Origin of the sequence: Kocuria sp. LUK, assembly GCF_021012935.1 — a bacterium.
Taxonomy (GTDB): Bacteria; Actinomycetota; Actinomycetes; order Actinomycetales; family Micrococcaceae; genus Kocuria; species Kocuria flava.
Window position 1 is genome coordinate 1 of record NZ_JAJMZI010000007.1, and the last position, 112,836, is coordinate 112,836.

Here is a 112,836-nt window from a genome sequence, read left to right on the forward strand (position 1 = left end):
CGCCGCGGCCGGCGCCGGTCCCGTCGGCGCCGCAGCCGTCGCCACGGCCGGGCCCGCGCGTCCTCTCGCCCGGCCCGGCCGCCCGTCCCCGCCCGCCGGCAGGGGACCGGGACCCGCTCCCGTGCCCGCCCGCACGTCCCGCACCCGCTTCCGGCGCGGCCCCGTCCGCGCCCGTCCCCGAAGGACCACCACCATGCGCACCACCGTGCACCCCACCCCGATCCGCACCGCCGCCGGCTCCCCGTCCGCACCGCGGCGTCCCGCCGGGAGGTCCGTGCCGCGCCTGCTGCGCGGCACGGCCGTGCTCGCGCTCGGCGCCCTGGCCCTCACCGGCTGCGGGACCCCAGCCGCCGGGCCGGAGGCCACCGCCGCCGCGAGCGCCGCCGCCGCGGACGGCACCGCCGCGGACGGCACCGCGTCCGGGCCGCTGACCGTCGAGCGGCCCTGGGCCAAGGCCCGCACGACCGGCGGCATGACGGGCGTGTTCGGCACGCTCGTCAACGACGGCGACAGCCCGGTCGTGCTGACCGGCGCCAGCGCCGAGGGCGTCGCCGGCGCCGTCGAGCTGCACGAGACCGTCCTGGACCCGGAGACCGGGGCCACCGTGATGCGGCGGCTCCAGGAGCCCGTGACGATCGCGCCGGGGGACTCCTACGCGCTCGAGCCCGGGGCGGACCACATCATGCTCCTGGACCTGCGGTGCGGGCTCCACGCCGGGGACGAGCTCGCGCTGCGCCTGCAGTTCGAGGACGGCACCGAGCAGGTGCTCACGGCGGCGATCCGCGACTACGCCGGGGCCCGGGAGGAGTACCGCCCCGGCGAGGGCCCCGAGCAGGGCGCCCCGGCCTCCCACGGGACCACCTCGCCCGCCGCGTCGTCGCCCGGGGACACCGCGGACGGGACCTCCGGGCACGGCGGCTCCGGGGAGGCCGGCACGATGCACGGCGGCTCCGCGGAGGGGACCCCCGCTGCGGGGGCTTCCGCGGCCCACGACGGCACGACGGCGGCCGCCGAGCTGCCCGCCTGCGATGCGTGAGCCCGGCCCCCGTCGGGGCGGGCTGAGCCGCCGCGGGCTGCTCGTGGCCGGCGGCGTCGCCTCCGCCGGCGCGGCCACGGCGCTCGGGGCCGAGTCCCTGCGCCGCGGCACCGCCGCGGCCCCGGTGGAGCAGCCCGTGCCTGCGGCCCACGGCGGGCGGACCGAGCCCTTCCACGGGGCCCGGCAGGCCGGGGTGGGCACCGTGCCGCAGGCGTTCGCGTCCTTCGTGGCCCTGGACCTGCGCCCGGGCGCGGGTCCGGAGGCCGTGCGGCGCCTGCTGCGGGTGCTCTCCGCCGACGCGGCCGACCTCGCCCGCGGCACGGCCCCGGTCGGGGACCAGGAGCCGTGGCTGGCCGCGCACCCGGCCCGGCTCACGGTGACCTTCGGCTTCGGCCCGCGGCTGCTGGGCCTGCTCGCCCCCGGCCGGGTGCCGCCGTGGCTGCGGCCCCTGCCGGCGTTCTCGATCGACCGCCTCGAGGAGCGCTGGAGCGGCGGGGACCTGCTGCTGCAGCTGTGCGCGGACGACCGGCTCGCGCTCTCCCACGCGCAGCGGGTGCTCCGCAAGGGCGCCCGCTCCACCGCGACCGTGCGGTGGGTGCAGGACGGGTTCCGGCACACGGTCGGGGCCGTCCCGGAGGGCACCACGATGCGCAACCTCTTCGGCCAGGTCGACGGCACCGCCGATGCCCGCCCCGGGTCCGAGGAGTTCGAGCGCGTGGTCTACGGCAGGGCGGACCCGGCCCCGTGGATCGAGGACGGCACCGCCCTGGTGGTCCGCCGGATCCGGATGGACCTCGACGCCTGGGACGAGGTCGACACCCCCGCCCGCGAGGACGCGGTGGGCCGCCGCCTGGCCGACGGCGCACCCCTGACGGGCACCGCCGAGCACGACGAGCCGGACCTGGCGGCGACGGGCCCCCTCGGCTTCCCGGTCGTCGCGCCCTACGCGCACGTGCGCCGCGCGCGCCCGGCGGACCCGGTGGAGCGGATCCACCGGCGGGTCTACAACTACGACCTGCCCGGGGCGGGCGGGGCCGGCGACGCGGGGATGATCTTCGCGTCCTACCAGGCCGACCCCGACCGGCAGTTCGTGCCGATCCAGCGCCGTCTCGACGAGCTGGACATGCTCAACGCGTGGACGACGCCCGTCGGCTCGGCCGTGTTCGCGGTGCCGCCGGGCTGCGCCGAGGACGGGTTCGTGGGCGACGCCCTGCTGCGGGCCTGAGCGCCACGGCACCGCACGGGGCCCGGCCCACCGCGGCCGGGCCCCGTGAGCCCCGCCACCCCCGGCCCCACCGGCTTGCGCGGCGGGGGACAATGGGGAGCGGACCGCCCCGTCGTCGAGGGGCGGGTGAAGGAGACGCACGCATGACTTCCAGGACGGTGCAGCGCACCGACCGCGGCACGGGGCCGCAGGAGACGGGGACCCGGGGGACCGGCGGCCGCCGGCCGGAGCCGTGGACGCTCGCGGCCGTGCCCGTCGTCGCCCTCACGGCGCTCGTGCTGGCGATGCTGTGGAGCGGCTCCGGCGCCCCGCGCCTGGCCGCGGACCCCGGCGCCCTGGTGCGCTGGGGCCTGCCCGTGGCGGAGGTCGTCCACGACGGCGCCCTCGTCGTGGTGCTCGGCTCCCTGCTGTTCGCCCTCGGGATCGTGCCGAAGCACCGGGGGACCGGCCGCCGCCGCGGCACCGGGCAGGACCCCGCGCCGGAGCACCCGCTGTTCACGCAGACGCTGCGCCTCGGCGGGGCGGCCGCGGTCGTGTGGACCGTGGCCGCCGTCGCGGTGCTCGTGCTCTCCTACTCGGACGTGGCCGGCGTGCCCGTGGGCGGGGACGAGACCTACACCGGGCAGCTGGTGCACTACGCCACCGAGATCCCCACGGGACAGGCCCAGTCCGTGATCGTCGTGGTCGCCGCCGTGGTCACGACCCTGCTCTTCGGGGTGCGCGCCCTCCTCGGGCTGCTGCTGACCGCCGGCCTCGCGTGCACCGCCCTCGTGGCCATGGCCCTCAACGGCCACTCCGCCGGGGGCAACGACCACATGGGCGCGGTCAACTCCCTCGGCCTGCACCTGCTCGGGGTGTGCCTGTGGACCGGCGGGCTCGTGGTCCTCGCCTGGCTCGCGCCGTGGCTCGACGCCCCGGAGGCCGGCACCGCGGCCCTGCCCGCCGGGTCCGCCCGCGGCCGCACCGGCGGGGCCGTGCGGCGGGTGCCGCTGGCCGCCGTCGTGCTGCGCCGCTTCTCCGCGGTCGCGCTCGCCGCGTTCCTGCTCGTCGCCGCCTCCGGGGTGGTCAACTCCGCGGTGCGCATCGGCTCCTGGGAGCAGCTGTTCAGCCCCTACGGGGAGATCGCCCTGACCAAGGCCGTGCTGACCCTGCTGCTCGGGGCGGCCGGCCTCGTCCACCGCCGCCGGCTGATCCCCGGGCTCGAGGCCGGGCGGATCGGGCCCCGCCGCGCGGTGTGGCAGCTGGTCCTGGGCGAGCTGCTCGTCATGGGCGCCGTCATGGGCCTGGCCGTGGCGCTCTCGCGCACCGCCCCGCCGGTGCCCGAGACGATCGCCCCGGACGCCTCCCCGGCCCTGATCCTCACCTGGTACGAGCTGCCGCCCGAGCCCACCGCGGCGTCGTGGTTCACCACCTGGCGCGTGGACTGGCTGTGGCTGACGGTGTGCCTGGTCCTGCTCGTGGTCTACCTGCGCGCGATGGTGCGGGTGCGCCGGCGCGGGGACGCGTGGTCCGTGCTGCGCGCCCTGTCCTGGGTCACCGGGCTGGGCGTGCTGTTCTGGATCACCTCGGGCGGGCCGGCCGTCTACGGCCGGGTGCTGTTCTCCGCCCACATGGTCGAGCACATGATGCTGACCATGGTCGTGCCGATCTTCCTCGTGCTGGGCGCCCCGGTGACCCTGCTGCTGAAGGCCCTCGAGCCCCGGCAGGACGGCTCCCGCGGGCCCCGCGAGTGGATCCTGCGCCTGGTGCACTCGACCTGGAGCCGGGTCGTCACCCACCCCGTGTTCGCCGCGGTGAACTTCGCCGCCTCGATCGTGGTCTTCTACTTCACCCCGCTGTTCGGCCTCACCCTCCGCTACCACGTGGGCCACGTGTTCATGGTCACCCACTTCCTGATCACCGGGTACCTGTTCATGCTCGTGCTCATCGGCACCGACCCCATCCCGCGCCGGCCCGGGCACATGATGCGGCTCGTGCTGCTGCTGGCCACGATGGTCTACCACGCCTTCGTGGGCGTCGCCCTCATGGGCTCGGACACCCTGCTGCAGGCCTCCTGGTTCGGCAACACGGGCCGCGACTGGGGCCGGACGGCGATCGAGGACCAGCAGTTCGGCGGGGCCCTGATGTGGGGCATCGGGGAGTTCCCCACGGTCGTGGTGGCCGTCGTCGTCGCCGTGCTGTGGGCGATCGAGGGCACGAAGGAGAACCGCCGCGCCGACCGGAAGGCCGACCGCACCGACGACGCCGAGCTGAAGGCCTACAACGAGATGATGGCCGGGCTCGCCGAGCACGACGACCGCGCCGCCCGGCGCTGACCCGCCCGGCCCGCGCTCCCGAGGGCGCGCGGGCCCGCGCGGGGGCGGGACCGGACCACCGGCCGCGCCCCCGCGTCGACCACCTGACAAGCACCCCACCACGCCGTCGAAAGGACCTGACACCGTGCGCCTCACCTCCCGCGTCCGCGCCTCCGAGCTGGAGGGCCGGGCCTGGCTCAACACCGGCGACAAGCCGCTGGACCTCGCCGCGCTGCGCGGCAAGGTCGTGATCCTGGACTTCTGGTCCTTCTGCTGCATCAACTGCCTGCACGTGCTCGACGAGCTGCGCCCCCTCGAGGAGCGCTTCGCCGACGTGCTCGTGACCGTCGGGGTGCACTCCCCGAAGTTCGAGCACGAGGCCGACCCGGAGGCCCTGGCCGCGGCCGTGGACCGGTACGAGATCCACCACCCGGTCCTCGACGACCCCGAGCTGACCACGTGGCAGGCCTACACGGCCCGCGCGTGGCCCACGCTCGTCGTCGTCGACCCCGAGGGCTACATCGTGGCCCACCTCTCCGGGGAGGGCCACGTGCAGGGCCTCGTCCCCCTCGTCGAGGAGCTCGTGGCCGAGCACGAGGCCAAGGGCACCCTGCACCGCGGCGACGGCCCCTACGTCCCCCGCCCCGCGCCCGAGGGCGACCTGCGCTTCCCCGGGAAGGTCCTGCCCCTGCCGGACGGCTCGTTCCTCGTCTCCGACACCGGCCACCACCGGCTGGTCCAGCTCGGCAACGACCTCGAGACCGTCCAGCGCGTCATCGGCGCCGGCAAGGGCCACCAGGACGGGGACGCGGACACCGCCCGCTTCACCGAGCCGCAGGGCCTGACCCTGCTGCCGGAGCAGGTGCGGGCGGCGGTCGGCTACGACGTCGTCGTCGCCGACTCGGTCAACCACCGCCTGCGCGGGGTCGAGCTCGCCACGGGCCGGGTCCGCACGGTCGCCGGCAACGGCGTGCAGCGCCTGCTCGACGAGGAGCGGGCCCGCGGCGCGGAGCCCAACCACATCGACCCCGACGCCGACCCGCTGGACGTGGCGCTGTCCTCGCCGTGGGACGTCGTGTGGTCCACGGCCGCCGACCGGCTCGTCGTCGCGATGGCCGGCACCCACCAGCTGTTCTCCTTCGACCCGCGCACCGGCCGCCTGGCCGTGCTCGCGGGCACCGGCGACGAGGGCCTCAAGGACGGCGCGGCCGGCGAGGCGTGGTTCGCGCAGTCCTCCGGGCTGGCCGAGGACCACCACGGCAACGTGTGGGTCGCCGACTCCGAGACCTCCGCCCTGCGCGTGGTCCGGTTCGACGACGACGGCGCCGCGGCCGTCGAGACCGCCGTGGGCGAGGGACTGTTCGACTTCGGCTTCCGCGACGGCGACGCCGCGCAGGCCCGGATGCAGCACTGCCTCGGCGTGGCCCAGCTGCCCGACGGCTCCGTGGCCGTGGCCGACACCTACAACGGCGCCGTGCGCCACTACGACCCGCGCACCGGCCAGGTCGCGACCCTGGCCCGCGGCCTGGCCGAGCCCTCCGACGTCCTGCTCGACGTCTCGGGGGAGCAGCCGCTGCTCGTGGTCGTGGAGGCCAACGCCCACCGCCTCGTGCGGGTCCCGGTCCCGGCGGCCGCCCAGCGGGTCGACGAGGGCGCCGCACGGACGCAGCGGCCCCGCACGAGGCTGGCCCCCGGCGCGCTGACGGTCGACGTGCGCTTCAGCGCCCCCACGGGCCAGAAGCTCGACGACCGGTGGGGCGACCCGACGCAGCTGAGGATCTCCGCCTCCCCGGAGGAGGCGCTGGGCGAGGGCGCGGGCACGGCCCAGGGGCTGCGCCGGGAGCTCGTGCTCGTCGAGGGGGTGCGCGAGGGGGTCCTGCACATCACCGCGCGCGCCGCGGCCTGCGACGGCGAGCCGGGCGGGGAGATCCCCGACCACGCCGCCTGCCACCTCTACCAGCAGGACTGGGGCATCCCCTACGTGCTGGACCCCGAGGGGGACGACGAGCTCGTCCTGGACCTGCGCGGGGTCAACTGAGGTCCTCTCCCGGGCCGCCGGACGGCGGCCCGGGAGCTGCGCCTGCGGCTCGTGCGGCCCGGTGTGCTCCGGGGGCTCAGCCGCGCGGGGTGACCGTCACGGTCGAGCGGTCGACCGCGAGGTCGGCCGAGACCTCGAAGGGCACCTCGCGCTCGACCCGCTCGACCTCCCCCGTGAACAGGTCCAGGGAGTCGAAGGCGATGCGCGCCGTGCCCCGCGCCGGCTCCAGGCCCCAGCCGCCCCCGCCGCGGGTGCCCACGACGATCTCCGGCTCGGGGTGCTCGACGATGCTCCACTCGACCTCGCCGGCGACCCGGCCGTCGAACTCGTAGGAGAAGGGACAGCCGGCGGGGTAGAGCGTGTCCTGCTCCGCGCAGCCCTCGAGGTGCTCGCGCAGCTGCCGGTCGACCTCCTCGCGCAGCCGGTCGGTCGGCTCCGCCTCGAGCTCGATCCGCGCCCGCTGGCCCGGCCCGGTCACGACCGCGGTCCGCGGCTCGGCGCGCACCAGCTCGGAGTCGTAGGAGGCGGTGTAGACCCCCGGGTAGAACACCGCGAACTCGCCCGAGGACCCGGGCAGGGCCACCGCCGTGCCGTTGAGGTCGACGGAGGAGGCACCGGGCAGGCTCACCTCGACGACGGGCAGGCGCGACCCGTCGAAGGCCCACACCGTGAAGAAGCCCCACTGGGTGTCCACCGGGTGCAGGTCGAACTGCGAGCTGTGCCGCTGCCCGTCGAGGACGTACTCGGCGCGCACCGCGGCGCCGCCGTCCCCGGTGTCCTCGACGGTGCTCACCTCGACGTCCTCGAGGGAGCCGGCGGCGGCCTCGAGCGGGGCGCCGTCGAGCATCGCGGCGTCGGCCTCCGGGACCTCGGCGTTGAGCAGCCCCAGCGCCTCCCCGCCCTCGCCGTCGCGCAGGTCCTCGACGTAGGCGCGCACGTCCGTGGTGGGGCCGTAGAGGTACTTGTTGACCAGGGCGATCGTGACGGCGGCGGCGGCCACCGCGAGCACGAGCAGGAACAGCCAGGCCCCGACGGCCTTGAGCACGCGGGTGTTCGAGTCCATCCGCTTACGCTAACCGATCCCGGCCCGTCCACCCCGCGTCCACCCGCGGCGGGTACGCTTCCCCTGCCGCCGCCCGGGCCGGGCCGGCGCCGCTGCGCTCCGGCCCGCCGCGCCCCGCACCGTCCCCGAACCCCCGTCAGGAGCTCCCCGTGGCCGACGCCCTCCGGCAGGTCCCCGCCCAGTACGGTCCCGCGCGCCGGGCCTTCCGCCCGCGGCTGGGCGCCTACGGCCGGAGGGTGCTCGCGTGCCTGCCGGCCCTCGCGGTCGCCGTCGCCGGGGTGCTGCTGCTGTTCTGGCGGCGGCCCCCGGGCGGGACCGGTCTCACGGTGCTCGTCCTCGTCGTGCTCGCGGCCGCCGCGTGCTGGAGCCGGCTGCGCCCCGCCCTGGCCGTGCGCACCGACACCCACGTGCTGCGCTCGCGCACCGTGGGCTTCGCCGCCGCGCCCCTGGACGGGATCGAGCACGTGGTGCTCGTCGAGGCCCTGCGCCGCGCGCCCGACGCCCCGCGCGGGGGCGCCACCGCGCACCTGTGGGCCGCCGGGCGCGGAGGGCGCCGCGTGCTCGCCCTCGACGGGCCGGTGTGGGACGCCCGGACCCTCGGGGAGCTCGCGGAGTCGCTGGGGCGGCCCTGCACCCGGGTGCCGTCCGCGACCGCGCCCGAGCTCGCCGCCCGGTGGCCCCGGCTCGTGCCCTGGCGGCTGCGCCACCCGCGGGTGCGCTCCGCGGCGACCGCCGCCGCGCTGCTGGCCGTCGTCGGCCTCGTCCTGTGGCTGCCCTGGGCCCAGCAGGCCGGCGCCTGAGCCTCCCGGGGAGCGGAGGTTCCGCCGGCCGGCCCGGCCGCCGCGGCGGCGGATCCCCGGGCCGGGGCCCCGCCCGGGGCGCCGCCGCGGGCGGGCCCGGGAACGGGGGAGGAGCCCGCCCCCGGGACGGGGACGGGCTCCTCGGACCTGCCTGCCGCGCGCCGGGCCGACCGGCGCGGGGCTCACCCGGCCGCGGCCAGCTCCTGGCGGGCCCGCTCGATCTCGGCCGTGCGCTCCTCGGCGGCCTCGCGGGTCAGCTCGGCCCCGGCCTCGGCGTCGCGGGTGAGGTTCTCCCCGGTCTCCGGGTCGAAGACGTGCATCCGGCGGGTGTCCAGCCAGATCCGGCCCTCCGTGCCGCCGCGGATGCGCGAGGACGCGTCGAGGGAGACCACCAGCTGCGGGGTCATCTCGTCGGCGTCCAGGTCGCGGGCGAGCTCGTTGAGCTTCGACTGCACGGCCTCGTCGGGCTGGTAGCGGATGTAGCCGTACTGCTGGTTGCCCAGCCACTCGGTGTGGGTGAAGCGGGCGTCGAAGGTCGTCCCGCGCGCGGCGACCGCCTCGTCCACGAACTTCGCGTCCTCGAAGTGCTCCGGGCGCACGCCCAGCAGCACGATCGAGTCGTCGCCGGGCAGCCGGCCGGCGGCCTGCTCCGGGACGGCGATCTCGCCCAGGGGGGTCACGAACACCCCGTCGCGCACGTGCGCCGGGATGAAGTTCATCGACGGCGAGCCGATGAACCCGGCCACGAACAGGTTGACGGGCTGCTCGTAGAGCTCCCGCGGGGACGCGATCTGCTGCAGCACGCCCTTCTTCAGCACGGCCACCCGGTCGCCGAGGGTCATCGCCTCGGTCTGGTCGTGGGTGACGTAGACCGAGGTGATGCCCATCCGCCGCTGCAGCTGGGCGATCTCGGTGCGCATCTGGCCGCGCAGCTTCGCGTCCAGGTTGGACAGGGGCTCGTCGAAGAGGAACGCGTCGGCGTCCCGCACGATCGCCCGGCCCATCGCCACGCGCTGGCGCTGGCCGCCGGAGAGGTTCGCCGGCTTGCGCTCGAGGTGCTCGTCGAGGTCGAGGGTCGAGGCGGCGTGGCGGACCTTCCGGTCGATCTCCTCCTCGGAGAACTTCCCCTTGGACAGCCGCAGCGGGAACGCGATGTTCTCGTAGACCGTCAGGTGCGGGTAGAGCGCGTAGTTCTGGAAGACCATCGAGAGGTTGCGCTCGCGGGGCTCCTTCTCGTTGACCCGCTGGCCGTCGATGAGCAGGTCCCCGGAGGTGATGTCCTCGAGGCCCACGATCATGCGCAGCAGGGTCGACTTGCCGCAGCCGGAGGGGCCCACCAGGATGAGGAACTCCCCGTCGGCGATGTCGATCGAGACGTCGTTGACGGCGGGGAACCCGTCGCCGTACTTCTTGACGAGGTTCTTGAGGGTGATGGATGCCATCTGGGACTCAGTCCTTCGTGTCGGATCGGGAGGGGCGTGGGCGGCCGGGCTCAGCCCTTGACCGCGCCCTGGGTCAGGCCGGAGACGATCTGGCGCTGGAAGAGCAGCACCAGCAGCACCACCGGGATGGTCACGATGATCGCGGCCGCGGAGATCGCCCCCGCCGGGTCCTCGAACTGCGAGGCGCCGGTGAAGAACGCGAGCGCGGCCGGCACGGGACGGGCGGCCTCCGTGGAGGTCAGGCCGATGCCGTAGACGAAGTCGTTCCACGCGATGAAGAACGCGATGATCGCGGTGGTGAACACCCCGGGGGTGGCCAGCGGGACGATGACCTTGCGGAAGGCCTGCCACGTGGTGGCCCCGTCCACCTGCGCCGCCCGCTCGAGGTCCCACGGGATCTGCTGGAAGAACGCCGTGAGCGTCCAGATGGAGATCGGCAGGGTCAGCGAGAGGTACGGGATGATCAGGCCGGGCCAGGTGTCGTAGAGCCCGATCTGGCGCCACAGGTTGAACAGCGGGGTCACCACGGAGATCACCGGGAACACCGAGACGGCCAGCGCCACGGTGAGGATCAGCTTCTTGCCCGGGAAGTCGAGGCGGGCGATCGCGTAGGCGCAGAACGTCGCCAGCACCACGGCGATGAACGTGGCGATGAGGGAGATGCCGATCGAGTTGATCAGCGCCGGGACGAACAGGTCGCGGGCCGAGCCGACGAAGATCATCTCGTAGTTCTCCCCGACCCACCGGGTGGGCAGGAACTTCCCCGAGGTGAGGTCCGAGGGGGACTTGAACGACGTCATGAGGATCGAGGCCACGGGGAACAGGGCGTAGACCAGCACGAGGACCGAGACCACGGCCCAGCCGAGCTTCTGCTTGGTGGACATGGGGGACTACCTTCCCTTCCCGGAGCCGGCGAGGTCGACCTTGAACACCTTGATGGCGATGAAGGCGATCAGCAGCACGCACACGAACAGGATCACGGACACCGCCGAGCCGAGCCCGATCTCCAGGCGCCCGATCGAGGTGCGGTAGGCCAGCAGCGACAGCGTCTCGGTGCCGTACTGGCCCTGGGTCATGATGAAGATGTTGTCGAAGATGCGGAAGGCGTCCAGCGCGCGGAACACCACCGCGACCATGATCGCGGCCTTCATGTTCGGCAGGATCACCTTCGACATCCGCTGCCACCACGTGGCGCCGTCGACCTTGGCCGCCTCCGTGTACTCGCTCGGGACCTGGGCCAGGCCCGAGAGCAGCAGCAGGGAGATGAACGGGGTGGTCTTCCAGATCTCCGAGGCCATGATCACGAACAGGGCCGGCCACTGGGAGGAGAACCAGTTGAAGTCCGGCCCGATGCCCGGCACCCAGGAGAACCAGTTGTTGACGTAGCCGGTGGTGATGTCGAACGCGTAGAACCAGGCGAAGGCCGAGACCACGGTGATGATGCCGTAGGGCACGAGGATCGCGGTGCGCAGCAGGCCCCGGGTGTTGCGGATGGCGTTGTTCATCACGAGCGCGAGGGCGAAGCCCAGCACGAGCTCCACGAGCACGGTGATGATGGTGATCAGCACGGTCACCCACAGGTCCCGCAGGAACACCGGGTCGCTGAGGACCGTGGCGTAGTTGCCGAGGAAGACGAAGGACTTCTCGTCCGGGGCCGTGAGGCGGAACGAGAACATCGAGTCGTAGAGCGCCTGCAGGATCGGGTACATCGTGACCAGGAGCATGATCACGAACGCCGGCCCGGCGAGCATCCACCCGAGCTTGCGCTCGGAGCGGGCGCGGTCCGAGAGCACGGGCCCTGCGCTGCGCCGGCCCGAGGGCGGGCGCTGCCCGGCCGTCGTCTCGGTGCCCGGGGCGTTGGGGTTGGCGACGGTGCTCATAGCAGACGGTCTCCTCTCAGGACGGCCTCGATGAACTCGGCGGTGTTCCGGGGCGTGCTCTCGGTGACGGAGGCCGGCGGGGTCCACTCCTGCTGGATCGCCGTCGAGACCTCGTTGTAGAACGGGGTCTGGGGCCGCGGGGCGGCCTGGTCGAGGGACTCCCGGATCGTCGCGTACATCGGGTACGCCTCGCGCACCTCCGGGTCCTCGTAGGCGGCCTCGGACGCCGCCGGGTTGCCGTTGGTGACGAAGTAGTACGCCTGGTTCTCCGGCTGGACGATGCACTCCACCGCCTCCCACGCGAGGTCCTGGTGCTCGGAGGTCGCCCCCACGCCGAGGTTGATCCCGCCCAGGGGCGGGGCCGAGGGGGTGTCCGCGTCCACGCGCGGCCACAGGGCCCAGCCGATGTCCTCGTAGACGGAGGCCTCGACCGTGCCGTCCTCCACGGCCGCGGCGGTCGCGGCGTAGATGAACGGCCAGTTGACCATGAACGAGCCCTGCTCGGACTGGAACTGGATCATCGAGGCGTTCTCGTCGCTGGTGGGCAGGCCCGGCCCGCCGAGGCCGTCGCGCCCGATCGTGCCCACGATCTCGGCGGCCTGGCGCCCGGCCTCGGAGTCGAGGCCCACGGAGATCTCGTCCGCGGGCGCCTCGGGGTTCTCGATGATCTCCCCGCCGGCGGACTTCACGAGCCCGTTGACCCACACCGTCATCGACTCGCCCTGCGTGCCCTGCACGCCCAGGTACTTGTCCTGCTGGCGGGCGGCGTCCATGATCTGCCGCCACGTCACCGGCTGGTCCATGTCCAGCCCGGCGGCCTCGGCCACGGACTCGCGGTACCACAGCAGCTGGGTGTTGGCCCAGAAGGGGATGGTCACCAGCTCGTCGTTCCACCGGGCGCCCTCGAGGGGCCCGTCCAGCACGTCCTGGGTGGTCGCGTCCACGACCTCCTGCGGGGGCGTCGCCAGGAAGCCGGGCTCCGCGAGCTCGGGGATGAACGGCGGGTCCAGGCTCATGATGTCCATGGAGCTGTCCCCGGCGGCCAGGCGGCGGGCCAGCTGCTCCCGCTGCGAGGCCGCGTCGCGCGGCAGCAGCGAGGTCTCGATGCGGTAGCGCCCGCCCGACTGCTCCGTGCACTGCCGGGCCAGCTCGGCCTGCCCGCCGGCGTCGGGGTTGATGTACCAGGTCAGGGTCGGGGTGCCACCGGCGTCGGCGCCGCCGCACCCGGTGAGGACCAGAGCGCCCACGGCGCCGAGGGCCGCGGCCGTGCCGCGCCGCCCTCGCCCGCGGGCCTGCTGGGCGTGTGAGGTGGTGGTCAACGGTCTGTTCCTCCCCTTCGACGGTGCGACGCTCCGGGGAGGGGAGGGCCGGGCCTGTGCGGCCGGTGCCGTCCTCCCGCGGAGCTTTCAGTCTATGGGTGGCATACCTCACAGACCAGTAACCTGACCATTCGCAGTCGTGTCACATCGGGGGACGGGCGCTCAGGCCAGCAGCAGGGCCACGGCGGCCATGGTGAGCATGGCCAGCACGGTGGTCAGCAGCACGGTGTCGCGGCACAGCAGCTCGGAGCGCCCGTAGCGGACGGCGGCGACGTAGATGTTCTGCGCCGTGGGCAGGGCGGCCATGACGACGACGGCGTAGAGCAGGTGCCCGTCCAGGCCCAGCACGAACCGGGCCAGCAGGAAGGCCAGCACCGGGTGCAGCAGCAGCTTGCAGGCCGAGGCCAGCAGCACGTCCCGCCGCGGGCTCTCGCCGCGGCGCAGGGGCGTGGCCCCGACCAGGGAGATCCCGAAGGCCAGCAGCATCGCCGGGATGGAGGCGCCCGCGATCAGCTCCACCGGCTGCTGCAGGACCTCGGGCAGCTGCCAGCCGGTCACCCCGAAGAGGATCCCCAGGCCGGAGCCCACGATCATCGGGTTGGTCACCACGTTGCCCAGGACCGTGACGGGGCTGGGGCGGCGCCCGTCCGTGAGGGTGTCCATCACGGTGAGGTAGACCGGGGTGTTGAGGGCCAGCTGGAAGAGGATCACCGGCACCACCTGGGTGGCGTCGCCGAGCACGAACGCGGCGATCGGGATGCCGAGGTTCGCGGAGTTGACCTGGGAGGCCGCCTGGGCGCCCATCACGGTCGCGGCGAGGTCGCGGCGCAGCACCCACCGGGACAGCCCGGCGTAGACGAGGGTGGTCGTCCACGCCGAGACGGCGGCGACCAGCAGGGGGGCGGAGAGCATCCGGGCGACGTCCGCCTCCGCGATGGTGACGAACAGCAGCGGGGGGCTGGCGACGTAGAAGGCGAACTTGCTGAGCACCAGCTGCCCCTGCGGGCCGAGGATCCCGCGCCGGCCCACGAACCAGCCGGTGAGGATGATCGCCCAGACGATGAAGAACCCCGAGAACACACCGGCCACGGAGCCCTCCTCGCACTGCGGGGCCCGCGGGTCCGGGCCCCTACCGTTCTACCCCATCGGGGGCGGGGTCCTCGGCCGCGGCGGGAGGGGGCGGGCGGCCGGGGCGGGAGGGGGCTCCGCCTCAGCCGGTGGGCAGCTCGGCCCGGGCGGCGGCGAGGTCGCGGGCGTGCGGGGGTCGGGCCACGCCGTCGAGCAGCGCCTCCGCGGGATCGGAGCCGAGCTCGACGATCCGGTTGCGCCCGTCGACGTGCACCACGGAGGGCACGTGGGCGCGGGCCTCGGCGTCGTCCATCTGCGCGTAGCTGATGAGGATGACGACGTCACCGGGGTGGACGAGGTGGGCGGCGGCGCCGTTGATGCCGATCACGCCCGAGCCGCGCTCGCCGGCGATCGTGTAGGTCTCCAGCCGCGCGCCGTTGGTGACGTCGACGATCGCCACCAGCTCGCCCGGGAGGATGTCGGCGGCGTCGAGCAGGTCCTGGTCGACGGTGACGGAGCCGACGTAGTGCAGGTCGGCCTGGGTCACGGTCGCACGGTGGATCTTGGCCTTGAACATGGTGCGCAGCATGACGTGAGCGGAGCTCCTGGGAGGCGGCGGGGACGGTCGCCCGAGCGGGCGCCGGGTGCGATTCTACCGGAGGCGGCGGCCGCGGGGCAGGGGCGGGGACGAGGAACGCCCTGTGCCGTGCGGCACAGGGCGTTCGTCGTTCGTGGAGCGGCCGACGGGAATCGAACCCGCGTATCAGGCTTGGGAAGCGTGCGCTCTACCATTGAGCTACGGCCGCGCGTCCTCGTTCCGCTCGACGGGTGCGCCGGGCGGGACATCGAACACTGTACACGACCGTGCGGGGCCCGCCACCCGGGACCTGCGCGGTGCGCTACCTTGGGGTCCGTGCTGATCTCTGACCGCGACATCCGCCGGGAGCTCGACGCGGGACGGGTCGTCCTCGAGCCGTACGACCCCGCCATGGTCCAGCCCGCCAGCGTCGACGTGCGCCTGGACCGCTGGTTCCGCCTGTTCGACAACCACAAGTACGCGCACATCGACCCCTCGGTCGAGCAGCCGGACCTCACCCGGCTGGTCGAGGTCGACCCCGACGAGCCGTTCGTGCTCCACCCGGGAGAGTTCGTCCTGGGCTCGACCTGGGAGAGGGTGACCCTGCCCGAGGACGTCGCGGCCCGGCTCGAGGGCAAGTCCTCGCTGGGCCGGCTCGGGCTGCTGACCCACTCGACGGCGGGGTTCATCGACCCCGGGTTCTCCGGCCACGTCACCCTCGAGCTGTCGAACATGGCCACCCTGCCGATCAAGCTGTGGCCCGGCTCGAAGGTCGGCCAGCTGTGCTTCTTCCGGCTCAGCTCCCCGGCCGAGCACCCCTACGGGGACGCCGCCTACGCGAGCCGCTACCAGGGCCAGCGCGGCCCCACCGCCTCGCGCAGCCACCTGAACTTCTCGCGCACCCGCATCTGAGCCCCGGCCGGTCCCTCCGTGCGGGCCCGCCCGGGCCGGGTCAGCGGTCCCGGGCCGCCGGCGGGCGCACGCCCAGCAGCAGGACGGTGCCGGCGAGGACCACGAGCAGGATCCCCAGGATCCCCCAGCGCTGGGCCCCGAGCGCCGAGACGAACACCGCGAAGAGGGTCGGGGCCAGGAAGCTCACGGCCCGGCCCGTGGTCGCGTAGAGGCCGTAGAGGGCGCCCTCGCCGCCGGGCCGGGTGAGCCGGCCCAGGAACGTGCGGGAGGCCGACTGCGCCGGGCCCACGAACAGGCACAGCGCGAGCCCGCAGACCCAGAACGCGGCCGTGCTCTCCAGGAACAGCAGGGGGGTCCCCGCGGCGAGCACCCCGAGCAGCGCACCGAGGATCACCCGCTTCGGGCCGAGCCGGTCGTCGAGGCGCCCGCCCACGAGCGCGCCGAGGCCCGCGGCGACGTTGCCGACGATCGCGAAGACGATCACGTCGGTGAGGCCGAAGCCGAACGTGCCGGCGGCGATCACCCCGCCGAAGGTGAAGACCGCGTTGAGCCCGTCCCGGAACACGGCGGAGGCCAGCAGGAAGCGCAGGGTGTCGGGGGCGTCGCGCCACAGTTCCCGCAGGGTCCGCCCCAGCTGCCGGTAGGAGCGCAGCACGGAGAACCGGGGGCCGCGGTGGGCCGGTGGCGCGTCGGGCACCGCGAGCAGCACCGGGACGGAGAACGCCGCGATCCACAGCCCCGAGAACAGGGCCACGGCCCGGACGTTGAGGGCGTCCTCCTCGGGCAGCCCCAGCAGCCCGGGGCTGACGAAGCCGAACAGGACGATCGCCAGGGCGAGGATCCCGCCGAAGTAGCCCATCGCCCAGCCCTGTCCGCTGACCCGGCCGATGTGCTCCCGGCCGGCGAGGCCCGGCAGCATCGCGTTGTAGTTGACCACCGCGAACTCGTCGAAGACGTTGGCCAGCGCCAGCAGCCCCACGCCGAGCCACAGGTAGGACGGGTCGGGCAGCACGAAGAAGCACAGGCCCGTGAGCAGCGCCGTGAGCATCGTGTTCGTGCCCAGCCAGAACCGGCGCCGCCCGGTGCCGTCGCTGCGCTGGCCCACCACCGGGGCCAGCAGGGCCACGACGACGCCGGCGGCGCCCATGCCCCAGCCCAGCGCGGCGGAGGCCCGGTCCTCCCCGCCGAAGGCCTCGCCGGTGAGGTAGACCGTGAACACGAACGTGGTCATCACCGCGTTGAACGCCGCCGACCCCACGTCCCACAGGCTCCAGGCCCACACCCGGCGGCGGTCGGGGGCGGTGTCCGTGCGGGCCGGTGCGGGGGCGGGGGGAGGGGCGTCCATGCCGTCATGCTAGGCGGCGCGCCGGGCCGGACCGGGGCGCGCTGCGCGCAACGGCGCGGCGAGCGCGCAACAGGGCGGGAATTCCGTTTTGATAGGGTGGTCTCTCCGCGGGGGAGCACCCCGCCCCACGACCCTCTGGAGGCGCCCCATGACCGTCGTGCTCCTGCTCCACGCAGTGGCGGCGACGGTTGCGCCCCTCCTGTTCCCGCGCATGGGCCGCAGCGCCTTCTACGTCCTGGCCGCCGTGCCGCTGGCCGGGCTGGTCTGGCTGCTGGCCGCCGCCCCCCGCGTCTACGGCCCCGGGGGCGGCTGGACCGAGTCCTGGACCTGGATCCCGTCCCTCGACCTCGGGATCGCCTTCCGCATGGACGCCCTCGCGTGGGTGATGTCCCTGCTCGTGCTCGGCGTCGGCTCGCTCGTGCTCTTCTACTGCGCCCGGTACTTCAAGTCCGGCGCCGAGGGCGTCGGCGGCTTCGGCGCCCAGTTGCTGGCCTTCGCCGGGGCCATGTTCGGGCTGGTGACGGCCGACGACCTGCTGCTGCTGTTCGTCTTCTGGGAGATCACCACCGTCCTGTCCTTCCTGCTCATCAGCTACAGCCGCACCCGCCTCTCGGCCCGCCGGGCCGCCCTGCAGGCGCTCGTGGTCACCACCGCCGGCGGGCTCGCGATGCTGGTCGGGATGATCATGCTGGGCGAGACCGCCGGCACCTACCGGATCTCCGCGCTGCTCGAGCGGGCCCCCGAGCTCGCGCAGGCCGGCACCGTGGTGGACGTCGCGGTGCTGCTGCTGCTCGTGGGCGCGGCGACCAAGTCCGCGCTGATCCCGCTGCACTTCTGGCTGCCGGCCGCGATGGCCGCCCCCACCCCCGTCTCGGCGTACCTGCACGCCGCGGCGATGGTCAAGGCCGGGGTCTACCTCGTGGCCCGCTTCGCCCCCGGCTACGCCGAGACCGCCCTGTGGCAGCCCGTCGTCGTCGTCCTGGGCCTGGCCACGATGCTCTTCGGCGGGTGGGTCGCGCTCAAGCAGTACGACCTCAAGCTGATCCTCGCCTACGGGACCGTCAGCCAGCTCGGCTTCCTCGTGGTGGTCGTGGGCTGGGGCTCGGCGGACACCGCCCAGGCCGGGATGGCCATGCTGCTCTCCCACGGGCTGTTCAAGGCCACGCTCTTCCTCGTGGTCGGCATCATCGACCACCGGGCCGGGACCCGCGACATCCGCCGCCTGTCGGGGCTGTTCCGCAGGGTGCCCGTGCTCTTCGGCGTCGCGCTCGTGGCCGCCGCCTCGATGGCCGGGGTCCCGCCGCTGGCCGGGTTCGTGACCAAGGAGGCCGTGCTCACGGCCTTCGTGCACGCCACCGGCGAGCCGTGGGGCACGCTCGTGCTCGCGGGCCTGGTGGTCGGCTCGGTGCTGACCTTCGCCTACAGCGCCCGCTTCGTGTGGGGCGGCTTCGCGCACAAGTCCGCGCACTTCTCCGAGCTCGACGAGGGCGTCGGCGGCCGGTCGGTGATCAGCGACGTCGACCGCATCGAGCCGTCCTTCCTCGCCGCCCCCGCGCTGCTGACGGTCCTCACCGTGGTCTACGGGCTGTGGCCCGCGCCGGTGGACGCGATGCTGCAGCCGTACGTCGACCAGTTCCCGGTCGTGGCCGGCCACGAGTTCTACCTCGCCCTGTGGCACGGGCTCACCCCCGCGCTCGGGCTCTCGGCGCTCGTGCTCGCCGCGGGCACCGCGCTGTACCTGGCCAAGCGACCGGTCAGCGACCTGCAGCGGGCCCTGCCCGCGCTGCCGCCCGGAGAGCTGCTGTACCGGCGCACCATCAACGTCCTGGACCTGCTCGCCGTGTGGATCACCGGCCGCACCCAGCGCGGGTCGCTGTCGTTCTACCTCTCCGTGATCCTGCTGACCGCCATCGTGGTCCCGGCGATCGTGCTCTTCGCGGCCGAGACCCCGCCGCTGGCGGCGGTCCACTGGGCGGACGGCCCGGGTCAGCTCGTGGCCGGCGTCGTGATGGTCGTGGCGGCGCTGCTCGTGCCGCTGGCGCGCAAGCGGTTCCTGGCCGTGCTGCTCGTGTCGGTCACCGGCTACGGGCTGGCGCTGATCTTCGCGCTCCAGGGCGCCCCGGACCTCGCGCTGACCCAGACCCTCGTGGAGACCGTCTCCCTGATCGCCTTCGTGCTCGCGCTGCGCTCCCTGCCCGCCCCGCTGTGGCACCGCAACCCCACCGGTCACCGGGCATTGCGCGCCGGCATCGCCGTGGCCTTCGGGGTCTTCATGACCGCGCTCGCGGCCTTCAGCATCTCCTCCCGCTCGGCGGACCCGATCTCCCTCGAGCTGCCGCGGATGGCCTACGAGCTCGGCGACGGGCAGAACGTGGTCAACGTGATCCTCGTGGACATCCGCGCCTGGGACACCTTCGGGGAGATCAGCGTGCTCGTGCTCGCCGCGACCGGCGTGGCCTCCCTGATCTTCGTCACCGGCCGCGGGGACCGGATCGTGCGCTCCGGCCCGGACACCGGGCAGATGCGCGTGCTGCGCACCCGCAATGCCGAGGCCCTCGACGACACGGGCCGGGAGGCGGAGCTGACGCTCGCGCGCCGCTTCGCCCGCTCCGGCGCGGCCGAGGAGGACCCCTTCCTGCTGGCCGGGCACACCCTGGCCCCCGAGCGGCGCTCGATCGTCTTCGAGGTGGTCACGCGCCTGCTCTTCCACACCTTCATGATGGTCTCGCTCTACCTGCTCGTGGCCGGGCACAACGACCCCGGCGGCGGGTTCGCCGGCGGCCTGCTCGCCGGGCTCGCCCTCGCCGTGCGCTACCTCGCCGGCGGGCGCTACGAGCTCGAGCAGGCCACGCCCATCAACGCCGGCACCATGCTCGGTGCCGGACTCGCGATCACCGCGCTGTACGCGATCACCCCCGTCTTCCTCGGCGGGTCCGTCATGCAGAGCTACACCTGGGAGGTCGACCTGCTCCTGTTCGGGCCGCAGAAGTTCGTCAGCGCCATCGTCTTCGACATCGGCGTCTACCTGATCGTCGTGGGGCTGATCCTCGACATCCTCCGCTCCCTGGGCGGGCGGATCGACGAGCGCGTCGAGGAAGATGCGGTGCGCCGGCGCCGCCGCACCGGCGGCACGCGCATCCGGCTCTCCGGGCGCCGGGCCACCCCCGTGCCGCGCGCCGGGTCGCGCCCGGCCACGGCGGGAGCGCCCGCCGGCGAGGACGGGGGGCGGTCCCGGTGAGCGTGAACCTGACCCTGCTGCTCGTGATGGGCGTGCTCTACACCGTGGGCGTGTACCTGCTGCTCGAGCGCTCCCTGACCCGCGTGCTGCTCGGGATCGTGCTGCTGACCAACGGCACGAACCTGCTGATCCTGCACACCGGCGGGCGCCCCGGCGCGGCACCCCTCTACGACTCCGCCCTGGCGGGGGAGGACTACAGCGACCCGCTGCCCCAGGCGCTGATCCTCACCTCGATCGTGATCTCCCTGGCCGTGACCGCGTTCCTGCTCGGCATGATCTACCGCTCGTGGGTGCTCGGGCGCCGCGACGAGATCCAGGACGACGTCGAGGACCGCCGCGTCGCGCGCCAGTCCTCCTACGACGTGGAGGACGACGCCGAGATCCCCGCCGACACCACGGAGTTCGACACCTCGCCCGGCGACGAGGCGGCCGGGCGCGACCCCGACGAGGACGTCGAGGCCCCGGGCGCGCCGACGGCCGGACGGGAGGGGACCCGATGACCCTCAACCCCGCGCAGCTGGCCCCGCTGGCCGTGATCATCCCGTTCCTCGGCGCCGCCCTGAACCTGCTGCTGCTGCGGCGCAACCGGCTGCAGCGGACCGTGGCGATCGGTGCGCTCGTGCTCAGCCTCGTCGTCGAGACGGTCGTGCTCGTCGGCACCTGGGACCTCGGCCCCCAGGCCGTGCACCTGGGCGGCTGGGAGGCCCCGTGGGGCATCGTCATGGTCGTCGACCAGCTCTCCTCCCTGCTGCTGGTCGTCTCCACGGTCGTCTCGCTGTCCGTGCTCGTCTACGCGACCGGCCAGGGCGTGGCCGACGGCGACGACGAGGGGCCGATCTCGATCTTCCACCCCTCCTTCCTCATCCTCGTGGCGGGGGTCTCCAACGCCTTCCTGGCCGGGGACCTGTTCAACCTCTACGTCGGCTTCGAGATCCTGCTCGTGGCCTCCTACGTGCTGATGACGATGGGCGGGACCGTCCAGCGCATCCGCACCGGCGTCACCTACGTGGTCGTCTCGGTGATCTCCTCGGTGCTGTTCCTCATCACCATCGCGATGATCTACGGGGCCACCGGCACCATCACCATGGCGGACCTGTCGGTGAAGCTCGCCGAGCTGCCCGTGGGCACGCAGCTGCAGCTGCACCTGATGCTCGTGATCGCCTTCGGGATCAAGGCCGCCGTCTTCCCCCTGTCCTTCTGGCTGCCCGACTCCTACCCCACGGCCTCCGCACCCGTCACCGCCGTGTTCGCGGGCCTGCTGACGAAGGTCGGCGTGTACGCGATCATCCGCACCGAGACCCTGCTGTTCCCGGCCGAGCGCATCGACGGGCTGCTGATGACGGTCGCACTGCTGACGATGGTCGTGGGCATCCTCGGCGCCCTCGCCCAGATCGACATCAAGCGCATGCTCTCGTTCACGCTGATCAGCCACATCGGCTACATGATCTTCGGGGTGGCCGTCGGCACCGCCGAGGCGCTCGCGGCCACCGTGTACTACGTGGCCCACCACATCGTGATCCAGACCAGCCTGTTCCTCGTGGCGGGGCTGATCGAGCGCCGCGGCGGGTCCACGAACGTGGACCGCCTCGCGGGCCTGGCCCGCATCTCCCCGCTGCTGGGCCTGCTCTACCTCGTGCCCGCGCTCAACCTCGGCGGGATCCCGCCGTTCTCCGGGTTCCTCGGCAAGGCGGGCCTGCTCCAGGCGGGCGTGGCCCGCGGGGACTGGCTCTCCTACGTCCTCGTGGCCGGTGCCGTGCTCGTGTCCCTGCTGACGCTGATGGCGCTGATCCGGGTGTGGAACCGCGCCTTCCTGCGCGCCCCGGAGGACGCCGAGTACCCCGACCCGATCCTGATGGCCCCCGTGCCGGCCGGCTCCCGCTTCCTGCTGACCTCCGGCGGGGTCGACGACCAGGCGGGCCGCTTCGGCGGCAAGGGCGACGTCCGGCTGATGTCGCCGTCGATGCTCGGGGCGACCTCCGCGCTCGTGGCCGTCGGGGTGGCCCTGACCGTCTTCGCCGGACCGCTGTTCCAGCTCGCGGACAACGCCGCGGAGAACCTCGTGCGCCCCGAGCGCTACGTCGGCGCGGTCCTGGACCTGTCCACGGGCCCCCAGCCCGTCGTGGAGGAGGCCCCGTGACCCGGCCCCGGAACCCGCTGCTCGTCGAGCTGCCCCTGCTGGTGTGGCTCGTGCTCGTCTGGGGCGCCCTGTGGGGCGACTTCCGGGCCGGCAACCTGGTCTTCGGGGCGCTGCTGGCCCTGCTCGTCACCTGGGTGCTCTACCTGCCGCCGGTCCAGCTCTCCGGGCGCTTCAACCCGGTGCACTTCGCGCTGTTCACGGCCACCTTCGTGTGGCAGGTCGCGAAGGCCAGCTTCGAGGTGCTGCTCGTGGCGCTGCTCGTGGGACCGCGCACGCGCAACGCCGTGGTCGGCGTGCAGCTGCGCACGCGCTCCGACCTGCTGCTCACCGCGACCGGGCACACCATGACGCTGATCCCCGGATCCCTCGTGATCGAGGTCGACCGGGCCGGCGCCACCCTGTACTTCCACGCCCTCAACGTCCGCACCCCGGAGCAGGCCGAGGACTTCCGCCGCGCCGTGCTGCGCATCGAGGCGGCCTGGATCCGGATCATGGGCACCCGCGAGGAGCTCGCGGCCCTGCGCGCCGAGCGCCGCCCCGGGACGGGCGCGGACCCGGACAGCGCCGCGATCCGCGCCCCCATCACCTCGCAGCAGCAGATCGTGCGGGGCCGGGGCGACGACGGAGCCGCGGCGGGGTCCACGGAGCCGGACGGGCCGGGCGCGGGTCGGGCCGGCCCGGACCACCGCGCCCAGGACGATCCGGCCCACGACGGCCCGGGCACCCCGGTGCAGGCCGGCCCGCCCGGGCCCGGACGGGGCCCCGCCGGTCACACCGCCGCCCGGACCGACGAGGGGCCCCGGCCCGAGGACGACCGCGCGGGACACGCCGGACCCCCGACCGACCCACCCGCCGGGCAGACCCGGCCCGCGACCGAGGAGGACCGCCCGTGATGGAGATCGCCGTGGGCATCGCCGCCGTGCTGCTGAGCCTGGGCGCGGCCGGCACCCTCTACCGCCTGGCCAAGGGCCCGTCCCTGCTCGACCGGGTCGTGGCCACCGACGTGCTGCTCGCGATCGTCGCGGCCGCCCTCGCGGTGGACATGGCCTACCACGGGCACCTGGACAACCTGGTGCTCATGGTCATCGTCTCGCTCGTGGGCTTCATCGGCTCCGTGACGGTCGCGCGCTTCGCGACCCAGACCGCCGAGCACGGGCGGTGAGCCCCGTGACCGAGACCGTCCTGGACGCGGCGACGGCCGTGTGCCTCGTGGTCGGCGCCCTGATGTCGCTGGCCGCGGCCGTGGGCCTCGTCCGCTTCCCCGACCTGCTGACCCGCATGCACGCCGGCACCAAGCCCCAGGTCTTCGGGCTGCTGCTGATGCTCACCGCGGTCGCCCTGGGCAGCCGCAACGCGTGGATGATCCCGCTGATCGTGCTCGGGTGGGTGTTCCAGCTGCTCACGGTGCCCGTCTCGGCGCACATGGTGGGGCGCTCGACCTACCGCACCAAGCACCTCAACCGCGACACCCTCACCCAGGACGACCTGCAGGAGGTGCTCAACCGCGTCGGCCCCGACGGACAGCACACTGACGGCCCCGGGCGGACGCGCTAGGCTGGGACGGATCCCAGGGGCCCCCGCCCCGGCCCGCGACCCAGAAGGAGCACCCGCCCATGAACACCCAGATCCTGCACCTGCTCGGCACCGGCGCCTCCCTCGGCGGCGTAGCCCTGACGAACAAGGTCCTGGCCGCCGGCTGGAAGAAGGTCACGGGCCAGGAGCCCCCGGCCAAGAACCCGGACCCGGAGGAGGCCTGGACGGGCATCATCATCTGGGCGCTGATGACCGGTCTCGTCGGCACGGTCATCAAGGTCGCCATCAGCCGCAAGGTCCACGAGCTGGAGAACCGGCCGAAGGCCACCAGCGGCTCCGAGGTCTGAGCCCGCGGCAGCGGTGCGCGAGGGCGGGGCTCCGCCCCGGGGAACCGGGGGCGGAGCCCCGCCCTCGCGCACGTCCGGGCGCGGACCCGCCCCGCGCATCCCGTCCGGAGCACCCCCGTCCCGGTCGCGACCGGCCCGGGTACCGGCCGCGGCTCCGGCGCAGTAGACTGGGTGGCACTTGAACGACAGGGGAGCGCACCCCGCCGGCGACGGCGGCACAGCGCTGAGAGTGCGGATCACCGCAGACCCTCGAACCTGCTCCGGTTAGCACCGGCGAAGGGAGTCGAGCACCTCGGGACGGTCGTGCGCGCCACGGCGCGCCGTGCCGTCCTCCCCTCCTGGCACCGATCGGCTCGCTGAGCCCAGGAGGCAACCGCCGTGAACACCACCGTCCACCGTCCCACGGACCGCACCCGCCCCGCGCGCCGGCTCTCGTGGCGGGTCGTCGACATCGTCGTCGCCGCCGTCCTCGCCGCCGTGTGCGCGGTCGTGTTCTGGGCCTGGTCCAACCTGCTCTACCCTTCCGTGGCCGCCGCCGCCACGGCCTACCCGCCCGCGACCGGGCTGATCACCGGCGGGTGGCTCGTGGCCGGCGTGCTCGGCGGGCTCGTGATCCGCAAGCCGGGCGCGGCGCTGTTCGTGGAGCTGCTCGCGGCCGTGCTGCAGGGCCTGCTCGGCACCCACTTCGGCTGGACCGTGATCCTCTCCGGCCTGATCCAGGGCCTGGGCGCGGAGCTCGTCCTCGCCGCGTGGCGCTACCGCCGCTTCGACGTGCTGGTGGCCGTCCTGGCCGGGGCCGTCAGCGGGCTGTTCCTGGGCGTGAGCGAGAACCTGATCTACAACTACGAGTGGGCCCTCTCCCACCAGGTCGTCTACGCCGTCCTCGCCGTGGTGTCCGGGGCCGTGCTCGCGGGGGCGCTGATGTGGGCCGCGGTCCGGGCGCTGGCGCGCACCGGCGTGCTCGACGGCCTCGCCTCCGGCCGGGCCGCGCGCCGGTGACGGCCACCGCGGCCGCGTCCGCCCGCGCCCGGCCCGCCGCCGGCGGCGCCCGGGTCGAGGCCCGGGACTTCGGCTGGCACCACCCCGGGCGGGAGGAGCCCTCCCTGCACGGGATCGACCTCGTCCTCGACCCGGGGGAGCGGGTCCTGCTCCTCGGTCCCTCGGGCGCGGGCAAGTCCACCCTCCTGCACGCCCTCGCGGGCGTGCTCCACGACGACGACGGGCAGGCCCGCCTCGGCGAGCTGCTCGTGGACGGCACGGACCCCGAGCGCGCACGGGGCCGGGCCGGGCTCGTGCAGCAGGACCCCGAGTCCGGGGTCGTGCTCCCGCGCGTGGGCGACGACACCGCGTTCGGCCTCGAGAACCTCGCCGTGCCCCGGGAGCAGATCTGGCCCCGGGTGCGGGAGGCCCTCGACCGGGTGGGGCTGGACCTGCCCCTGGAGCACCCCACCGCGGCCCTGTCCGGCGGGCAGAAGCAGCGGCTCGCGCTCGCCGGCGCCGTCGCCACGGACCCGGGCCTGCTGCTGCTCGACGAGCCGACCGCCAACCTCGACCCCGACGGCGTGCGGCAGGTCCGCGAGGCCGTCCTGGCGTGCCTCGAGCGCAGCGGCGCGACCCTCGTGGTCGTCGAGCACCGCACCGCCGTGTGGGCCGACGCCGTGGACCGCGTCGTCGTCCTGGGCCGCGACGGCGGGATCAGCCACGACGGCCCGCCCGCGGAGGTCTTCGGCGCCGCCGGCGACGAACTGCGCGCGGCCGGCGTGTGGGTGCCCGGCTGGGTGCCGCCCGCCCGCCCGGCCCCGCGGCCGGTGCCCGGGGCGCCGGAGCCCGAGCCGCTGCTCACGGGGGAGGACCTGGCCGTCTCCCGCACCCGCCCGACCCGGCGGCAGCTGCGGGCCCGCCGCCGGGCCGCGCGCACCGGCCGCCCGGTGGACGACGCGGCCGCCGGGCGGGACCTGCCCACGGCCGTCGCCGGGGTGGACGCCGTGCTCCGCCGGGGGCGGGTGCTCGCGCTGACCGGCCCCAACGGCGCGGGCAAGTCCACGACCGCCCTGACCCTCGCGGGACTGCTGCCCCCGGTCCGGGGGCGCGTCGAGGCCGCCCCCGCCCTGGCCCGCGGCGCCGGGCCGGACCCGTTCGCGTGGCCCGGGCGCGAGCTCGTGGCCCGGATCGGGACGGTCTTCCAGGAGCCCGAGCACCAGTTCCTGCGCCCCACCGTGCGCGAGGAGCTCGAGCACGGGCCCCGCCTCGCCGGCGCGGACCCGCAGGAGCGCCGCCGCCTGGCCGACGGGCTGCTGGCGCGGCTGCGGCTAGCCCACGTGGCGGAGGCGAACCCGTTCACCCTCTCCGGCGGGGAGCAGCGCCGGCTGTCGGTGGCCACCGTGCTGGCCACCGCCCCCGACGTGCTCGTGCTCGACGAGCCCACCTTCGGCCAGGACGCCATGACCTGGGCCGAGCTCGTGGAGCTGCTCCTCGAGCTGGTCGAGGCGGGCACGTCCGTGCTCGCGGTGACCCACGACGCCGAATTCGTGCGCGCGATCGGCGCCGAGGTCCTGGACCTGGCCCGCCCGGCGGCAGGAGCACGGCGATGAGCGCCCTCGCCCTCGCCCCGGCGGCCCGGCGCTCCCTGCTGGGCCGCACGGACGCGCTCGTGAAGCTGGGCGGGGCCCTGCTGCTGACGGCGGTGCTCGTGGTCAGCGCCGACCCCGTGACCTCCGGCGTCGTCCTGGCGGGGGAGCTCGTGCTCCTGGGACTGGCGGGCCAGCGGCCGCTGGCCCTGCTGGTGCGCGCCTGGCCCCTGGTGCTCGCCGCGCTGGTCAGCGGCTGGGGGACCGTGCTGCTCGCGGAGGACTCCGGGCCGGTGCTGCTGGACCTCGGCCTCACGCAGCTGTCCGCCGGGGCCGTGGCCGCCGGCGCCGCGATCGCCCTGCGCGGGCTGGCGCTGGCCCTGCCGGGGCTGCTGGTGCTGCTCACCACGGACCCCGCGGACCTCGCCGACGGCCTCGCCCAGACCCTGCGCCTGCCGGCCCGCTTCGTGCTCGCCTCGCTCGCGGCGCTGCGGCTCGTGGGCGTGCTGGCCGCCGAGTGGGACACGCTCGCGATGGCCCGGCGGGCCCGCGGCGCCGGCGGCGGCCGCGGCCCGCTCGCGGCGCTGCGCGAGTTCGGCGGGCAGGTCTTCACGCTGCTCGTGCAGTCGCTGCGCCGGGCCACCCGGCTGGCCGTGACCATGGAGGCCCGCGGCTTCGGGGCCGGACCGCGCACGTGGGCCCGGGTGCCCCGGCGGTCTTGGCGGGACGCGGCCGTGCTCGCGGCGTGCGCCGCGCTCGCGGCGGCCGGGCCGGCCGTGGCGGTGCTGGCGGGCCAGCACCGGTTCATCTGGTCCTGACCGGCGGCCCCGCTCGCCTCCGGACGGGCCGGTCCGGGGCGGCTGCGCGCCTGCGGCGCCCGGGGCCGGACCGTCCGGCCCCGGCGCCGTCGGGTGCCGCCCGGACGGGCCTCCTCCTGCCGGCCGGAGCGCCTCCCGGTCGCCGGGCCGCGGCTCAGGCGCCGGCGACCCAGCCGGTGACGAGGCGCGTGAGCTGCGGGTCGACCGGCAGCGGCTGGGCGTCGAGCCGCCGCACCGGGACGGCCAGCCGCACGCTGGAGACCAGCCACACGCCGTCGGCGGCGAGCAGGTCGGCCGGGTAGAGGGGGCCGTAGCCCAGCTCCCAGCCGTCCGCGCGGGCGGCGGTGAAGATCGCCGCCTGGGTGGTGCCCGGCAGGACCCCGCGCGAGGGCTCGGGGGTCACCAGCTCGCGCCGGTTCCCGCGGACCCGGGCGCAGACCACGGAGGAGGTCGCGCCCTCGAGCACGCGGCGGTCCTCGGCGGTGAAGACGGCGTCGTCGGCGCCGAGGGTCCGGGCGTGGCGCTGGGCGGCCATGTTCACGGCGTAGGACAGCGTCTTGGCCCCGGGCAGCAGCCACGGGTAGCCCGCGTCCAGGGCGGGGTCGTGCCCGCGCGGCAGGAGCACGGCGTCGACGCCCTCGCGGCGCTGGCGGAACGTGGACTCCGGGACGGGGTTCACGGTGACCCACGACCAGGGCCCGCCCTCGGGGGTGCCGCGGCTGATCGTGATCCGCACGCTGTGCTCGGTCCCCAGCTCCCCCCGACCGCCCGGTCCGGCGTGGGCGAGGGCGAGCTCGACGGCGCGCAGGCACCGCTCCGCGTCCGGGGCGGGCAGCTGGGCCAGGCGGGCGGAGGAGGTGAGCCGGCGGTGGTGGGCGGGGAACTTCCGCACCCGCCCGTCGACGGCGCGCAGGGTCTCGAACACCCCGTCGCCGCGGGTCAGGCCCTGGTCGTCGATGTGCACGAGCGGGACGGCGGGGTCGACGAGCGCGCCCTCGGGACGCTCGGCGTCGAGGACGACGACGGTGCTGGTCACGGGGTCCTCCTGGCGGCGCGGGTCAGCAGACGGGACCGGGGTGCAGGATGTCGACCCGGTCCCAGACGGGGTCGGCCTCCAGGTACGCGTCCTCCTGGGCGGCCCACCGGTCCCAGTGGCGGGCGTAGGCCTCGCCGTCGCGGGCGATCGCGCGGTCGAGGCGGAGGGCGGTGGGCAGCTCGACCCACACGGAGACGTCGAGCAGCTCGCGCGCGGCGGAGCTGCAGGCTCCGACGCCCTCGAGCACCACGACCTCGGCGACGCGGGTCAGCCGCGGGGTGCCGGGGGCCCCGGTGACCCAGTCCCAGGCGGTCCAGTGGGCGTCCCGGCCCTCGCGCAGCGGCACGAGCACGTCCGCCACGTACTCCTCGATCCCCGCCGCGAGGCCGTCCCAGCCCGGGTAGAGGTCCTCGAGGTGGAACACGGTCACGTCCCGCACGGGGCGCAGCACGGTGCGCAGCTGCTCGGCGAGGGTGGTCTTGCCGGCGCCCGAACGGCCGTCGATGCCCACCAGGAAGGGGCGGCGGACGGGCAGGGGGAGCAGCCGGGCGAGGCTCGTGCCGGAGGGGTTGGCCGCCGCGGTCGCGGGGTCCAGGTGGAGGTCGACGTCGATCACCCGAGGACGCGCCTCCGGGACCGGGGGGCGGAACGGTGGGGGGCGACCGGCGGGCGCGCCGCACGACGGCCCGCACCCGCGGTTGCGATCGGATACATGAGGGGCATTCTATGCGGGCCCGTGCGCCGCCGGGAAGTGCGGGTGCGACCCCGTCCGTGGGGTCGGCGGGGTGCGGCGGGTCCGCGGGGCCGCCCGGCGGAGGAGGGGGGAACTCCCCGTCCCGGGGGATGCGCGAGGGCCCGGCGGGAACCGTCCGGGTTCCTGCCGGGCCCTCGGGCCGGCGCGGGCCGCGGTCGCGGCGGGGACTCCGTCCCGGCCGCGACGGCGGATCAGCCGCGGGGAGCGCCGCCGCCCGGCCGCTGCCGGCCCTCGGCGTCGCCGGAGCCGGGACCGGTACCGGCACCGGCTCCGGAGGCGTCGTCGTCGGCGGGGTGGACGGACCCGGCGCCGTCGCGGCGGTGGGTGCCGTCCGGGCGCTGGCCGCCGAGGGACTCGATCCCCTCGGTGCCGCGGTACCACTCGGTGATGGCCGGGGCGTGGGAGTCGAACTCGTCGCCGGCGGCGCGGTTGCCGGGGGCGTGCTCGACGCGCAGGGCGAAGTCGTCGCCGTGCTGGTGGATGCCGTGGATGACGGCCTTGCGCACGGCCGAGCGGGCGAACCGGTCGCGGATCAGGGCCGGGTCGTTGAGCAGGTCGCGGTAGAACGCGACCATGAGGAAGGACACCACGATCGCGAAGGGCAGGGCCGAGACGGTCACGAGGTTCTGCATGCCGGCCAGGGCGTCGTCCCCGCCCGCGAGCATCATGACCACGGCGATCGCGCCCAGGCACAGGCCCCAGAAGGTGACGACGCCGCGGTGCGGCTCCGGGTCACCGCGCTGGGAGAGGGTGCCCATGACGATCGAGGCGGAGTCGGCGCTGGTGACGAAGAAGATGCCGATGATCACCATGGCCAGCACGGAGGTGAGGGCCCCCCAGGGGAGGGCGTCGAGCATGCCGAACAGGGCCGCCTCCTGCCCGCCCGCGCCGAGGAGGTCGGTGCCGGTGCGCTGGACGTGCAGGGCGGTGCCGCCCATGACCACGAACCACAGCACGCACATCGAGGAGGGGACCACGAGCACGACGGTCACGAACTGGCGCAGGGTGCGCCCGCGGGAGATCTTCGCGATGAACATGCCCACGAACGGCGACCAGGACAGCCACCAGGCCCAGTAGAAGACCGTCCACGCGCCGGTGAAGTCGGCGGTCGCCGCGCCCCAGGCGCCGGTGTGCCCGGTCATCCGCAGGTAGTCCTGCAGGTAGGTGCCGAAGACGGCGGGGACGAGGTCGAGGATCAGCACGGTCGGGCCGGCCACGAAGACGAACAGCGCCAGCACGAGGGCGAGCACGAGGTTGGTGTTGGACAGGTAGCGGATGCCTCGGGCCACGCCGGAGACCGCCGAGACCACGAAGGCGGCGGTGAGGACGGCGATGATGCCCACGAGCGCGGCGTTGCCGGTCGCGCTCCACCCGGTGACGATCTCGAGGCCGCGGGAGATCTGCAGCGCCCCGATGCCGAGCGAGGCGGCGGTGCCGAAGAGGGTCGCGAAGATCGCGAAGACGTCGATGAGCCGGCCGAGCCCGCCCTCGGCGCGCTTGCGGCCGAGCAGGGGGACGAAGATGCGGCTGATCAGCGGGGCGCGGCCGCGCCGGAAGGTGCCGTAGGCGATGGCGGCGCCCACCACGGCGTACATGGCCCAGGGGTTCAGGCCCCAGTGGAAGGCCGTCTGCACGAGGGCGCGCACGGTCATCTCCTCGGTGCCGGCCTCGGCGGCGAAGCCGGGGACGCCGGCACCGAAGTGGCTCAGCGGCTCGGAGGCACCGTAGAACATCAGGCCGATGCCCATGCCCGCGGCGAAGAGCATCGCCAGCCAGGAGAAGAAGGCGAACTCGGGCTGCTCGTCGTCGAGCCCGAGCGGGATCCGGCCGGTGCGGCCGAAGCCGACGACCAGCATGAAGATCACGGCGGCGGTCGACAGGAGCGTGAAGAACCAGCCGGTGTTGGTCGTGACCCAGGTCAGGGCGGTGGAGGAGACCGCGGTGAGGGACTCGGTGGAGAGCAGGCCCCACGCCACGAAGCCGGCGATCAGGGCGCCGGTGACGACCAGCACGACGCGGTCGGTGCCGTAGCGCAGGTTGCGGTCCTCGACGGCGACCCCGGGCACCAGTGCCGGGTGGACACCGCCCGGGTAGCCGGAGCGGCGGCGGTGCTGGCGCTGTGCGGTCGCGCCGCGCTCGCCCTGGCCGGGCGGACTGGAGGGGGTGGGGGTCGTGCTCACGGGGGCTCCTCGGATCGGGGGTGTGCGGTGCTGGTTCGGCATTCCTGCGGGTCGGGCCGGGCGACGGGGCCCCGGCGTGCGGACACGGTGCTCCACCTTACCGAGGGGTCGGCCGGCCGTCAGGCCCGTGGGGGCGATCTCACAGGGGAGGACGCTACGGTGCCCCACAGTTGAGCGGATGCGACTCAACTTCACTTGACACCCACGGCTCATGTGGCAGACTTGAGCCAGGACAACTCAAGACCAGAGACCTCCGGCGGGATCCCCGCGGTCCGCCGGTCCCGCTCGACACGAAGGAGAACACGCGCATGTCCCGTGCAGTAGGAATCGACCTCGGCACCACCAACTCCTGCGTGGCGGTGCTCGAGGGCGGCGAGCCCACCGTCATCGCCAACGCCGAGGGCAACCGGACCACCCCGTCCGTCGTCGCCTTCTCCAAGGACGGCGAGACCCTGGTGGGCGACATCGCCAAGCGCCAGGCCGTGACCAACGTGGAGCGCACGATCGCCTCGGTCAAGCGCCACATGGGCACCGGCTGGACCAAGGAGATCGACGAGAAGAAGTACACCCCGCAGGAGATCTCCGCCCGCATCCTCATGAAGCTCAAGACGGACGCCGAGTCCTACCTGGGCGACAAGGTCACCGACGCCGTGATCACGGTCCCGGCGTACTTCAACGACGCCGAGCGCCAGGCCACCAAGGAGGCCGGCGAGATCGCGGGCATGAACGTGCTGCGCATCGTCAACGAGCCCACCGCCGCGGCGCTGGCCTACGGCCTGGAGAAGGGCAAGGAGGACGAGCTCATCCTGGTCTTCGACCTCGGTGGCGGCACCTTCGACGTCTCCCTGCTCGAGGTCGGCAAGGACGAGGACGACTTCTCCACCATCCAGGTCCGCGCGACCGCCGGCGACAACCGCCTCGGCGGCGACGACTGGGACCAGCGGATCGTCGACTGGCTGCTGCAGCAGGTGAAGTCCAAGACCGGCGCGGACCTGTCCAAGGACAAGATCGCCCTGCAGCGCCTGAAGGAGACCGCCGAGCAGGCCAAGAAGGAGCTGTCCTCCGCGACCAGCACCAACATCTCCCTGCAGTACCTCTCCGTCACCGCCGAGGGCCCCGTGCACCTGGACGAGCGCCTCACCCGCGCGAAGTTCGAGGAGCTCACCCGCGACCTGCTCGAGCGCACCGAGAAGCCGTTCAAGGACGTCATCGCCGAGGCCGGGATCTCCGTGTCCGACATCGACCACGTGGTCCTCGTCGGCGGCTCGACCCGCATGCCCGCCGTCGCCGAGACCGTCCAGCGCCTGGCCGGCAAGGAGCCGAACAAGGGCGTGAACCCGGACGAGGTCGTGGCCGTGGGCGCCGCGATCCAGGCCGGCGTGCTCAAGGGCGACCGCAAGGACGTGCTACTGATCGACGTGACCCCGCTGTCGCTGGGCATCGAGACCAAGGGCGGGGTGATGACCAAGCTCATCGAGCGCAACACGGCCATCCCGACCAAGCGGTCCGAGACCTTCACCACGGCGGAGGACAACCAGCCGTCCGTGTCCATCCAGGTCTTCCAGGGCGAGCGCCAGTTCACCCGGGACAACAAGAACCTGGGCACCTTCGAGCTGACCGGCATCGCCCCCGCCCCGCGCGGGATGCCGCAGATCGAGGTGACCTTCGACATCGACGCCAACGGCATCGTGCACGTCTCCGCCAAGGACAAGGGCACCGGCAAGGAGCAGTCGATGACCATCACCGGCGGCACGTCGCTGTCGAAGGAGGACATCGACCGCATGGTCAAGGACGCCGAGGCCAACGCCGAGGCGGACCGGGTGCGCCGCGAGGCCGCCGACCTGCGCAACAACGCCGAGCAGAGCGCCTACTCCATCGAGAAGCTGCTCAAGGACAACGACGACAAGCTGCCCGAGGACGTCAAGTCCGAGGTGCAGGGCGACGTCGACGCCCTGAAGCAGGCGCTCGAGGGCCAGGACGACGACGCCGTCAAGAGCGCCTACGAGAAGCTCCAGCAGTCCCAGACGAAGCTGGGCGAGGCGCTCTACGCCCAGGCCGGTGCCGAGGGCGCCGAGGGCGCCCCGGGTGCCGCCGGTGAGTCCGGCGCGGCCACCGGCGACGAGGACATCGTCGACGCCGAGGTCGTCGACGACGAGAACGAGAAGAAGTGAGCATGGCCGACCCCACCCCTGATCCCGACCGGAACCCGGCGGAGCAGCCCGGCGACGCGGGCGTCCCCGAGCAGGAGGCGGCCCGCCCGGCCGCCGGCGGGACCGAGCCCGGCACGGCGCAGGAGCCCGGCGCCGGCACCGACCCGCAGGGCGGTGCCGGCCCGGAGGGCCTGACCGTCGACGACATCCTGGGCACCCCCCAGTCCACCGACGCAGGTTCGGCGGACACCGGGGAGCCCGGGGCCGGGCAGGGCCCGTCCGAGGCGGAGGCGCTGGCCGCGGAGCGGCTCGAGGAGCTGCGCCGGCTGCAGGCCGAGTTCGTGAACTTCAAGCACCGCACGGCGCGGGAGAAGGAGCAGCTGCGCACCTACGTGACCGGCGACCTGCTCCAGGCGCTGCTGCCGGTGTTCGACGACATCGACGCGGCCCGCGGGGCCGGGGACCTCACCGAGGGCCCGTTCGCGTCCATCGCGAACAAGCTCGAGGAGATCCTGGTGCGCCAGGGCCTGTCCCGCATCGGCGCGGTCGGGGAGACGTTCGACCCCGCCGTCCACGAGGCCGTGCTGCAGCAGCCCACGAGCGAGGTCGAGCCCGACCGGATCTCGATGGTGCTGCGCTCCGGCTTCCGCATCGGTGAGCGCGTCGTGCGGCCCGCCCAGGTCGCCGTCGCGGTCGCCGAGTGAGGCCGCCCGCGGCCTGACACGGGGGACGGCGAGGGGAGGTCCGTCCGACGGGCCTCCCCTCGCCGTCCCCGCGCACCCCGTCCCCGGGGCGCACCCCGTTTGCCCGCACGGGCCGCCCCGGACCCCGACCGGCCCCGCAGAGAGGAGGCGTCATGGCCAGCCAGGACTGGATCGACAAGGACTTCTACAGCATTCTCGGCGTCTCCAAGGACGCGTCCGAGGCCGACGTCAAGAAGGCCTACCGCAAGCTCGCCCGCCAGTACCACCCGGACCAGAACCCGGGGGACGCGGCCGCCGAGCAGCGGTTCAAGGACATCACCGAGGCCCACTCCGTGCTCTCGGACCCGGAGGAGCGCAAGCAGTACGACGCCATCCGCGCGATGGGCTCCGGTGCCCGCTTCACGGCGGGCGGGCCCGGCGGCGCGGGCGGATCGGCGAACTTCGAGGACATCTTCGGCGACATCTTCGGCGGTGGCGGCGGTCGCCGGCGCACGACGTTCACCACGGGCGGGTCCGGCGGCGGCTTCGGCGGCGGGGGCGGGTTCGAGGACCTGTTCACGCAGTTCGGCGGCGCAGGCGGCTACGGCGGCCACCAGGCCCCGCCGGCGCGCGGCGAGGACATCCGCACGGAGACCACCATCCCGTTCCGCTCGGCCGTGCAGGGCACGACCGTGCGGCTGCGCCGCGGCAACGGCCAGGAGACCACGGTGCGCGTGCCCAAGGGGGTGCGGGACGGGCAGAAGCTCAAGCTCGCCGGCAAGGGCCACTCGGGTCCCGGGGGGGCGGGGGACCTGTACGTGACCGTGCACGTGCGCCCGCACCCGTTCTTCACCCGGGTGGAGGGCACGGACGACGTCGAGGTCACGGTGCCGATCACGTTCCCCGAGGCCGCCCTGGGTGCCACGGTCGAGGTGCCGACCCTCGACGGGGCCACGGTGCGGCTGAAGGTCCCGGCGGGCACGTCCTCGGGGCGGCGCTTCCGCGTGAAGGGCCGCGGGATCGAGACCGCCCGCGGGACCGGCAACCTCATCGTGACCGTGGAGGTGCACGTCCCGGCCGACCTGGACGAGCCGGCGCAGGCGGCCGTGCGCGCCTACGCCGAGGCCACCGCCGGCCAGGACCCGCGCGCCGCCCTGATGGAGAAGGCGAGGCTCTGACGATGGCCCTCGACGCCGACCAGCCCCTGTTCGTGATCTCCGTGGCGGCGGAGATCGCCGAGATGCACCCGCAGACGCTGCGCCAGTACGACCGGCTCGGCCTGGTGAAGCCCTCACGGGCCCCGGGCCGGGCCCGGCGCTACTCGCAGCGGGACATCGAGAAGCTCCAGCAGATCCAGGTGCTCTCCCAGCAGGGCGTCTCCCTCGAGGGCATCCGCCGGATCCTCCAGCTCGAGAACCAGGTCGCGGCGCTGCAGGCGCGGATCGCGGAGCTCAGCGGCGAGCTGGAGGAGGCCCGCGAGCGCGCCGAGGAGTCCTCCCGCATCTTCGCGGCGGGAGCCGGCGGCGACGTCGTGCGGATGGCCCGCGGCTCCCGTCCCCGGCGGCGGCAGGTCTCCCAGGCCGTGGTGCTCTACCGGCCCCCGTTCCGCCAGGAGGGCTGAACGGGCCCGGGCCGGCGGGGACGCTCCATGGTCCCGCCGGCGCTCAGCCCAGGTGCTTCTCGAAGGCCACGTCGTGGACGCCGCCGGGGTAGGCCTTCGCCACGCCGGGCAGGCGCTCGTAGCCGGCGGCGAGGTACAGGGCCTCCGCCTCCGGCTGGCGGTTGCCGGTGGTCAGGCGGATCCGCCGGTACCCCGCGGCGGCGGCGCGCTGCTCCAGCTCGGCGAGCACCCGCCGGGACAGGCCCCGGCGGCGGTGCGAGGGGGCCGTCCACACGCGCTTGAGCTCGGCGGTGGCGTCGTCGTGGCGCCGGAACGCGCCGCCCGCCACCGTGCACCCCTCCGCCACGAGCAGCACGATCCCGCCGGAGGGTGCCGTGAAGTCCGCGACCGGGTGCTCCGCCATCTCGTCCGCGCCGATCGCCGGTCCGTAGCGCTCGGCGTACTCGCGGTGCAGGCCCTCCAACAGCGGTGCGAGCAGCGGGTCCCCGGGGGACACCGCGACGAAGCCGTACCGGCCGGCGCGGTCGTCGCCCGCACCGGGCGTGCCCGGGGTCGTGCTCACGGCAGCCGGCGGTAGGTGAGGTCGCGCGGGGTGCGGCCGGCCTCCTGCGCCTTGCGCTCGAAGCTCGTCAGGACGCGCCCCTCCCAGCGCGGGGCCCAGCCCGTGCCGGGGTGCTCGTCGTCGGCGAGGGGGCCGGGGTGGACGTTCTCGAACCCGGGGGCGGCGTCCAGCACCTCGCGCATCGCGAGGGCGTACTCCTGCCAGTCGGTGGCCAGGCGCCACAGCCCGCCCGGACGCAGGACGCGGGCGGCGAGCCCGGCGAACCCGGGGGAGACCAGCCGGCGCTTGTGGTGGCGCTTCTTGTGCCAGGGGTCCGGGAAGAACACCCACAGCTCGTCCACCGAGGCGGGGGCGAGCATGTGCTCGAGCACCTCCGGGGCGTTGGCCTGGACCACGCGGACGTTGTCGACGCCGGCCTGGCCCGCCTTCAGCAGCAGGTCGGCGATGCCGGGCTTGTACACCTCGACCGCCAGGTAGTCCTGCTCCGGGTGCGCGGCGGCCGCCGCGACGACGGCCTCCCCGAGCCCGGAGCCGATCTCCACGACCAGCGGGGCCTCGCGGCCGAAGGCGGCCACGGCGTCGAAGTCGTGGTCGGGGTGCACGGAGGTGTCGGCGTGGGTGCGCGGGACCTCGAGGACGCGGGTGGGCGCCCACTCGTCCCACGCCTTCTGCCGGCGGGCGGTCAGGCGGTCGCCGCGCCGCACGAACGAGTACGGGCGCCGGTGGAACGCCTCGGGCGCGCCGGGGTCCTGCGGGGGCTCTGCGGGGGAGGTCTGCTCGCTCATCGCCACCATCCTAGGCGGCCCGCCGTCGGCTCCCCGACCGGGCCGGGAGCGGCAGCGCCCGCGGGACCGAGGGGCGGGCGGTGGCGGCGGGGCCCGTGCGGGCGGATCGGGCGAGCGGTGCCGTCGGCGGGCCCGCACCGGGAGCGGCAGCGCCACCAGTGCCGTGTGCGGGGTCGTGGCGGCGGGGCCCGTGCGGGCGGACCGGCGCGAGCGGTGCCGTCGGCGGGCCCGCCGTCGTGCCCGGTGCGGCCCGGGGCGCGGGGCCCCTCAGCCGCGCCCGCGGGTGCTCAGGTCCGCTGCCCGGCGGGATCCCAGCGGCGCCGCGGCGGCTGCCACGCGGCGAAGCGGGCGAGCAGCTCCCCGGCGTCCTCGGCGACGACGGCGGCGTCGCGGTACTGCGGGCGCACCAGACCGGCCGCCGACATCGAGGCGACGGCGTCCAGCAGCGGCCGCCAGTAGCCGGCGACGTCGAGGAAGCCGACCGGTTTCGCGTGCACGCCCACCTGGATCCAGGTCCACGCCTCGAAGATCTCCTCGAGCGTGCCCAGCCCGCCCGGCAGGGCGACGAAGCCGTCGGCGAGCTCGGCCATCTGCGCCTTGCGCTGGTGCATGCTGCCCACCACCCGCAGCTCGGTCAGGCCGGTGTGGGCGGTCTCGTCGTCGACCAGGGAGCGGGGCATCACCCCGATCACCTCCCCGCCGGCCGCGAGCGCGGCGTCGGCGACGACGCCCATCAGGCCCACGTGCCCGCCGCCGTAGACGATCCCGACGCCCTGCCGGGCCAGTTCGCCGGCGAAGTCGTGGGCGGCCCGGGCGAAGCGGGGATCGGCGCCGAGGGAGGCCCCGGTGTACACGGCAAGTCTCATGCCGTCATTGTGCGCCACCGGCGACGACGGCGTGCCCGTCGCGCTCGTCCCCGGGGAGGCGTGGGCCCGCGCGGATGCACGCCCGGGACGGCAACCTGTGATTCAATGCCTCCGGCCGAGACGGCGGTCACACCCGCCGGCCCGTGTCCGCTTCCTCATCGGCCCGACATCCCCGGGAGACCACATGCTCCAGTCCATCGAATCCGCCCTCGGCACGCTGGGCGGCATCATCTGGGGGCCCTACGTCCTCATCCCCCTGCTGCTGCTGACCGGCCTGTACCTGACCGTCCGGCTCGGCGGGCTGCAGTTCCGCAAGCTCGGCTCCGCCCTGCGCCTGGCCCTGTTCGAGCGCAAGGACGCCGAGGCCTCCGGCGGTGACGTCTCGCAGTTCCAGGCCCTCACGACGGCGCTCGCGGCCACCGTGGGCACCGGCAACATCGTGGGCGTGGCCACCGCCATCTCGATCGGCGGCCCCGGCGCGCTGTTCTGGATGTGGGTGACCGGCCTGCTCGGCATGGCCTCCAAGTACGCCGAGGCGTTCCTGGCCGTGCGCTACCGCACCACCGACGCCAAGGGCGAGATCTCGGGCGGCCCGCAGTACTACCTCGAGCGCGGCATCCGCAGCGGCTTCGGGAAGTTCCTGGCGCTCTTCTTCGCCGTCGCGGCGGCCCTGGCCGCCTTCGGCATCGGCAACATGACCCAGGGCAACTCCATCGCCTCCAACGTGGAGAGCTCCTTCGGCCTGCCCACCTGGATCACCGGCATCGTCCTGACGGCGTTCACCTTCGCCGTGCTCGTGGGCGGCATCAAGTCCATCGGCCGGGTGACGGCGGCGTTCGTGCCGATCATGATCATCTTCTACGTGCTCGGCGCGCTGTTCATCCTCGTGGTCAACGTGGCGGAGCTGCCGGCCGCGATCGCCCTCATCTTCACCGACGCCTTCACCGGCACGGCCGCCGTCGGCGGCTTCGCCGGGTCGGCGATCATGCTGGCCGTGCAGATGGGCGTGGCCCGCGGTCTGTTCTCCAACGAGTCGGGCATGGGCTCGGCTGCCATCGCGGCCGCCGCCGCCCAGACCACCCACCCCGTCCGCCAGGGCCTGGTCTCCATGACGCAGACCTTCATCGACACCCTCGTCGTGGTCAGCTTCACGGGACTGGTGCTCATCACCACCGGCGTCTGGGAGAAGGGCGCCGACTTCGCCGCCACGATGACCGGCGACGCCTTCAGCTCCGGGCTGCCCGGGCAGTGGGGGCACTACGTCGTGACCATCGGCCTCGTGATGTTCGCCTACTCGACCATCCTCGGGTGGGCCTACTACGGCGAGCGCTGCATGGAGCGCCTGTTCGGGCGCCCGGCCGTGATGCCCTACCGGGTCGTGTTCTCCCTCGTGGTGTTCGTGGGCTGCACCGTCCCGCTGGCCGTGGTGTGGAACTTCGCCGACGTGATGAACGGTCTCATGGCGATCCCGAACCTCATCGGGCTGCTCCTCCTGTCCGGGCTGATCGCCCGCGAGACCAAGCACTACCTCGACAACGACCCGAAGCTGCACGCCGACCGCAAACAGGTCGAGGCGTTCATGGAGGGCCACCCCGGGGCGATCGACTCCTACGAGCGCACCGGCCGCTGACCCCGTTGCCCTCCGGCCCCGTGCCGGACCGAGGGCCCGGTTCCCCGCGGGGACCGGGCCCTCGGTCTAGCCTGGGGCCATGAGCGAACTTCCCGCACCCCGCCGCTTCTCCTGCAGGCACGCGACCGGCCTGGTCCACGACCAGGGGGCGCAGGTCGTCGACTGGATCCCCACAGGGCACGCGCCGGTGCTGTGGCTCTCGCCCAGCACGGCGCTCGAACGCGGGCGGGCGGTGCGCGGGGGCGTGCCGATCTGCTTCCCGTGGTTCGCCGAGGGCCCCTCCGGCGACCTCGAGCCCAAGCACGGCTTCGTGCGCACGCTCCCGTGGGAGATGCAGAGCTTCGAGTCCTCCGACCACGAGGCCGTGGCAGTGTACCGCTTCACCGAGGAGGACGTGCCCGACCCCGCCCTGCGCGCGCTCTTCCCGCACCGGTTCGAGGCGGAGTACGTGGTGCGCTTCGGCCCGGAGCTGGAGCTGGAGCTGAGCGTGACCAACACCGACGAGCACGGGTTCGACTTCGAGGAGGCGCTGCACGCGTACCTCGTCGTCGGCGACGTGCGGAGGATCCGGATCGAGGGCCTCGACGGCGCACGCTACCGGGACAAGGTCACGGACCGGGACGGCTGCCTGCAGGAGGGGCCGCTCGAGCCGGCGGCGGAGACCGACCGCGTGTACGAGTCCTCGGCCGAGGTCAGGGTCGTGGACCCGGTGCTGGGGCGGGCGCTGCGCATCCGCAAGCGCGGCTCGGCGACGACGGTCGTGTGGAACCCCTGGGCCGAGAAGGCCGCCGGCCTGCCCGACGTCGGTGCGGACGGGTGGAGCGGCTTCGTGTGCGTCGAGGGCGCCAACGTCCAGGGGAACGCGGTGCACCTCGAGCCGGAGGAGACCCACACGATGGGCTACCGTGTGGCCGTCGAGACGCTCCCCGGGGATCCGGGCGCGTCCCCGGCCTGAGGCCCGGACGAGGTCGGGAGGTCGGGCGGACGCCGAACGACCCGGCCGAGAGCGGGCGGGCTCGAGCTCGAACGGGGACGTCCGGACCCGGACGTGCCCGGCCGAGAAGGTGGGACCCCGGACGGGACGGAGAATCCCGGCCAAGGGAGCGATGCCGCGGACGAGGACGAGGGCCCGGACGAGGACGAGGACCCGGGCTCAGAACGGTGGCGGGTCCTCCGCCGCACTGGCCGCAGGTGCCCAACCCACCGCACCCGCCGCAGGGGTCGGATGGGTCGGTGAACGGTCCCGCCCGCCGGTGGCCCGGCCGCGCGAACCGGGCCGTGCCACGGTGCCCGGGGCACACGTGACGGCGGAGTACATCCCCTCGGGCGCCGGAGGCGGGACGGACGAAAGGGCACAGGGGTCCCCGGCCTCCACCGGTGACCCGGTTCCCTCGGGGACCGTGCGGTGGATCCGGCCGGCAGGCGAGGTCCACTCCAGCACGCCGCCGCCGGGAGAGGGGCCGAGCTGCCGCACGGTCCAGCGGCCCAGCGGACCGTCCCGGTGCTTGACGAGGTGGTGGTGCCGGCACAGGTGCGCGAGGTTGCCGGCGGCGGTGGGCCCGCCGTCCTGCCACGCCACCGTGTGGTCCAGGTCGCAGCGCTCGGCCCGGCGCCGGCAGCCGGGGAAGCGGCAGGTCACGTCGCGATGGACCAGCCTGCGGCGCAGGTCCGCCGGGACCGCGTAGGTCGTGCGGTCGTGGTCCAGGACCACTCCGGTGACCGGGTGCACCAGGATCCGGTGCCAGGACGGGGCGCCGGCCGCGAGCCGGGCGGCGACGTCGGCGTCGATCGGGCCGTGGCCCGCGAGGACGGCAGCAACCGGTCCCCGCAGGACTGCCGGCAGGTCGCCGGGTCCTCCGGCCGCCGGCGGACTGCCGGGAGCGCGGGCAGGCGGGATCCTGCCCGACGTCCCGACGCCCGGACGACCGCCGGGAGCGTGGGCGGTCGGGGAGCCACCGGGTCCCCGGGCGGCCTCCAGCAGGGTCAGCACCGGGACCGTCACCGTCACCTGTCCTCGCACGTCCCGCGGGAACGAGGGGTCGTCCGGCACCTCGCCGGCCAGCAGGAGGTCGGCGAGGACGTCGGCCCGCAGCTGCGCCGGGGTGCGCGCCGGCAACTCGGTGTCCTCCTGGGTGGGACGGCCGCCCGTCCCGTCCGCCCGCCCGCGGCCCGGTCCGCAGGGCCCCGTCACGACGGCCCGGGATCCGGGCACGGTGCGGCTCCCCGGACGCCCGGGGACGGTGGCGCGGCGCCCGACGGCGGGATCCGGCGGGCCGGCCGGGACCACGGCCCGGGGCACGCCGGCACGTCCTGACGGACCCGGCGGGGAGAGCCGCTCCACGAGCGCGTCGAGCCGGTCCGCGGCCGCGAGAGCGGTCGGAGCGTCCAGCAGCGCGTGCAGCCACGCCATGCCGTCCTCGTCCGGTTCGACCCACACGCGCCGCTGCTCCCGCGCCCTGCGGTGGCGCACGGCCACGGTCTCCGCCAGCAGTGCGGCCCGGCGCCGGCGCGCGCACGCCCGCAGCTGCGCCGGCGTGCTGTCCGGGGCGCGCTCCGCGAGCTCCGCCACGAGCCGGCGGACGATCTCGGCGGGCGCCCGTTCCGCCTCCGGGGCGTCCTCGACGAGCTCGCGCCACTGCTCCGCCAGCACCGCGGCGTGCCGGGGGCCGAAACGGCCCGCCTCGAGCCCGTCGAGCACCTCCGGCAGGTGCCCGCCGAGCACCACGGCCTCGCGCACCCGCGCCACGGCCGCGCCGGCCGAGAGGCGCAGGGCCGGGCCGATCTCGTCGGCGACGTCGAGCACGGCCTCGCGCTCGGCCGCGCGCGTGCCGGCGGCACCGCGGGCTCGCTGCTCCGTCCGCGCCAGCACCCAGAGACGGTGCAGCACGCGCAGCTGGTGCCCGGCCTCCCGCGCCTCACGGGCCGCGGAGTCGACGAGGTCCTGCACCAGGTCGGCCGCCCGGGCGGCGGGACCGTGCTCCGGCGCCCTTCCCCCGGCGGGGGAGGGGACGTCAGGACCCGGAGCGGGACGGGAGCGGCGGTGCGCCGTCGTCGTCATGGGCACATTCTCCCGGCCGCCGCGGACACCGTAAGCGGGCCGGCGCAGGGGTGAGCGGGCCGCGGCACGACCGGTGCCGTCCCGCCCCCGGCGGCCGCCGAAGCCGAGGCGCGGTCCCGGAGCCGCGCGGGCCGGGCACGGGGTGCCGGGCCCGCTGCAGCACTCGGGATGGGCAGCGGAATCCCGGCCGTGTGCGGCACCCGCGGGACCGGAGCACCGCACGCACGCGCGTCCCGGAACGCGAGGTGCCGCCCCTCCCGGAGGAGGGGCGGCACCCGGCGGCGGAGCGCAGGCAGGACCTAGCGGGAGGTCACCAGGGCGCCGGCGATCGCGGCGAGGAAGAGGTCCTTGGACAGGCCGGTGCCGGCCTCGGACGGGCGGACGCCGTCCTCCTGGGTCATCTCCGGGTTGCGGAAGTACATCGCCAGCAGACCGGCGGAGAAGGCGCCCAGCGCCAGCCCGGCCACGCGCTTGTTGACGAACGGGGTGAGCAGGGCCGCGCCGATGCCCATCTCCGACCAGGCCACGAACTTGCCGAAGGTCGCGGAGTCCCACTCCTGGAACTGCGGCACGCCGGTGGCGGCGAACTGCTTCAGGCCCTCGGCGGCCTCGACGGGCAGGTCCTTCTTGCCGTAGCCGGACTGGAGCAGGTAGGCGCCGGAGACGCCGCGGAGGATCGCGTTGGAGAGGCTCATGGTCGGTCCTTTCGGGGAGGAGGGGATGGTTGAGTCGTCAATCACCCTATCAGCGGGCCGGGTGCCGGGCCCGGTCGCGAGCGGCACCCCGGCCCACCGCCGACCGGGCGTCCGGCCGACCCGCCCCGGCGGCGCGTGCTCTCCCCAACGCGGCCGCGGCGGGCCAGACTGGGGGCAGCGGACCGTCCGCGGATCACCGCCGGGGACCTGCGGGACCCCGGGGAAGGAGCACACGATGACCGATCTCACCGGTAAGGTCGCCCTCGTCACCGGCGCCGCCTCCGGCATCGGCGAGGCCTGCGCCAAGGACCTCGCGGCCCGGGGCGCCAAGGTCGTGGTCACCGACATCGACACGAACAGGATCGACGACGTCGTCCAGGCGATCATGGCCGCCGGCGGGGACGCCGCCGGGTTCCGCCTCGACGTCGCGAACGCCGAGGAGAACCGGGCGGCCGTCGAGTTCGCCCAGCAGACCTACGGCGGCCTCCACCTGGCGGTCAACAACGCCGGGATCGGCGGGCAGACCGACGCGGTCGGGGAGACGGACCTCGACGCCTGGCGGCGCACCGTGGAGATCGACCTGCACTCGGTGATGTACGGCATGCGCCACCAGCTCCCGGCGATCGAGCAGGCCGGCGGCGGGGCCGTCGTCAACATGGCCTCCATCCACGGCACCGTGGCCACCGCGCTGGGCAACAGTGCCTACACCGCGGCCAAGCACGGGGTCGTCGGGCTGACGAAGCAGGCGGCCGTGGACTACGGCCAGCGCGGGGTCCGGATCAACTCCGTGGGTCCCGCCTACATCGACACCCCGCTGCTGAGCAGCATCGAGCCCGCCGTGCGCGAGGCCCTGGTCGCACGGCACCCGATGGGCCGTCTCGGCCGGTCCGAGGAGGTTGCCGCGCTCGTGACCTTCCTGCTCTCCGACGAGGCGTCCTTCCTCACCGGCGGCTACTACCTCGTCGACGGCGGGTACACCGCGCTGTAGCCTGATGGCCCCGGAGTCCAGGAGGATCCCATGGTGAGGTTCGGCATCCGCAGGCCCCGCCCGCTGAGCTCGCTGCGGGCCCGCACGACCGGGCGGGTCAAGCGCAGCATCAAGCGGGCGGTCGTCCCCGGCTACGGCCGCCCCGGCACCGGCCGGGTGCGCGACCCGCGGCGGGCCGCCCGCAGCACGGTCCACCGGCGGACGACGATCGGGGTGGGGGACCTGCTCCGCCGGCTGCTCAAGTAGCCCGGGCCCGCGCCGCCCCGTCTCCGGGGCGGCGCGGGCCCGTGCGGCTCGGGAGCGCGCTGACCGCCCCGCTGCGGTGTGCTCCGCCACACCACGGCCGTCCTGCGCACCCCGTGCTGTAGGGTGGGGTCATTGCACATGGCACTGCTCCCCGACGACGGGGACGCAGGCAGGCGTCGAGCACCCCCCGTTTCTTTGTCCAGCGCGGCACCGTCCCAGACGGTCTCAGCCCGCTCGCAGGGGCTCCAGGAGTTCTTCGGCGCACCCGGCGTCGACACACTTCCCGCCGGGACGACGATCGAAAGACGTATCCCCCGTTTTGACTACCTTCATCGACCTCGGCGTGCCCGAGGCCCTCTCCGCCGTCCTCGCCCAGCAGGGCATCGACCAGGCGTTCCCCATCCAGGAGAAGACCCTCCCCGACTCGCTGGCCGGCCGCGACGTGCTCGGCCGCGGCAGGACGGGCTCGGGCAAGACCGTGGCGTTCGCGCTGCCGCTGGTCTCCCGGCTCGCCGGGATGACCGGCAACGGCGCCCGCGCCGCCCGCCGGGCCAGCCGGCCCACCGGCCTGGTGCTCGCACCGACCCGTGAGCTCGCGACCCAGATCGACCGCACCGTGGCCCCCATCGCCGAGGCCGCCGGGCTGAGCACGACCGTGATCTTCGGCGGCGTGTCGCAGAAGAACCAGGAGAAGGCCCTGGCCCGCGGCGCGGACATCGTCATCGCCTGCCCCGGCCGGCTCGAGGACCTGCTCAAGCAGGGCGTCCTCACCCTCGACGACGTCCGCGTGACCGTCATCGACGAGGCCGACCACATGGCCGACATGGGCTTCCTGCCCGTGGTCACCCGCATCCTCAAGCGCACCCCGCAGGGCGGTCAGCGGCTGCTGTTCTCCGCGACCCTCGACGGCGGCGTGGACAAGCTGGTCAAGCAGTTCCTGTCCAACCCGGTCAAGCACTCCGTCGACGCCCCGCAGGCGGCCGTGTCCACCATGGAGCACCACGTGCTCGTCGTGGACGCGGACGAGAAGCAGGATCTCGTCGAGGCCCTGGCCTCCGGCACGGGCCGCCGCGTGATGTTCACGCGCACCAAGCACCGCGCCAAGAAGATGGCCCGCAAGCTCACGCAGTCGGGGATCCCCGCGGTGGACCTGCACGGGAACCTCTCGCAGAACGCCCGCGACCGCAACCTCGCCCAGTTCTCCTCCGGGGACGTGCGGGTGCTCGTGGCCACCGACGTCGCCGCCCGCGGCGTGCACGTCGACGAGGTGGAGCTGGTCGTCCACGTCGACCCGCCCACCGAGCACAAGTCCTACCTGCACCGCTCCGGGCGCACCGCCCGCGCCGGCGCCTCCGGCTCCGTGGTCACGGTGGCCACCCGCGAGGAGCGCCGCGAGGTCACCCAGCTCATGAAGGCGGCGGGCGTGACGGCCGAGTTCGAGACCGTGACCGTCACCTCCCCGGCCGTGGCCGAGCTGGTGGGCGAGCGCGCCGAGAAGGTCGCCTGGACGGCCCCGCCGGTCCAGCAGCAGGGCGGCGGCACCGGCGGCCGCGGCGGCCGCGGCGGTCAGGGCCGTGCCGGCCGGTCCGGCCCCGGCCGCACCCGTGACGGCCAGGGCCGCGGCGGGCCGTCCCGCGACGGCCAGGGCCGCTCCGGGCAGTCCGGTCCGGGCCGCTCCCGCGAGGACCAGCCCCGCGGCGGGCGCGAGCAGCGTCCCGCGGCCTCGGGCCGCGGCGGCGCCCGCGCCGGCTCCGCGCCCCGGGCCACGGCCCGCCCCACGGCCTCCGCGCCGGCCTACACGACGCAGTCCGCCCCGGACCGCGCCACCCAGGCCGCCGCCGCGCGCCGCCGCAGCCGCGGCCCGCGCCGGGCCACGGCCCCCCAGGGCGCGGCCACCCGCTGACCCGCGTCCCGCTCCGGGACCCACGAGGGCGCGGCCCGTCCGTTCCTGCCTCCGGGCAGCACGGACGGGCCGCGCCCTCGTCGCGTCGACGGGAGGGATCCGGAAGGGCCGGTGTCAGACGGGCGGCAGCAGCGAGCGCAGCAGGTCGAGGGTGACGTCCGTGTGCGCGTCCACCAGGTGCAGGCCGGGCGCGGGGGCCACGGGCACGTCGCCGGGGACCACGACCACGGGCATGCCCGCGGCGGCCGCGCTGGCGGCGCCGGTCGGGGAGTCCTCGACGGCCACGCACCGGGCCGGGTCCACGCCCAGCCGGCGGGCGGCCAGCAGGTAGGGCTCGGGGTGCGGTTTCGGGTGCTCGACGTCCTCCTGCGAGACCACCTCGCGCAGCACCTCGGGCGCCCCCGCGGCGGTGCCCCGGGCGACGACGGTGAGCGCGTTCGTCACGACCGCCCCCGGGACGCCCGCGGCGGCCAGCTCGTCGAGCAGCGCCCGCACGCCCGGGAGGAACGGCACCTCCCCGGTCAGCGCGGCGGCGACCTCGCGGCCCAGCTCGGCCGTGAGGCCCTCGACGGTCCCGTCGGCGCCGCGCTCGAGCATCAGCCGGGCCGACTCGGGCACGGTGCGGCCGAGGGTGGCGAGGTCGTCGGCCTCGTGCCACGTGGTGCCGTGGCGGGCGGCCACGGCCCGCTTGGCCACGGCCCACAGGGGCTCGGTGTCCACGAGCGTGCCGTCGTGGTCGAACAGGACGGCGGCCGGCAGGGCGCGGTCCCCGGGGTGCCCGGCCACGGCTCAGGCCTCCCGCGCCGGGACGCACACCGCGGCCGGCGCCCCGGCCGGTTCCGGGGACGACGACGGCTGCCGCGCCGCGAGCGAGCGCAGCAGCTCGAGGGTCAGGTCCCGGTGGCGGGCCACGTGGGTGATGCCCGGGCCCGGGGCCACGCGCTGCGCGCCGGGGACCACGACCACGGGGATGCCCGCGGCCACCCCGGCCGCGGCGCCGGCGGGGGAGTCCTCCACCACGACGCACCGGGCCGGGTCCACGCCCAGGCGCCGGGCCGCGGTGAGGTAGGCGTCGGGGTCGGGCTTCGGGCGGACCCCCTCGGCGTACTCGTCGGTGCCGACGACCACCCGGAAGAGGTCCTCGGGGGCGGCGGAGGCGGTGTGCCGGGCCATCGCCGAGCTCGCGTTCGTGACGATCGCCGCGGGGATCCCGGCGGCGGCCAGCTCGTCGAGCAGCGCGCCGATCCCGTCGATGAACTCCAGCCGCTCGCCCCCGAGGACCCGGACGCTGTGCTCGAAGACCGCGGCGAACAGCTCGTCCTCGCCCAGCCGCACCCCGATCCGCCGCAGCCGCTCCAGCGTCGCGGCGACGGGCCGGCCCAGGGTCGCGTCCGTGTCCTCGGCCGTCCACACGGCGCCGTGCTCGGCGGCCAGGTTCTGCTTGGCCCGCTCCCACAGGGGCTCGGTGTCGACGAGGGTCCCGTCGTGGTCGAACAGGACGGCGCTGGGGAATCCGGGGGACGACATGGGCACCAGCCTATCGGCCGGGGCCCCGCGGCCCCGGCCGCTGCGGGCCGCCGTAGACTGGCGGCCGTGCCCGACGCCCTCGCTCCCGTCCCGGGCCGCAGCACCCCCGTGCAGCGGCTCGTGCCCGCCCTCGCCCCGCTCGCCGCCGTGCTGCTCGCCCTGTGGGTCGCCGCCGGCCGCGGCCTCGCCGGTGCCGCCGGGGAGCTCGTGCCCGTGCACGCCACGGCCCTGGCCCTGCCGCTGGGGGGTCTGCTCGGCGCCGGAGCCGTGGTGCTGCGCCGCGACGCGCGCGCCCACGTGCCCGCCGGCGCGTCCCTGCGGGCGTGCCTGACGACCGCCGGGGCGTGGGCGGTGGTGCTGGCATTCGGGGCGGTGCTGCCCGACCGGGTCGACGGCCGCGGGGCCTCCCTGCTGACCGAGCTCGCCGGACCCGGGCTGCTGGGGCTCTCGGCGGGCTTCGCCAACACCCTCGGGATCCTCTCGGTCGTCACCGCCACCGCAGCGCTGGTCCTGGCCGCCGCCGACCTGCGGCGCACCCGGCGGATCCAGCGGGGGGAGCCGCTGAGCGAGGACGAGATCCTCGACCGGCAGGGCCTGTGACCACGCCCGGGCCGGGAGCCCGCCGGGTCGCACCGGGGCCGGAGCGGTAGCATCGGCGGCATGAGCGACGCCACCCCGGACATCTCGCCCGTGCCGCCCGAGACCAAGGACTGGACGGCCGTCCTCGACGGCGGCTGCGCCGAGTGCGGCTTCGACCCCGACTACGACGTGCGCACCACGGGCGACCGGGCCCGGGAGACCGTCGAGGCCTGGAACGCGGCGCTGGACCGCCGCGGGCTGACCGAGCGGCCGCGGCCGGGCACGTGGTCGCCCCTGGAGTACGGCTGCCACGTGCGGGACCTGTGCCGGGTGTTCCGCGAGCGGCTGCGGCTGATGCTCGAGGAGGACGACCCGGTCTTCCCCGACTGGGACCAGGACGCCGCCGCGGTGCAGGACCGCTACAACCTGCAGGACCCCTACGAGGTCTCCGGGCAGCTGGCGCAGGAGCTGCGCGCGACCGCCGACGCGTTCGACGCGGTGGAGGAGGACCGGTGGGAGCGCCCCGGCCGCCGCGGCGACGGCAAGGCCTTCACGGTCGCGAGCTTCGCGAAGTACTTCCTGCACGACGTCGAGCACCACCTGCGCGCCGACGTCCGCGGCTGAGCCGCCCCTCCCGTCCCGGGCCGGCCCGGCGGGCCGGGCTCAGCCCAGGTGCACGGTCCCGTCGTCGTCGACGCGCCAGCCGGGGTTGTGCGCGATCTCCCACACGATCCCGCCGGGGTCGGCCACGAGCGCGTGGAAGACCCCGCCGAAGGCCCCGTCCTGCGGCGGGGTCAGGACCGTCCCGCCCGCGGCCGCCATCTCCGCGGTCAGGCGGCGCACCCCGTCGGGGTCCGCCACGTTGTGCGCCAGGGTCACGCCCGCCGGCGCGACCGGGGCGGGCAGGCCGAGGTCGGCCGCGAACTTCGCCGCCTCGAAGAGGCCCAGCACCGTCCCGGACGCGATCCGGAAGAACAGGATCTCACCGGGGACGTCGAGCAGCGGCTCCCAGCCGAGGCCCCCGGCGTAGAAGGCGCGGGCCGCGTCGAGGTCCGGGGTGGCGAGGGTGACGACGTGCACGTGCTGGTCCATGGCGGCCTCCGGGGCGTGGTACTGCGGGCCCGCGCCGGGCCCGGGGCCACCGATGCTACGGGACCTGCCCCGCCCCGCCCCGTCACCAGCCCAGGGCCGCGCGCAGGCGATGCTCGACGTCCGGGGTGAGGGTCGCCGCGTACGTGGACGTGAGGTGGTCGAGGTCGCGGTAGACGACGACGTTGCCGACCACCGCCGGGCAGACGTCCTCGGTGCACAGCCGGTCGGTGAGGTCCACGACCCGCACGTCCTCGTGCCGTGCGGCGACCTCGAGCAGCGGGTCGGTCTCCTGCAGGGCCTGATCGCGCGGGACGGTGCAGCGGGGGTGGTCCGCGCCGTAGGTCTCGACGCACTCGAACATGTCGAAGGGGAAGCGCGGGTTGTCCCGGAACGCCACCACCGGCACCCCGGCGTCCAGGAACGGGGAGGCGCCCTCCTCCCAGCCCTCCACGAGCTCCTCGTGCGGGGCCGCGGGCAGGCTGCGGGTGCCGACCGTGACCACGGCGTCCGGGTCGCGGGCCAGCGCCGCGTCCCGGGCGGCCGCGTTGAACGCGGCGCAGTCCTCCTCGACCGGTGCCGCCGGTCCCGTGTAGCGGCAGCCCATCCGCAGGTAGCTGACCACGGACCAGCCCTGCCGCTCGGCGGCCCGGGTGATGGGGGTGAGCAGCTGCATCGCGTGGGAGTCGCCGATGACCACCAGCGTGCGGGTGGGCGCCGAGCCGTCCGTGGGTCCGACGGACCAGCAGTCGCCGAGCCCGGCGAGCGCCTCGGCGCCCTCCTCCGGGGAGCACGGCAGCCCGGTCTCGCCCCACTCCGACTCCCGCTCGGCCCCGGTGGGGATCAGCGGCACCCCCGCCGGGGCCTCGGCCTCCCCGCGGAGCACGGCCGCCCCCGGGTAGTTCTGCGGAACCCGCTCCACGGCCTGCTGCTGGGCGACGCGCACCGTGTTGCCGGCCTGGGCGGTGCCCACCGGCACCGCCACGAGGGCGAGCGCCGTCACCAGCCGGGCGAGCTCACCGGTCACCGGCCGGCGCAGCCGCGCCCGCAGCAGCGGCGCGAGCAGGCCGGGAAGCCGCACGAGCGGGCCGGTGAGGCGGGTCAGCAGCAGGGACGCCGCGAGGATCCCCACCCCGTGCAGCACAGGCACGTCCGCACGGAAGAGGACCAGCGCGTAGGTGACCAGCAGCGGCCAGTGCCAGAGGTAGATGCCGTAGGCCCGGTCCCCGAACCAGGTCAGCACCGGGGCGGCCAGCAGCCGGTCCGCACCCCAGCCGGTGCGCGGGGCGAGGGCGGCGGCCAGCAGCACCGCGGCCGCACCCGCGGTCGGGGCGAGGGCTGCGGTGCCGGGGAAGCGCGTGTGCGCGTCGACCAGGAACGGGGTGGCCACGACCGTGCCGAGACCGGCCCAGCCCAGGGCCGCCGCACCGTGGCGGCGCAGCGGGCCCGCTCCCTCCGCGGACCGGGGGAGCGCGGCCACCGCGAGCGCGGCCAGGGACCCGAGGGCGAACTCCCACACCCGCGCGAACGCGTCGAAGTAGGCACCCTGCGGCTCGGCCGCGGTCGAGGCGGCCGACCAGGCGAGGGAGGCGGCGAACAGGACCCCGAACAGGGCGGCGGCCAGCCGGCGGAAGCGCAGACCGGTGCGGCGGGAGGCCCAGGCGGTCCCGGCGAGCAGCAGCGGCCACACGAGGAACACCTGTCCCTGCAGGGACAGCGACCAGGTGTGCTGCAGCGGCGTGGAGGCCGCACCGCCGCCGGCGTAGTAGTCGACCGCCTCGGCGGCCAGCACCCAGTTCTGCACGTGCAGCAGGCTGCCCCACGCGTGGCCGATCAGCTCGTCCCACCGGCTGGGCGGGAACAGGGCGAGCACCGCCGCGAGCACGGCCAGCAGCACCACCGCGAGCGGGCCGAGCAGGCGGGAGAACGTCCGCAGCCAGTACGCGCGCAGCTCGAGCGGCCGGCCGGCCTCGGCCCGGCGCACGAACGTGCCGGTGAGCAGGAACGCGGAGAGGACGAAGAAGACGTCCACCCCGCCCGAGACCCGGTCGGTGAACACGTGGAAGGCCACCACGAGCAGCACCGCGACCCCGCGCAGCCCCTGGAGGGACGGGCTGCGCGGCGGAGCGGTCCCCGTGCGGGCGGCGTGCGGGCGGGCGGCGGTCAGCAGTGCCACGGGGAGCGGTCCTCGGGGGTCAGTGGTCCTGGTTCAGCAGGCCGCCCAGCCGCACGCGCATCCGGCGGCTGGCCTGGTTGAGCCCGGTGATCCGGACGTCCGTGCCGTAGTGGGCGTACTTGTCGGTGACCGAGTCCAGCGCCGCCACCGTCGAGGCGTCCCACAGGTGGGAGTCCTCGAAGTCGATCACGACCCGCTGGGGATCCCCTGCGTAGTCGAACATCGTGTAGAGGTCGTTGGAGGAGGCGAAGAACAGCTCCCCGTGCACGGTGTACCGGGCGACCGGCTCGCCGTCCTGCACCACGACCTCGCGGTCCACGCGGACGAAGTGGGCCACGCGGCGGGCGAAGGCGATCATCGCCACGAGCACGCCCACGACCACGCCCAGGGCGAGGTTGTGGGTCCAGACCGTGACCACGACCGTCGAGACCATCACCAGGGTCTCGGGCAGCGGCATCCGGCGCAGGGTCGAGGGGCGCACGGAGTGCCAGTCGAAGGTGGCCCAGGAGACGAAGATCATGATCGCCACCAGCGCCGCCATGGGGATCACGGCGACGACCTCGCCGAGGCTGACCACCAGGACCAGCAGGAACACGCCGGCCAGGAACGTCGAGATCCGGGTGCGGGCCCCGGAGGCCTTGACGTTGATCATGGTCTGGCCGATCATCGCGCACCCGCCCATGCCGCCGAACAGGCCGGTGACGGTGTTGGCCACGCCCTGGGCCCAGGACTCGCGGGTCTTGTCCGAGCGGGTGTCGGTGATGTCGTCGACCAGCTTGGCGGTCATCAGCGACTCCATCAGGCCCACGAGCGCCATGGTGAGGGAGAACGGGGCGATGATCCGGAAGGTCTCCAGGGTCAGGGGCACGTCGGGCAGCAGCAGCACCGGCAGCGACTCGGGCAGCTCGCCCTTGTCGCCCACCGTGGGCACGTCCGTGCCCAGGGCCACCACGAGCGCGGTGATCACGACGATCGCGACCAGCGGGGCCGGGACCACGGTGGTGAGCCGCGGCAGCAGGAAGACGACGAGCAGCCCCAGGGCCGTCAGCGGGTACACGGCCCACGGCACGCCCAGCAGCTCGGGGACCTGCGAGCTGAAGATGAGGATCGCCAGCGCGTTGACGAAGCCCACCATCACCGAGCGGGGGACGAAGCGCATCAGCCGCGCGGCCCCCACGAGGGCCAGGACCACCTGGAAGACCCCGGCGAGGATCACGGCGGCGAGGAAGTGGTCGATGCCGTGGGAGGCGACCAGCGGGGCGATGACGAGGGCGACGGCCCCCGTGGCCGCGGAGATCATGGCGGGGCGCCCGCCCAGCACCGCGGTGGTCACCGCCATCGTGAAGGAGGCGAAGAGCCCGAGCCGCGGGTCCACCCCGGCGATGACCGAGAACGCGATGGCCTCGGGGATCAGGGCCAGGGCCACGACGAGCCCGGCCAGGACCTCCGTCTTGAGCCACCGCGGGTTGCGCAGGGCGAGCCGGACGGAGCCGCGCTCCTCGGGGGTGGCGGCGGTGCTGCGGCCCGCGGGGCGGCCCTCGGCGACGGTGGACATGCGTAAGCTCCTGGAGGAAGACGGTCCCGCGGGGACCGGGAAGAGGAAGAGGGCACGGGGCGCAGCGGCGCACCGGCCCCCGCAACCCTAACGCAGCGTCAGGGTTGGCGACAACGAGCACGGCGAGGCGACGGCGGACGGCATGGACGGCACCAGGACGAGCACGGGGCGGACGGCCCCGCGGCGGGGCGCGGGCACGGAGGGCTCCCGGCGCCCGGCCGACGACGACGGCACCCCGGGCGGCGGGCCCGGCCACGACGCGCCCGCGCCGCCGCGCGGCGGCCCGGCCCCGGAGGAGCTCCTGCAGATCGGCGCGATGGCCGAGCGCAGCGGGCTGTCCCTGCGCACACTGCGCCACTACGACGCGCTCGGGCTGCTGCCGCCCTCCGGGCGCACCGAGGGCGGCTACCGGGTCTACACCCCGGAGGACCTGCGCCGGCTGATGACGATCAAGCGGATGAAGGCCCTCGACTACTCGACCGCGCAGATGGGCGAGCTGCTGCGGCTGCTGGACGTGGCCGAGGGGACCGGCCCCGAGCAGGCCCGGCGCGAGGCCCGGGGGCAGCTCGAGGCGCTCCTGGCGGACGCCCGCGCCCGCCGCGAGCGCCTCGCGGAGCAGGTCCGCCGCGCGGACGAGTTCCTGCGCGTCCTCGAGTCCCGCCTGGGCTGAGCCCGGCCCGGACGGGGCCCGGCCGGGCGCGGCCGATGGCATAGGCTCGTGGACGGGCGGCGCGGACGGGCTCCGGCCGCCGCCCCGGACGCGAGGAGGGCGAGGGACGCACCATGCAGGACCAGCACACGGCCGAGCCGGCCCCGCCGTACTACCACCGCTGGCTCACGGTCCCGAACGTGGTCTCGGTGCTGCGCTTCAGCCTGATCGTCCCGGCCGTGCTGGCGGTGCTGCGCATCCACGAGCACCCGGTGGCCGCCCTCGTGCTCGTGGCCTCCTTCTCCCTCACCGACTGGGTCGACGGGGTCCTCGCCCGGGCCCTCGACCAGCGCAGCCGGGTCGGGGAGGTCATGGACCCGATCGCCGACCGGCTCGGCACCGTGGCGATCGCGGTCGCCGCGAGCGTCGTGGGGCTCTTCCCGTGGTGGGTGCTCGTCGTCGTCGTGGGCGTGGACCTCGTCGTCGGCGCGGTCGCGCTGCGGCACCGGTCGCTGGGCGTGCTGCGGGTGACGAGGGCCGGGAAGGTCAAGACGGCCACGCTCATGGTCGGCTCCGTGCTGATCCTCGCCGGGCCGGCGTGGGGGAGCACGGCCGTCACCGAGGCCGGCCGGGTGCTCGTGCAGGTCGCCGCCGTGCTGCACCTGGTCGCGGGCGTCCAGTACGTCCGCCAGGCCGCGGGCCGGCAGGACCCGCCCGCGCCCCGGGACGGGCGGGGCCGGGTCAGGCGGCCGGGGAGCTCCTGAGCCACTCGAGGCAGCGCACCCGCAGGTCCTCCAGCTGCGCCACCGCCTCCGGCAGGGTCAGCCCCAGCGGCCCGTGCTCGTGGGTCTCCGCGTGGACGAACGCGCACAGCGTCACCTGCCCGGACCCCTCCGGCTGCCAGTCCTCCACGATCCCCGACAGCGCCCCGCCCCAGTGCGGCACCTCGGCGGGGTCGCGGCCGTCCAGGAGGGCGGCGTCCACCCGGAACTCGCCGTAGAGGACGACCTCGTGGTCCGTCACCGTGGCCACGACCCGGTGCAGCCCGCCCAGGTCGTACTGCTCGGGGGTGAGGCTCTGGCCGTCGGCCACCGTCGCGGCGCCGAGCACCGTCGCGGGGTCGCGCGGGAGGGTTCCGGGTCTCATGGCTGTCCTGCTCCTCCGGACGGGGCCGGTCGCCCGTGCCGGCCGCACGGGGTCCGCCGCTCGGGCGGTGGGGGGCCCGGTCCCCACGCTAGCGAGACGGCGGGCGCCCGCGCCCGGACCGTGACGCACCGGGAACATATGACGCCCCGGTGACGGGCGGCGGGGTGCCGGGCCGGCCCTGGGCCCGCGGGCCGGGCCCGGGGCCGGCCGGCGGGCTCAGGAGGCGCCGAGGAGCAGGCCCGTCGTCGTCGGCCGGGACCCCCGCGGCGCCGCGGGCTCGGGGGCCAGGGCCTCGGGCAGCAGCACCACGAGCGAGCCGAGGGCGCGGGAGGTCCAGCCGGCCGGGGTGCGCACGGGCGCGGGGGTCGCGTCGGTGCCCTCGCGCTGGCGGCGCACGGCGTGGCCCAGGACGAGCAGCCCGGCGAGGGCGAGGCCCACGCCCACCCACGCCGGGGCACGGTAGCCCCAGCCGGCGGTGATGACGGCCCCGCCGAGGAACGCGCCCACGGCGTTGGCGAAGTTGAACGCCGCGTGGTTCATGGCGGCGGTCAGGGACGGGGCGTCCTTGGCCTCGCGCAGCAGGCGCATCTGCAGCGCGGTGGAGAACAGCGCGCCCAGCGCGCCGATCGCGAAGACGCCCAGCACGGCCGCGACCGGCAGGTGGGCGAAGAGCCCGAAGAAGGCCAGGGTCGCGGCGGAGACCACGCCCGCGCCGACGGCCGTGCGGTCGACCGAGCGGTCCAGCAGCGGTCCGGCCAGCAGCGAGCCCAGGGTCATGCCCACGCCGTAGATCGCCAGCACCCACGGCACGACCGAGAGGTCGAGGCCGCTGAGCTCGGTGAGGGTGGGGGAGACGAAGGTGTAGACGGCGAACATCCCGCCGAAGCCCACGGCCCCGGCCGTCAGGGTCAGGGCGACCTGCGGGCGGCCCAGGGCGCGGACCTCCCGCGCCACGGAGACCCCGCCCTCGCTGCGGGTGCGGGGCACCCACACGGCCAGCGCGGCCACGGTCAGCACGCCGATGACGACGACGAGCCCGTAGCCGGCCCGCCAGCCGAGGGCCCCGCCCAGGGCGGCGGCCAGGGGCACGCCCACGATGTTGGCGACCGTCAGCCCGAGGGCGACCCGGGCCACGGCCGTGCCGCGGCGCTCGCGGGGCACGAGGGAGGAGGCGACCACGGCGGCGACGCCGAAGTAGGCGCCGTGGGGCAGCCCGGAGAGGAACCGGGCGGCGTAGAGCAGGTCGAGGGAGGGGGCGGCCGCCGAGAAGGCGTTGCCGGCGGTGAAGGCGCCCATGAGCCCGAGCAGCAGCGTCTTGCGCTCGAGGCGGGCGGCCAGGGCGGTGATCAGCGGGGCGCCGACCACGACGCCCAGCGCGTAGAGCGAGATGGCGTGGCCGAGGGACGGGATCGAGGCGCCGAGGTCCTCGGCGATGAAGGGGATCAGACCCATCGAGGCGAACTCGGTGGTGCCCACGCCGAAGCCGCCCAGGGCGAGGGCGAACAGGGCCAGACGGGTGCCGGCGCGGCCGGGCGGGTTGATCACCTCGAGCACGGCGGTGCGGGGTGCGGACATGGTGGTTCCTTCCGGGGACGGACGGGGTGCGGTGGAACAGCGCGTCGTCGGGCCGAACCGGATGAACGCACGACGTTACGGGCCGTGACGCGCGCAGCCAAGCCCCGGGCGATGTGATCTTGGACAGACCGGAAGGGCTGTGATACGGGTCGCGCCCCGCCGGACGGCGGGGCGCGGCTCCCGCCGGACGGGGGAGGAGGGCATGAAAAGAGCGGCAGACGGGAGTCGAACCCGCGACCTCCACCATGGCAAGGTGGCGCTCTACCAGCTGAGCTACTGCCGCATGCGCACCTCTGGTCGAGGAGCACGCGGGAAAACACTACCCCATCCCGGGGGCGCCGCGTGCCGGCTCCGCCCGCAGGGGTGCCGCCCGTTCGCCGGAACAACCCCTGGCCCCCTCGGGTTGAGTGGGATAGACTCAGGTTAGCTGACGTGCCGGTGCGCATTGACGACGCGCCGGCCGGGTCCGACCTGTTCCACCCGCTTCGTCCCGAACCACAAGGAGCTCCCGTGGAGACCAAGTTCACCACCAAGTCGCAGGAGGCGCTCGCCGCGGCCTCGACCAACGCCTCGACCGCCGGCAACCCCCAGGTCGAGCCCGCCCACATCCTCAAGGCCCTCATGGACCAGCGCGAGGGCGTCGCCGTCGCCGTGCTGAAGGCCACCGGCGCCGACGTCGACGCCGTCTCGGCCCAGGCCTCCGCCGCCATCAAGGCCCTGCCCTCGGCCTCGGGGGCCTCCACCGCCCAGGCGCAGTTCGACCGCGGCTCCCTGCAGGTCATCCAGGCCGCCGAGCAGTTCGCGACGTCCCTGGGCGACGAGTACATCTCCACCGAGCACCTGCTCTACGGCCTCGCCCAGCTCGACGGCAGGACCGGCGAGATCCTGCGCTCCGCCGGCGCGGGGCCCGAGCAGCTGAAGACCACCGTCCCGTCCGTGAGAGGAGACCGCAGGGTGACCACCCCCGACCCCGAGGGCACCTTCCAGGCGCTCGAGAAGTACGGCACCGACCTCACCGCCCGCGCCCGTGAGGGCAAGCTCGACCCGGTCATCGGCCGCGACTCCGAGATCCGGCGCGTGGTCCAGGTGCTGTCCCGGCGCACCAAGAACAACCCCGTGCTCATCGGCGAGCCCGGTGTCGGCAAGACCGCCGTCGTCGAGGGCCTCGCCCAGCGCATGGTCGCCGGGGACGTCCCCGAGTCCCTGCGGGACAAGACCCTGATCTCCCTCGACCTCGGCTCCATGGTGGCGGGGGCGAAGTACCGCGGCGAGTTCGAGGAGCGGCTCAAGGCCGTGCTCGAGGAGATCCGCTCCTCCGAGGGCCGGGTCGTGACCTTCATCGACGAGCTCCACACGGTCGTGGGCGCCGGCGCCGCCGAGGGCTCCATGGACGCGGGCAACATGCTCAAGCCCATGCTCGCCCGCGGGGAGCTGCGCCTGATCGGCGCGACCACCCTCGACGAGTACCGCGAGAACATCGAGAAGGACGCCGCCCTCGAGCGCCGCTTCCAGCAGGTCTACGTCGGCGAGCCCTCCGTGGAGGACACCGTCGCGATCCTGCGCGGGCTCAAGGAGCGCTACGAGGCCCACCACAAGGTCCAGATCGCCGACGCCGCCCTCGTCGCGGCCGCGACCCTGTCCCACCGCTACATCCCGGGCCGGCAGCTGCCGGACAAGGCCATCGACCTCGTCGACGAGGCGGCGTCCCGGCTGCGCATGGAGATCGACTCCGCCCCGGAGGAGATCGACCGGCTGCGCCGCGTCGTCGACCGCCTGACCATGGAGGAGCTCGCCCTGCAGGGCGAGAGCGACCCCGCGTCGGTCGAGCGGCTCGAGGCCCTGCGCGCCGAGCTGGCCGACCGCAGGGCCGAGCTCGACGCCCTCAACGCCCGGTGGGAGGCCGAGAAGGCCGGCCTGAACCGGGTCGGCGACCTCAAGGCCCGCATCGACGACCTGCGCTCGCAGGCGGAGATGGCCCAGCGCCAGGGCGACCTCGGCGAGGCCTCCCGGCTGCTCTACGGCGAGATCCCGGCGCTGCAGAAGGAGCTGGACGCCGCCCAGGAGCAGGAGGACGCCTCCGAGGTGCACGAGACCATGGTCTCCGAGGAGGTCACGGCCGACGACGTCGCCGAGGTGGTCTCCGCCTGGACGGGCATCCCGGCCGGGCGCATGCTCCAGGGCGAGACCGAGAAGCTGCTGCACATGGAGGAGGTGCTCGGCCGGCGCCTGATCGGCCAGCACCGGGCCGTGCAGGCGGTCGCGGACGCCGTGCGCCGCTCCCGGGCCGGGATCTCCGACCCCGACCGGCCGATCGGCTCCTTCCTGTTCCTCGGCCCCACCGGCGTGGGCAAGACCGAGCTCGCGAAGTCGCTCGCCGAGTTCCAGTTCGACGACGAGCGCGCCCTGGTGCGCCTCGACATGTCGGAGTACGGGGAGAAGCACACCGTCTCCCGCCTCGTCGGCGCCCCTCCGGGCTACGTCGGCTACGAGGAGGGCGGCCAGCTCACCGAGGCGGTCCGGCGCCGGCCCTACTCGGTGGTCCTGCTCGACGAGATCGAGAAGGCCCACCCGGACGTCTTCGACATCCTCCTGCAGGTGCTCGACGACGGCCGGCTCACCGACGGGCAGGGCCGCACCGTGGACTTCCGCAACGTGATCCTGATCCTCACCTCGAACCTGGGCAGCCAGTTCCTCGTGGACCAGACGATCGACCAGGAGGCCAAGCGGGAGGCCGTCATGAACGTGGTCAACGCCTCGTTCAAGCCGGAGTTCCTCAACCGGCTCGACGACGTCATCCTCTTCGACCCGCTGTCCACGGCCGACCTCGCGCGGATCGTGGACATCCAGGTCGCGCACCTGGCCGAGCGGCTGGGTCAGCGCAGGCTGAGCCTGGAGGTCACCCCGGCGGCGACCGAGTGGCTGGGCATCACCGGCTACGACCCCGCCTTCGGCGCCCGCCCGCTGCGCCGGCTCGTCCAGCGCGAGATCGGGGACAAGCTGGCCAGGGCGATCCTCTCCGGGGCGGTCGTGGACGGGGACGCCGTGCGGGTGGACGTCAACGCCGACGTCGTGGCCGACGGGCTGACCGTCACCGCGGTGCGCGAGCCCCAGCCCGCGGCCGGCTGACCGGCCGCACAGCGGCGGGCGGGCGGGTCCGGGGGCACCGGGCCCGCCCGCCGGGCGTGGCGCCGGGCGGCGGGTGCGCCGCCGGGCAGGGCGCGGGTGATGCCCCATCATCCGGGGCACTGCCCGGGCGCTTCCCGGGTGCCGGCCGTGAGATCGGCGACAGGCGCCTGTGCAGAGCGTCCGCGGAGCGCGCCGCCCGGGCAAAGCATGTACCCTGGACCCACGAACCATTTCCATGACATTCCGGGGCCGTACTGTGTGCCTACGTACCGCCGCCCGGACCAAGAGACAGAGGGGGTCACGCCATGGGGCGCGGCCGTCAGAAGGCTAAGGCGACACGGCAGGCGCGGGAGATGAAGTACTTCAGCCCGCAGACGGACCTGACCGCACTGCAGAAGGAGCTCCGGGGCGGCGAGCGCAGCCCGGCCCTGGAGGAACCCGCCGAGGAGCGCTTCGCGGCGGACGAGGACGACTACTCCGTCTACCTCGACAAGTACGCCGACGACTACGGCGACGACCGCCGCTGACGCGGCCGGTCCCCCCGCCCGTCTCCACCGGCTCCAGCCGCACGGGGTGCCCACGCAGGTCGGGCACCTTCTTCGTGGGAGCGCGCGAACGCCCCGCCGACCACCGGTCGGCGGGGCGTTCGCCGTGCCCGTACCGCGCGCCGGACCCGGAGGCCCGGGTCCGGCGCGCGGGACCGGGGGAGCGGGTCCTCAGCCGGCGTAGGCGCCGGTCATGCGCACCGCGCCGCCGTCCACGCCCTTGGCGCCCTGGACCCGGTCGGGGTCCGCGGGGTCGGCGTCGCGATCGAGCGCCCCGATCTCGCCCATGACCCACGAGCTCACGCCGCGGGCGGTGAGGCGGGCGACGGCGTCGTCGGCCACGGCGGGGTCCACGACCGCGACCATGCCCACGCCGAGGTTGAGCGTGCGCTCGAGGTCGGGCAGCGGGACGTTGCCCAGCTGCGCCACGAGCTGGAAGACCGCCGGCAGCTCCCAGGTGGAGCGGTCGACCGTGGCCTCGAGCCCGGCCGGCAGCACGCGGGCGAGGTTCGCGGCGAGCCCGCCGCCGGTGACGTGGCTGAACCCGCGCACCCCGTGGCCGGTCGTGCCGTCGGGGCCGTTGACGGGGAAGGCGGCGGCGAGGTCGAGGACGTCGGCGGCGTAGACGCGGGTCGGCTCGAGCAGCTCCTCGCCCAGGGTCCGGCCCAGCTCGGAGACCTGGCGGTCCAGGGACCAGCCGGCCACGTTGACGACCTTGCGCACCAGGGAGTAGCCGTTGGAGTGCAGCCCCGAGGAGGCCATGCCGATCACGACGTCTCCGGCGCGCACCCGGTCGGGGCCCAGCAGCTCGTCGGCCTCCACGACGCCGGTGGCCGCGCCCGCGACGTCGTACTCGTCGGGGCGCAGCAGCCCCGGGTGCTCGGCGGTCTCCCCGCCCACGAGCGCGGTGCCCGCCTGCTCGCAGGCGCCCGCGATGCCGCGCACGATGTCGGCGATGCGCTCGGGCACGACCTTGCCGGTGGCGATGTAGTCGGTCATGAACAGCGGGCGGGCCCCGACGACCACGATGTCGTCGACGACCATGCCCACGAGGTCGTAGCCGATGGTGTCGTGGACGTCGAGGGTCTGGGCGATGGCGACCTTCGTGCCGACCCCGTCGGTGGAGGTCGCCAGGTAGGGCCGGCGGTAGGACAGCAGCTCCGAGACGTCGTAGAGGCCGGCGAACCCGCCCACCCCGCCGATCACGTGCTCGGAGTGGGTGGCGCGCACGGCGCTCTTCATGAGCTCGACGGCGCGGTCGCCCGCCTCGACGTCCACGCCCGCGCTGGCGTAGGTGACGGTGCGGTTCTCGGGGGCGGGCTGCTGGGCCATGGGTCAGGCGTCCTTCGGGGTCTCGACGGCGGGATCGGTGGCGGGGGCGCGGGTGCCCGCGGCGGAGGGGTCCGTCGCGGCGCGGGCCGGCTCGCGGTCCTCGGGCAGCAGGACGTCCTCGAGGTCGGCGTCCGGGCCGGGGTCGCACCCGGTCGAGCCCTGGTGCACGCCCGGGTCGGCGTCGGAGATGCACGCGTCCTCGTGCACGCCGGGGGCCAGGCCCTCCGCGGCGGAGGGGTGGGTGTCGATCGACACGGCCGAGGCGTGCTCGGGCCGCCGCGGCGGGCGGGCCGGCCCGCCGGAGGCGCGGCGGCGGGACTCGACCACGTCCTTGCCGAGCTTGTCGGCGTCGGGCAGGCGGGTGGGGTAGGAGCCCGAGAAGCACGCGGTGCACAGCTCGCCGCGCTCCTGGCGGGTCGCGGCGACCATGCCCTCCTCGGAGATGTAGCCGAGGCTGTCGGCCCCCAGGGACGCCCGGATCTCCTCGACGCCCAGGCCGTTGGCGATCAGCTCCGCCCGGGACGCGAAGTCGATGCCGTAGAAGCACGGCCACTTGATGGGCGGGGACGAGATCCGCACGTGGATCTCCGCGGCCCCGGCCTCCCGGAGCATGCGGATCAGGGCCCGCTGGGTGTTGCCGCGCACGATCGAGTCGTCGATGACGACCAGCCGCTTGCCGGCCACGACCGAGCGCAGCGGGTTGAGCTTGAGCCGGATGCCGAGCTGGCGGATCGTGTCCGAGGGCTGGATGAAGGTCCGGCCCACGTAGGCGTTCTTCACGAGGCCGTTGCCGAAGGGGATCCCGGACTCCTCGGCGTAGCCGATCGCCGCGGGGGTGCCGGACTCGGGGGTCGGCATCACGAGGTCGGCCTCGACCACGTGCTCGCGGGCGAGCCGGCGGCCCATCTCGACCCGGGACTCGTAGACCGAGCGGCCGTTGATGGTCGTGTCCGGGCGGGCCAGGTAGACGTACTCGAACACGCACGCGGCCCGGCGGGTCTCGGCGAAGCGCTGGGTGCGCAGGCCGTTCTCGTCGATGGCCACGAACTCCCCGGGCTCGATCTCCCGCACCAGCGACGCCCCGACGATGTCCAGGGCGGCGGTCTCCGAGGCCACGACCCAGCCGCGGTCGAGCCGGCCCAGCACCAGCGGGCGGATGCCCTGCGGGTCGCGGGCGGCGTAGAGGGTGTGCTCGTCCATGAACGCCAGGCAGAAGGAGCCGACCAGCTGCGGCAGCAGGTGCATGGCCGCCTCCTCGAGGGAGCCGTGCGGGTGCTCGGCCAGCAGCGCGGTGACCAGCGCGGTGTCGGTCGTGTTGCCCTGGGCCATCTCGCCGCTGGAGGGGAAGCCGGACTTGTCCACGAGCTGGTCGAAGAGCTCCGCGGAGTTGGTCAGGTTGCCGTTGTGCGCGAGCGCCACGGTCCCGTGCGGGGTCGCCCCCAGGGTCGGCTGCGCGTTGGCCCACGAGGAGCCCCCGGTCGTGGAGTACCGGCAGTGGCCCACGGCCAGGTGGCCGGTGAGGGTGGTGAGCGTCGTCTCGTCGAAGACCTGGGAGACGAGGCCCATGTCCTTGTACACGGCGATGCGCTCGCCGTTGGAGGCGGCGATGCCGGCGGACTCCTGCCCGCGGTGCTGGAGGGCGTAGAGGCCGTAGTAGGCCAGCTTCGCGACGTCCTCGCCGGGGGCCCAGACGCCGAAGACGCCGCACGCGTCCTGGGGGCCCTTCTCGCCGGGGAGCAGGTCGTGGCTGAGGGTGCCGTCGGGTCGGACCACTCGGATCAGCCTTCTCTCGTGCTCGGGGGTCCGGCGGGGTTCTCCCCGGCCACGACCTCGGTGGTGACGGCCCGGGCGCGGGCCACGGAGATCCGGTCGAGGACCAGGGCCACGACCGCTCCGAGGGCCAGGCCGACGACGACGCCGACCGAGACCATGAACAGGACGACGGCGCCCTGCGTGTACTGCGCGCTGCCGGCGCCCAGCAGGCCCGCGGCCAGCCCGGCCGCCGCGCCCAGCAGGCCGCCGAGGACCACGAAGGCCCACACGTTGGGCGCCCGGCGCAGCAGCATGGGCTGGGTGCCGGACCCGGCGAGGGCGGGGGACGCGGCCTCCTGCCGGCGCCGGGACGTCCGCCGGGGCGGGCGCGGGGAGGAGGGCGAGGGGGCGGAGCTCATGGCGTCCAGGTTACCGGGGAAAGAGGGGCAGCACCTGCGCGAGGTCGGTGCGTGTGCCCGAGGCCACAACCCGCCCCGCGGCGACCGCCTCCGGCCAGGCCACGGTGCCGGTGACCAGGCCCAGCCAGGTGGCGGGGTCGGTCTCGACGACGTTGGGCGGGGTGCCGCGGGTGTGCCGGGGCCCGGCCACGCACTGGGCGACGCCGAAGGGCGGGACGCGCACCTCCACGCTGTTGCCCGGGGCGCGCTCGGCGAGCTCCTCGAGGGCGTGGCGCACGGCGGTGGCGAGCACCGGCCGGGGGGTCTCCTGCGGGGCGGCGCGCCAGGCGTCCAGGGCGCGGGCACCCTCGGCGGGGTCGATGCGGCGGCGGGCCACGGCCTCAGGCCTGCCCGAGGGCGGCGGCGCGCTCGGGGCCCAGCAGCTCCACCACGGGCTCGGCCAGCCGCAGCCGGCCCACGGGCTCGGACCCGCCCATGACCGGGCGCACGACCCGGTCGAGCACGGCCGCGGCGGCCGCGTCCGGGACGGCCCCGGCGTGGGCGAGCAGGCTCAGCCCGATCAGCGCGTTGGCGCGGGAGCCGCCGTCGAGGACCTTCAGGGCCACGGCCCACCCGTCCCGGGTGCCGAGCGCGAGCACGCCCTCGGCGCCGAGCTTGGCGACCACGTCCAGCTCCTCCATCACCACGGTGTTGTACTTCCCGCGGCCCTGGACGTACTCGGGGTAGTCGAGCATGCACTGGGCCACGGTCGCGGCGCGGGCGTCGGCGTCGAGGTTCCCGGCGGCCCGGCCCAGGGTCGAGTAGGCCCGGGCGAGGCCGGTCAGGGAGATCGCCGCCAGCGGCGCCCCGCACCCGTCCACGCCCACGTGGGCGACCGGCTCGCCGGCGAACTCGGCGACCGTCTCCAGGACGGTGCGCTGCAGCGGGTGCTCCGGGTCGAGGTAGTCGGCGGTGGGCCAGCCGTTCTCGGTGCACGCCCACAGGAACGCCGCGTGCTTGCCCGAGCAGTTCATGCAGATCCGCTGCCGGCCCCGCCCCTCGCGCACCAGCTCCGTGCGGGTGTCCTCGTCCTCGGGCCAGTCCGGCGGGCAGCGCAGCGCGTCCTCGTCCAGCCCGGCTGCGGCCAGGATCGAGCGCACCGCGGCGAGGTGCTCCGCGGCGCCGGTGTGGGAGGCCGCGGCGATGGCGACCTGCGCCCCGCGCAGCGGGACCCCGGCCTTCATGGCCGCGATCGCCTGGAACGGCTTGAGGGTGGAGCGCGGGAAGATCGGCGCCACGACGTCCCCGAGGGCCGCGACCGTGCGCCCGTCCGGGTCGAGGACGACGGCGGAGCCGCAGTGGCGGGACTCGACGAAGCCGCTGCGCTCGACCACGGCGAGGTCCACGGCGCGCTCGGAGGTGAAGGTCTGCATGGGCCCCAGTATGTCAGCCGGCCACCCCCGGACCGGGCCCGCCGCGGCCCGCCCGCGCGGGTGCGCGCGGGCGCTGATGTGCCAATCCCGCCCGCCGAGAACTAGCCTGGGGCACGTGAAGGTTCTCGTACTGGGCCCCGGCGGCCGCGAACACGCCATCATCCGCGCTCTGCTGGCCGACCCGGAGGTGGAGCAGGTGCACAGCGCGCCGGGCAACGCCGGGATCGCCGAGCTCGTCCCGGTCCACGCCGTGGACGCGAACGACCCGGCGGCGGCCACCGGGCTGGCGCGCGAGCTCGCGGTCGACCTCGTCGTCGTCGGCCCCGAGGCCCCGCTCGTGGCCGGGGTGGCCGACGCCCTGCGCGAGGCCGGCTTCGCCGTGTTCGGGCCCTCCCGCGAGGCCGCCCGCCTCGAGGGCTCCAAGGCCTTCGCCAAGGAGGTGATGGCCGCCGCGGGCGTGCCCACCGCGATGGCCCGCGTGGCCACCGACGCGGCCCAGGCCGCCGACGCCCTCGACGCCTTCGGCGCCCCCTACGTGGTCAAGGACGACGGGCTGGCCGCCGGCAAGGGCGTCGTGGTCACCGCGGACCGCGCCGCCGCCCTCGCCCACGCCGAGGCCTGCTTCGCCGCCGGCGGGTCCGTGGTGGTCGAGGAGTACCTCGACGGCCCCGAGGTCTCCCTGTTCGTGCTCACCGACGGCACCCGCGTGGTGCCGCTGAGCCCCGCCCAGGACTTCAAGCGCATCTTCGACGGCGACGAGGGCCCCAACACCGGCGGCATGGGCGCCTACACGCCGCTGCCCTGGCTGCCCGCGGGCTTCGTCGACGAGGTCCTCGAGCGCGTGGCCCGCCCCACCGTCGACGAGCTGCGCCGGCGCGGCACCCCGTTCGTGGGCGTGCTCTACTGCGGGCTCGCCATGACCTCCCGCGGGCTGCGCGTGATCGAGTTCAACGCCCGCTTCGGCGACCCCGAGACCCAGGCCGTCCTGGCCCGGCTGACCACCCCGCTGGGGCGGCTGCTGCTGGACGCCGCCACCGGCCGGCTCGACGAGGCCGAGCGGCTGCGCTGGCGCCCGGAGTCGGCGGTGACCGTCGTCGTCGCCGCGCAGGGCTACCCCGACGCCCCCCGCACGGGCGACCCCCTCGAGGGGCTCGCCGAGGCCGAGGCCCTCGAGGGCGTGCACGTGGTCCACGCCGGCACCGCCGTGGCCCCGGAGGGCGCCGAGCACGCCGGGGCGACCGTCTCGGCCGGCGGTCGGGTGCTCGCCGTCGTCGGCCTCGGCGCGGACCTCGACGCCGCCCGCGAGCGCGCCTACCGCGGGGTCGGGCTCGTGCGCCTGGCCGGCTCCCAGCACCGCACCGACATCGCGCTGCGGGCCGCCCGCGGCGAGGTCGCCGTCCCCACCGTCCCCGCGTCCCCCCAGGAGCAGGCATGACCGAGCAGAGCACCCGACGCCCGCCCGAGATCCCCGGGTGGACCCACGTCTACTCCGGCAAGGTCCGGGAGCTCTACGTGCCCGACGAGTCGAGCCTGCGCGCGACCGGGGTCGCGATCACCGACAACGCCGAGTACCGCGCCGGGTCCGTGCTCGTGCTCGCCACCGACCGGATCAGCGCCTTCGACGAGATCCTGCCGACCGAGATCCCCGACAAGGGCACGATCCTCACTCAGCTGTCCCTGTGGTGGTTCGAGCAGCTCGCCGCGGTGCCCAACCACGTGCTCAGCACGGACGTCCACGAGTCCGTGCGCGGGCGGGCCGTGATCTGCAAGAACCTCTCGATGTTCCCCGTCGAGTGCATCGCCCGCGGCTACCTCACCGGCTCCGGGCTGAAGGACTACCGGGAGTCCGGGGAGGTCTCCGGGCTGCGGCTGCCGCCGGGGCTCGTGGACGGCTCCCGGCTCGAGCCGCCGATCTTCACCCCCACCGGCAAGGCCGACGTCGGCGAGCACGACCTGCCGATCACCTTCCAGGAGATGGCGAACGTGGTCGGCCACGCCGTGGCGGACCGGTTGCGCGAGCTCACCCTGCAGATCTACACCGCGGCCGAGGAGATCGCCCGCGACCGCGGGATCATCGTGGCCGACACCAAGGTCGAGTTCGGCCTCGACTCCTACCGCGGGGCCATCACCCTCGGCGACGAGGTCCTCACCCCCGACTCCTCCCGGTTCTGGGACGCCGGGACCTGGGAGCCGGGACGGCCCCAGCCCTCCTTCGACAAGCAGTACGTGCGCGACTGGCTGCGCTCCGAGGCCTCCGGCTGGGACGGCACCGGCCCCGTGCCGCAGCTGCCCGAGGACGTGGTCGAGAGGACCCGCGCCCGCTACGTCGAGGCCTTCGAGCGGCTCACCGGCCGCACGTTCGACCCCGCGGGCGGGTTCTTCGAGGTCTCCGGGCCCGCGGAGTTCTGACCCGCACGGCGCCGCCGGCGGCTGCCGGGGCTCAGGTGTCGTCCGGGGCGTCGCGGTCCGGCCGGCCGGCGCCCGGGCCGTCGGCACCGGGGTCCCGCCCGGGCTCGGGCACTCCGTGCTCCAGCCCGGGCGCACCGTCCTCCGGGGTCCAGCGGGCGCGGGCCAGGTCCGCGCGCACGTCCTCGTCCCCGGAGCCCCGCACGGGCGTGCCCTCGTCCCGCCAGCGCTCGCGCGCCTCGGGGCGCAGGTGGGGCGGCAGGGTGCCCTGTGCGGTGACCACCCGCCACCAGGGCAGCTCGGCGCCGGTGGGGTTGCGGGCCATCAGCGTGCCCACGAGGCGGGCGGAACGGCACTCCGCGAGCTCGGCGACGTCCCCGTAGGTCAGCACGTGCCCGGCGGGGATCGCCGCGACGATCCGTGCGACCCGGAGGGCGAGCCCGCCCGGTGCCGTCACAGCGCGTCCTGCTCGTCCCCGGGCAGGACCACGTCCACGACCCACCGGCCGTCCTCCGGGCCGGCCTCGGCCCGGCCGCCGAGCAGCGAGACGCGCTCGGTGATCCCGCGCAGGCCCAGGCCCGAGGACAGCTCGCCGCCGCCCCGGGCCTTGGTGCCCGTGCGGGGGAGCGGGTTGGTGACGCGCAGGTGCAGCTCGTTGGCGGCGGCCGTGACCTCGATCCGGCAGTCGGCCCCGCGCGGGGCGTACTTGATGATGTTGGTGACCGCCTCCTGCAGGATCCGCGCCGCGGTGCCGCGGGCCGTGGTCGGCATCGCCTCGAGATCGCCCGTGATGACCACCTGCGGCGCGAAGCGCAGGTCCGTCAGGCTCGCCGCGAGCGAGGTGACCACGTGCTCGAGGCTGCCGATGGCCAGACCCGCGCCCGTGACGTCGCGGGGGTGCTCGCCGTCGTTCTCGTTGCGCAGCAGCCGCAGCAGCACCCGCAGCTCGTAGAGCGCCGAGCGCGCCGCGCCCTCGACCGTCTCGAGCACGCCGTGCAGCTCCTGGAGGTCCTCCGAGCGGCGCCGGCTCATCGTCTGCATCGTGATGAGGGTCAGCTCGTGGGCGACGACGTCGTGCAGGTCCCGGGCCAGTGCCTGGCGCTCGTCCTCCCGCAGCCGCTCGTTGAGGATCTCGAGGTCCCGGACCCGCTCCTCGCTGCGCTGGCGCTGCAGCCGGAAGTACCGCACGGCCCCGCCGACGAGGGAGGAGATGACGAGCACGTTGAGGATCGACCAGAACAGCGAGTCGTTGAACGGACCCTGGACGTTGCTCGCGACCAGCGCCCAGACCAGATAGGCCACCAGATGGACGACGACGAAGCGCTGGGTGGCCGTGGCCACGACGGCGATCGTCACGATGGCCACGGTGATGATGACGGTCCCGTAGTAGTCGACGAGAGCTGAGGTCACCAAGCAGGTCACCGAGGCGACCGACGCCCAGGTCGACCGCCACGCGACCAGCCCGATGACGGCATAGGACAGCACGGCGTCCAGAGCCCTCATGAGGTCGACCGTGATGTCGCCCGTGAAGTGGGTGATGACATACCGGAGCTGCTCGAGCAGGACGATGAGCGCGTAAACGACAAGCACCACGGCCAGCCACCGAGCGACGGGCTCGGCGTGGAAGAACGAGCTCTTCCGGGCTGTCCGTGGTGCTTGCACCGTGGGGGCGAGGAGGGAGGTCACCTCAACAGGTCTACCTCAGGTCCGCTGCGGATCAGCAGAAGACGGGCCACCACTTGCAGATGACGTAGCCGGGGGCCTTGGGAGCGCTGATGATCGGGCCGGCGTTCGCGGGGGCGACCGGCGCCACGATGAAGGACGCGGCCAGAGCGGCGGAGGCGAGAGCGGTGGTCAGCTTCTTCTTGTTCATGGGGGGCTCCTGTGGATCGGCAGTGCAGCACCGGATCGGGGGGAGCGGCGGGAACCGTCGGGGGAGAGTCGTTCCTGCCGCCAGGGGGGTGTGCTGCCCTGATGTCCACTACTTTGCCAACGCGAACTACCTTCATCCAGCCACCATTGTCCAGTGGTGGCGTGACTATTGTCGAAAGTTACCCCTTGCGCATGACCCTGCATGGAAAAGACACTGGACGGTGTGAGTGATTGCAGAGTCCTGGTCGTGGACGACCAACCCCTGATGCTGGAGGCCCTCAAGTCCTTCTTCTCCGCCGAGCCCGGGTTCGAGGTGATCGGCACGGCCTCGAACGGCAAGGAGGGGGTCGACCGCTGCGCGGCCCTGGATCCCGACGTGGTGCTGATGGACATGAAGATGCCCGTGATGGACGGCATCGAGGCCACGAGCCTCATCACCCGGCACAGCCCGCGCTCGAAGGTGCTGGCGCTGACCACCTTCTCCACCCTGGAGTTCGTGGTCCCCGCACTGCGCGCCGGCGCCGCCGGCTACCTGGTGAAGGACGCCCGGCCGGAGGAGATCATCACCGCTGTCCACCAGGTCATGGACAACGAGATCGCGCTCTCGCCGGCGATCGCCCGGGCGCTGGCCGACAACGTCATCTCGGTCCCGGACACCCAGTCGCGTCCCGCCGACGACAACCTGCGGTCCCTGCTGACCGACCGGGAGATGGAGACGGTCACCCTCCTGGCCCAGGGGCTGAGCAACCGGGAGATCGCCGCGCAGATGCACGTCTCCGAGGGGAGCGTGAAGGCCTACCTCGGGCGGGTCTGTGAGAAGTTCGGGGTCCGCGACCGGGTCCAGGCGCTGATCAAGGCCTACCAGAGCGGTCTCGTGGAGCCGCAGCTGCGCGACGTCTGAGGCGTTCCCGCCGGTCGCCGCCCCTGGACCTGCGTCCAGCGGAGGTGTAGACGAAAGTGCATTCAAACACATCGTGCACTGGGGCAGACTCGTCAGTGCGAGCAGAGAAAGAACGTCGGTGGATGGGTGAGAGACATCCGCCCGGCGCACGGCCCGAGTCCCCCCACGAACGGCCGTGCGCAGGACCGGATGGTCCACCGACCTGCTCACGGTAGGGGGCCGCCCCGGACCCGTCCCCCCGGTCCCGGAACGGCCGCGCAAGGCCTGGATCACCTTGCACCCCCTCGGCCCAGGGCCCCCTACCGTGCATCTGCCCGGCACGACCCCCCGCGTGCACCTCGTGGCGAGAACGGCGGCCCCACCGGATTCCGGTGGGGCCGCCGTCGTGCTGCCCGCGGCCGGGGCGCGGGGTCAGGAACCGCCGGAGGCGGAGCGCGTGCCGGCGCCCGGCCGAGCCCGCGCCCCGGGTGCGTCGTGCCCCAGCCGCTGCTGCTCCTCCTGCTCCACGCGCAGGCCGAAGAACCACGTGATGTGCTCCCGCAGGGCGGCCGCGGCGTCCTCGCCCCGGCGCTCCCGGAACGCCGCGAGGATGGCCTTGTGGTGCTCCTGGAGGGTGCGGCGCACGGCCGGCCAGTCGTCGAGGCCGGCGACCGTCTCCTGCACGTAGCCGATCATCGCCTGGCGCAGCGAGGCCATGATCGTGCCGACGACGACGTTGCCGGCGAGGGAGGCGAGCACCACGTGGAACTCGGCGTCGCGGGCGTGGAAGTCCTCGTCGGGCAGCCCGGGGTCGTCCATGGCCGCCACCAGCTCCGCGGCCCGCCCGAGCGCGGCGTCGCGCTCGGGCCCGTCGGGCACGGCGGTGGCCTCGTGGGCGGACTGGGTCTCGAGCAGCAGGCGGGTCTGCACCAGGTCGCGCACGGGCAGGGACCGGGTCGCCACGTGCATCCGCAGCGCCCAGGCGAGCGCGGCGGAGGGCTCGGAGATCACGATCGCCCCGGCGTTCGGGCCGGAGCCCGTCGAGGAGCGGACCAGGCCCATGGCGTCGAGGACGCGGATGGCCTCGCGGACCGAGGCCCGCGAGATGCCGAACTCCTCGGCGAGGGCCCGCTCGCCCGGCAGCTTGTCGCCCACGGCGATCTCCCCGGAGCGCAGGCGGTCCTCGAGCCAGTCGAGGACGACGGTGTAGGTGCGCGATGGCGCGGGCACGGGCTGCTCCTGGGGTCGGGGGTCAACGGTCCATTCTAGGAACCCCGCGGCCGCCCGTCCGCGAGGCGTCCGCGGGGTCTCCGCGGGATCCCGCGGTGGCGACGAGCCCCCACGCCGGATGCGCCGGGGACGTGGGGGCTCGTGCGGCCGAGGGGATCCCGCGGGGTGTGCGGGGGCGAGGGGGGCGGCGGGTCAGGAGGTCGGGAGCATCCAGGCCAGCACGTTGGACTGCAGGAACACCAGGGTGCACAGCAGCACGAGCAGGCCCACCGACCACCAGATCACCGAGCGGAAGATGGCGGACTCCTTGCCCTCCATGCCCACGGCCGTCGCGGCGATGGCCAGGGACTGCGGGGAGATCATCTTGCCGACCACGCCGCCGGAGGTGTTGGCGGCGGTCATCAGGTGCGGGTCCAGGCCCGTGCCCTCGGCGGCGGTCTTCTGCAGGTTGGAGAACAGCGCGTTGGCCGAGGTGTCCGAGCCGGTCACGGCGGTGCCGAGCCAGCCGAGAACGGGGGAGAAGAAGGCGAAGGCCGCGCCGAGGCCGGCGACCCAGGTGCCGATCGCGATGGTCTGGCCGGAGAAGTTCATGACGTAGGCCAGGGCGAGCACGCTCATGATGGTCAGCGCCGAGAAGCGCATCTTCCAGAAGGACCGCCCGATCTCCGCCACCGCGTTGCCGAGCGAGAGCTTGAAGCGGCCGTTGGCGGTGAACACGGAGTAGATCACGGCCACGAGCAGGCCGGTGATCAGCAGCAGCGTGCCGGGGCTGGAGAGCCACTGGAACTTGTAGACCGTGCTGGTGATCGGCTCGCCGGCGTCGTCGACGAGGCGCCCGTCGAGCCCGGGCCAGGGCACGGCGACGTCGGTGGCGGCCAGCGCGGCGGGGACGTCGGCGCCGAGGGTCCACAGCTTGGCGATGCCGAACACGGCCACGACGAGCACGTAGGGCAGCACGGCCATCCACACGCGCGCCGGGGTCAGCCCCTCGGGTGCGGGCGGCTTCTCGACGCCGAGGCGGGTGCGCACGCCCTCGGCGCCCTTGGGCCGCCAGAAGCGCAGCAGCACCACGGCCGAGGCCAGGCCCACGAGGGAGGCGACGACGTCGGTGAGCTCGTAGGAGAAGTACGTGGCGCACCACCACTGGGCGATCGCGAAGGAGCCGCCGATCACGAGGGCGGCCGGCCAGGCCTCCTTGAGCCCGCGGGCGCCGTCGATGATCAGCAGCAGGATGAAGGGCACCAGCAGCGCGAAGAACGGCGCCTGGTGGCCCACGACCGCGCCGATGCGGGCGGGGTCGAGGCCGGTGAGCACGCCGGCGGTGGTGATCGGGATGGCCACCGCGCCGAAGGCCACGGGGGCGGTGTTGGCGATGAGCACCACGGTCGCGGTCTTCAGGGGCTTCAGCCCCAGGGCCAGGATCATGGTCGCGGTGATCGCCACGGGGGCGCCGAAGCCGGCGAGGGCCTCGAGCAGGCCGCCGAAGCAGAAGGCGATGAGGATCGCCTGGATCCGCAGGTCCCCGCCGCCGATGGTGTCGAAGATCGTGCGCATGTCCTCGAAGCGGCCGCTGAGCACGGTCACCTGATAGAACCACAGCGCCATGACCACGATCCACACGATGGGGAAGAAGCCGAAGACCGCGCCCTGGGTCGCGGAGAGCACCGCCAGGCCCAGCGGCATGCCGAAGGCCAGGACGGCGACGACGACGGCCACCACGAGCGCGGTCGCGCCGGAGAGGTAGGCGCGGGCCTTCACGCCGAGGAGCATGACGAAGAAGGTGAGCAGGGGGACGGTGCCGACGAGGGCGGAGAGCGCGACGCTCCCGCCGACGGCGTCCGTCGTCGAGGTGAAGGTGGTCACTCGGACTCCCGGGGTTCGGGGTGGACAGGAGGGCGCGGTCCGTTATGGTCGGACCACAGTGGTCTGACCACGAAGAATACATGACCTGCATCACAGGGCAACTCCGTGCCGGTCCGTTGCGCCGCCTCCCGGAGGGGCGATTGTGGGGTGGATCTCACTGGTCTACTATGGTCAGACCACAGGGGCCGGTGCGCCCCGTCGTCGTCGTCCCGGACCCGGAGGTCGCATGAGAATCGCCCTGTTCGCCACGTGCATCGTGGACGCGATGTACCCCCGCGTGGCCCTGGCCACCGTGCGGGTGCTCGAGCGCCTGGGCCACGAGGTCGTCTTCCCGCCCGGCCAGGGGTGCTGCTCGCAGATGCACGTCAACAGCGGGTACCTGGCCGATGCCCTGCCCGTGGTGCGCAACCACGTGAAGGCCTTCACGGCCGCCGACTACGACGTCGCCGTGGCCCCCTCCGGGTCCTGCGTGGCCTCGCTGGGTCACCAGCAGCCGATGGTCGCCCGCGCCGGCGGGGACGAGGAGCTCGCGGCCGCCGCCGAGGCCGTCGCGGGGAACACCTACGAGCTCTCCCAGCTGCTCACCGACGTCCTGGGCGTCACCGACGCCGCGGCCCAGCTGGGCTCGTGGTTCCCGCACACGGTGACCTACCACCCCTCCTGCCACGGGATGCGCCTGCTGCGCCTGGGCGACCGGCAGAAGGACCTGGTGGCCTCGGTGGCCGGGGTCGAGCTCGTCGAGCTGCCCGACGCCGAGGAGTGCTGCGGGTTCGGCGGGACCTTCTCCTTCAAGAACCCGGACGTCTCCGCGGCGATGGCCGAGGAGAAGATCGGCAACATCGAGGCCACCGGCGCCGAGCTGTGCACCGGCGGGGACGCCTCCTGCCTGATGCATCTGGGCGGGGCCATGGCCCGGCGGGGCACCGGGGTGGGCACCGTCCACTTCGCCGAGATCCTCGCCTCCACCCGCCGCAACCCGCTGGAGGTCTCCGGGCCGGTGGAGCTGTCCATCCCGCGGCGGCCGGCGCGCCCGTCGTCGTTCGTCCCGACCCAGACCGCAGGAGGTCCCCGATGAGCCGCACCGCCCTGGGCATGCCCGCCGTGAGGCCCGTGCACGGGCACGGCCGGCTGCACACCGCCGTCCCGTTCCCCGAGGCCGCCGAGGCCGAGCTGGGCAACACGCAGATGCGGGCGAACATCCGCCACGCCACCCACACCATCCGCGGCAAGCGTGCCCGGGTCGTGGAGGAGCTGCCCGACTGGCAGGAGCTGCGCAGCGCCGGCTCGGCCATCAAGGAGCAGGTGATGGCGCACCTGCCCGAGCTGCTCGAGCAGTTCGAGGCCAACGTCACCGCCCGCGGCGGCACCGTGCACTGGGCCCGCGACGCCGAGGAGGCCAACCGGATCATCACCGGGCTCGTCCAGGCCACCGGCTCCACGGACGTCATCAAGATCAAGTCCATGGCCACCCAGGAGATCGCCCTCGACGACCACCTCGAGGCCCACGGGATCACCGCGACCGAGACCGATCTGGCGGAGCTGATCGTCCAGCTGGGCCACGACCGGCCCTCGCACATCCTCGTGCCGGCGATCCACAAGAACCGCCACGAGATCCGCGACATCTTCCTCGAGCAGATGCCCGAGACCGACGAGAGCCTCACGGCCGAGCCGCGCGACCTCGCCGAGGCGGCCCGCAAGCACCTGCGGGAGAAGTTCCTCTCGACCTCCGTGGCGATCTCCGGGGCGAACTTCGGGGTGGCCTCCACGGGGACGCTGACCGTGGTCGAGTCCGAGGGCAACGGGCGGATGTGCCTGACCCTGCCCGAGACCCTGATCACCGTGATGGGCATCGAGAAGATCGTGCCCACCTTCGAGGACCTCGAGGTGTTCCTGCAGCTGCTGCCGCGCTCCTCCACGGGGGAGCGGATGAACCCCTACACCTCGATGTGGACCGGGGTCACCCCCGGGGACGGGCCGCAGGACGTGCACGTGGTCCTGCTCGACAACGGCCGCTCCGCGGTGCTCTCCGACCCGAAGGGACGCTCGGCGCTGCACTGCATCCGCTGCTCGGCGTGCCTGAACGTCTGCCCGGTCTACGAGCAGACCGGCGGCCACGCCTACGGCTCGACCTACCCGGGACCCATCGGGGCGATCCTGTCCCCGCAGCTGACCGGCATCACCTCGGAGCAGAACGCCTCCCTGCCGTACGCGTCCTCGCTGTGCGGGGCCTGCTACGACGTGTGCCCGGTGAAGATCAACATCCCCGAGATCCTCGTCCACCTGCGCGACGAGGACGTGCGCACCCAGCGCGGGGAGCGCTCCGACGACGGCGCCGCCGCCGCGCCGGCCCGGACCCGGCGCACCCCCAAGGCGCCGTCCCAGATGGACCTCATGATGAAGGGCGCCTCCTTCGTCATGTCCTCGGGCCGGCGGATGGCGCTCGCCGAGAAGGGCCTGCCGCTGGGGCGGGTCGTCGCCGGGAAGGACCGGGCGATCTCCTGGCTGCCCGGGGTGGTGGGCGGCTGGACCGACGAGCGGGACATCCCCGCCCCGCCCAGGGAGTCCTTCCGCAACTGGTGGGCCGGCCACGCCGGCGAGACCGACCAGCGCCTGGCCGCCGACGGGGCGGCAGGCCCCGCGGACGTCCCGCACGACCGCCCCGGGGATGCCCAGCCCGTGGACGCCCCGCACGACCGCCCGGAGGAGGACCGATGAGCACCGCGCACACCGAGGCCAAGGCCGAGATCCTGGCCCGCATCCGCGGGGCCCTGCACGACGCCCCGGCGCCCGCCCCGGCGGCCCGCACCTACCGGAGGGCCTCCGAGCGGGCGGGTACGGAGGTCGTCGAGATGCTCGAGGACCGGCTGGTCGACTACAAGGCCGGGGTCCACCGCGAGACGCCCGAGTCCCTGCCCGGGCGGATCGCGGAGCTGCTCGGCGCCTCGGCCCGCTACGTGGTCCCCGCCGGGATCGACACGGCCTGGCTGCCCGAGGAGACCGCCGCCCGCCGGGCGATCGCCGACCCCAACGACGCCCGCAAGCCCTCCGCCCTGGGGGTGCGCGAGCTCAACGCGGTCGACGCCGTGGTCACCTCCTCCACCGTCTCGTGCGCCGAGACCGGCACGATCTTCCTCACCGGCCGCCCCGACGAGGGGCGGCGGGCGATCAGCCTCGTGCCCGACCACCACATCTGCGTCGTCCCGCTGGAGACGGTCGTCGAGCTGATCCCCGAGGCCCTGACCCGGATCGAGCCGACCGCGCCGGTCACGATGATCTCCGGTCCCTCGGCGACCTCGGACATCGAGCTCGAGCGCGTCGAGGGCGTCCACGGGCCGCGCCGGCTGGACGTGATCCTGCTCGGCTGAGCCCGGCCGGAGCCGCCCGTCCGCCGGTGCCGCCGGCGGACGGGCGACTCCACCCCGATGTCCATCACTTTGCATCGGCACGTGCCTACGCTGGCCGGGTGAAGGAATCCACGCTCGTCACGGTCGTGCTCGTCGGCGCCCTCGCCTTCGGCGGTGCGACCATCGCCGGTCAGCTCTCCACGCGCGCCGAGGAGCAGTCCCGTCCGGAGCCGCCGCCGGTGTGCACGGCGGCCGACCGCTCCGAATTGGTCCCGGAGACCGGAGCCCTGTACGGGGTGAACCTGGACTGGGAGGACCGCTCGCTGGGCGCCTACGCCGAGCGGCTGGGGCACAAGCCGACCGTGTCCGTCTCCTTCACCGGTTTCCCCTACGACGAGCAGGGCGCCGGCTACCTGCGCATGGCGGCCGACCAGGTCCGCGCCGACGGCCGGATCCTCCTGCTGACCCTCGAGCCCGAGGGCGGGCTGGCCGAGGTGACGGAGGAGGTCGCGCAGGAGCTGGCGGCCGACCTGGCGGAGGTCAACGCCTCCGGGGTGCCGGTCATCGTGCGCTTCGCCCACGAGATGAACGGCTCCTGGTACGCCTGGGGCCAGCAGCCCACCGCCTACGTGGAGGCCTACCGGAGGGTCGCGGACGCGGTCCACGAGCAGGCGCGGGGCTCGGCCATGATGTGGGCGCCCAACTACGGCGGCGGCTACCCCTTCTCCGGTGGGCAGTACGAGGCCGAGCCCGGCACGGCCGACTTCGCGGCCCTCGACACCGACGGCAACGGGGTGCTGACCATGGCCGACGACGCCTACGCCCCGTACTACCCGGGCGACGACGCCGTGGATTGGGTCGGGATGTCCCTGTACCACTGGGGCTCCGCCCACCCGTGGGGCGAGAACGAGCTGCCGGAGGACGGCAAGTTCCTGCAGCAGCTCACCGGCACCTACGCCGGGGCGGGCGGCGACGACCGCGCCGTGGCCGACTTCTACGCCGAGTACGGGCAGCGGCGGGGCAAGCCCGTGGCCGTCCCGGAGACCGCGGCCCTGTACAACCCGGCCGAGGGCGGCGCCGACGAGCTCGCGATCAAGCAGGCGTGGTGGCGGCAGGTCTTCGACCCGTCCATCCCGCAGGAGTACCCGCAGCTGAAGCTGATCAGCTGGTTCGAGTGGGACAAGCACGAGGTCGAGATCGACGGCCCCGTGGACTGGACCGTCACCACCGACCCCGCCGTGCGCAAGGCCTTCACCGCCGAGCTGCCCGACTGGCTGCGCTGGGGTCCCGAGGAGGCCTGCACCGCGCCCGGTTCCTGAGCCGGGCGCGGTGCAGGCCGGGATCTCACATCTCCTCCGACGGCGTCATGAGCACGAAGACCTCGCCGTCGGGACCGGTGGCCACCGCCATCCGCCCGTACTCGAAGTCCGAGGGCTCCGAGCTGACCGTGCCGCCGGCGGTGCGCACCCGCTCCGCGGCGGCGTCGACGTCCTCGACCTGGAAGGCCACGCCCCACCCGGGCTGGGTGTCCCCGGCGTTGGGATCCGGCCCGCCGATCCCGCCGGCCGGCCGGTCCCCGCCCGGGACGGTGAACAGGGCGTAGGGCATCGACTCGTCCCCGATGTCCTGGTAGGCGTAGCCGAAGAGCCGGCCGTAGAAGTCCCGGGCCGCCGCCGGGTCGGCGGTCATCAGGTCGCACCAGGCCACCGCGCCCGGCTCCTCGACCCGGGTGAAGCCGACGTGCTCGTCGGCCTGCCACAGCCCGAAGGCGGCCCCTGTGGGATCGGTGAGCATCGCCATGGACCCGAAGGGTCCGACCTCCATGGGCTCGTAGACCTGGGTCGCGCCGGCCTCGACGGCCTGCGCCGCGCGGGCGGCGATGTCGTTGGTCGCGAGGTAGACCGACCACACGTGCGGGGCGGACTCCATGCCCTCCATCGTGGGGGAGAGGCCCGCGACCATCTCCCCGCCGACCTGGGCGTTGCAGTAGCCGCCGTACTCGGGCTGGGACTCGGTGTAGTCCCAGCCGAGGACGTCGCGGTAGAAGGCCTGGGTCCGGCCCAGGTCGGAGGCCATCAGGTCCACCCAGCAGGGCGTGCCGGCGGGCCAGGGGTTCGAGTGCGTGGTCATGACGATCGTCCTCCGCAGTGCTGCTCACGTGTGGGATGGAAGTGCCGGGAGGCCGCGCCGGCCGGTGTGACCCCCGACACTCCTCATGCTAGGAAGCGCCCCGGACGCGCTAACGGCGGCGCCGTCACATCCCGGTACGGACGGTCCGGGCCGCGGCGGCGGGGGAGGAGCACACTGGGACCGTGCGACTGCTGCTGCTGACCTCGGGCACCCGCGGGGACGTCGAGCCCTTCGCGGCGCTGGCCCGCCGCGCGACCGCCGCCGGCCACGAGGTGCGCCTCGGCGTCCCCGAGAACCCGGGGGCGGACCTGTCCGGGCTCGACGCGGTCGGACTCGACGTCGACTTCCACCACCTGGTCGCCGAGCACGGCATCTCCCCGTGGACGGCCGTGCGGCACTTCCGCCGCGAGGTGCGCCCGGGCATGCGGCGGATGCTGGCCGCCGCGGTGCGCGAGACCCTCGCCTTCCGGCCCGACGCGGTGGTCCACCACGCCAAGGTCCTCACCGCCCCCGCCGCGGCCCGGGCCCTCGGGGTGCCGCACGTGCTCGTCGAGGCGGTGCCGGTGCTCACCCCGACCCGCGAGTTCCCCGCGCCCGGCGTGGTGCACCGGGACCTCGGGCCCCTCAACCGGTCCACCTACGCCGTGGGCCGTGGCGCCACCCGGATGTTCCGCCGTGATCTCCTCCGCGCGTGCGCCCCGCTGCCGGGCGGGAACGCCGACGCCGTGACTGCGGCCCTGGCACCCCCGACCGCCACGCTCGTGGCCGCGAGCCCCCAACTGCTGGACCGGCCCGCCGACTGGCCGGCGAGCGTCCACCTCACCGGCGCCTGGCACCACTCCTCGCCCGGCGCCGTGCTGGAGCCCGCCGTCGAGGACTTCGCCCGGGGCGGGCCCTTCCTGCTGGCGACCTTCGGCTCGATGGCCGCCGGGGACCCGCTCGCCCGGGGACGCGCGGTGGTCGGGGCCGCCCGGGCCCACGGGCTGCGCACGCTGCTGCTCACCGGCTGGGGCGGGCTCGCCCTGCCCGAGGACTGCGCCGGCCCGGACGTGCTCGTGCGGGCCGGGGCGCCGCTGGACCTGGTGGCCCCGCACGCCGCGGCGGCCGTCCACCACGGCGGCGCCGGCACCGTGCACGCGGTGGCCCGGGCGGGCGTGCCCGCCGTCGTCGTCCCCTTCCTGGCCGACCAGCCGTTCTGGGGGCGGCGGGTCCACGCCCGGGGCCTCGGCCCCGCGCCGCTGCCGCGGCGCAGGCTGACGACGGCGGCGCTCACCGCCGCCGTCGGCGAGGCGCTCGGCTGCCGCCGCAGGGCCCAGGAGGTGGGGGAGCGGATCCGTCAGGAGGACGGGCTCGCCGCGGCGCTCGCGGTGCTGGAGGACCTGCCCGCGCACCCGTGACGGCCCGCCCGCTCCTCTGGGACACTGACCCACAGCAGGACCGGAGCGGAGCGCGGGAGGCGTGGGCATGCGGGTGCTGGTGCTGGGCGGGACGACCTTCATCGGCCGCCGGGTGGTCGAGCGGCTGCACGCGCGCGGGGACCGCGTGCTCGTCGTGCACCGCGGCGGGCACGAACCGCGCCCCTGGGCGCCGGTGGGCCACCTGCACACCGACCGGCGCGACCTCGCCCGCCACGCCGACCGGATCCGCGAGTTCGCGCCCACGGCCGTCGTGGACGCCTACGCCCTGACCCGCGCCGACGTGACCGCGGTGCTCGGCGCGCTCCCCGAGGTGCCCACCGTGGTGCTCTCCAGCCACGACGTCTACGAGGCCTACACCGGGCTGCGCACCGGCCGCTGCACCGCGGCGGTGCCGCTCGACGAGCAGGCCCCGCTGCGCGCCGAGCGCTACCCGTACCGCGGTGCCGGCCTGCCGGGGATCCCGGAGGACTACGAGAAGCTCGACGTCGAGGAGGCCTGGGCCGGGCGCGGAGCCGTGGTCCTGCGCCTGCCCATGGTCTACGGCCCGCAGGACGCGCAGCGCCGCGAGGACGTCGTGCTGCGGCGGATCCGCGCCGGGCGCACCCGCATGCCGATCGGCGCCGGGAACCTGCTGTGGTCGCGCGCCCACGTCGACGACGTCGCCACCGGCGTGCTCGCCGCCCTGGACACCCCCGCGGCGACCGGGACGACGCTCAACCTCGCCGAGCCGGCCGTCCGGCCGATCCGGGCGTGGTTCGAGCAGATCGTCGAGGCCGCCGGCGCATCCCTCGAGCTGGTCCGGGTGCCCGACGCGGCGCTGCCGCCCGAGCTCGCGCTCACCGGCGCCCCCGCCCAGCACCTGCTGTCCTCCGCGCACCGCGCGCAGGAGGTCCTCGGCTGGGTGCCCGGCGACCCGGCGGTCCGGGTGGCCGAGTCCGTCCGCTGGCACCTGGCGCATCCGCCGGAGACCGGCTGGACCGAGCAGGACACCGCCCTCGACGACGCCGCGCTCGCCGCTGCCTGAACCGCCGGCCAGAGCTTCCCCAGCCGGCCAGGGTCGGTGCGGCGTGGTCAGCCGCACCTCTCCGGCATGTCCGGAAAATGACCATGCTGCTGATTGCGCCGCTTTCCACCGTGGAATGACGGCATTCGGTATTTCGCAATTCATAATGGTGGTGAGTGATTCCCCGGTTTTTTCGGCAGGCATTCTCAGGACCTTTCCGAAATGCCGTCCGACGTGCCGGAATGCTTTCGGCCCCACTCTTTCGGCTAGTGTCGGTGCCGTTCGTCCCCCAGAAGTGGGGACGGCTCCGACCCCGGGCGCCCCCCGATGCGCCCCCGTCCCGCAGGAGCTGATGCGTGGAGACCGTCGTGGGCGCCGCCCCTCTCTGGCTGCTGCTGGTCGCCGGTCTGGCCGGGGCGATTGTGGGGGCCTTCCTGCCCCGGATGATCCGCCGGTACAGCCCCGCTCCGGTGCTGCCCGACGGTTCCGCATCGGACGCGGAGCCTCTCGCGTCCGATGCCCGTATCACCCGGCTGCTCGCCGTGGTCACCGCGGTACTCTTCACGGCCTCCGCCTTTGTCTTCGGCCTGTCCTGGCAGCTGCCGGCGCACCTGTTCCTCGCCGCGATCGCGGTCGTGCTCACCGTGATCGACCTGCGCCACCACCTTCTGCCCAACGCTGTCGTCCTGCCCGCCCTGGGCTTCGGGTTCGTGCTGCTGGCCTGTGCTGCCGCGGTGGACGGCACCTGGGGAGCGCTGGTCCGGGCCGTGCTGGGTGCCGTGATGCTCTTCGCGCTCTACCTCGTGCTGGCCCTCATCTCACCGGCCGGCCTCGGCATGGGCGACGTCAAGCTCGCTGCCGTGCTGGGCCTGTTCCTCGGCTACCAGGGCTGGGGTGCGCTGTTCGTGGGGGCGGTGCTCGCGTCGGTGGTCGGGGCGCTCGTGGGGCTGGCGGTGCTGGCGAGCCGGCGGGGCGGGCTGCGCAGCGACGTGCCGTTCGGGCCGTCGATGCTCGCCGGCGCCCTCGTGGCCGTGGTGTGGGGCGAGCCGATCGCGCGGAACTACCTTCTGCCGGGCCTGTACTGACCCCGTTCGGGGGACAGGAACGTCCTCGGAACCCTCGATGCAGGTGCATGGAGTCTCCGACCAGGCATTACGTCGGACTTTGACGTCCCCCAAAGAGCATGCATACGAATGGTTGTGTCTTTGCTGGAGCAAAGTCTAATCTTCTTACAGGTCAGTAGCCCGGTACGGGGAGAGCCGCGAGGCACATACCGACAGAGCTGACGGACCCATTTTCCTTACCCCCTTCTCTCAAAGGATCCTGCCATGCTGCCTCTGCTCATCACCATCCAGAACGTCTTCTTCGCCGCCGGCGAGCGCCTCAAGAAGGACGAGAAGGGCGCTACCGCCGTGGAGTACGGCCTGATCGTTGGCCTGATCGCCGTGGCGATCATTGTCGCGGTGACCCTGCTCGGCGGCAACATCAGCAGCCTCTTCAGCCGCATTGCCGGCGACCTGACGAACGTCGCGCCGTAACCATTTCCTCAAGCGGAAGACAAGCGCCGCGGCGTCCCGCACCGGGGCATCGCGGCGCTTGTTGTCACGGACAAGCGCAGTCGTCCTGACCCTCCAGGCTTCTTGCACGTTTTGGAAAGGCGCGACCATGAATTGCCTGCGTTCCGAACGCGGAGCCGCTGCCGTGGAATTCGCCCTCGTCGTGCCGGTTCTTCTTGCGCTGCTGCTCGGCATCATGGAATTCGGTCGAGCGTACAACGTTCAGATCAGCTTGACCCATGCAGCACGAGAGACTGCGCGCACCATGGCGATCGGCAATGTATGGGGCGACGCCGTGAGCCGCGGGAAGTCAGCGGCTCCGTCCGTGGCGCTCACAGACGGCGACTTCACAGCCGTTCCGGCCAGCTGCAATCCAGGCCAGCAAGTCTCGGTCACTGTGACGCATGAGATGGAGACACTCACCGGCATCGCGGATGGTTTAACCCTGACAGGAGAGGCGGCCATGCGATGCGGCGGCTGATCGACCACCTTCTCGACGCCCGGACGGTGCATCGCGAGAATGGCGAGCGCGGAGCCGTATCCATCATGACGGCCGTCTCTCTCGTCGTGCTTCTCGGCTTCGCAGCACTCGCGATCGACGTCGGCATGCTCTATGAGGAACGCGCCGAGCTGCAGTCTGGCGCCGATGCCGCCGCGCTGGCCATCGCGCAGGACTGTGCAGTGAATCGTGCCGACTGCGCGACTCCGACCGATACCGCCCAAGCGCTTGCCAACGCCAACGCGAAGGACGACGCGGCGGCCGTCGCGGAGGCCTCCGTCGACATGGCGGCGCAGAGCGTCGACGTCCGACTCGCGACCGGAGACGAGAGCGGTGTGGGTTCGCTGTCGCTCGCCTTCGCCCGTGTTTTCGGGCAGGACACCGCGACCGTGGGCGCCTCTTCGGGGGCGCAGTGGGGTGCGGTGCAGAAGGGGCCGGCTCAGCTGTCCATCGCCTTTGCTCAGTGCGAGGTCGACGCGAAGTTCGACGACGGACCGGTGGTCATCGGCATGCAGGACAACTCGAACTCGGCGGGATGCCCCTCTGGGACGGCCGGCTCTGCCGGCGGTTTCGGCTGGTACAAGCTCGCCAAGAACGACAGCGATCCTGCCTGCGGTGCCGACGTCTCGGTCTCGGTGGTCGTGGCCGCCGACACGGGCTCGAACCTGCCCAGCGTCTGCGACGAGATTCTCGCCCAGATCAAGAGCGGCGCGCTCGACAACATTCTGCTCTTCCCCGTCTATGAGGACGTCGACGGTACAGGAGCCAACGCCGAGTACACCATCACGGCGTGGGTGGCCTTCGAGGTCCTGGGCTGGAAGTTCACCTCGAACGAGGAGTACAACTACCCGGCCTGCACGGGGTCCTCCAACTACTGCAACAAGGGCATCTACGGCCGCTTCGTCGAGTACGTGACCCTCGACGACTACGAGCTCTCGACGCAGCCGCCGTCCAACGGTCTGGCCGTCGTCGAGCTCACCGAATGATCCATTCTTCTCACCACCGATCCTGCTCTGCTCACCCCGTGAGGATGACACTCCCGTGAAGACCCGAATTCTCGCCGGCTTCGTGATGGCGGTTCTTGCCATCGCCGGCCTGGTCCTCGTCACCACCTACGTCGGCACCGCCGACGCCCGCGCCCTGGACGATCAGCAGCCCCGCGAGGTGTACCTCGTCACCGCGCCGATCGCCGAAGGGACGCCCGTCAAGGAGTTCGGCGAATCCGTGACCCTGCACACGGTGCCGGCAGCCGTCGTCCCCGAGGGGGCAATCTCCACGCTGGATGGCCAGAGCGGCAAGGTCGCCGGCGTCGACCTGCAGCCGGGGGAGCAGCTGCTCGGTTCCCGCCTGGTCGACCCGGAAGCCCTCGAGGCGCCCGGTACTGTGCCCGTGCCGGACGGTCTCCAGGAAGTGACCATCCAGCTCGAGGCGCCCCGCGTCGTCGGGGGTCAGCTGGCCGCCGGGGACCGGGTCGGGTTCTTCGTCTCCTTCGAGGGCGACGAAGGTCGCGCCTCCCGGACCGCCAAGGACCTGGACAAGGTCCTCGTCACCTCGGTGCAGGGTGCACCCTCCACCGCGGCGCCCGCTGAGGGCGAGGGCGGAGCCGAGACCACGGGCTCCGAGGCCCCTGCCGTGCCGGAGGGCACCATGCTCGTCACCTTCGCGGTGAACGCCGACACCGCCGAGAAGATCGTCTACGCCTCAGAGTTCGGCCGGATCTGGCTCTCGCTCGAGCCCGAGGACGCCGAGGAGAACGCCAACGGCGCCACCAGGGAGGACTTCTCATGAGCCGCCTGCTGCTCGTCACCGGCGATCCCGCCTACGACGCCCGTTTCCGCCAGGCCGTCCAGGGCCGGCTGCCCGGCGAGGTGCAGACCGTCCTCGGCACCGCGCTGCCCGCCACCCCGGACGAGTTGCTCGGCCGCTCGGTGGGCGAGCTGCCCACCGTGGTGGTGCTCGGACCGGGCCTCGACCTCCACGATGCCCTCCGTCTGGGCGGGGTCTTCGACATCCAGCGCCCCGAGGTTGCTCTTGTCCTGGTCGTGCCGCCGGACATGTCGCTCGCCGTGGCCGCGATGCGCGCCGGGTTCCGCGACGTGCTCGACCTCGACGCCGACGCCGACGGCATCCTCGCCACGCTGTCCCGCGTCCTCGACGCCGCCGAGTCCCGGCGCCGTGTGCTGCCGCAGGGCGGCCCCGCGACCGGGGTCCTGCACGCCGTGCCGACCGCCCCGCGCGACGACTCCCGCACCATCGTGGTGACCTCGCCCAAGGGCGGCGTCGGCAAGACCACGGTGGCCACCAACCTCGCCGTGGGGCTTGGACGGATCGCGCCCATGAACACGGTCATCGTGGACCTGGACGTCCAGTTCGGCGACGTCGCCGCCGCGCTGCGGCTGGCTCCCGAGCACTCGCTGACCGAGGCCGTGACCGGCCCGGCCGTCGACGACGCCCTGGTGCTCAAGACCTTCCTCACCGTGCACCCCGCTTCGATCTACGCCCTGTGCACGCCGGCCAACCCGGCCGAGGGCGAGCTCGTGGGCGGCGCCCAGGTCGCCCACCTGCTCAAGCAGCTCTCGGGGCAGTTCCAGTACGTCGTCGTCGACACGGCCCCGGGCATGGGCGAGCACGCGCTCTCCGCGCTCGAGGCGGCCACCGACGTCGTCTTCCTCACCGGCATGGACGTTCCTGGGGTGCGGGGACTGCGCAAGCAGATGGATCTGCTCGGGGAGATCGACCTCGTCCCGCCCAGTGCACAGGTCGTGGTCAACGCCGCCGACCGGAACTCCGGGCTGTCGGTGCAGGACATCGAGGCCACGATCCGCGCCTCGGTCGACCTCGTGGTGCCCCGGTCCCGTCTGGCCCCGTACGCCACCAACCGCGGGGAGCCCCTGCTGCTGCACGCGCCCAAGGACAAGGCGGCGCGGCAGCTGCAGGTCCTCGTCGACTCCTTCGCCCCCGACCGCCCCGCCCCCCGGCGGGGCCTGCACCGGAAGGCTCTGGTCCGTTCATGAAGCTCGCCGAACGTCTCGCCGCCGCTCGGGGTGAGGCCCTCCCCGCTACCTCCGCCGCTCCGGCCGCTTCCGCCCCCGTGGCAGAGGTTCCGGTCGGCCCTGAACTGCCGCCCGAGACGGATTCCGAAACGCCGACGGCTGCAAAGCTCCCAGCCGAGGGCGACGACTCGCTGGCATCGAGCTCGCTCCTTCTGCCCACCCCGATGCAGGAGGCTCCGGCCGAGCCTGCCCCGAGGGTGCAGGTCGGGAAGTTCGACGCTCTCGCCGGACTCAAGCATCGCGTCAAGCAGGAACTGCTCGACCGCATCGGCTCCCGCCAGTCCGACTCGAGCCTCACCGACGTCCAGCTCAAGGACTTCGCCACCAAGGAGCTCACGCGAATCGTCGCCGAGGAGCAGGTGCCGATGTCCTCCGAAGAGCGGATCCGGCTGATCCGCTCGGTCAGCGACGACGTGCTCGGCTACGGCCCGCTCCAGGAGCTGCTCGACGACGACTCCGTCACCGAGATCATGGTCAACGGGCCTAACCAGATCTTCGTGGAGCAGAAGGGCAAGGTGTTCCTCTCCGAGGCGACCTTCGCCACCGAGCAGGACCTGCGCCACGTCATCGAGAAGATCGTCACCCAGGTGGGCCGGCGCATCGACGAGTCCTCACCGCTGGTCGACGCGCGCCTTCCCGACGGCTCGCGTGTGAACGCCGTCATCCCGCCGCTCGCGGTCAAGGGCTCGTCCCTGACGATCCGCAAGTTCGCCAAGGACCCGCTGACCATCGAGGACCTCATCCGCTTCGGCTCGGTCTCCCCGCAGATGGCCGACCTGCTGCGGGCCTGCGTCGAGGCGCACCTGAACATCCTCGTGGCCGGCGGCACGGGCACCGGCAAGACGACGATGCTCAACGTCATCTCCTCCTTCATCCCGCACGGCGAGCGCATCGTGACCATCGAGGACGCCGTGGAGCTGCAGCTGCAGCAGGAGCACGTGGTCCAGCTCGAGTCCCGGCCGGCCAACATCGAGGGCAAGGGCGAGATCTCCATCCGGGACCTGCTCAAGAACTCCCTGCGCATGCGACCCGACCGAATCGTGGTGGGGGAGTGCCGCGGCGGCGAGGCCCTGGACATGCTCCAGGCCATGAACACCGGTCACGACGGGTCGCTCTCGACCATCCACGCCAACTCCCCGCGCGACACCATCTCGCGCCTCGAGACCCTCGTGATGATGGCCGGCATGGACCTGCCCCAGCGGGCGATCCGCGAGCAGATCGCTTCGGCCATCCATGTGGTCGTCCAGCTCTCGCGTCTGCGCGACGGCACCCGCCGGGTCACCCACATCACCGAGATCCAGGGCATGGAGGGCGAGACCGTGACGTTGCAGGACGCGTTCCTCTTCGACTGGGACGCCGGCGTGGACCCGCGCACCGGCCGGTTCCGCGGCACGACCCGCTCCACCGGGGTGCGCCCGCGCTTCGTGGACAAATTCGAGGACTACGGCATCAAGCTCCACCCCTCCGTCTTCGACCCGGGACGGCACTGATGGCGCCGCTGCTGACCGGGTTCGGGCTGCTCGTTCTCGCGGGGCTGCTCGGGCTCTTCGTGGTCTTCCGCTCCCGCACCCCGCGGCTGCCCATGGACCGCCGCCGGCCCCCGCGAGGGCCCCGGGAACAGGAGGCCTCGCAGCTGTCCCGGCTCACCGGGGTGACTACCGAGGCGGTCTCCGAGTTCCTCGAGGAGCGAGGGTGGACGCGGCGCATCGCTGCCGCCCTGGAGAACGCCGGCATCAAGGCCTCACCGGCGGACTTCCTCGTCCTGGTCGCCGCAGGGGCGGCCGCGGCCACGGCGATCGGCACGATCATGGGTGGATTCCTCCTGGGCCTCCTGTTCCTGCTGGCCGCGCCGATCGGGGCGAAAGCCGTGGTCGGATTCCTCACGAACCGGCGCAAGCGGATCTTCGCCGATCAGCTCGACAACACACTGCAGCTGTTCTCCGGATCGCTCCGCGCCGGCCACTCGCTGCTGCGCGCCGTTGATGCAGTAGCCAGGGAGTCCGAGGCACCGACCTCGGAGGAGCTGACACGGATCGTCAACGAGACGCGTCTCGGCATGGACCTCGATGACTCCATGAGCCAGGTCGCCAAGCGTATGGAGTCCGAGGACTTCTCCTGGGTCGCTCAGGCCATCGGCATCCATCGCGAGGTCGGCGGTGACCTGGCCGAGGTCCTCGACCGCGTGGCCGGCACGATCCGGGAGCGCAACCAGATCCGCCGCCAGGTCAAGACCCTCTCGGCCGAGGGGAAGATGTCCGCATACATCCTGATGGCGCTCCCTGTCTTGATCGCAGCAGTCCTCTCTTTCACCGCACCCAGTTACATCGCTCTTTTCATTTCGAGTGGTTTTCTCGGATTCGCAATGATTGGCCTGGCACTACTGATGTTCGCGATCGGCGGCTTCTGGATGTCGCGCATTATCAAGATCACCTTCTAGCAACCCTCCTGTTTCGAAGGACGCCAAATGACCCCCCTCCTCCTCGGCCCGCTGCTCCTCGCCGCCGCTGCCGCCATGGCCATCTGGCTCGCCGTGGGCGTGCGCTGGGGCGGGGACCGGCTGGTGCGCGAGAACCTGCGCGTCGGCCTCACCGGTCCGGAGACCACGGCCGTCAACGAGGCTCCAGACTTCGGCTGGGCCCAGCGCCTCACCACCGGCAAGGGCCGGGAGCGGCTCGAGACCCTGTACTCCAAGGCGGGCCGGCCCGCCGGCTGGCCCGTTCCCCGGCTCCTGGCCTACAAGGCCTACGCCTTCGGCGCGGCGCTGCTCGTGGGGTTGCTGCTGCTGAGCCTGACCGGCGGCAACGGCATGATCCTGCTGATGACCGTGGTCATGGTGCCGGGGGGCTACTTCCTGCCGGAGCTGCTGCTGTACTCCCGCGGCATCGAGCGGCAGAAGGCGATCGGGCTCGAGCTCGCCGACACCCTCGACCAGATGATGATCGCGGTGGAGGCCGGCCTCGGTTTCGAGTCCGCCATGGCGCGTGCCGGGCACAACGGCAAGGGCCCGCTCGCGGAGGAGCTCGTGCGCACGCTCCAGGAGATGCGCGTGGGCATCCCGCGCCGCGACGCCTACCTGGCGCTCGAGCAGCGCACCGACGTGCCCGATCTGCGGCAATTCACCCGCGCCGTCATCCAGGCCGACGCCTACGGCATCTCCATCTCCTCGGTGCTGCGCACCCAGGCCGACGAGATGCGGGTCAAGCGCCGCCAGCGGGCCGAGGAAGCGGCACAGAAGATCCCGACGAAGATCCTCATCCCGCTCATGCTGTTCATCCTGCCGGTGCTCTTCCTGACCGTGCTGGGGCCCACCGTGCTCAACGTCCTGAAGATGTGACCGCGATGCTGAAGACCGTCACCACTCCGAGGAAGAACGCTCGTTCTCTGCTCTCAACCCTCCTCGCCCTCGTCTCCCTCGCCGCGGCCGGCCTGCTCGTGCAGCAGCAGCTGGGCGGGTCCGTCGTCGTCGGCGGGGACGTCCAGCACGCAGACCCCGCCGCGGTGAGTGCGCCCGGCCCGCTGGCCACCGCGTCGCTGTCGCAGGAAGACGCCCGGGCGGCCGGCGACCCTGGCCCACACACCGGCATCACGGGTCCGGAGACCTGCGGCGACCTGACCACCCGGGCCCGGGTGTGCTCCCCGTCGATCGGGGTGGACGCAGTCCTCGAGCCCGTCGGCACCGACGGCGCCGGCGCCATGGTCGTGCCCACGCACTCGGACCGGGCGGCGATCGGCTGGTACGAGGAGTCGGCCCCGGTCGGCGCCGCGCAGGGCAACACCGTGCTGGCCGGCCACGTCGACCACCCCGCCGAGGCCCCCGCGCTGGGCACCCTGCACACCGCGCGACCGGGCCAGAAGCTGTGGGTCTCCGACGGCGCCGGGGCCGTGCACTCCTACACGGTGGTCGCCGTGCGGGAGCCGACCCCGCGCACGGCGCTGCCGCAGGACGTCTTCGAGCTCACCGGCGAGCCCGGGCTGTCCCTGATCACGTGCTCGGGCGACTACGTCCGTCCCGACGGCTCGCCCACGTGGTCCTACACGAACAACCTCGTGGTCGACCTCGCCCTCGACCCCGAGACGGCCCCGGTCCCGTGACGGCCCGCGACGCGGGACTGTCCGCTCTTGCGGGTACACCGCCCGTCGCACGGCGTCCCGCACGGGACACCGCGACCCCATGCAATTACATTGGTAAACGACGGTGGAGCGCCCGGCGCACCACCCCTCCCGCCCCTCCCCAGGAGACCCCCATGCCCTCCACCCTGCCCGCCCGCCGCCCCCGGCTGCTCGCCGCCGCGGTGCTCGCCGGCACCACCGCGGTCGCCGGCCCGCTGCTGACCGCGGCCCCGGCCGCCGCGCTGCCCGTGGCGATCGACGGCACCGCGGTGGACGTCCCCGAGGGCGCTCCGGCCACCGGGCCGGAGCACTACTTCACCCCCGTCTCCCTGAGCAACGGGGACACCGGCTACGGCCTCGACGAGGACCAGCCCCTGGCGCCGCTGGGCGAGGACGTGCTCGACGACGAGCACTACGCCGTGGCCCAGCCCGTCGACGACCCCGACGGCGGCTGGACGCAGGTCGTCGGCGAGAGGGCCGGCAACACCCCCGTCTACTGGGAGCGGGACAGTGCCGCGCTGGCGGGCTATCTGCTCTCCGTCTTCGGTGCGACCTCGGACGCGCACGAGGCGCTGGCCGTCCACTGGGCCGTGCGCTCGCTGGCGACGGCCGAGACCCCGGACCCGGAGCTGTCCGGGCTCGAGGACTCCCACCTCGAGCGCGCCGCCGCGATGCTCGAGGACGCCCGCCGCACCGTGCCCGTGCTCCAAGCCCAGGAGGACGGGGCGATCTCGGTGGACACCGCCCCCGACGGGTCCCCCGAGCGCCTGCTCGTCGAGCTGCCGGAGGTCTCCTACGCCACGACCGTGGCCCTCGACGGGCCGGCCACCTTCGCCGACGGGATCCGCGAACGGTCGTTCGGTGCGGAGAGCGGCCGGCAGGTGCTCGACCTCGCCGTGCCCGCGGGCACCACCGAGGGCGAGCTCACCGTGACCGTGACCGCCACGACGCCCACGACCGAGCTCACCGTCCTCGCCCACGACGACTACCGCGACCTGTTCATCGCCGGCCAGGACCGCGAGCTGAGCTGGTCCGCCAGTACGGCCTTCGAGATCGCGGCAGCCCCCGTCGTGCCCGCCGGGGACGAGGCCGACGACGGCGCGGCGGAGCCGACCCCCGGCGCCGACCCGACCGCAGGCGAGGGTGCCGCTGCCGAGAACCCGGACACCACCGACGGCACCGATGCACCCCGGGACGAGTCGTCCGGGGACGGCGCGGTGCGGCCGAGCCCCCTCGACGACGGGAACGCCGCGCTCGAGCGGTCCGTGCCGGTCGTGGTCGTCGCCCCCGAGGCCGCGCAGCGCGTGGAGGCGAGCCTGGAGGCCTTCGTGCTCTTCGAGGAGTCGACGAGCACGCACACCGAGACCGTCACCGAGACGACCACGACCGTCGCCGGCAGCGTCGGCTCCAGCTACGGCGCGGGCTACGGCACCGCCTACGCCGAGGCCGTCACGGCGGACACCGGCACCGGGGGCGTCCAGCCGGCCGCCGCCCCGCAGCAGCTGACCACCGGGCTCCTGGCGCTGCTCGCCGTGGGCGCCGGCCTCGGGTCCTGGGCGCTGCGCCGCCGGCCCGCCGATCCCGACCCGGCCTCCTGACCGCGTCCCGACCCTCTCGCTCCTGGAGAACCCGATGACCCAGCGAACCCGCATCCTCGCCCTGGCCGCGCTCTCGCTCGCGGCGCTCACCGGCTGCGGCGGCGCCGCCGCCGAGGCCCGGTCCGCGCACACCTACGAGCCGCTCCCGCCCCTGACCACGGCGACCCCGTCCCCGGAGCCCGAGCCGCAGCCCACCTCGCGGCCCGCCCCGGACACGGAGGCCCCGGCGTCCGGCTCCGGGGGCGGCGGTGGAGCGGCCGCCGGAGGCTCCGGCGGTGCGCCCGCCGCGTCCGGCGGCGGCTCGTCCCAGGGGGCGAGCGCCGTGGCGGCCCCGGCTCCGGCTCCCGTGGCGGCCCCCGTCCAGGTCCCGGCGCAGGCGCGCGTGCAGGCCCCGGCGGCACCGGCCGCGGGGCAGCTCTCCGGGCAGCTGACGGAGCGGACCACGACGTCGACCACCACGACCACCTCCACCCGGCTCGAGGCCGGGCTGATGATCGAGCTCTCCTGCGAGGGGCTGTGCGTGCTCGAGGACCTGGCGGACCCGGAGCTGGCCGGACCGGACGGGCCCTTCTCCGAGGAGGCGCTCACCCGCGCCCTCGAGGAGGAGCTGGGCCGCGCCGGCGCGGACACGGTGCTCACCGAGGACCTCGCCGAGCAGCTCCTGCGCTCCGGGTGGACCCTCGCCGACCGGGAGGTCGAGGGCGGGGACGAGACGCTGTCCTTGGTGTCTCGGCGCTGACGCGCTTAAATCAGGGGTTATTGCATCATGTCAACTGCAATACACGGTGAGGGAGTGCTCGGTGCATGCGGTGAATGCTGAGAGGCGGCAATGGCCCACGTCTTCCGGGGCTGCCTTTGCCAAGCAGTTTCCCGTCTTCATGCGGACGGCTTTGATGGCCGCATGGATTCTTGCAGGGCTGGTCGTGGGTAAGATCGTGCAAACTGTGGTTGAGGATCCGCGAGTCTACGGGCAAGACTCGCACGCCTACTGGCTGGCTGCGCAGGGAGAACTGTCCTACAGCAGGGCCGCCGGGACCCTGGATGCTTATCTGTACTCACCGGCATTTCTGTGGATGCTGAAGCCCTTGTCCTGGTTGCCGTGGTCGTTCTTCCTCGCAGCATGGACGGTTTTGCTCCTGGTGATTGCGGTGTGGCTGGTTCGGCCATTGCGCTGGCCGTGGGCGGTGCCATTGTTCATTTACTGTCTGCCGGAAGTCCTGGTGAACAACATCTTTCTACTGTTGGCCATGGTAGCCGTATTGGGTATGCGCTGGCCTGCAATGTGGGCATTTCCTGTTCTTACCAAAGTGACCATGGGACTCGGCCTCCTCTGGTTTGCCAGGCGTGGTCAGTGGAAGAAGTTCATGGTCGGAGCGGTGGTTACTGCGCTCGTCGTGTTGGTCGGATGTGTGCTGCAACCCCAAGCTTGGCTTGAATGGTTCGAGTTCCTAGTTTCCAACCGAGACGGCACCAAGGACGGGGTGGCGCTTTTCGCGCTTCGGTGCGTCATCGCCATTGCGTTAGTTCTCACAGCATCCCGATTCAACATGCCATGGCTACTGGCGCCGGCGATGCTCATGGCTTCACCGGTCCTGGTGTCCATCGTTCCGGCTGCCCTGCTGGTTGCCGTTCCCAGACTGGCAATGGCTGGTGATGTGGGCCGTGTCGATGTGGGAGATCCTGAACGTCATGGACTTTTCGGCGCGGCGGTGCGCTCCGGTTAGGAGCCGCTATAGGTATGGAGCGGACAAGGCCTGCTGCGTAGCGGCCGGGCCCCGCCGCACCAGGTGCGGCGGGGCCCGGCCCTCGTCGTGTGCGCGGCTCAGGCGGAGCCGGTCGCCCAGTGCACGGCGAAGCAGGCGGTGGCAGCCATCGAGTACAGCCACACGGAGGCCTCGCGGGTCCACGGGACCTTCTTCGTCAGCGCGGAGCTGACCACGGCCGCCACGATCAGGGCGACGCCCAGCCACAGGGACCAGTCCGTGAACAGCTGCAGTGCGGCGCCCAGCACGCCGTCGCCCGTCGCGTCGAGGACGCGGTCGATGTCGGTATCCATGAAGTTCTCCCCCGGAGCGATCGGTTCCCGGACGCCCCCCGGCGCCCGTGCCACGGGCTCGGCGACCGCGGGGCAGGGGAGCGGTGGATCGCCCGGATCCCCCTGCTGCCGGGCGGTCGGACCCGTTGCTGCGAGCCTAATTCATGCATTTGCGACTTTGTGGGCGGGAGCTGTCGCTTCTTGCGGGGACAGTCCGCCGCGGCGCGCACCCGTCGTCGGACGTGCGGGTGCGGGCACGCGAAAGGCCCCGGACCGAAACGGTCCGGGGCCTTCCGCAGTTGGTCGGGATGACAGGATTTGAACCTGCGACCTCGTCGTCCCGAACGACGCGCGCTACCAAGCTGCGCCACATCCCGTGGTCCCCGGCCGCGGCCGGAAACAACTGCTCCATCATAGCCACGGCCGCCCGCCGTCGCGAAATCCGGGCGGCACGGACGGGGCGTGTCGCTGCCCTGTGAGCCAGATCACGAACTCTGGACAAAAGTCGTTGACCCCTCAGTAACCGGACTGTGAGCATGTGCAAATCCGCGTCATCCGCGCGGAGCTGTGAATCGGGCCGCGCAGGGGCATCCCTCCGTCCGGCCCCTGCCCAGGAGGTTCCATGTCCCCCCGCATGCCCCGTCGCTGGATCACCTCGGCCGCCCTCGCCGGCGCCCTCACCCTCACGGCGACCTCCGCCGTGGCCGCGCCCACGCGCGAGAACAGCAACAACAACACCACGGCCAAGCTCACCCAGGCCGTCTCGCAGGAGAAGCTCAGCACCCACCTCGAGGCGTTCCAGCGGATCGCCGACGCCCACGGCGGCAACCGCGCCTCCGGGCAGCCCGGCTACCAGGCCAGCGTCGACTACGTCGTCGAGCGGCTGCGCGCGGCCGGCTACGAGCCCCGGGTCCAGGAGTTCCGGTTCCCGTACTTCGAGGAGCTCAGCCCCGCGACCGTCACCGCCGACGGCACCGCGCTCGCCGCCGAGGACGTCGCCGTGATGTCCTACTCCGGCTCCGGGACCGTCACCGGGACGGTCCAGGCCGTGGACACCGACGGCACCGCGGGCACGTCCTCCAGCGGCTGCGAGATGAGCGACTTCGCCGGGTTCGTGCCCGGGAACATCGCCCTGATCCAGCGCGGCACCTGCGCCTTCGGGGACAAGGCCGCCAACGCCGAGGCCGCCGGCGCCACCGCCGTGCTGATCTTCAACGGCGGCGCCCCCGGCAACGAGGGCGTCGTCAACGGCACCCTCGGCTCCCCGGAGGCCACGACCCTGCCGACGGTCGGGCTGAGCCACGCGGCCGGCGTCGGGCTGCTCGACGCCGGCACGGTCACCGTGCGCACCGAGACCGTCTCCGAGCTGCGCACCACCGCCAACGTGCTCGCCGAGACCCGCACCGGCGACCCGGAGAACACGGTCGTGGTCGGCGCCCACCTCGACGGCGTGACGGAGGGTGCGGGCATCAGCGACAACGGCACCGGCTCCGCCGGCATCCTGGCGATCGCCGAGGCCATGGCCAAGACGCGGACGGAGAACCAGGTCCGCTTCGCCTGGTGGGGCGCCGAGGAGCTGGGCCTGCTGGGCGCCGAGCACTACGTGGGCGACCTCCAGGCCAACGACCCCGAGGGCCTCGAGGACATCGCGCTGTACCTGAACTTCGACATGATCGGCTCGCCCAACTACGGCCGCTTCGTCTACGACGGCGACGCCTCCGCCTTCGACCCGGGCGAGACGAACGTCCCCGAGGGGTCCGGGGCGATCGAGGCCGCCTTCCACGAGCACTTCGCCCAGGTGGGCCTGACCTCCGGGGAGACGGAGTTCAGCGGCCGCAGCGACTACGGGCCGTTCATCGCCGCGGACGTCCCCTCCGGCGGGCTGTTCACCGGCGCCGAGGGCGTGAAGACCGAGGAGCAGGCCGCGCTGTTCGGCGGGCAGGCCGGGGTCGCCTACGACGAGTGCTACCACACCGCGTGCGACGACCTCTCCAACGTGGACCTCGAGGGCATGGAGCAGATGGCGGACGCGGCCGCCGCGGTCGTCCTGCGCTACGCGACCACGACCCACGACGTCAACGGCGTGGGCGAGCCCTACAAGCAGAAGGGCCAGGGTGCGATGGGCCACCCGCAGGGCAAGGACCGCGGCCACGGCCCGCACTCCGAGCACGGCCGCGGCCACGGGCACGACCGGGCGACCGCCTGAGCGGCTGACCCGGTCCCATACCGCACGGCCCCGCCCGGACGCGCCGCGTCCGGGCGGGGCCGTTCCGCCGTTCCCGGCAGGATCGGGTGAATGTCCCCGGACCGGGGACGACGACGGCGCGGCGGTGGACAATGGTCTGCCATGGACACCGTCCGCACCACCCTGCTCCTCGGCGCCGCCCTGGCGCTCGGCCCGCTCCCGGCCGCGGTCGCCGCGCCGGCCGGCCGGGCCGCCGTCGAGGACCCGCAGGAGTGGACGCAGTACCGCCTGACCCCCGAGAAGAACCCGGTGCTCACCACGGACGGGTCGGTCGAGCCGTTCCCCGGCGGCTTCGCGCTGCCGGACGAGGTGCGCTCCACCCCGGTGGTCGTGGGCGACCGGCTCTACGTGGGCACCCACGGCAGCGGCACCCTGCACGCGTTCGACCTCGCCACGGGCGAGCAGCTGTGGCAGGCGCAGGCGCCCAACTGGATCCACTCCGAGATGATCGTCGCGGACGGCACCGTGTGGGTCGGCTACGGCGACCGCGGCGAGGAGCGCACGGACGGCATCCGCGGCGACGGCCCCGGCGGGGTCCTGGCCCTCGACGCCGCCACGGGCGAGCGGAGATGGCAGCACGCCGTGGACGGCCACGTCATGCCCACCCCCGTCCTGCACGGGGGCAGGATCCACGCCGCGGCCGGCGACCGGCACCTGCACGTGCTCGACGCCGCGACGGGCGAGCTGCTCGAGCGCGTCGGGATCGGGGCCGTGGTCAGCATGGCCGCCCCGGCGGCCGGGGACGGGATCCTCTACACCGCGGGCCTCTACGACCACCCCCGCGTGGTCGCCTACGACATGGCCGCCCGCACCACGGTGTGGCAGACCCCGGTGCCGCAGGCCGACTCCGGGCTCGACGACGTGCCGCCGGCCGTGTCCGAGGGGATCGTGGTCACGACCTCCCACCGCGACCTCGTCCCGCTCGAGCACCTCGAGCACTGGGCGCACGGCTTCGACGCGGCGACGGGGGAGCTGCTGTGGGAGACCCGGCTCGGGGACGGGCCCTTCGTGGTGAACAACAAGTCCGGGGCGCCGGTGGTCGCCGACGGCACCGTCTACGTCGGCAGCCCCACGACCGAGCGGCTGCATGCCCTCGACCTGCGCACGGGCCGGCAGCGCTGGGCCCACGCTTCCGGACCCGTCAAGGCCGCACCGGCGGTGGCCGACGGCGCGGTCGTCTACTCGACGACCACGGGCGCGGTGGGCGCCCTCGACGCCGCGACCGGGCTGCCCCGGGGACGGCAGCAGGTCTCGGACCAGCCCCTGGCCCCGGCCGGGCCCGTCGTCGTCGACGACGCCGTGCTCGCCGGCGGCCACGACGGGCGCGTGCACGTCCTCGACCTCGACGCGCTCACCGGCCGCACCGCCGGTGCCGTGCTGGCGCCGCTCGGCACCGGGCTCCTGGCCGTCGGGGCGATCGCCGCGCTCACCCTCCTCGTCCTGCGCCGGGGGCGCCGCACCGGCCGCTGAGCCGTCCGCGGTGGCATGCTGGGGACCATGAGCACCCCCGGATCCCCGCGCGGCGTCCTCTTCGACGTCGACGGCACCCTCATCGACTCCAGCTACCTGCACACGGTCGCGTGGTGGCACGCCTTCAACCAGAAGGGCTGGGACGTGCCGATGTCCCGCATCCACCGGCTGATCGGCATGGGCTCCGAGCAGCTGATCGACGAGCTGCTGCCCGCCGACCGCGACCGGGACCAGGACGCCTCCATCGGGGACGCCCACGGCAGCCTGTTCTCCGTGCACTGGCCCGGGCTCAAGCCCACCCGCGGCGCGGTCGAGCTGCTGCGCCGCTGCGCCGAGGAGGGCCTCGCCGTCGTGCTCGCGTCGTCGTCGAACGCCGCCGAGGTCGCCGCGATGCGCACGGCCCTCGACGTCGACGACGTCCTCACCGCCGTCACCACGGCCACCGACGCCGAGCACAGCAAGCCCGAGCCGGACATCTTCGCCGCCGCGCTCGAGGCCGGCGGGCTGCGCGCCGAGGAGGCGGTCGTGGTCGGTGACGCCCGCTGGGACGTCGTGGCCGCCCGCCGGCTCGGGATGGACACGGTCGGGCTGGGCAGCGGCGGGATCAGCGAGGCCGAGCTGCGCGAGGCCGGCGCCGTGGAGTACTACGCCGACCCGCAGGCCCTGCTCGAGGCCTTCGACGGCAGCCCGCTCGCCCGCCGCGCCGGCTGAGCCGCCCGGGCCTGCCTCAGGCAGTGCCCGGCCACAGGGCGACCGCCCGCACCGGGGAGGCGTCCAGGCCGGTGAGCGGCAGCGGCAGCGCCACGAACAGCGCCCCCGGCCGGTCCACCGCCGCGAGGCCCGTGAGGTTCTCCACGATCACCCCGCCCGCGCCGAGGACGACCTCGTGCACGGGCAGGGCCCCCGGTCCGGCGGCGTCCGGGACGGGGTCCGGGCTGAGGGTGTCGGTGCCGAGCACGCGCACCCCGGCGGCGACCAGCCGCCGGGTGAGCCCGGGGTCGAGGACGGGCGGGTCCAGGTAGCGGTCGGTGCCGAAGCACGCGTCCCACCCGGTGCGCACGAGCACGACCTCCCCGGCGGCGAGGTCCGCCAGCTGCTCCGCGACCTCGTCCCAGCCGATCACGGCCCCCGGGGCGCGGCCGGTCGCGTCCACGACCCGTGCGGGGCCGACCAGGGCGGCGGGGTCGAGCTCGTCCACCGCGGCCCCGCCCTCGAACAGGTGCGCGGGGGCGTCCACGTGCGTGCCCGTGTGCGTGCCCAGGTGCAGGGCCGTGACGCGGAAGCCGTCGGCGGCCACGGTCGCCGCGGGGCGGGTCTCCACCGGCGGATCGCCGGGGAGGACCGGCATCCCCGCGGTCACCGGGCGGCTGAGGTCGACGACGCGCACGGGGGGCCTCAGAGCGCGACGACCATCTTGCCGGTGTTGGCGCCCGCGAGCAGGTCGATGAACGCCTGCGGGGCGTTCTCGAGGCCCTCGCGCACCGTCTGGTCCCAGCGGATCTCGCCCGCGGCCAGCCAGCCGGTCATCCGCTCCCGGAACTCCGGGGCCATCTCCTGCCAGCCGCCGACCAGGAAGCCCTGCAGGGTCAGCATCTTGCCGATCGCCAGCGCCAGGTTGCGCGGTGCCTCCGGCGGCTCGGTCGCGTTGTACTGGGCGATCGCCCCGCACAGGCACACCCGGCCGCGGGTGTTCAGCACGGAGATCGCGGCCTCGAGGTGCTCGCCGCCCACGTTGTCGAAGTAGACGTCGATGCCCTCGGGGGCGGCCGCCCTCAGCTGCTCGACCACCGGGCCGTCGTGGTAGTCGAAGGCGGCGTCGAAGCCGAGCTCGAGCAGGCGGGCGACCTTCTCCGGGGAGCCGGCGCTGCCGATCACCCGGGCGGCGCCGGAGAGCCGGGCGATCTGCCCGACGAGCGAGCCCACGGCCCCGGCGGCCCCGGAGACGAAGACCGTGTCCCCGGGGGTGAAGCGGGCCGCACCCAGCAGCCCCGCGTAGGCGGTGAGCCCGGGCATCCCGAGCACCCCCAGGTAGGCGGAGGCCGGTGCGGCGTCCGGGTCCACCGGGGTCACCGCGGAGGCCTCGAGCAGGGCGTGCTCGCGCCAGCCCGACCCGTGCAGCACCGTGGTGCCCACCGGCACCTCCGGGGCGGCCGAGGCGATGACCTCGCCCACGGCGCCGCCGTCGAGCGGGTGGTCCACCTGGAACGGCGGGACGTAGGACTTCGCGTCGTTCATCCGGCCCCGCATGTACGGGTCCACGGACATCCAGCGGTTGGCGACCAGGACCTGCCCGGGCCCCGGGGCCGACAGCTCGGCCTCCTCGAGGCGGAAGTTCCCGGGCGCGGGGGCGCCCTGCGGGCGGGAGGCCAGGACGATGCGGCGGGTGGTGGTGCTCTGCGTCATGCGGTGCTCCGATCGGGTCGGGAGGGCGGGGGAGAGGGCGGGGTCAGTCCTGGACGACCTCGACGGCGACGTCGATGTTGCCGCGCGTGGCGTTGGAGTACGGGCAGACCTCGTGGGCCTTGTCGGCGAGCATCCGGGCGGTCGCCGGGTCGAGGTCGGGGACGACGACCTCGAGGGTGACCTCGAGGCCGAAGCCGCCGCTGCCGTTGCCGCCGATGCCCACGCGGGCCCCGACGCTGGAGTCGCCGAGGGCGACCTTCTCCTGGCGGGCGACCAGCTGCAGGGCGGAGTGGAAGCAGGCGGCGTAGCCGGCGGCGAAGAGCTGCTCGGGGTTGGCGCCCTCGCCCGAGCCGCCCATCTCGCGGGGCACGGCCATGCCGAGGTCGATCCGGCCGTCGGTGGTGCGGGTGCGGCCGTCGCGCCCGGCGCCGGTGGCGAGGGCCTCTGCGGTGTAGACGGTGTTCACGGTCGTGCTCCTTCGGGTCGGGGGTGCCGGGTCGGGCCGGCGGGGATCGAACGGTGCCGGGATCGATCGGCGGGATCTCGGGGAGAGGGGTGGAGGCGGGCCCCGGCGCGGCTCGGCCGGGGCGCGCCGGGGGCAGCCGCGGTTCATCCGGTGCCGGCCGCCGGGCCGGCGGCGACCTTCCGGGCGAGCCGGTGCAGCTCGGCCATCTCCTGCGGGTCCAGCCCGGAGGCCTCGAGCACCCGGCGCTGGACCTCCGGGGCGCGCTCGTGCAGGCGGGCGCCGGTCGCCGTGAGGTGGACGGTGACCCGGCGCTCGTCGGCGTGGCCGCGGCGGCGCTCGAGCAGCCCGGCGGACTCCATCCGCTTGAGCAGCGGGGAGAGGGTGCCGCTGTCCAGGCGCAGGCGGGTCCCGAGGGCGGAGACGCTCTGGCCGTCCTCCTCCCACAGGGCCAGCAGCACGAGGTACTGCGGGTAGGTCAGGCCGAGCCCGGCCAGCGGGGCGCGGTAGGCCGCCGTCGTGGCGCGCGAGGCCGCGTGCAGGGCGAAGCACAGCTGGGCGTCGAGGCGGAGGTCTGCGGGCATGCCATTATGGTGGCACGCAATCCGGTTGTGCACAACCCAAAGCGGTGGGGCGCTGCCCGGACCCGGGCCGGTGCGGCGGAACGCCCCGCACCGGCCCGGGGCGCTCAGCGGGTCGCCTCCTCGAGGTGCTCCAGGACGTGGCGGTAGGGGTGGCCGGTGGCCTCCGTCAGGCCCTGCTCGCACGTGCGGTTCAGGGAGGCGTAGGCGTCGAAGCGGCGGGAGGTCACCTCCCGGGCCTCGGCGGCGGTGGCCGAGGCGGTGAACTCCGGGTGGAGCATCCCGCGGTCCCCGGCGTAGGCGCAGCAGCCCCAGTCCACGGGCACGACGACGTCGTCGCTGATCGCCCGCGCGATGGTCTCGAGGGCGCCGGTGATCCCGAGGTGGGTGCTCGAGCACGTGGGGTGCAGGGCCATCGACCCGACCGGCCGGGTCACGGACAGGCGCCCGAGCAGGCGCTCGGCGGTGAACTCGACCGCGTCCACGAACCGCAGCCCGCGGTGGGCCGGCGAGGCCGCGGCCAGCTCCCGCATGGTCTCGAGGCCCTCCGTGCAGGAGGCGGCGTCGCAGACGACCGGCAGCCGCCCGTGCCGGGAGGCCTCCCACAGGGCCGCCAGCGTCCGCTCGGACATCGTGGCGTAGCCGGTCCGCAGCCCCTTGGACTTCCACGGAGTGCCGCAGCACAGGCTGCCGATGTCCTCGGGCACGGTGACGTGCACACCGGCCCGGTCGCACAGGGCGAGGAACGCCTGGGAGGCGGTGCGCCCGCCGGGCTCGGCGGGGCCGAACATCGTGTTGATGCACGCCGGGAAGAACACCGCCTCGGCCTGCTCGTCGTGGCGCCGCGGACGCGCGGGGCCGCCGGCCGGCAGCGCGTCCTTGTACTGCGGCACGTGCTCGGCGCCCAGCACGGCCCGCGCCGCGGTCGTGGCGGCCCGCGGCAGCGCCGGGGGCAGCGCCTTCGCGGCGGTCAGCCCGAGCCCGGCCCCCGTCGTCGTCGCCCCCCACGCCCGGGCCGCGAGGCCCCAGCCCGCGTCCGCGACCGGGTGCGGGTCCTCGGCGCGCAGCCGGCGCACGAGGTCGCCCGTGTTGATCAGCACGGGGCAGGCGGTCACGCACATCCCGTCCACGGCGCAGGTCTGCAGGCCCTCGTAGTCGTACTCGGCCCGCAGGCGCGCGGCGAGCGCCCCGTCCCCGCGAGCCTCGGCCGCGGCGATCTCGCGGCGGCCCACGATGCGCTGGCGCGGGGTGAGGGTCAGGTCCTTCGAGGGGCAGACCGGCTCGCAGTAGCCGCACTCCACGCACCGGTCGACCTCCTCCTCGACGGCCGGGGCGGTCTTGAGGTCGCGCACGTGGACGGTGGGGTCCTCGTTGAGCAGCACCCCGGGGTTGAGCACGCCCCGGGGGTCGGCCAGGCGCTTGAGGGCCACCATCACGTCGTAGAGCTCGTCGCCGTACTGGCGGCGCACGAAGGGCGCCATGTTCCGGCCCGTGCCGTGCTCGGCCTTCAGGGATCCGCGGTGGCCGAGGACGAGGGCGACCATCTCCTCGGTGAAGCGCTCGTAGCGGGCCAGCTGCGCGGGATCCCCGAACTGCTCGCTGAGCATGAAGTGGACGTTGCCGTCCTTGGCGTGGCCGAAGATCACCGAGTCGCGGTAGCCGTGGGCGGTGAACAGCTCCGTGAGCTGCTCGCAGGTCTCGCCCAGGGCGGGCACGGGGACGACGACGTCCTCGAGCAGCGCGTTGGACCCGGAGGGGCGGTTGCCGGCCACGGCGGTGTAGAGGCCCTTGCGCACGGTCCACAGCGCGGCCCGCTCCGCCGGGTCGTCGGTGAGCTCGGCGGGGGCGGCGAGCTCGAGCCCGCGGAAGACCCCGGCGGCGGCCGCGGAGCGCTCCTGCTCCTCCTCGCGGGTGCGGCCCTGGTACTCCACGAGCAGCGCCGCGTGCTCGGCCACGGCGAGGTCCCGGATCCGGGCGGGCGCGGTGCCGGTGCGCTGGGAGACCCGCAGGGACGTCGCGTCCAGCAGCTCGACCGTGGCCGAGCCGGCCGCCACGAGCTGCGGCACCGACCGGGTCGCGGCGGAGAGGTCAGGGAAGACCAGCAGGCCGGTCGAGACGTGGGGGAGGATCTCCACGGTGCGGAAGGTCGCCTCCGCCACGAAGCCCAGGGTGCCCTCGCTGCCGATCACCAGGTGCTCGAGGATGCGCACCGGCTCGTCGTGGTCCAGGAAGGAGTTCAGGCCGTAGCCCATCGTGTTCTTCATGGCGAACTGCTGCTCGATCGTGCGCACCGAGGCGGGGTCCGCCCGCACCCGGTCGCGCAGCCGCAGCAGCCCCTCGTGCAGCTCCGGCTCCAGGGCGCGCAGCCGCCGGTCGGCGTCGGCGGCGCCGGTGTCCACCGTGGTGCCCGAGGCCAGCACGAGGACCATCGACTCGAGGGTGCGGTAGGTGTTGGCCTCGGTGCCGCAGGCCATGCCGGAGGAGTTGTTGGCCACGACCCCACCGATCGTGCATGCGCTCTCGCTCGCGGGGTCGGGGCCCAGCCGGCGCCCGTGCGGGGCGAGGCGGGCGTTGACCTGGCGCACGGTCGCCCCCGGCTGCACGCGCACCCGCCGGCCGCCGTCGAGGACCTCGACCGCCCGGAAGCCCCGGCGCACGTCGACGAGGACCTGGTCGGTGACCGCCTGCCCGGACAGCGACGTCCCGCCGGAGCGGAAGGTCAGCCCGGCCCCGTGCCGGGCGACCGTGCGCAGCACCGCGGCGACGTCCTCGGCCGTGCCCGGGCGGACCACCGCGGCCGGCTGGAGCAGGTAGTGGGAGGCGTCGTGGGCCAGGGCCCGGTGCTCGAGCTCGGAGTCGACCACCACCGTGCGCCCGCAGCGGGTGCGCAGGTCCTCGAGCAGCGCCTCGTGCGGGCGCGGCGCGGCGGGAGCGGTCATGGGTCCTCCTCGGGTGGGCGGGTCCGGCCGGAGCGGCGCAGGTCACATCCTATGGTATGACCACACGGTCGCGGGATGGGTTCCGGCGGGGATGGTGACGGGCGCGGATCTGCGGGATGCTGGCCGGAGGGCACCGGGGCACCGGGGCCCGCGCCGAAGCGAGGAGGATGACCATGGACCCCATCTGCCCGTCCTGCGGCGGCACGCTGCGCCGGCTGCCGGAGGACCAGTGGCCCGAGGGCGGGCCCGTGCCCGAGGGCACCGTGGAGATGTACCTGTGCGAGCGCACCAACCACCGGATCATCGTGGCGGTGCCCGAGATCAGCGCGTGAGCGGGTCCGCGGAGCCGGAGGTGCGGCGGGTCGTCGTCGTGCACGGCTACGACGCCGCCCCCGGCAGCCACTGGTTCCCCTGGCTGTGCGAGCGGCTGGAGGCCGACGGCGTCCGCGCGGTCCCGGCCGAGCTGCCGGAGCCCTCGTACCCCGAGGCGGGGGCGTGGCAGGAAGCGGTGGGCCGGGCCGTCGGCGCGGTCGACGCGCACACGCACGTGGTGGCCCACAGCCTCGGGTGCGTCACCGTGCTGCGCCACCTCGCCCGGCTGCCGCGGCCCTGGGAGCTGGGCGGGCTCGTGCTCGTGGCGGGGTTCACGGGCCGGCTCGCGGCCGTGCCGCTGCTGGACGGCTTCCTCGCCGGGGACACCGACCTCACGGCCGTGCGCGCGAGCACCCGCCGCCGCCTCGTCCTGCGCTCCGACGACGACCCCACCGTCCCGGCGGCGGCCACCGAGGAGCTCGCCGCGCGGCTGGGCGCCCGGCTGCAGGTGGTCCCGGGGGCGGGGCACTTCTGCGCCGAGGACGGGGTGCTCCGGCTGCCCGCCGTGCTCGAGGCCCTGGTCCCGCGTCCGCGCGGCGGGGCGGGCGCCTGACCCGACCCGGTGCGCGGGGGCGCACGGCGCCCGCGGGACTCAGTCGGTGAGCGTGAGCAGGACGGCCTCCGGCGGGCAGAACAGCCGGATCGGGGCGAAGCGGGAGGTGCCCAGGCCGGCCGAGACGTTGACCGGGACCCCGCCCTGGGTGATCAGGCCCTTGCAGCGGCGGGGCTCGAGGTCGCAGTTGCTCACGAGCGCCCGCCCGCCCGGCAGGCAGACCTGCCCGCCGTGGGTGTGGCCGGCGAGCACGAGGTCGGCGCCGTCGGCCGCGAACCGGTCGAGGGTGCGCAGGTACGGGGCGTGGGCGACGCCCAGGCGCAGCGCGGCCCCGGGGGTGTCCAGGAAGCCGGGGTGGCGGTCGTAGCCCAGGTGCGGGTCGTCCACCCCGGAGAGGTCCAGCACGTGCCCGGCGACCTCCAGGCGCGCGGCCCGGTTGATCAGCGGGGTCCACCCCGCGGCGTCGAAGGCCGCGTGCATGGCCCCGGTGGGCAGCCGCGGGGCCTCGTCGCGGCCCTCCCCGGAGGTGTCCCGCCACAGGTAGCGGAAGGGGTTCTTCGGCCGCGGACCGAAGTAGCAGTTCGACCCGGGCACGTAGGCGCCCCGGAACGCCAGCAGCGGCTCGAGGATCTCCAGCAGCGCCGGCAGCGCCTCCGGGTGGGAGAGGTTGTCGCCGGTGTCCACCACGAGGTCCGGGCGCAGCGCGGCCAGCGAGTGCACGAACTCGCGCACCGCGCGCTGGCCGGGCCACACGTGCAGGTCGGACAGGTGCAGGATCCGCAGCGGGGCGCTGCCCGGCGGCAGCAGCCGCAGGTGCTCGGTGCGCAGCTGGAAGCGGCGGCGCTCGACGACGACGCCCCATGCGCCCAGTCCCGCGCCCGCGGCGAGCCCGGCCCCGGCCAGGGCCGCGGCCGCGCGCAGCGGTCCGGGCACCCGGCCGGGGGTGCCGGGCCGGTCCGCGGCTGCCACCTAGCCGATCTCCTTCGAGCCGTTCTCGCCCTCGAGCACGTCCTCCGAGGGCTTCGCGAAGTCGTCGGTGTCGTAGTCCGGGGCGATCTCCCGCATGAAGCGCTGCCACTGCTCACCGGCGTAGGTCGAGCCGTCGACCCAGTCCGTGTCCGAGCCGCCGGTGCGCCCGCCGATGTTCAGGTCGTTGAGGGAGCGGGAGCCGAGCTCGTAGTTGCCCACCCACGAGGCGGTGGCCAGGCCGCGGGTGTAGCCGAGCATCCACGTCTGGGTGGAGTTGTCGGTCGTGCCCGTCTTGGCCGCCGAGGCCCCGGGCAGATCGATGCCGCGCTTGTAGCCGGAGCCGCGCACCAGCACCTGCTCGAGCACGTAGTTCACGCCGTCGGCCACGTCCTCGCTGATCACCCGCTCGCACGAGGTCTCGGGGATGTCGTAGACCTTGCCGGTGTAGTCGGTGACCTTCTCCAGGGCGCGCGGCTCGCACATCACGCCGCGGTTGGCGAAGGCCGAGTAGGCCCGGGCCATGGTCATGGGGGAGATGTCCACGGAGCCGCCCAGCAGCGAGGACAGGACCGTGGTGTCCACCGGCTCGCCGGTCTTGCCGCTGACGATGCCCAGGGCCTCGGAGATCTCCCCGATGTCGCACAGGTCCATCTCCTCGGCCATCGCGTAGATCGCGGTGTTGATGGAGTTGTACAGCCCGTAGTCCACGGGCATCCTCCGCTCGTAGCCGGGGGAGGCGTTCTGGATCTCGAAGCCCCCGCCGTTGTCGCCGGGCTCGATCTTGTACCCGTTCTCCAGGCAGGAGGCGCGCCAGCGGTGGTCGGCCGGCCACTTCGTCTGCGAGGCGTCGATCTCGTCCTCGACGCCGTTGCCGGCGTCGATCCACGCGGCCAGGGTCAGGGGCTTGTAGGTCGAGCCGACCTGGAAGCCGCCGGCCCCGCCCATCCACGAGTCCACGTTGAAGTTGTAGGTCGTGTTCGACTCGCCCTCGGCCGTGGAGTAGTAGGTGTTCTGGGCCATCGCCACGATGTCGCCGTCGGAGGGCTCGAGGGAGACCAGCGCGGTCGAGACCCCGTCGGGGTTGTCGTCGCGCGGCTGCGTGCGGTTGACCTCCTCCTCGGCCTTGCGCTGGGCCTCGAGGTCCAGGGTGGTGGTGATCTCGAGCCCGCCCAGCTGCAGGGTCTTGAGCCGCTCCTCGGGCGTGTCGCCGAAGGCGGAGCTCTGCAGCACGGTGTTCTGCACGTAGTCGCAGAAGTAGGGGGCGACCTCCGCGGCGGTGCAGCCGGAGTTCGTGGGGTGCAGGTCCAGCCGGATCGGCTCGGCGACCGCCGCCGTGTGCTCCTCCTCCGTGATCGCCCCGGTCAGCAGCATCGTGTCGAGCACGACGTTGCGCCGCTCCTCGGCGGCCTCCGGGTTCACGGCGGGGTCGTAGTAGTTGGGGGACTGCACCATGCCCGCGAGGACCGCGGACTGGGAGATGCTCAGGTCGGAGGCGGGGATGCCCCAGAAGTACTGTGCGGCGGCCTCGACGCCGTAGTTCTGCCCGCCGAAGAGCACCATGTTCAGGTAGCCCTCGAGGATCTCGTCCTTGGACAGCTCCTGCTCCATGGACAGGGCGAGCTTGATCTCCTTGATCTTGTCGGCGTAGCCCTTGTCCCCGCCGATCGTCGTGGCCTCCTCGCCGGCGCGCACCTGCGAGTCGATGATCAGGTTGTTGACGTACTGCTGGGTGATCGTCGAGGCGCCCTGGCGGGCCGAGGGGTTGACGATGTTGTTGCCCAGGGCGCGCACGATGCCGCCGAGGTCCACGCCGCCGTGCTCGTAGAAGTCGCGGTCCTCGATGGCCAGCAGCGCGTCCTTCATGTGCGGGGAGATCTGCTCCAGCTCCACGGGCGTGCGGTTCTGCGCGTAGAAGGTCGCGATCTCGGTGCCGTCACGGGTCAGCACCGTCGAGGCACGGGACATCGGCCCCGCCTCCATCTGGGCGGGGAGGTCCTTGAACCACCCGATGGAGGCGTTGGCGGCGAGACCCGTGGCGGCTGCGGGGGGCACGAGGAGTCCGGCGGCCACGATGCCGGCAACGATGCTCGTGGCGATGAACGCCACGACGTTGCCCAGGGCCGACGGTGCCTGCGTGGCAGGGTTCTTGCGGGAGGCCATTGGGCCAGTCTACAAGCGGGACCCCCGCCTCCCGGGCCGTGCGCTCCGTCACCCGTGCCGCGTCCGGGCCCGCGGGTGGCTACGCTGGGGCCATGACCACCTGGGAATACGCCACCGTGCCGCTGATGATCCACGCCACCAAGCAGATCCTCGACAACTGGGGGGAGGACGGCTGGGAGCTCGTGACCGTGCTGCCCGGCTCGACCCCCGCCGACGTCCCCGCGGGCAACGTCACCGCCCCCGTGCAGACCAACCCGATCGCCTACTTCAAGCGCCCCAAGAACTGACGGCGCCCCCCGACCCGGAGGAGACCATGAGCAACGACCCCCGCACCGGCGCCGTCGAGGCCCGCCTCGCCGAGCTCGGCCTCGAGCTGCCCCCCGTCGCCGCCCCCGTGGCCGCCTACGTGCCGGCCGTGGTGGCCGGGACCTGGGTCTGGACCTCGGGGCAGCTGCCGTTCGTGGACGGGGCCCTGCCGGCCACCGGCAAGGTGAGCGCCTCGGGCGCGCCGGGCACCGTGTCCCCCGAGCAGGCCCAGGAGCTGGCCGGGCGCGCCGCCCTCAACGCGGTCGCCGCCCTGCGCGAGGCCGTCGGGGACCTGGACCGGGTCCGGCGCATCGTCAAGGTCGTGGGCTTCGTGGCCTCCGAGCCCTCCTTCACCGGCCAGCCCGGGGTCGTCAACGGCGCCTCCGAGCTGCTGGGCCGGATCTTCGGCGACGCCGGCGTGCACGCCCGCTCCGCCGTGGGCGTGGCCGTGCTGCCGCTGGACGCGCCGGTCGAGGTGGAGCTGGTTGCCGAGCTCGCCTGAGCGCGCCCCGCGCACCGGGCGGCTGCCCGCCGTCCGCTTCTTCGAGGTCCCCGAACGTCACCGCGAGGCGGCCCGGGCCTGGCTCGAGCGGGGCGCCGGCATCCCCGGCAGCACCCCCGTGCCGGCGGCCGCGGTGGTGTTCGTGCGCGACGGCGAGCACGGGGTCGAGACCCTGCTCACCCACCGCACCGGCAGCTCCTCGCTGGGCCCCGTCGGGTTCCCCGGCGGGCCCGTCGAGGCCCACGACGACGACCCTCTCGACTGGGCCGGGCCCATGCCCCTGGAGTGGACGCGGCGGCTGGGCACCGACGACGTCGGCCGCGCCCGCCGGGCCGTCGTCGCCGCCGCCCGCAAGGCCTTCGAGGAGGTCGGGGTGCTGCTGGCCGGCCCTGACCCCATGAGCACCGTCGAGTCCGTCGAGGGCGCCGAGTGGGTGCGCTCCCGGGAGGCCCTCGCCCTGGGGGACGTGTCCCTCGCGGACGTCCTCGGCCGGCGCCGGCTCGTGCTGCGCTCGGACCTGCTGCGGCCGCTGGCCCACTGGGTCAGCTCGGACTTCGTGCACCGCCGCCACGACGTGCACTACTTCACCGCCGTGGTCCCCGACGGCCAGACGGCGTACCTGCTCGGCTCCCGCGGGACGTGGTGCGGGTGGGTGGACGCGGCCCGCGCCGTGGAGGACCCGCACGGCACCTGGCTGGGCGACCTCGTCGGCCGGCCGGACACCCTCGGGCGGCCCCCGGCCGAGCTGCTGGCCCCCGGCAGCCTGGTCGCGCTCGAGTCGCTGGCCGAGTGCTCCTCCGCGATCGCGTTCCTGGCGAAGAAGCGGCGGATCGCCACCCTCAACCCCGTGCTCGAGGAGCAGGGGGGACGGCCGGTCCTGCGCCTGGACCTCGGCTGAGCCCTGCCCGGCCACGCCCTCCGGGCACGGGAGACGGCCCGTGCACGAGAACGGCCCGGCCGTCCCTCGCGGGACGGCCGGGCCGTTCTCGTGCGCTCGGTCAGCGGCTGCGCTGCTTGAGCCGCTGGAGGTCGAGGATCACCACGGCCCGGGCCTCGAGGCGGATCCAGCCGCGCTGGACGAACTCGGCGAGGGCCTTGTTGACGGTCTCGCGGGAGGCGCCGACCAGCTGGGCCAGCTCCTCCTGGGTCAGCTCGTGGGCGACCAGGATGCCGTCGGTGGCCGGGCGCCCGAAGCGGTCCGCGAGGTCGAGCAGGGCCTTGGCCACGCGCCCCGGGACGTCGGAGAAGACGAGGTCGGCCAGGGACTCGTTGGTCCGGCGCAGGCGGCGGGCCAGGGCCTGGAGCAGCTGGGCCGAGACGTCGGGGGAGCGCTCGATGACCTTCTTGAGGTTCGCGTGCTTGAGCCCCATCAGGCGGGTCTCCGAGACGGCGGTCGCGGAGGTGGAGCGGGGGCTGGGGTCGAACAGCGCCATCTCGCCGAACAGCTCGCCCGGGCCCATGATCGCCACGAGGCTCTCGCGGCCGTCGGCGGCGGTGCGCCCGAGCTTGATCTTGCCCGAGACGATGAAGTAGAGCTGGTCGCCCGGGTCGCCCTCGTGGAACAGGGTCGAGCCGCGGGTGAGCTCGACCTCGGTGAGCTCCTCGGTCAGCGCGGAAAAGGCCTGGTCGTCCAGGGACGCGAAGAGCGGGGCGCGGCGGAGGACGTCGATGTCCATGGTTCTCCTCAAGATCTCGCCCGCCCCGGGCGGTGCCGGCGGGCAGGTGTGCGGCGGGGCCGGCCCGCACGGGAGTGTGAGCGGCCTGACTGTCCTGCGGTTCACTGTAGTGTCTCCGGCGCGCGATTCCCAAGGACCGGGCCCGCGGGCCGCCGCGGCACCCGGGCCGGGCAGCTCCCGGAACGGGGGCGCAGGGACGGTCCACGGTTCTCCCAGAGGCGCTCCCTATGCTGGGGTCCCGTCCCGTCCGTCCCCTCCCGCGGAGGAAGCCGATGTCCCCGACCCTCAACCTGCTCGACGTCCTGCTGGCCGTCGTGCTCCTGGGCTACCTTGGCTTCGGGTTCCGCCGGGGCTTCTTCAACTCCCTCGGCTCCCTGGCCGGCTTCGTGGTCGGGGCCGTGGCGGCCTTCACCACGGCCCCGTGGGTCAGCGCCCAGGTCGACCCGCAGTACCGGGTGGGCGCGGTGCTGGCCGCGGTGCTCGTGCTGCTGGTGCTCGGGCAGGTGCTGGGCGGGCTCGTGGGACGGGCGCTGTCGGCCGTGACCGAGCGGATGCGGCTGGGCCCGCTCAACCGGGTGGCCGGGGCGCTGCTCGACGTCTCGGTGGCCGCCCTCGTGCTGTCCCTGCTGGCCTCGTTCGTGGCCCAGCTCGGGATCCCGTCCGTGTCCCAGCAGATCGCCTCCTCCGCCGTGCTGCGGGCCATCGACGAGCACACCCCCGGCCCCGTGCGCTCGGCGGTGACCGAGGCCCGGGAGGCCGTGGACGGGGCCACCGGCATCCGGGAGCTCGACGCCCTGCTCTTCCCTGCCCAGGAGGCCCCCGAGCAGAGCGCGGACAGCCCCGCCCTCCAGGAGGCGGGCCGCTCCGTGGTGCAGGTCTACGGCACCGCCGTGCAGTGCCGGCAGAACCAGACGGGCTCCGGGTTCCCCACCGCGCCGGGCCAGGTGGTCACCAACGCCCACGTGGTCGCCGGGGTGCAGGAGCCGGTCGTGCAGACCCGCGACGGCGCCGTGCACACCGCCTCGGTCGTCCACTACGACCCCGCCGCGGACCTCGCGGTGCTCTCCGTCCCGACCCTGGACGTGCGCCCGCTGCCGCTGGGCCGGGACCCCGCCCCGGGCGACCTCGTCGCGTTCATGGGCTATCCCCTGGGCGGGCCGTTCAGCGCCGGCTCGGCCACGGTGCAGGGCACCGCCCTCGCCCCGTCGCAGGGCGGGGCCGGCGGCGGGACCATGGAGATCATCCAGGTCGCCGGGCGCGTCCAGCAGGGCAACTCCGGCGGGCCGCTCGTCGCCCAGGACGGCACCGTGGCCGGGGTCGTCTTCGCCAAGGCCCTCGAGGGGCAGGTCGGCTACGCCCTGACCCTCGGGGAGCTGCGCGCCGCCCTCGACGCCGCCGCCGGGCGGACCCAGGCCGTGGTCCCCGGCACCTGCGCCGCCTGATCCCGCGGCCCGCTCCGGCCCGCCCGGGGCGCTCCGCGGAGGGGCGGACACCAGCGGGTCAGGTCCCGGCGGGCTCCCCG

General features: G+C 74.2%; 106 protein-coding genes, 3 tRNA genes and 1 riboswitch (1 of these 110 only partly in view). Of the genes, 62 read left to right on the top strand and 47 right to left on the bottom strand.

Annotated elements, in window-relative coordinates:
* Positions 1 to 193: 193 nt before the first annotated feature.
* The 4 genes from LQU92_RS12695 (at position 194) to LQU92_RS12710 (ending at position 6,593) form a co-directional block, all read left to right on the top strand.
* Positions 194 to 1,036 (top strand): copper chaperone PCu(A)C, encoded by an 843-nt coding sequence (locus LQU92_RS12695; RefSeq protein WP_230781146.1) that lies wholly within the window; start codon positions 194 to 196, stop codon positions 1,034 to 1,036.
* Positions 1,029 to 2,261, top strand: a complete 1,233-nt coding sequence (locus tag LQU92_RS12700) for a Dyp-type peroxidase (RefSeq protein ID WP_230781148.1) — start codon at positions 1,029 to 1,031, stop codon at positions 2,259 to 2,261. The genes LQU92_RS12695 and LQU92_RS12700 overlap by 8 nt, the downstream gene beginning before the upstream one ends.
* A gap of 143 nt (positions 2,262 to 2,404) precedes the next feature.
* Positions 2,405 to 4,576 (top strand): cytochrome c oxidase assembly protein, encoded by a 2,172-nt coding sequence (locus LQU92_RS12705; protein WP_101851753.1) that lies wholly within the window; start codon positions 2,405 to 2,407, stop codon positions 4,574 to 4,576.
* Positions 4,577 to 4,700: 124 nt separating this feature from the next.
* Positions 4,701 to 6,593, top strand: a complete 1,893-nt coding sequence (locus LQU92_RS12710; protein WP_230781149.1) for an NHL domain-containing thioredoxin family protein — start codon at positions 4,701 to 4,703, stop codon at positions 6,591 to 6,593.
* Between the two features lie 76 nt (positions 6,594 to 6,669).
* On the opposite strand, the gene LQU92_RS12715 is transcribed toward LQU92_RS12710, so the two are convergent.
* Positions 6,670 to 7,656 carry a hypothetical protein gene (locus LQU92_RS12715; protein WP_230781150.1) on the bottom strand — a complete coding sequence of 329 codons (987 nt, stop codon included), beginning with the start codon at positions 7,654 to 7,656 and terminating at the stop codon, positions 6,670 to 6,672.
* A 149-nt stretch (positions 7,657 to 7,805) separates the two neighbouring features.
* Here LQU92_RS12715 and LQU92_RS12720 point away from each other — a divergent pair, with 149 nt between their 5' ends.
* Positions 7,806 to 8,456: a hypothetical protein gene (locus LQU92_RS12720; RefSeq protein WP_230781151.1), complete on the top strand. Its 651-nt coding sequence runs from the start codon at positions 7,806 to 7,808 to the stop codon at positions 8,454 to 8,456.
* A gap of 182 nt (positions 8,457 to 8,638) precedes the next feature.
* On the opposite strand, the gene LQU92_RS12725 is transcribed toward LQU92_RS12720, so the two are convergent.
* From LQU92_RS12725 to LQU92_RS12755, 7 genes are all read right to left on the bottom strand, one after another.
* Positions 8,639 to 9,898 carry an ABC transporter ATP-binding protein gene (locus tag LQU92_RS12725; protein ID WP_230781153.1) on the bottom strand — a complete coding sequence of 420 codons (1,260 nt, stop codon included), beginning with the start codon at positions 9,896 to 9,898 and terminating at the stop codon, positions 8,639 to 8,641.
* Between the two features lie 50 nt (positions 9,899 to 9,948).
* Positions 9,949 to 10,782 (bottom strand): carbohydrate ABC transporter permease, encoded by an 834-nt coding sequence (locus tag LQU92_RS12730; RefSeq protein WP_101851757.1) that lies wholly within the window; start codon positions 10,780 to 10,782, stop codon positions 9,949 to 9,951.
* 6 nt (positions 10,783 to 10,788) lie between these two features.
* Positions 10,789 to 11,778 (bottom strand): carbohydrate ABC transporter permease, encoded by a 990-nt coding sequence (locus tag LQU92_RS12735; protein ID WP_230781155.1) that lies wholly within the window; start codon positions 11,776 to 11,778, stop codon positions 10,789 to 10,791.
* Complete coding sequence (locus LQU92_RS12740) at positions 11,775 to 13,097, bottom strand: extracellular solute-binding protein (protein ID WP_230781157.1); 1,323 nt, start codon at positions 13,095 to 13,097, stop codon at positions 11,775 to 11,777. Before LQU92_RS12740 ends, LQU92_RS12735 begins: the two co-directional genes overlap by 4 nt.
* A 162-nt stretch (positions 13,098 to 13,259) precedes the next feature.
* The gene (locus LQU92_RS12745; protein WP_058859594.1) at positions 13,260 to 14,186 is read right to left on the bottom strand and encodes an AEC family transporter; all 927 of its coding nucleotides are present in this window, start codon (positions 14,184 to 14,186) and stop codon (positions 13,260 to 13,262) included.
* Positions 14,187 to 14,307: 121 nt separating this feature from the next.
* Positions 14,308 to 14,754 carry an aspartate 1-decarboxylase gene (panD, locus tag LQU92_RS12750; RefSeq protein ID WP_230781159.1) on the bottom strand — a complete coding sequence of 149 codons (447 nt, stop codon included), beginning with the start codon at positions 14,752 to 14,754 and terminating at the stop codon, positions 14,308 to 14,310.
* Positions 14,755 to 14,897: 143 nt separating this feature from the next.
* Positions 14,898 to 14,971, bottom strand: a tRNA-Gly gene (locus LQU92_RS12755).
* 107 nt (positions 14,972 to 15,078) lie between these two features.
* Here LQU92_RS12755 and dcd point away from each other — a divergent pair.
* Entirely contained in the window at positions 15,079 to 15,654 is a 576-nt protein-coding gene (gene dcd / locus LQU92_RS12760) for a dCTP deaminase (RefSeq protein WP_230781161.1), read from the top strand.
* Positions 15,655 to 15,694: 40 nt separating this feature from the next.
* Here dcd and LQU92_RS12765 read toward each other — a convergent pair whose 3' ends face one another.
* Positions 15,695 to 16,999, bottom strand: a complete 1,305-nt coding sequence (locus LQU92_RS12765) for an MFS transporter (protein ID WP_230781163.1) — start codon at positions 16,997 to 16,999, stop codon at positions 15,695 to 15,697.
* 148 nt (positions 17,000 to 17,147) lie between these two features.
* Here LQU92_RS12765 and LQU92_RS12770 point away from each other — a divergent pair, with 148 nt between their 5' ends.
* The 10 genes from LQU92_RS12770 (at position 17,148) to LQU92_RS12815 (ending at position 27,639) form a co-directional block, all read left to right on the top strand.
* Positions 17,148 to 20,237 (top strand): Na+/H+ antiporter subunit A, encoded by a 3,090-nt coding sequence (locus LQU92_RS12770; protein ID WP_230781165.1) that lies wholly within the window; start codon positions 17,148 to 17,150, stop codon positions 20,235 to 20,237.
* On the top strand, positions 20,234 to 20,737 hold the full coding sequence (locus tag LQU92_RS12775) for a Na(+)/H(+) antiporter subunit C (protein WP_058859590.1): 504 nt from the start codon (positions 20,234 to 20,236) through the stop codon (positions 20,735 to 20,737). Before LQU92_RS12770 ends, LQU92_RS12775 begins: the two co-directional genes overlap by 4 nt.
* Complete coding sequence (locus LQU92_RS12780; RefSeq protein ID WP_058859589.1) at positions 20,734 to 22,374, top strand: Na+/H+ antiporter subunit D; 1,641 nt, start codon at positions 20,734 to 20,736, stop codon at positions 22,372 to 22,374. Before LQU92_RS12775 ends, LQU92_RS12780 begins: the two co-directional genes overlap by 4 nt.
* A complete protein-coding gene (locus LQU92_RS15345; protein WP_308071635.1) occupies positions 22,371 to 23,267 on the top strand; it encodes a Na+/H+ antiporter subunit E in 897 nt (298 codons plus the stop codon). Before LQU92_RS12780 ends, LQU92_RS15345 begins: the two co-directional genes overlap by 4 nt.
* Positions 23,267 to 23,536, top strand: a complete 270-nt coding sequence (locus LQU92_RS12790) for a monovalent cation/H+ antiporter complex subunit F (protein WP_255667557.1) — start codon at positions 23,267 to 23,269, stop codon at positions 23,534 to 23,536. Before LQU92_RS15345 ends, LQU92_RS12790 begins: the two co-directional genes overlap by 1 nt.
* Positions 23,537 to 23,541: 5 nt before the next feature.
* Entirely contained in the window at positions 23,542 to 23,928 is a 387-nt protein-coding gene (gene mnhG / locus LQU92_RS12795; protein ID WP_257879672.1) for a monovalent cation/H(+) antiporter subunit G, read from the top strand.
* Positions 23,929 to 23,987: 59 nt separating this feature from the next.
* Positions 23,988 to 24,254, top strand: a complete 267-nt coding sequence (locus tag LQU92_RS12800; protein WP_230781167.1) for a DUF4235 domain-containing protein — start codon at positions 23,988 to 23,990, stop codon at positions 24,252 to 24,254.
* 177 nt (positions 24,255 to 24,431) lie between these two features.
* Positions 24,432 to 24,553, top strand: a riboswitch (TPP riboswitch).
* Positions 24,554 to 24,632: 79 nt separating this feature from the next.
* The gene (locus LQU92_RS12805) at positions 24,633 to 25,253 is read left to right on the top strand and encodes an ECF transporter S component (protein ID WP_230781169.1); all 621 of its coding nucleotides are present in this window, start codon (positions 24,633 to 24,635) and stop codon (positions 25,251 to 25,253) included.
* Entirely contained in the window at positions 25,250 to 26,845 is a 1,596-nt protein-coding gene (locus LQU92_RS12810; RefSeq protein ID WP_230781171.1) for an ABC transporter ATP-binding protein, read from the top strand. The genes LQU92_RS12805 and LQU92_RS12810 overlap by 4 nt, the downstream gene beginning before the upstream one ends.
* Positions 26,842 to 27,639, top strand: a complete 798-nt coding sequence (locus tag LQU92_RS12815; protein ID WP_230781173.1) for an energy-coupling factor transporter transmembrane protein EcfT — start codon at positions 26,842 to 26,844, stop codon at positions 27,637 to 27,639. The genes LQU92_RS12810 and LQU92_RS12815 overlap by 4 nt, the downstream gene beginning before the upstream one ends.
* A 154-nt stretch (positions 27,640 to 27,793) precedes the next feature.
* Here the strand turns inward: LQU92_RS12815 and LQU92_RS12820 are convergent, their stop codons facing one another.
* From LQU92_RS12820 to LQU92_RS12830, 3 genes are all read right to left on the bottom strand, one after another.
* A complete protein-coding gene (locus LQU92_RS12820; RefSeq protein ID WP_230781175.1) occupies positions 27,794 to 28,675 on the bottom strand; it encodes an aminodeoxychorismate lyase in 882 nt (293 codons plus the stop codon).
* A gap of 22 nt (positions 28,676 to 28,697) precedes the next feature.
* On the bottom strand, positions 28,698 to 29,291 hold the full coding sequence (locus tag LQU92_RS12825; protein WP_230781177.1) for a uridine kinase: 594 nt from the start codon (positions 29,289 to 29,291) through the stop codon (positions 28,698 to 28,700).
* 329 nt (positions 29,292 to 29,620) lie between these two features.
* On the bottom strand, positions 29,621 to 31,609 hold the full coding sequence (locus tag LQU92_RS12830; protein WP_230781179.1) for a BCCT family transporter: 1,989 nt from the start codon (positions 31,607 to 31,609) through the stop codon (positions 29,621 to 29,623).
* A gap of 308 nt (positions 31,610 to 31,917) precedes the next feature.
* Between LQU92_RS12830 and dnaK the strand changes: the two genes are divergently transcribed.
* The 4 genes from dnaK to LQU92_RS12850 all read left to right on the top strand — a co-directional run bounded on the left by dnaK (position 31,918) and on the right by LQU92_RS12850 (position 36,063).
* Complete coding sequence (gene dnaK, locus LQU92_RS12835; protein ID WP_230781181.1) at positions 31,918 to 33,780, top strand: molecular chaperone DnaK; 1,863 nt, start codon at positions 31,918 to 31,920, stop codon at positions 33,778 to 33,780.
* On the top strand, positions 33,777 to 34,463 hold the full coding sequence (locus tag LQU92_RS12840; RefSeq protein ID WP_230781183.1) for a nucleotide exchange factor GrpE: 687 nt from the start codon (positions 33,777 to 33,779) through the stop codon (positions 34,461 to 34,463). Before dnaK ends, LQU92_RS12840 begins: the two co-directional genes overlap by 4 nt.
* Before the next feature lie 152 nt (positions 34,464 to 34,615).
* Positions 34,616 to 35,620 (top strand): DnaJ C-terminal domain-containing protein, encoded by a 1,005-nt coding sequence (locus tag LQU92_RS12845; protein WP_230781185.1) that lies wholly within the window; start codon positions 34,616 to 34,618, stop codon positions 35,618 to 35,620.
* Positions 35,621 to 35,622: 2 nt separating this feature from the next.
* A complete protein-coding gene (locus LQU92_RS12850) occupies positions 35,623 to 36,063 on the top strand; it encodes a heat shock protein transcriptional repressor HspR (protein WP_101851776.1) in 441 nt (146 codons plus the stop codon).
* A gap of 43 nt (positions 36,064 to 36,106) precedes the next feature.
* Here the strand turns inward: LQU92_RS12850 and LQU92_RS12855 are convergent, their stop codons facing one another.
* From LQU92_RS12855 to LQU92_RS12865, 3 genes are all read right to left on the bottom strand, one after another.
* Positions 36,107 to 36,625 (bottom strand): GNAT family N-acetyltransferase, encoded by a 519-nt coding sequence (locus LQU92_RS12855; protein WP_230781188.1) that lies wholly within the window; start codon positions 36,623 to 36,625, stop codon positions 36,107 to 36,109.
* Complete coding sequence (trmB, locus tag LQU92_RS12860) at positions 36,622 to 37,410, bottom strand: tRNA (guanosine(46)-N7)-methyltransferase TrmB (protein ID WP_230781189.1); 789 nt, start codon at positions 37,408 to 37,410, stop codon at positions 36,622 to 36,624. Before trmB ends, LQU92_RS12855 begins: the two co-directional genes overlap by 4 nt.
* 287 nt (positions 37,411 to 37,697) lie before the next feature.
* Positions 37,698 to 38,276 carry a TIGR00730 family Rossman fold protein gene (locus tag LQU92_RS12865; RefSeq protein ID WP_230781190.1) on the bottom strand — a complete coding sequence of 193 codons (579 nt, stop codon included), beginning with the start codon at positions 38,274 to 38,276 and terminating at the stop codon, positions 37,698 to 37,700.
* 184 nt (positions 38,277 to 38,460) lie between these two features.
* Here LQU92_RS12865 and LQU92_RS12870 point away from each other — a divergent pair, with 184 nt between their 5' ends.
* A complete protein-coding gene (locus tag LQU92_RS12870; RefSeq protein WP_230781191.1) occupies positions 38,461 to 39,906 on the top strand; it encodes a sodium:alanine symporter family protein in 1,446 nt (481 codons plus the stop codon).
* 79 nt (positions 39,907 to 39,985) lie between these two features.
* Positions 39,986 to 40,861: a D-hexose-6-phosphate mutarotase gene (locus LQU92_RS12875; protein WP_101851780.1), complete on the top strand. Its 876-nt coding sequence runs from the start codon at positions 39,986 to 39,988 to the stop codon at positions 40,859 to 40,861.
* 198 nt (positions 40,862 to 41,059) lie between these two features.
* Here LQU92_RS12875 and LQU92_RS12880 read toward each other — a convergent pair whose 3' ends face one another.
* Together LQU92_RS12880 and LQU92_RS12885 are read right to left on the bottom strand one after the other, a co-directional pair.
* Complete coding sequence (locus LQU92_RS12880) at positions 41,060 to 42,964, bottom strand: HNH endonuclease signature motif containing protein (protein WP_230781192.1); 1,905 nt, start codon at positions 42,962 to 42,964, stop codon at positions 41,060 to 41,062.
* Positions 42,965 to 43,263: 299 nt separating this feature from the next.
* Positions 43,264 to 43,659 carry a hypothetical protein gene (locus LQU92_RS12885; protein ID WP_058859573.1) on the bottom strand — a complete coding sequence of 132 codons (396 nt, stop codon included), beginning with the start codon at positions 43,657 to 43,659 and terminating at the stop codon, positions 43,264 to 43,266.
* A gap of 235 nt (positions 43,660 to 43,894) precedes the next feature.
* Between LQU92_RS12885 and LQU92_RS12890 the strand changes: the two genes are divergently transcribed.
* The 3 genes from LQU92_RS12890 (at position 43,895) to LQU92_RS12900 (ending at position 46,796) form a co-directional block, all read left to right on the top strand.
* On the top strand, positions 43,895 to 44,647 hold the full coding sequence (locus LQU92_RS12890; protein ID WP_230781193.1) for an SDR family NAD(P)-dependent oxidoreductase: 753 nt from the start codon (positions 43,895 to 43,897) through the stop codon (positions 44,645 to 44,647).
* Positions 44,648 to 44,677: 30 nt separating this feature from the next.
* Positions 44,678 to 44,893 carry a hypothetical protein gene (locus LQU92_RS12895; protein ID WP_101851783.1) on the top strand — a complete coding sequence of 72 codons (216 nt, stop codon included), beginning with the start codon at positions 44,678 to 44,680 and terminating at the stop codon, positions 44,891 to 44,893.
* 319 nt (positions 44,894 to 45,212) lie between these two features.
* A complete protein-coding gene (locus tag LQU92_RS12900; protein WP_230781194.1) occupies positions 45,213 to 46,796 on the top strand; it encodes a DEAD/DEAH box helicase in 1,584 nt (527 codons plus the stop codon).
* Between the two features lie 114 nt (positions 46,797 to 46,910).
* Here the strand turns inward: LQU92_RS12900 and LQU92_RS12905 are convergent, their stop codons facing one another.
* Together LQU92_RS12905 and LQU92_RS12910 are read right to left on the bottom strand one after the other, a co-directional pair.
* Entirely contained in the window at positions 46,911 to 47,582 is a 672-nt protein-coding gene (locus LQU92_RS12905; RefSeq protein ID WP_230781195.1) for an HAD family phosphatase, read from the bottom strand.
* A 3-nt stretch (positions 47,583 to 47,585) separates the two neighbouring features.
* Entirely contained in the window at positions 47,586 to 48,323 is a 738-nt protein-coding gene (locus LQU92_RS12910; RefSeq protein ID WP_230781196.1) for an HAD family phosphatase, read from the bottom strand.
* 66 nt (positions 48,324 to 48,389) lie between these two features.
* Between LQU92_RS12910 and LQU92_RS12915 the strand changes: the two genes are divergently transcribed.
* Positions 48,390 to 48,923, top strand: a complete 534-nt coding sequence (locus LQU92_RS12915) for a hypothetical protein (protein WP_230781197.1) — start codon at positions 48,390 to 48,392, stop codon at positions 48,921 to 48,923.
* A 60-nt stretch (positions 48,924 to 48,983) separates the two neighbouring features.
* Positions 48,984 to 49,526 (top strand): DinB family protein, encoded by a 543-nt coding sequence (locus tag LQU92_RS12920; RefSeq protein WP_058859567.1) that lies wholly within the window; start codon positions 48,984 to 48,986, stop codon positions 49,524 to 49,526.
* A 39-nt stretch (positions 49,527 to 49,565) separates the two neighbouring features.
* Here LQU92_RS12920 and LQU92_RS12925 read toward each other — a convergent pair whose 3' ends face one another.
* The 3 genes from LQU92_RS12925 to LQU92_RS12935 form a co-directional block, all read right to left on the bottom strand.
* Positions 49,566 to 49,994 (bottom strand): VOC family protein, encoded by a 429-nt coding sequence (locus LQU92_RS12925; RefSeq protein WP_230781198.1) that lies wholly within the window; start codon positions 49,992 to 49,994, stop codon positions 49,566 to 49,568.
* Between the two features lie 82 nt (positions 49,995 to 50,076).
* Positions 50,077 to 52,167, bottom strand: a complete 2,091-nt coding sequence (locus LQU92_RS12930; RefSeq protein ID WP_230781199.1) for an acyltransferase family protein — start codon at positions 52,165 to 52,167, stop codon at positions 50,077 to 50,079.
* 19 nt (positions 52,168 to 52,186) lie between these two features.
* On the bottom strand, positions 52,187 to 53,722 hold the full coding sequence (locus LQU92_RS12935; RefSeq protein WP_230781200.1) for a SulP family inorganic anion transporter: 1,536 nt from the start codon (positions 53,720 to 53,722) through the stop codon (positions 52,187 to 52,189).
* 142 nt (positions 53,723 to 53,864) lie between these two features.
* Between LQU92_RS12935 and LQU92_RS12940 the strand changes: the two genes are divergently transcribed.
* Together LQU92_RS12940 and LQU92_RS12945 are read left to right on the top strand one after the other, a co-directional pair.
* Entirely contained in the window at positions 53,865 to 54,392 is a 528-nt protein-coding gene (locus LQU92_RS12940; RefSeq protein WP_308071636.1) for a MerR family transcriptional regulator, read from the top strand.
* A gap of 113 nt (positions 54,393 to 54,505) precedes the next feature.
* Positions 54,506 to 55,135, top strand: a complete 630-nt coding sequence (locus LQU92_RS12945) for a CDP-alcohol phosphatidyltransferase family protein (protein WP_101851788.1) — start codon at positions 54,506 to 54,508, stop codon at positions 55,133 to 55,135.
* Here the strand turns inward: LQU92_RS12945 and LQU92_RS12950 are convergent.
* From LQU92_RS12950 to LQU92_RS12960, 3 genes are all read right to left on the bottom strand, one after another.
* The gene (locus tag LQU92_RS12950; protein ID WP_101851789.1) at positions 55,113 to 55,517 is read right to left on the bottom strand and encodes a hypothetical protein; all 405 of its coding nucleotides are present in this window, start codon (positions 55,515 to 55,517) and stop codon (positions 55,113 to 55,115) included. The two genes, LQU92_RS12945 and LQU92_RS12950, sit on opposite strands and share 23 nt — an antisense overlap.
* A 216-nt stretch (positions 55,518 to 55,733) precedes the next feature.
* Positions 55,734 to 57,092, bottom strand: coding sequence for an MFS transporter (locus LQU92_RS12955; RefSeq protein ID WP_230781201.1), 1,359 nt, complete (start codon positions 57,090 to 57,092; stop codon positions 55,734 to 55,736).
* 210 nt (positions 57,093 to 57,302) lie between these two features.
* Positions 57,303 to 57,375: transfer RNA gene (locus LQU92_RS12960), tRNA-Gly, on the bottom strand.
* 227 nt (positions 57,376 to 57,602) lie between these two features.
* Here LQU92_RS12960 and clpB point away from each other — a divergent pair.
* Positions 57,603 to 60,218 (top strand): ATP-dependent chaperone ClpB, encoded by a 2,616-nt coding sequence (clpB, locus tag LQU92_RS12965; protein ID WP_230781202.1) that lies wholly within the window; start codon positions 57,603 to 57,605, stop codon positions 60,216 to 60,218.
* A 305-nt stretch (positions 60,219 to 60,523) separates the two neighbouring features.
* Entirely contained in the window at positions 60,524 to 60,745 is a 222-nt protein-coding gene (locus LQU92_RS12970) for a DUF3073 domain-containing protein (RefSeq protein ID WP_058859521.1), read from the top strand.
* 189 nt (positions 60,746 to 60,934) lie between these two features.
* Here the strand turns inward: LQU92_RS12970 and purM are convergent, their stop codons facing one another.
* Genes purM through LQU92_RS12995 form a run of 5 tightly spaced genes read right to left on the bottom strand, consistent with a single transcriptional unit; the run spans position 60,935 to position 65,678 of the window.
* Complete coding sequence (gene purM / locus LQU92_RS12975) at positions 60,935 to 62,095, bottom strand: phosphoribosylformylglycinamidine cyclo-ligase (protein WP_230781203.1); 1,161 nt, start codon at positions 62,093 to 62,095, stop codon at positions 60,935 to 60,937.
* 3 nt (positions 62,096 to 62,098) lie between these two features.
* Positions 62,099 to 63,868 carry an amidophosphoribosyltransferase gene (gene purF / locus LQU92_RS12980; protein ID WP_230781204.1) on the bottom strand — a complete coding sequence of 590 codons (1,770 nt, stop codon included), beginning with the start codon at positions 63,866 to 63,868 and terminating at the stop codon, positions 62,099 to 62,101.
* A gap of 5 nt (positions 63,869 to 63,873) precedes the next feature.
* A complete protein-coding gene (locus LQU92_RS12985; RefSeq protein WP_230781205.1) occupies positions 63,874 to 64,266 on the bottom strand; it encodes a hypothetical protein in 393 nt (130 codons plus the stop codon).
* Positions 64,267 to 64,276: 10 nt separating this feature from the next.
* Positions 64,277 to 64,642, bottom strand: a complete 366-nt coding sequence (locus tag LQU92_RS12990; protein WP_230781206.1) for a sterol carrier family protein — start codon at positions 64,640 to 64,642, stop codon at positions 64,277 to 64,279.
* A gap of 4 nt (positions 64,643 to 64,646) precedes the next feature.
* Entirely contained in the window at positions 64,647 to 65,678 is a 1,032-nt protein-coding gene (locus LQU92_RS12995; RefSeq protein WP_230781207.1) for an asparaginase, read from the bottom strand.
* 115 nt (positions 65,679 to 65,793) lie between these two features.
* Between LQU92_RS12995 and purD the strand changes: the two genes are divergently transcribed.
* Both purD and LQU92_RS13005 read left to right on the top strand, forming a co-directional pair.
* Positions 65,794 to 67,113: a phosphoribosylamine--glycine ligase gene (gene purD / locus LQU92_RS13000; RefSeq protein WP_101851797.1), complete on the top strand. Its 1,320-nt coding sequence runs from the start codon at positions 65,794 to 65,796 to the stop codon at positions 67,111 to 67,113.
* On the top strand, positions 67,110 to 68,087 hold the full coding sequence (locus LQU92_RS13005) for a phosphoribosylaminoimidazolesuccinocarboxamide synthase (protein ID WP_230781208.1): 978 nt from the start codon (positions 67,110 to 67,112) through the stop codon (positions 68,085 to 68,087). The genes purD and LQU92_RS13005 overlap by 4 nt, the downstream gene beginning before the upstream one ends.
* A 31-nt stretch (positions 68,088 to 68,118) precedes the next feature.
* Here LQU92_RS13005 and LQU92_RS15350 read toward each other — a convergent pair whose 3' ends face one another.
* The 3 genes from LQU92_RS15350 to LQU92_RS13020 all read right to left on the bottom strand — a co-directional run bounded on the left by LQU92_RS15350 (position 68,119) and on the right by LQU92_RS13020 (position 69,957).
* Positions 68,119 to 68,541: an MGMT family protein gene (locus LQU92_RS15350; RefSeq protein WP_230781209.1), complete on the bottom strand. Its 423-nt coding sequence runs from the start codon at positions 68,539 to 68,541 to the stop codon at positions 68,119 to 68,121.
* Entirely contained in the window at positions 68,538 to 69,677 is a 1,140-nt protein-coding gene (locus LQU92_RS15355; RefSeq protein ID WP_230781210.1) for a sensor histidine kinase, read from the bottom strand. Before LQU92_RS15355 ends, LQU92_RS15350 begins: the two co-directional genes overlap by 4 nt.
* A gap of 124 nt (positions 69,678 to 69,801) precedes the next feature.
* The gene (locus LQU92_RS13020) at positions 69,802 to 69,957 is read right to left on the bottom strand and encodes a hypothetical protein (RefSeq protein ID WP_230781211.1); all 156 of its coding nucleotides are present in this window, start codon (positions 69,955 to 69,957) and stop codon (positions 69,802 to 69,804) included.
* A 246-nt stretch (positions 69,958 to 70,203) separates the two neighbouring features.
* Here LQU92_RS13020 and LQU92_RS13025 point away from each other — a divergent pair, with 246 nt between their 5' ends.
* Positions 70,204 to 70,857, top strand: coding sequence for a response regulator transcription factor (locus LQU92_RS13025; RefSeq protein WP_261766167.1), 654 nt, complete (start codon positions 70,204 to 70,206; stop codon positions 70,855 to 70,857).
* Between the two features lie 411 nt (positions 70,858 to 71,268).
* On the opposite strand, the gene LQU92_RS13030 is transcribed toward LQU92_RS13025, so the two are convergent.
* Both LQU92_RS13030 and LQU92_RS13035 read right to left on the bottom strand, forming a co-directional pair.
* A complete protein-coding gene (locus LQU92_RS13030) occupies positions 71,269 to 72,066 on the bottom strand; it encodes a FadR/GntR family transcriptional regulator (RefSeq protein ID WP_230781212.1) in 798 nt (265 codons plus the stop codon).
* A gap of 192 nt (positions 72,067 to 72,258) precedes the next feature.
* Positions 72,259 to 73,929, bottom strand: a complete 1,671-nt coding sequence (locus tag LQU92_RS13035) for an L-lactate permease (protein ID WP_230781213.1) — start codon at positions 73,927 to 73,929, stop codon at positions 72,259 to 72,261.
* 226 nt (positions 73,930 to 74,155) lie between these two features.
* Here LQU92_RS13035 and LQU92_RS13040 point away from each other — a divergent pair, with 226 nt between their 5' ends.
* The 4 genes from LQU92_RS13040 (at position 74,156) to LQU92_RS13055 (ending at position 78,592) form a co-directional block, all read left to right on the top strand.
* Positions 74,156 to 75,004 carry a (Fe-S)-binding protein gene (locus LQU92_RS13040; protein WP_230781214.1) on the top strand — a complete coding sequence of 283 codons (849 nt, stop codon included), beginning with the start codon at positions 74,156 to 74,158 and terminating at the stop codon, positions 75,002 to 75,004.
* Positions 75,001 to 76,644 carry a LutB/LldF family L-lactate oxidation iron-sulfur protein gene (locus LQU92_RS13045; protein ID WP_230781215.1) on the top strand — a complete coding sequence of 548 codons (1,644 nt, stop codon included), beginning with the start codon at positions 75,001 to 75,003 and terminating at the stop codon, positions 76,642 to 76,644. Before LQU92_RS13040 ends, LQU92_RS13045 begins: the two co-directional genes overlap by 4 nt.
* The gene (locus LQU92_RS13050; protein ID WP_230781216.1) at positions 76,641 to 77,294 is read left to right on the top strand and encodes an LUD domain-containing protein; all 654 of its coding nucleotides are present in this window, start codon (positions 76,641 to 76,643) and stop codon (positions 77,292 to 77,294) included. Before LQU92_RS13045 ends, LQU92_RS13050 begins: the two co-directional genes overlap by 4 nt.
* A 98-nt stretch (positions 77,295 to 77,392) precedes the next feature.
* A complete protein-coding gene (locus LQU92_RS13055) occupies positions 77,393 to 78,592 on the top strand; it encodes a glycosyl hydrolase (protein WP_230781217.1) in 1,200 nt (399 codons plus the stop codon).
* A gap of 25 nt (positions 78,593 to 78,617) precedes the next feature.
* Here LQU92_RS13055 and LQU92_RS13060 read toward each other — a convergent pair whose 3' ends face one another.
* Positions 78,618 to 79,403 carry a VOC family protein gene (locus LQU92_RS13060; protein ID WP_230781218.1) on the bottom strand — a complete coding sequence of 262 codons (786 nt, stop codon included), beginning with the start codon at positions 79,401 to 79,403 and terminating at the stop codon, positions 78,618 to 78,620.
* A 182-nt stretch (positions 79,404 to 79,585) separates the two neighbouring features.
* Here LQU92_RS13060 and LQU92_RS13065 point away from each other — a divergent pair, with 182 nt between their 5' ends.
* The 15 genes from LQU92_RS13065 (at position 79,586) to LQU92_RS13135 (ending at position 94,364) form a co-directional block, all read left to right on the top strand.
* The gene (locus LQU92_RS13065; protein ID WP_230781219.1) at positions 79,586 to 80,800 is read left to right on the top strand and encodes a glycosyltransferase; all 1,215 of its coding nucleotides are present in this window, start codon (positions 79,586 to 79,588) and stop codon (positions 80,798 to 80,800) included.
* A gap of 67 nt (positions 80,801 to 80,867) precedes the next feature.
* Complete coding sequence (locus LQU92_RS13070) at positions 80,868 to 81,845, top strand: NAD-dependent epimerase/dehydratase family protein (protein ID WP_230781220.1); 978 nt, start codon at positions 80,868 to 80,870, stop codon at positions 81,843 to 81,845.
* Positions 81,846 to 82,180: 335 nt separating this feature from the next.
* Positions 82,181 to 82,909, top strand: a complete 729-nt coding sequence (locus LQU92_RS13075) for an A24 family peptidase (protein WP_230781221.1) — start codon at positions 82,181 to 82,183, stop codon at positions 82,907 to 82,909.
* A 243-nt stretch (positions 82,910 to 83,152) separates the two neighbouring features.
* A complete protein-coding gene (locus LQU92_RS13080) occupies positions 83,153 to 83,362 on the top strand; it encodes a Flp family type IVb pilin (protein ID WP_230781222.1) in 210 nt (69 codons plus the stop codon).
* A 163-nt stretch (positions 83,363 to 83,525) separates the two neighbouring features.
* Positions 83,526 to 83,861 carry a TadE/TadG family type IV pilus assembly protein gene (locus tag LQU92_RS13085; protein WP_308071638.1) on the top strand — a complete coding sequence of 112 codons (336 nt, stop codon included), beginning with the start codon at positions 83,526 to 83,528 and terminating at the stop codon, positions 83,859 to 83,861.
* Entirely contained in the window at positions 83,849 to 84,865 is a 1,017-nt protein-coding gene (locus LQU92_RS13090; RefSeq protein WP_230781224.1) for a pilus assembly protein TadG-related protein, read from the top strand. The genes LQU92_RS13085 and LQU92_RS13090 overlap by 13 nt, the downstream gene beginning before the upstream one ends.
* A gap of 55 nt (positions 84,866 to 84,920) precedes the next feature.
* Entirely contained in the window at positions 84,921 to 85,667 is a 747-nt protein-coding gene (cpaB, locus tag LQU92_RS13095; protein ID WP_230781225.1) for a Flp pilus assembly protein CpaB, read from the top strand.
* Complete coding sequence (locus tag LQU92_RS13100; RefSeq protein ID WP_230781226.1) at positions 85,664 to 86,893, top strand: AAA family ATPase; 1,230 nt, start codon at positions 85,664 to 85,666, stop codon at positions 86,891 to 86,893. Before cpaB ends, LQU92_RS13100 begins: the two co-directional genes overlap by 4 nt.
* Positions 86,890 to 88,422 (top strand): CpaF family protein, encoded by a 1,533-nt coding sequence (locus LQU92_RS13105; RefSeq protein WP_230781227.1) that lies wholly within the window; start codon positions 86,890 to 86,892, stop codon positions 88,420 to 88,422. Before LQU92_RS13100 ends, LQU92_RS13105 begins: the two co-directional genes overlap by 4 nt.
* Positions 88,422 to 89,369, top strand: coding sequence for a type II secretion system F family protein (locus LQU92_RS13110; protein ID WP_230781228.1), 948 nt, complete (start codon positions 88,422 to 88,424; stop codon positions 89,367 to 89,369). The genes LQU92_RS13105 and LQU92_RS13110 overlap by 1 nt, the downstream gene beginning before the upstream one ends.
* A gap of 27 nt (positions 89,370 to 89,396) precedes the next feature.
* Positions 89,397 to 90,266: a type II secretion system F family protein gene (locus tag LQU92_RS13115; RefSeq protein ID WP_230781229.1), complete on the top strand. Its 870-nt coding sequence runs from the start codon at positions 89,397 to 89,399 to the stop codon at positions 90,264 to 90,266.
* A 5-nt stretch (positions 90,267 to 90,271) separates the two neighbouring features.
* Entirely contained in the window at positions 90,272 to 91,024 is a 753-nt protein-coding gene (locus tag LQU92_RS13120) for a class F sortase (RefSeq protein WP_230781230.1), read from the top strand.
* Positions 91,025 to 91,176: 152 nt separating this feature from the next.
* On the top strand, positions 91,177 to 92,640 hold the full coding sequence (locus LQU92_RS13125; RefSeq protein ID WP_230781231.1) for a hypothetical protein: 1,464 nt from the start codon (positions 91,177 to 91,179) through the stop codon (positions 92,638 to 92,640).
* 34 nt (positions 92,641 to 92,674) lie between these two features.
* On the top strand, positions 92,675 to 93,379 hold the full coding sequence (locus LQU92_RS13130; protein ID WP_230781232.1) for a hypothetical protein: 705 nt from the start codon (positions 92,675 to 92,677) through the stop codon (positions 93,377 to 93,379).
* A 61-nt stretch (positions 93,380 to 93,440) separates the two neighbouring features.
* Complete coding sequence (locus LQU92_RS13135) at positions 93,441 to 94,364, top strand: glycosyltransferase 87 family protein (protein ID WP_230781233.1); 924 nt, start codon at positions 93,441 to 93,443, stop codon at positions 94,362 to 94,364.
* Between the two features lie 98 nt (positions 94,365 to 94,462).
* Here LQU92_RS13135 and LQU92_RS13140 read toward each other — a convergent pair whose 3' ends face one another.
* Both LQU92_RS13140 and LQU92_RS13145 read right to left on the bottom strand, forming a co-directional pair.
* Positions 94,463 to 94,696 carry a hypothetical protein gene (locus LQU92_RS13140; protein WP_230781234.1) on the bottom strand — a complete coding sequence of 78 codons (234 nt, stop codon included), beginning with the start codon at positions 94,694 to 94,696 and terminating at the stop codon, positions 94,463 to 94,465.
* Between the two features lie 279 nt (positions 94,697 to 94,975).
* Positions 94,976 to 95,052, bottom strand: a tRNA-Pro gene (locus LQU92_RS13145).
* Positions 95,053 to 95,297: 245 nt separating this feature from the next.
* On the opposite strand from LQU92_RS13145, the gene LQU92_RS13150 reads away from it, so the two are divergent.
* The 3 genes from LQU92_RS13150 to LQU92_RS13160 all read left to right on the top strand — a co-directional run bounded on the left by LQU92_RS13150 (position 95,298) and on the right by LQU92_RS13160 (position 99,101).
* A complete protein-coding gene (locus LQU92_RS13150; RefSeq protein ID WP_230781235.1) occupies positions 95,298 to 96,881 on the top strand; it encodes a M28 family peptidase in 1,584 nt (527 codons plus the stop codon).
* A gap of 141 nt (positions 96,882 to 97,022) precedes the next feature.
* Positions 97,023 to 98,390 carry a PQQ-binding-like beta-propeller repeat protein gene (locus LQU92_RS13155; RefSeq protein WP_230781236.1) on the top strand — a complete coding sequence of 456 codons (1,368 nt, stop codon included), beginning with the start codon at positions 97,023 to 97,025 and terminating at the stop codon, positions 98,388 to 98,390.
* Positions 98,391 to 98,417: 27 nt separating this feature from the next.
* On the top strand, positions 98,418 to 99,101 hold the full coding sequence (locus LQU92_RS13160) for an HAD family hydrolase (RefSeq protein WP_230781237.1): 684 nt from the start codon (positions 98,418 to 98,420) through the stop codon (positions 99,099 to 99,101).
* Between the two features lie 16 nt (positions 99,102 to 99,117).
* Here the strand turns inward: LQU92_RS13160 and LQU92_RS13165 are convergent, their stop codons facing one another.
* From LQU92_RS13165 to LQU92_RS13185, 5 genes are all read right to left on the bottom strand, one after another.
* Positions 99,118 to 99,777, bottom strand: a complete 660-nt coding sequence (locus LQU92_RS13165; protein ID WP_230781238.1) for a cyclase family protein — start codon at positions 99,775 to 99,777, stop codon at positions 99,118 to 99,120.
* Positions 99,778 to 99,785: 8 nt separating this feature from the next.
* Positions 99,786 to 100,793 carry an NADP-dependent oxidoreductase gene (locus LQU92_RS13170; protein ID WP_230781239.1) on the bottom strand — a complete coding sequence of 336 codons (1,008 nt, stop codon included), beginning with the start codon at positions 100,791 to 100,793 and terminating at the stop codon, positions 99,786 to 99,788.
* A gap of 43 nt (positions 100,794 to 100,836) precedes the next feature.
* A complete protein-coding gene (locus LQU92_RS13175) occupies positions 100,837 to 101,259 on the bottom strand; it encodes an organic hydroperoxide resistance protein (protein WP_230781240.1) in 423 nt (140 codons plus the stop codon).
* Between the two features lie 143 nt (positions 101,260 to 101,402).
* Positions 101,403 to 101,840 carry a MarR family winged helix-turn-helix transcriptional regulator gene (locus LQU92_RS13180; protein WP_230781241.1) on the bottom strand — a complete coding sequence of 146 codons (438 nt, stop codon included), beginning with the start codon at positions 101,838 to 101,840 and terminating at the stop codon, positions 101,403 to 101,405.
* Positions 101,841 to 101,944: 104 nt separating this feature from the next.
* On the bottom strand, positions 101,945 to 104,776 hold the full coding sequence (locus tag LQU92_RS13185) for an FAD-binding and (Fe-S)-binding domain-containing protein (protein WP_230781242.1): 2,832 nt from the start codon (positions 104,774 to 104,776) through the stop codon (positions 101,945 to 101,947).
* 173 nt (positions 104,777 to 104,949) lie between these two features.
* Between LQU92_RS13185 and LQU92_RS13190 the strand changes: the two genes are divergently transcribed.
* Together LQU92_RS13190 and LQU92_RS13195 are read left to right on the top strand one after the other, a co-directional pair.
* A complete protein-coding gene (locus LQU92_RS13190) occupies positions 104,950 to 105,108 on the top strand; it encodes a hypothetical protein (RefSeq protein WP_180814649.1) in 159 nt (52 codons plus the stop codon).
* On the top strand, positions 105,105 to 105,701 hold the full coding sequence (locus tag LQU92_RS13195; RefSeq protein WP_230781243.1) for an alpha/beta hydrolase: 597 nt from the start codon (positions 105,105 to 105,107) through the stop codon (positions 105,699 to 105,701). Before LQU92_RS13190 ends, LQU92_RS13195 begins: the two co-directional genes overlap by 4 nt.
* 39 nt (positions 105,702 to 105,740) lie before the next feature.
* Here the strand turns inward: LQU92_RS13195 and LQU92_RS13200 are convergent, their stop codons facing one another.
* Positions 105,741 to 106,670, bottom strand: a complete 930-nt coding sequence (locus LQU92_RS13200) for a metallophosphoesterase (protein WP_147050316.1) — start codon at positions 106,668 to 106,670, stop codon at positions 105,741 to 105,743.
* On the bottom strand, positions 106,671 to 108,830 hold the full coding sequence (locus LQU92_RS13205) for a transglycosylase domain-containing protein (RefSeq protein ID WP_230781244.1): 2,160 nt from the start codon (positions 108,828 to 108,830) through the stop codon (positions 106,671 to 106,673). It abuts the gene before it with no gap.
* A 92-nt stretch (positions 108,831 to 108,922) separates the two neighbouring features.
* On the opposite strand from LQU92_RS13205, the gene LQU92_RS13210 reads away from it, so the two are divergent.
* The 3 genes from LQU92_RS13210 to LQU92_RS13220 are packed head-to-tail and all read left to right on the top strand — an operon-like array spanning position 108,923 to position 110,536.
* Entirely contained in the window at positions 108,923 to 109,117 is a 195-nt protein-coding gene (locus tag LQU92_RS13210) for a DUF4177 domain-containing protein (RefSeq protein ID WP_058859484.1), read from the top strand.
* Between the two features lie 26 nt (positions 109,118 to 109,143).
* Positions 109,144 to 109,638, top strand: coding sequence for a RidA family protein (locus LQU92_RS13215; protein WP_101851827.1), 495 nt, complete (start codon positions 109,144 to 109,146; stop codon positions 109,636 to 109,638).
* A complete protein-coding gene (locus tag LQU92_RS13220; RefSeq protein ID WP_230781245.1) occupies positions 109,622 to 110,536 on the top strand; it encodes an NUDIX hydrolase in 915 nt (304 codons plus the stop codon). The genes LQU92_RS13215 and LQU92_RS13220 overlap by 17 nt, the downstream gene beginning before the upstream one ends.
* Before the next feature lie 100 nt (positions 110,537 to 110,636).
* Here LQU92_RS13220 and LQU92_RS13225 read toward each other — a convergent pair whose 3' ends face one another.
* On the bottom strand, positions 110,637 to 111,314 hold the full coding sequence (locus LQU92_RS13225; protein ID WP_058859482.1) for a Crp/Fnr family transcriptional regulator: 678 nt from the start codon (positions 111,312 to 111,314) through the stop codon (positions 110,637 to 110,639).
* A 272-nt stretch (positions 111,315 to 111,586) separates the two neighbouring features.
* Between LQU92_RS13225 and LQU92_RS13230 the strand changes: the two genes are divergently transcribed.
* On the top strand, positions 111,587 to 112,756 hold the full coding sequence (locus tag LQU92_RS13230) for a MarP family serine protease (protein WP_230781246.1): 1,170 nt from the start codon (positions 111,587 to 111,589) through the stop codon (positions 112,754 to 112,756).
* Positions 112,757 to 112,814: 58 nt separating this feature from the next.
* Here the strand turns inward: LQU92_RS13230 and aroQ are convergent, their stop codons facing one another.
* A protein-coding gene (aroQ, locus tag LQU92_RS13235) for a type II 3-dehydroquinate dehydratase (protein ID WP_101851829.1) crosses the window boundary here: on the bottom strand, positions 112,815 to 112,836 show its end. Its footprint extends 431 nt past the window's final position; 22 of the gene's 453 nt are visible here — the last part of the coding sequence; its start codon lies off the right edge, out of view; the stop codon is at positions 112,815 to 112,817.

Coding starts and splice junctions, on each gene's coding strand:
- LQU92_RS12695 (WP_230781146.1), top strand. CDS start 194: ATGCGCACCACCGTGCACCCCACCCCGATCCGCACCGCCGCCGGCTCC.
- LQU92_RS12700 (WP_230781148.1), top strand. CDS start 1,029: ATGCGTGAGCCCGGCCCCCGTCGGGGCGGGCTGAGCCGCCGCGGGCTG.
- LQU92_RS12705 (WP_101851753.1), top strand. CDS start 2,405: ATGACTTCCAGGACGGTGCAGCGCACCGACCGCGGCACGGGGCCGCAG.
- LQU92_RS12715 (WP_230781150.1), bottom strand. CDS start 7,656: ATGGACTCGAACACCCGCGTGCTCAAGGCCGTCGGGGCCTGGCTGTTC.
- LQU92_RS12725 (WP_230781153.1), bottom strand. CDS start 9,898: ATGGCATCCATCACCCTCAAGAACCTCGTCAAGAAGTACGGCGACGGG.
- LQU92_RS12730 (WP_101851757.1), bottom strand. CDS start 10,782: ATGTCCACCAAGCAGAAGCTCGGCTGGGCCGTGGTCTCGGTCCTCGTG.
- LQU92_RS12735 (WP_230781155.1), bottom strand. CDS start 11,778: ATGAGCACCGTCGCCAACCCCAACGCCCCGGGCACCGAGACGACGGCC.
- panD (WP_230781159.1), bottom strand. CDS start 14,754: ATGCTGCGCACCATGTTCAAGGCCAAGATCCACCGTGCGACCGTGACC.
- LQU92_RS12765 (WP_230781163.1), bottom strand. CDS start 16,999: ATGGACGCCCCTCCCCCCGCCCCCGCACCGGCCCGCACGGACACCGCC.
- LQU92_RS12770 (WP_230781165.1), top strand. CDS start 17,148: ATGACCGTCGTGCTCCTGCTCCACGCAGTGGCGGCGACGGTTGCGCCC.
- LQU92_RS12780 (WP_058859589.1), top strand. CDS start 20,734: ATGACCCTCAACCCCGCGCAGCTGGCCCCGCTGGCCGTGATCATCCCG.
- LQU92_RS12790 (WP_255667557.1), top strand. CDS start 23,267: ATGGAGATCGCCGTGGGCATCGCCGCCGTGCTGCTGAGCCTGGGCGCG.
- LQU92_RS12800 (WP_230781167.1), top strand. CDS start 23,988: ATGAACACCCAGATCCTGCACCTGCTCGGCACCGGCGCCTCCCTCGGC.
- LQU92_RS12815 (WP_230781173.1), top strand. CDS start 26,842: ATGAGCGCCCTCGCCCTCGCCCCGGCGGCCCGGCGCTCCCTGCTGGGC.
- dnaK (WP_230781181.1), top strand. CDS start 31,918: ATGTCCCGTGCAGTAGGAATCGACCTCGGCACCACCAACTCCTGCGTG.
- LQU92_RS12845 (WP_230781185.1), top strand. CDS start 34,616: ATGGCCAGCCAGGACTGGATCGACAAGGACTTCTACAGCATTCTCGGC.
- LQU92_RS12850 (WP_101851776.1), top strand. CDS start 35,623: ATGGCCCTCGACGCCGACCAGCCCCTGTTCGTGATCTCCGTGGCGGCG.
- trmB (WP_230781189.1), bottom strand. CDS start 37,410: ATGAGCGAGCAGACCTCCCCCGCAGAGCCCCCGCAGGACCCCGGCGCG.
- LQU92_RS12865 (WP_230781190.1), bottom strand. CDS start 38,276: ATGAGACTTGCCGTGTACACCGGGGCCTCCCTCGGCGCCGATCCCCGC.
- LQU92_RS12870 (WP_230781191.1), top strand. CDS start 38,461: ATGCTCCAGTCCATCGAATCCGCCCTCGGCACGCTGGGCGGCATCATC.
- LQU92_RS12875 (WP_101851780.1), top strand. CDS start 39,986: ATGAGCGAACTTCCCGCACCCCGCCGCTTCTCCTGCAGGCACGCGACC.
- LQU92_RS12880 (WP_230781192.1), bottom strand. CDS start 42,964: ATGACGACGACGGCGCACCGCCGCTCCCGTCCCGCTCCGGGTCCTGAC.
- LQU92_RS12885 (WP_058859573.1), bottom strand. CDS start 43,659: ATGAGCCTCTCCAACGCGATCCTCCGCGGCGTCTCCGGCGCCTACCTG.
- LQU92_RS12890 (WP_230781193.1), top strand. CDS start 43,895: ATGACCGATCTCACCGGTAAGGTCGCCCTCGTCACCGGCGCCGCCTCC.
- LQU92_RS12895 (WP_101851783.1), top strand. CDS start 44,678: ATGGTGAGGTTCGGCATCCGCAGGCCCCGCCCGCTGAGCTCGCTGCGG.
- LQU92_RS12910 (WP_230781196.1), bottom strand. CDS start 48,323: ATGTCGTCCCCCGGATTCCCCAGCGCCGTCCTGTTCGACCACGACGGG.
- LQU92_RS12920 (WP_058859567.1), top strand. CDS start 48,984: ATGAGCGACGCCACCCCGGACATCTCGCCCGTGCCGCCCGAGACCAAG.
- LQU92_RS12925 (WP_230781198.1), bottom strand. CDS start 49,994: ATGGACCAGCACGTGCACGTCGTCACCCTCGCCACCCCGGACCTCGAC.
- LQU92_RS12935 (WP_230781200.1), bottom strand. CDS start 53,722: ATGTCCACCGTCGCCGAGGGCCGCCCCGCGGGCCGCAGCACCGCCGCC.
- LQU92_RS12940 (WP_308071636.1), top strand. CDS start 53,865: ATGGACGGCACCAGGACGAGCACGGGGCGGACGGCCCCGCGGCGGGGC.
- LQU92_RS12945 (WP_101851788.1), top strand. CDS start 54,506: ATGCAGGACCAGCACACGGCCGAGCCGGCCCCGCCGTACTACCACCGC.
- LQU92_RS12950 (WP_101851789.1), bottom strand. CDS start 55,517: ATGAGACCCGGAACCCTCCCGCGCGACCCCGCGACGGTGCTCGGCGCC.
- LQU92_RS12955 (WP_230781201.1), bottom strand. CDS start 57,092: ATGTCCGCACCCCGCACCGCCGTGCTCGAGGTGATCAACCCGCCCGGC.
- LQU92_RS12970 (WP_058859521.1), top strand. CDS start 60,524: ATGGGGCGCGGCCGTCAGAAGGCTAAGGCGACACGGCAGGCGCGGGAG.
- purM (WP_230781203.1), bottom strand. CDS start 62,095: ATGGCCCAGCAGCCCGCCCCCGAGAACCGCACCGTCACCTACGCCAGC.
- LQU92_RS12985 (WP_230781205.1), bottom strand. CDS start 64,266: ATGAGCTCCGCCCCCTCGCCCTCCTCCCCGCGCCCGCCCCGGCGGACG.
- LQU92_RS12995 (WP_230781207.1), bottom strand. CDS start 65,678: ATGCAGACCTTCACCTCCGAGCGCGCCGTGGACCTCGCCGTGGTCGAG.
- LQU92_RS13005 (WP_230781208.1), top strand. CDS start 67,110: ATGACCGAGCAGAGCACCCGACGCCCGCCCGAGATCCCCGGGTGGACC.
- LQU92_RS13020 (WP_230781211.1), bottom strand. CDS start 69,957: ATGAACAAGAAGAAGCTGACCACCGCTCTCGCCTCCGCCGCTCTGGCC.
- LQU92_RS13040 (WP_230781214.1), top strand. CDS start 74,156: ATGAGAATCGCCCTGTTCGCCACGTGCATCGTGGACGCGATGTACCCC.
- LQU92_RS13045 (WP_230781215.1), top strand. CDS start 75,001: ATGAGCCGCACCGCCCTGGGCATGCCCGCCGTGAGGCCCGTGCACGGG.
- LQU92_RS13050 (WP_230781216.1), top strand. CDS start 76,641: ATGAGCACCGCGCACACCGAGGCCAAGGCCGAGATCCTGGCCCGCATC.
- LQU92_RS13060 (WP_230781218.1), bottom strand. CDS start 79,403: ATGACCACGCACTCGAACCCCTGGCCCGCCGGCACGCCCTGCTGGGTG.
- LQU92_RS13070 (WP_230781220.1), top strand. CDS start 80,868: ATGCGGGTGCTGGTGCTGGGCGGGACGACCTTCATCGGCCGCCGGGTG.
- LQU92_RS13080 (WP_230781222.1), top strand. CDS start 83,153: ATGCTGCCTCTGCTCATCACCATCCAGAACGTCTTCTTCGCCGCCGGC.
- LQU92_RS13090 (WP_230781224.1), top strand. CDS start 83,849: ATGCGGCGGCTGATCGACCACCTTCTCGACGCCCGGACGGTGCATCGC.
- LQU92_RS13100 (WP_230781226.1), top strand. CDS start 85,664: ATGAGCCGCCTGCTGCTCGTCACCGGCGATCCCGCCTACGACGCCCGT.
- LQU92_RS13105 (WP_230781227.1), top strand. CDS start 86,890: ATGAAGCTCGCCGAACGTCTCGCCGCCGCTCGGGGTGAGGCCCTCCCC.
- LQU92_RS13110 (WP_230781228.1), top strand. CDS start 88,422: ATGGCGCCGCTGCTGACCGGGTTCGGGCTGCTCGTTCTCGCGGGGCTG.
- LQU92_RS13115 (WP_230781229.1), top strand. CDS start 89,397: ATGACCCCCCTCCTCCTCGGCCCGCTGCTCCTCGCCGCCGCTGCCGCC.
- LQU92_RS13120 (WP_230781230.1), top strand. CDS start 90,272: ATGCTGAAGACCGTCACCACTCCGAGGAAGAACGCTCGTTCTCTGCTC.
- LQU92_RS13125 (WP_230781231.1), top strand. CDS start 91,177: ATGCCCTCCACCCTGCCCGCCCGCCGCCCCCGGCTGCTCGCCGCCGCG.
- LQU92_RS13130 (WP_230781232.1), top strand. CDS start 92,675: ATGACCCAGCGAACCCGCATCCTCGCCCTGGCCGCGCTCTCGCTCGCG.
- LQU92_RS13140 (WP_230781234.1), bottom strand. CDS start 94,696: ATGGATACCGACATCGACCGCGTCCTCGACGCGACGGGCGACGGCGTG.
- LQU92_RS13150 (WP_230781235.1), top strand. CDS start 95,298: ATGTCCCCCCGCATGCCCCGTCGCTGGATCACCTCGGCCGCCCTCGCC.
- LQU92_RS13155 (WP_230781236.1), top strand. CDS start 97,023: ATGGACACCGTCCGCACCACCCTGCTCCTCGGCGCCGCCCTGGCGCTC.
- LQU92_RS13160 (WP_230781237.1), top strand. CDS start 98,418: ATGAGCACCCCCGGATCCCCGCGCGGCGTCCTCTTCGACGTCGACGGC.
- LQU92_RS13170 (WP_230781239.1), bottom strand. CDS start 100,793: ATGACGCAGAGCACCACCACCCGCCGCATCGTCCTGGCCTCCCGCCCG.
- LQU92_RS13180 (WP_230781241.1), bottom strand. CDS start 101,840: ATGCCCGCAGACCTCCGCCTCGACGCCCAGCTGTGCTTCGCCCTGCAC.
- LQU92_RS13185 (WP_230781242.1), bottom strand. CDS start 104,776: ATGACCGCTCCCGCCGCGCCGCGCCCGCACGAGGCGCTGCTCGAGGAC.
- LQU92_RS13190 (WP_180814649.1), top strand. CDS start 104,950: ATGGACCCCATCTGCCCGTCCTGCGGCGGCACGCTGCGCCGGCTGCCG.
- LQU92_RS13205 (WP_230781244.1), bottom strand. CDS start 108,830: ATGGCCTCCCGCAAGAACCCTGCCACGCAGGCACCGTCGGCCCTGGGC.
- LQU92_RS13210 (WP_058859484.1), top strand. CDS start 108,923: ATGACCACCTGGGAATACGCCACCGTGCCGCTGATGATCCACGCCACC.
- LQU92_RS13215 (WP_101851827.1), top strand. CDS start 109,144: ATGAGCAACGACCCCCGCACCGGCGCCGTCGAGGCCCGCCTCGCCGAG.
- LQU92_RS13225 (WP_058859482.1), bottom strand. CDS start 111,314: ATGGACATCGACGTCCTCCGCCGCGCCCCGCTCTTCGCGTCCCTGGAC.
- LQU92_RS13230 (WP_230781246.1), top strand. CDS start 111,587: ATGTCCCCGACCCTCAACCTGCTCGACGTCCTGCTGGCCGTCGTGCTC.